This window comes from Streptomyces sp. JLBJ103 (assembly GCF_058215575.1).
The window spans coordinates 287,499-402,841 of sequence record NZ_CM177089.1 but is presented as its reverse complement, the minus strand read 5'-3'; the positions used below and the strand labels follow the sequence as shown (position 1 = coordinate 402,841).

Genomic DNA, 115,343 nt, shown 5'->3' with positions numbered 1-115,343 from the left:
GGGCGCCGTCATCCGGGGCGCGGACGGTGCCTAGACCGTCCCGGCGAGCGCCTGGTCGCGCAGGGTCGAGCAGGTGTGGTGGAGCAGCCGGGAGACATGCATCTGGGAGATGCCCAGTTGCTCGGCGATCCGGCTCTGCGTCATATCGCAGAAGAACCGCAGGTAGAGGATCTGCCGCTGCCGGTCGGGCAGCCGGGTCAGCCCCGGGCGTACGGCCTCGCGGTCCACCACCCGGTCGTACGCGGGCTCCTGGGCGCCGAGCGTGTCCACCAGGGAGTAGCCGTCGTCCGCGCCCGTCAGCTGTGCGTCCAGGGACAGCGGGGTGAAGCTGCCCAGGGCCTCCATCCCGGTGCGCACCTCCTTCTCGGTGAGGCCGGTGCGCGCGGCGATTTCGTCGGTGCGCGGCGGGCGGTCGTCGAGGGAGTGGGAGAGTTCGCGGTGTGCGGCCCGTACCCGGTTGCGCAGGTCCTGGACCCGGCGCGGGACGTGCAGAACCCACAGGTGGTCCCGGAAGTGGCGCTTGATCTCCCCGACGATGGTGGGCACCGCGAACCCCGCGAAGGCCGTGCCGTGTTCGGGGTCGTAGCGCTTGACGGCCTTCACCAGACCGAGCGCGGCCACCTGTTGGAGGTCCTCCAGGCACTCGCCGCGATTGCGGTACTGGCGGGCCAGCCGCTCGGCCATCGGCATCCACGCCTCCACGACCCGCTGCCGCAGCGCCTCCTTCCCGGGCCCGTCGGGCAGACGGGCGATCTCCTCGAATTCCGCACGGGTGTCAGGTGCGTCGTCGTGCGAGTGCTTCGTGGAGAGGGTCTGGACGGTCTGGGGCCGTGCCATGTTCTGCTGCGCTGCGGTCGTCACGGAACACACCTCCTGCGATGACTGACGGGGCTGCCGGGACCGAAGGGGACCCGCATCGCGGAAGCGTGCGCAGGACAGGTGGGGGCCGCGTCCTGCGGGATGGCAGTCACACTGCTCCCGCGGCGCGTGCCTCCGGTCCGAAGCACGAGATACCGCCTGCCCTGGCGGCCTGGGGGTAAACCACCGATTCTCCGGGCACGCGCGGGCAGTTGCCACGGGCCCCTGCGGCGGCGCGGACGCGCCCCGGTCTCACCCCAGCAGGGCCGTCACCGTTATCAGGACGGGCGCCGCGAGGAGCGTGGACAGCAGGATCGACTCACGGGCCAGCACGGTGCCCGTCTGGTAGCGCGTGGCATAGGTGAAGAGGTTCTGTGCCGCCGGAAGCGCGGAGGTGACGACGGCCGCGAAGAGCGCGGGCCCGCCGAGTCCGAACACTCCGGCCGCGATGGCCCACGCCACCACCGGCTGGGCGAACGACTTCAGCGCCACCGACAGCAGCACCGGCCCGCGCTCCGCGCCCCTGCCGGGCAGCGCGGTGCCCGGCAGGGAGAGGCCGAAGGCCAGCAGGACGGCGGGCACGGCCATCCCGCCCAGCAGGGACAGCGGTTCCAGCACCGGCCCCGGGATCCGCCACCCGGTCGCCGACACCGCGACACCGCACAGTGAGCCGACGACGATGGGGTTGCGGAACGGCGTGGTCAGCCGGCGCACGAGCGAGGGGCGCACATCGGGGCGGCTGAGGTCGATGACGGTGAGCGCGATCGGTGCCATGACGAGTTGCTGGAAGAGCAGTACGGGAGCGATCACCCCGGCGTCGCCGAGGACGTACATGGCGATGGGGATGCCGAGGTTGCCCGCGTTCACATAGCTGGCGCACAGCGCGCCGATCGTGGTGCGCCCGACGCTCCACCCGCGTAAGGCGCCGACGGCCACGAACACCCCGGCGACCACACAGGTGCTCAGGGCGGTGACGAGCAGGGGAGTGGAGACCACGACGGAGAGGTCGGCCCGGGAGAGTGTGGTGAACAGCAGCGCGGGGGACGCCACATCGAAGGACAGCCGGGTGAGCACCTCCCGGCCGTGGCCGCCCAGGGAGCCGCGTCGGCCGAGCACATAGCCGGTGACGACGATGCTCGCGATGACACCGAAGCCCGTGATCACACCGCCCACGACACCCCCGCCGGACGGGGAGCGGGCCAACGGGGGCAGGGTGCGGCGGCGGTCATGGAGGTGGTCTCCGTCGGACGAGGCGGTCAGCATGCACCCTACAACTAGGCCCTGTCCGGGAGGGACAGCGCGCCGGGGCCGGTGCGGAACCGCCCCGGCGCACACCGAGCGGAATACCTCAGACGATGGTGAGGGTCCGCTCGCCCCTGGCCAGGGAGCTGTTGCCCGCGTAGAGCCGGATCTCGCCCTTCTCCACCACGAACGTCCCCGCGGGGTCATGGGTCCAGAAACCCAGGTGTTCCGCGCTCAGCCGGAAGCGCACGGTGGTGGACTTCCCGGCGTCGAGGGTGACCCGGCGGAAACCGCAGAGCCTGCGCACCGGTTGCACGATGCTCGCCACCGGATCGCGCAGATAGAGCTGGACGACCTCATCGCCGGTGCGCCGCCCGGTGTTGCGCACCGTCACCGCCACGTCGACGGTGTCGCCCTTGCGCAGCGCGTCGGCCCCGATCCGGGTCACCGACAGCCTGGGTTCGCCGATGTTGAAGGTGGTGTAGCTCAGCCCGAATCCGAAGGCGAACTGCGGGCCGTCGGGCAGATCGAGGTACTTGGAGGTGTACTTGTTGTCCGGGTCGTAGGGGCGGCCGGTGTTCTCGTGGTTGTAGTAGATCGGCACCTGGCCGACCGCGCGCGGAAAGGACACCGGCAGCTTGCCACCGGGGTTGACCTTGCCGAACAGCACATCCGCGATGGCGTGTCCGCCCTCGAGTCCTGGATGCCATGCCTCCAGGACGGCGGGGGCCGACTCCAGCCAGCCGCCGACCGTCAGCGGACGCCCGTTGACCAGCACCACCACAAACGGCTTGCCGGTCCCGGCGATGGCCTCGATCAGCTTCTCCTGTGCGCCGGGCAGGCTGATGTCACTGCGCGCGCTCGCCTCGCCGCTGAGCGCGGACGCCTCTCCGACCACCACGACGGTCGCCTCGGCGGCCCTGGCCGCGGCCACCGCCGTGGCGATGCCACCGGTGTCCTCGCCGCCGGCGTCCACCCCCTTGGCGTAGCTCACCTCGGCCTTCGGCACGGCGTCCTTGACCGCGTCGAGGACCGTGACCGCGGGGAACGACTCGCCCCAGGGACCGGCCCAGGTACCGAGGAGGTCGGTGGAGTCGCCGAACGGGCCGACCACCGCGAGGGAACGGGCCGATGTGCTCAAGGGGAGCGCCGACTTCTCGTTCCGGAGCAGTACCATGCACCGCGCGGCCGTCTCGCGGGCGGCGGAGCGGGCATCCTTGCCGGGCTTGCTGATGGCCGCGTCCTCGTCCACATAGGGGTGGTTGAAGAGGTCCAGCCGGAACTTCAGCCGCAGGACGCGCGCCACCGCGTCGTCCAGCCGCTCGGCGGAGATCTTCCCCTCCTTCAGCAGCCGTTTGCCGTGGTCGACGAGGTTGGTGCTGACCATCTCCATGTCGACACCGGCGCCCAGTGCCAGCCGCGCCGCGTCGGCGCCGTCGGCGGCGAAGCCGTGGGCGATCATTTCCTGAACGCCGGTGTAGTCGCTGACGACAAAGCCGTCGAAGTCCCACTCCCGCTTGAGGATGTCGGTGAGGGTGTGGGTGTTGCCGTGGGCCGGCACTCCGCTGATGGTGTTGAAGCTCGCCATGACGGTGGCGATCCCGGCCTTCACGGCCGCCCGGAACGGCCCGAGGTAGTGATTGCGCAGCCGTGCCTCGGACACGTCCACGGTGTTGTAGTCGCGGCCGCCCTCGGCGCCCCCGTAGGCCACGAAGTGCTTGGCGCATGCCGCGAGCCGGTCCTTGGCGGCCAGGTCGCGGCCCTGGTAGGCGCGGGTCTTGGCCGCCGCGAACGCGGCCGTGAGATACGGGTCCTCGCCGTTGCCCTCGGCGATGCGCCCCCAGCGCGGCTCGTGGGTGACGTCCATCATCGGGGAGAAGGTCCAGTGCACCCCGTTGGAACGGGCCTCCTTGGCGGACACCTCGGCGTCCCGCTCGGCCACCGCGGGGTCGAACGCGGCCCCCTGGGCGAGGGGGATCGGGAAGGTGGTCCAGAAGCCGTGGATCACATCGAGCCCGAAGAGCAGCGGGATACCGAGGCGGGACTCCTCGACCGCGATCCGCTGGAGGGCGTTGGTGTACTTCGCCCCGTAGATGTTGAGCACGGATCCGAGCCTGCCCTTGCGGGCCGCCTCCTCCGCGGCCTCGGTCTGGCCCCCGCCGGGGCCGGTGTTCCCGGCCCAGGTCAACTGCTGGAGCTGGCCGAGCTTCTCCTCGACCGTCATCCGCCCCAGCAGGGCCTGGACCTTGGCCTCATCAGGGCCCGTGCGGGATGTGCCGTGGGGGCCGGAGCCCAATGGCTTCGGCTGGAGGACCTTCGCGCCGGGGGATTCACCGGCGCGGGCGGTGCCGGTCGCGGCCCCGCCCGCGACAGCCGTACCACCGACCGCTGTGAGCACCGTACGTCTACGCACACCATTCATGGCCTTCGCCCCTTGAAGAGCAGTGAGTGCTGTCGACGGGTGGATCTTCAAAAGTTGAATCGAAGTTACGGACCCGATGAGGGAGCGTCAAGGGCCGGCGCGACGGCGGTTCATGATGGCGTTGATCGTTCCCATGGCCGGTTCCGACCGGGCCACGGCACACACGCGGCCCGGTCCGATATGCGCTGTGCCTCCGGGACGGCCAGTGCGCGCAGCGCGTCGGTGGCGGTGCTCATAGGGCGCCGCTGAGCAGCCGCCCCGCGTCCGGTACCACCGTCGGCAGACCGAGCGCGTCGAGCACCTGGAAGGTGGTGGCGGTCGCGGCCGACAGCACCGGCAGTCCGGCCTCGTCCTCGACCGCCTGGATCGCCGCGAGGGACGGCATCTGCACACACGCCGACAGCACCAGCGCGTCCGCGCCGTCCAGCCGCAGCCGCTTCCAGTGCTGGCGCAGATCCGCCGGATCGAGCCGGGCGACCGCCAGGTTGTCGGACACCTCCAGGCTCAGCGCGTCGACCACCTCGACCCCCGCGGCCTCGATGCATCCGGCCACCAGACAGGTCAGCTGCTTCATGTACGGGGTCACGATGGCCACCCGTCGGGCGCCGAGCGCCGCGATCCCGCTGAGCAGGGCGCCCGCGCTGGAGACCACCGGCGCCTTCGCCCCCTGGCCGTCGAGGACCGCGGCGATCTCCGCCTCCGCCACTTCGTGATGGCCGGGCCCCTGCGCCATCAGGGCCACCAGACAGGCCGAGGCGACCACATCGGGCCGGGCGTCGGCCAGTTCGAGGGCGGCCCGCTCCGTCTGCGCGTTCATCTCCCGCAGCTGCTCGGGCGTGACATGCCGCATCCGCATCCGGCTGCTGTGGAACACAAAGCGGTCCTCGGGGGCCACGCGCTCGCGGGCGCGCAGCATCCGCGGCAGCTCGGTCTCCATCGTCAGGTTCGAGCTGGGCACGATCAGCCCTATGTGATGATCCGGCATGGGGTCCTCCACAGAATTCGTAACGGGGGAGCCGTCACACCCCATGCCGTGGTGGCGAGCGGTGTTACGGCTCCTCGGTCAGCCCCTCCCAGTGATCGGCGAGGGACGTCAGCAGGTGCATGAGTTCTTCGCGCCGCTCCGGTCCGTACTGCTCCATCAGCCGCTCGTCGAGGGCGCGGGCGCGTTCATTGGCCGCCCGGAGGGTCCGTTCGCCCTCCTCCGTCAGAAAGAGCAGCTTGCGGCGGGCGTCCTCGGCGGCGGTCCGCCGGGTGAGCAGCCCCCGGTTCTCCAGCCGCCGGGCCACATCCGCCATGGTCGAGGTGTCCAGGGCCACCGCCGACGCCATCGACCGCTGGTCGCGGCCCGGCGCCGCGTCCACCGCCGTGAGCACCGCGAACTGCGGACCGGTCAGCGTCGGGTCGACCGCGCGCACCCACACCGCCAGATACGCCTGGTACAGACGGCGGACCTGATAGCCGGGGGCGGCGGTCAGGGCGGCGGGAGCTATCGGCGAAGAGGACCCGGCAGGTGTGGTTTCGTCAGACATGACCTCACTCAATCACGGCTGGTGATCCGGCTCCGACCCGTGTCGCGTTCTTCTCCCGGCGCGTACCGCGCCCTCACGCCAGCATGGGGCGCAGAGCCTCGCGGACGGCCGTGATCGCGGCGGCCGGGCTGTCCCAGAACACCATGTGGCCCGCTCCGGGAACCGCCGTCAGACGCGCCGGAGGATTCATCCGGGCGGCCTCCTCCACGTCCCTCGCCGTGACCACGGGGCTCTCCGCGCCGTGGAGCAGCGCCGTGGGACCGGGCACCGAGGGCCACCAGTCGAAGAAGTCCTCGGTCTCGAAACCGCGGTGGGTGGCGGCGATCGCCTCCCGGGCGCAGCTCGACAGCCAGCGGGCCCGCAGCTCCTGCTCCCGCCGCGGCCACCGCGGCCAGGCACGGGCCACCTCGTCCGCGTCGGTGCCGCGCAGCGCCTGGTCCAGCTGGCCGAGGAAGGTCTCCAGAGTCGTCGGATACGGCCCCCGGCCCGGCCCGCTCATCGGTGGATCCACCAGGACGGTGCCCCGGAGCGCCACCTTGCCGCGGGCCGCGACCACCGCCGCGATCCGCGCGCCCATGGAGTGGCCGAGCAGCAGCGGACGGTCAAGGCCCAGCCCGAGCGCCACCGCCTCGGTGTCCTCGGCGTACTCCTCCAGGCCGTACCCGCCGCCCGCGTCGGACAGCCCCCGCCCGCGGACGTCGACCACCAACGGGCGTACCGTGCCCATGAGTTCACGGGCGACGAAGTCCATGGTGATGGCGGGTGAGGTGATTCCGGGCAGCACGATCAGCGGCACCCCCGAACCGCCGTAGTCGAGCACATGCAGCCGCGTCCGGCCGGAGCGGACCCACCGCCCGGTGGCGGGCACATCGGCCAGATCGGCGAGGGCGGACTGAAGCACGGACCGTTCGGGCACGGGCACCTCCTGGGGACGGCCGGTCACGAAACCGGGGCGGGACGGGCGGCGGGCAGCCGGCCGAGATAGCCGGTGGCCTCCGCGAGATCGATGACATCGCCGTACTTGGCCTGGATGTCGAAGAGAGCGGCGTCGTGCGGACCGGCCGCGCGGTCCCCGGCACACTCGCGGGGCACCAGCACATCGAAGCCGGACTGCACCGCGTCGACCGCGGTGGCCCGGACGCAGCCGCTCGTGGTCGCCCCGCACACCAGGACGGTGTCGCGGCCCAGACCGGTCAGCATCGCGGCGAGCGAGGTGCCGAAGAACGCCGAGGCGCCCTTCTTCACCACCAGGTGATCCCCCTCCCGCCGCGGCAGCCGGGGGTCGAGCGCCACCGCGCCACTGCCCTCCGTCATCGCCCGCATCCCCGGTGCCTTGCGCAGCCAGGCGACCGCGTCTCCGGCGGCCTCCGCCGGAGAGTAGGCGATGGCGGTGAAGAACACCGGCACGGCGGCCGGACGGGCCGCCTCGATCAGCGCCGAGGTGGCGGCCACCGTCTCCGTCAGATCGGCCCCCGTGGGGAAGGTGTCCTCGGTGAAGCCACGGGTGAGATCCACGACCACCACGGCGGGGCGGCTGCCGCGGCGCACGGACGCGCCGAATCCGGCCCGCTCGTAGGTGCGGTCGGTCTCCTCGCCGTAGGTGCTTGCGCTCATCGGATCCTCCCCGCCGCGCGCAACTGCTTCTCCTGGGTGGTCAGCCGTCCCAGCAGCCAGCCCTCGAACAGGCCGAAGGCGAACGCCGCGGCCAGCGGCCCGTACTTGGCGAGCACCGGACCGACGATCAGCGACAGCCCGTCGAGCTCGGCGTCCGCGGCGGGCGCGGGCGGATGGGACACGGGGGCGGACGCGGCGGTGCCGGACGTGGCGGCGGGGGCCGGGGCCCCCGGTGCGGCGGCGGCCCGGTCCTGGTCCAGCAGCCCGCCCAGATTCTGTGCGAACTGCTGGAGGATCCGGTCGGAGACCGCCCCGATCGCGCCCTTGCCGAACTGGGCGATCTTGCCGCGGATGACGAGGTCGGTGGAGATGTCCAGCCGGGCCCCCTCGGCGGCCTGCGCCACTTCCAGGGTGACTTCGGCCTCCGCGTCGCCATTGCCGTGCTCGTCCGCGCCCTGCGCCTGCACCCGCAGCCGACGCCGCTCGGTGTCGACCTCCAGGAAGCGGACCGTGCCCGCGTAGGCGGCCGTGATGGGGCCGACCCTGACCTTCACCCGGCCGTGCCAGGTGTCGCCGTCACGGCCGTCGAGGGTGGCGCCCGGCATACAGGAGGCGACCCGCTCCACGTCGTTGACGAGGGCGAACACCGCCTCCGGCGGCGCCGCGACCGGGACCGTGTTGGACAGCTGCATCTACATCTCCTTCCGGCGCCGGGCGGCGCAGTCGTCGATCGCCTCGACGATGGTCTGATAGCCGGTGCAACGGCACAGATTGGATGCCACGACCTCGCGGATCTCCTCCTTGGTCGCCTCCGGACGCTCGGCGAGAAAACCCTCGGCGAGCATCAGGAATCCGGGGGTGCAGAAACCGCACTGCAACCCGTGGTGTTGGGTGAACGCCCTTTGCAGATCGTTGAGTTCGCCTTGGTCGTCCAGGGATTCGACCGTGCGGATCTGGGCTCCCTCGGCCTGGGCGGCGAACATCAGACAGGCGCGGGCCGGGCGTCCGTCGACCAGGACGGTGCAGGCGCCGCAGATGCCGTGTTCGCATCCGACGTGGGTGCCGGTCAGCAGCAGATCGTGGCGGAGGGCGTCGACGAGGGTGCGGCGCGGCTCGATCAGCAGCTCATGGCGCTCGCCGTTGACGTCGAGCGTGATGAGCTGCCGCTCCCGCGGGGCGGTGTCGGTCATGAGGTGTGCTCCACGGTCCGGCCGAAGGCGCGCTGTACGGTCTCCGGGGTGATGGGGGTGGTGTCGAGTTCGGTTCCGGTGGACCGCAGGGCGTCGTTGACCGCGTTGAGTACGGCCGCGGGCGCCCCGATCGTGCCGCCCTCGCCGGTGCCCTTGGCCCCGGTCTCGGTGAAGGCGCACGGTGTCTCGAGATGGCGGATCAGCACATCCGGGATCTCGTATGCGGTGGGGACCTTGTAGTCCATGAAACTGGTGGCCGACGGCTCGCCCTGCTCGTCATAGGTGATCTGCTCGAACAGGGCGCCCGCGATGCCCTGGGCGATACCGCCGCGGCACTGGCCCTCGACCACCTGGGGGTTGATCGCCACCCCGCAGTCCTCGACGCACACATACGCCAGGATCTCCACCTGCCCGGTGCCCGGATGCAGCTCCACCACCACCCCGTGGGTGGAGTTGGAGAACGTGCCGTCGTTGAACACATCGAAGGTGGCGGTGGCGGACAGCCCCGGCTCCACATCCTTCGGCAGCAGATGCGCCTTGAGATAGGCGATGTCCGCCAGTTCCTCGAACCCCAGGATCTCGCCCGCTCCGTCCCGTCTGCGGACCCCGCCGGACACCAGCTCCACCGCGTCGGGGGACAGCTCCCAGCGGGCCGCGGCGATCCGGCACAGCTTCTCGCCCAGCTTGGCCGCGGCCAGCCGGACCGCGCTGCCGCCCACCGCGATGGACCGGGAGGCGAAGGTGCCCCAGCCGTAGGTGATGCGGTCGGTGTCGCCCTGGTGGATCCGGACCTTGGCGATGTCCAGACCGAGTTCGTCGGCCACGATCTGGGCCATCGTGGTCTCGTGGCTCTGCCCGTGGCTCATCGTCCCGGTGGTCACCACCACCGCGCCACTGGTGTCCATCCGGATCTCGGATATGTCGAAGCCCGGGACCACCTCCATCTTGCGCTGGGCGAAGGCCGCGGAGCCATAGCCGGTGCGCTCGCTGAAACACGTGTAGCCGATGCCGAGATGGCGTCCTTCGGCCGCCGCCTCCTCCCGGGCCGTGTACCAGCCCTCGTCCTTGACCACCTGCTCGCACAGGTCCAGCGACTCCTGGTAGGAGCCGGGGTCGTAGGTGATGCCGTTGACGCCCGTGTAGGGGAAGTCGGTGATGACGTTGCGCCGCCGGATCTCCACCGGGTCCATCCCCAGCTCCCGGGCGGCGCGCTCGAAGAGCCGCTCCACCACCATCACATACTGCGGTCGGCTGACCCCGCGGTACGGCGCGGTCGGCGCCTTGTTGGTGGTCACCGCCCGACCGCGCACCCGGTACGCGGGGACCTTGTACACCCCGGGCATCTCGGCGGAGGCCATCAGCGGCTCGATCCCGGCGGTGAACGGATAGCACGAGTACGCGCCCATGTCGCACACGATGTCGGCGTCCAGCGCGAGGATCCGGCCGTCCGCGTCGAAGGCCGCCCGCGCGTCGTAGTGCTGCTCCCGGGCGAGGAACGACGCCGTCAGGGCGTCCTTGCGGTCCTCGATCCACTTGACCGGGCGGCGCAGGCGCAGCGCGGCCGCCGCCACCGCGATCTCCTCGCGTCCCACCACGCACTTGAGGCCGAAGCCACCGCCCATGTCGGGGACGACCACCCGCACCGCCCGCTCGTCCAGCCGCAGACAGCGCGCGGCCACCGTGCGGACCTGGTGCGGCACCTGGGTGCAGGTGTGCAGCAGCAGTTGGTCCTCCTTGGCGTCCCAGCTCGCCACCGCGCCCCGGGTCTCCAGCGGCAGCGCGTTCTGCCGTCCGGTCCTGGCCCGCACCCGCACCACGTGCGGGGCGCTGTCGAAGACGGCGTCGATCCCCTCGGTGGCGAACATCGACACATCCAGCAGGGTGTTGTGCGGTGCCTCGTCATGGACCAGGGCTGCGCCGGGGGTGAGGGCCCGTTCGGCCGAGACCACCGGCGGGCGGGGCTCGTAGGACACCTTCGCCGCCTCCAGGCCGTCCTCCGCGGCGTACGCGTCGCGGGCCACCACGACGGCCAGTGGCTCGCCGACGAAGCGGACCCGGTCCCGGGCCAACACCGGCATGGCGGTGGCGACGAATTCGGAGGCCGGACGCCCCAGCCGGGCCGTGATGTCACCGAGCTCCAGGTCCTCGGCGGTGAACGCGGCCACCACACCGGGGACATCGCGCACCGCCGACAGATCGATCCCGGTGACGGTCGCGTGGGCGACGGTGGCACGGACGAACTGTGCGTGCAGCATCCCCGGCAACTGGATGTCATCGGTGAACCGGCCGCGGCCGGTGAGCAGCCGGGGATCCTCCCGGCGGCCGACCGAGGAGCCGATCCACGCTCCGCCCGGGGCGGGTGCCCGGCCGTGCCCCGTGGCCCGCCGCTGTGCGTCAGTGGTGTCGTTCACCGGGAAACCGCCTCCTCGCAGGCGCGCCGGACCAGTTCGCGGATGAGGGCCGTGCGGTAGGCGGGGTCGCCGTTCGCGTCGCCCGGGGGATCGGCCGCCGCCGCGGCGGCCTCGGCACACGCGGTGAACAGCTCCGGACCGGCGGGGCCGCCACGGGCCAGTACCGCTTCCGCCTCCGGGGACCGCACCGGCAGCGGCGCGACACCGCCCAGCGCCACCCGGCCACCGTGCACCGCGCCGTCCCGCAGGTCGAGCGCCACCACGGTGGACACGATCGCGAAGTCCCCGCGCCGCTCGGCGAATTCGGTGAGCGCCGCGTACGGTGCCGGACGGGGGAAGACCACCTCGACCAGCAGTTCATCCGGGTCGAGTGCGGTGGTGTAGTAGCCCTGGAAGAAGTCGGCGGCCGGGATCCGGCGCTCACCGCGCGGCCCCAGGGCTACCATCTCGGCGTCCAGCGCCACCGCGAGCAGACACCACTCGGCGGTGGCGTCGGCGTGTGCGATGCTGCCGCCGACGGTGCCGCGGGTGCGGATCGGCAGATGGCCCACCCACTCCATCGCCGCCCGCAGCACCGCGAACCCGCTGCCGAGCCGCTCGTCGGACGCGGTCTCCACCGTGTGATGGGTGGTCAGCGCCCCGATGTGCAGGGCCCCGTCGGGGCCCGTGCGCAGATGGTCGAGCTCCTTCAAGCCGCCGACGTCGACCAGATGGCGGGGCCGGGCGAGCCGGAAGTTCATCATCGCGACCAGACTCTGGCCACCCGCGATGACCTTCGACTCATCACCGAGCTCGCTCAGCAGCCGGGTGGCGCCGACGGCGTCACGGGCCCGGTGGTAGACGAACGGGGCGGGCTTCATCTCTCTCCTGTCGTGTCGTGGGGTCCCTCGCCGGTCAGGCGCGGACCGCCTTCCCAGGGGCCGGCCGCACCGGGGCGGCGGTCGCCTCACCGGTCTCGTCCAGCGCCCGTCCACGGGTCTCCGGGGCGGCCACGGCCATCCACACCATCGCGGCCAGGACGGCCAGTCCCAGTACTCCGAAGGTCAGCGGCAGTCCGAGCACGGGCCACATCAGCGAGCCGAACAGCAGCGGCGCGAAGCCGGTGAGCACCCGGCTGACCGAGGAGGCCCAGCCGAAGCCACTCGCCCGCAGCGGGGTCGGGTACAGCTCGGATACATAGGCGTACATGGCGGGGATGGTCAGCTGCATCAGGAAGCCGAACACCGCGATGGCGACCAGAGGCGCCGTCGGCATCTTCATCACCAGCGCGAACGCTACAAGCGCCAGCGTGGCCAGCGGCGCGGTGACACCGATGAGCCATTTGCGGCCGACGATGTCCACCAGGACGGTCGAGACCAGTACCCCCACGATGCCGACTCCGCTCATCAGCGTGGTGCCGAAGAAGGCGGCGGTGTCGCCCTGGCCCTCCTGCTTGAGGATGGTCGGCATCCAGCTCAGCGCCGCGTAGTAGACCAGCATCACGGTGGCGAACACCAGCCAGGCGGCCGAGGTGATCCGCGGGCTGAACCGCCAGACGCCCCGCAGCTGTTCGACGGCGGCGGCCAGTCCCCGGGCCCGGTCGTCGCGCTCGGCGGGGGACGGGATCACATACGGCTCCACGGTCGCGCCGGTCCGGGCCACCAGGTCGTCGATGACCTCCCGCGCCTCGGCCTCCCGGCCCTTCTCGGCGAGGTAGACGGGCGACTCGGGGATACCGCGCCGCACCCAGAACAGCAGCAGGGCGGGCAGCGTCATGGTGGCCAGCATCCAGCGCCAGTTGCCGTCCAGCGGCAGCATCGCGGTGGAGACCAGCCCGCACAGCGTGACCCCGACCGGCCACCACACATCGAGCGCGGTGAGCACCCGCCCCCGGTACTTCCTCGGTGAGAACTCGCCCACCAGCGCGTAGTCCACCGGGATACAGCCGCCCAGGCCGACCCCCGCGAGGAAGCGGAGCGCCAGGAAGAGCCAGTAGGTGGGGGAGAACGCGGCCAGCACCGAGAACACCGCGAAGATCAGCAATGTGACGCTGAACGCCCGCTTGCGCCCGATCCGGTCCGCGATCGCGCCCCAGACGATGGCGCCGACGGCCATGCCGACGAGGTTGGCGGTGGCCACCAGCCCGCTCTGGGAGAGCGAGAGGCCGAACTCCTTGCCCAGCAGCGGCATCAGAAAGCCGTTGAGGGCGATGTCATAGGCGTCGAACAGATAGCCGAGGCCACCGATGATGAATATCTTGCCCTGGACTCCCCATCTCCAGGGGAGTTCCTGAACGATCTGACTTCCCGTCTTCACGTGTGCTCCATGGTGTCGTTCGAGTTGAGCACGTGCCGCACCATGGCGGACGTGATCCGGACGCGGACCGCGGTGGGCGGCCGGTTCAGCGGGCGAACTGGTAGGAGAAGGCCCCCAGATCGGGGTCGTTGAGCGGAGTGCCGCCCCACAGCCAGTCGTAGGAGAGATCGGACTCCCCGTCGAAGCCGCGGCGCAGCTTCTCGTCCCGGGCCCGCTGTTCCGGCCCGTCGGGGAGGTGGTAGAGGGTCTTGTTGCGCAGCGACGCCTCCTGGACCATGCCGGCGTGCTTGGCCCGCCGGTCGGCGTAGCGGCGCAGCGCCGCGGTGGCGCCGTCGGCGGTGACCGCGCCCAGTTCCTCGGCCAGCACCGCGGCGTCCTCCATGGCCTGCGAGGCGCCCTGAGCCTGGTAGGGGAGCATGGCGTGGCAGGCGTCACCGAGCAGGGCCACCCGGCCATCGGTCCACACCGGGTCCCGGCGGCGGTAGTACAGGGCGAAGCAGGTGACATCGTCCTTGGCCTTGGACAGCATGGCCGGGACCCGGTCGTCCCAGCCGGGGAAGGCGTCCACCAGCTCCCTGGCGGAGGAGGCCGCGGTCCAGCGCTCGGCCACTTCCTCGGTGCATGGCACACACGCCACGACGTTGAGGTATTCGCCACCGCGGATCATGTAGTGCACCAGATGCCGGTCCGGGCCGTACCAGATGGTGCTCTGGAAGCGGTCCACCAGCCAGCGGGTCGCCGGATCGGCGGCGATCAACTCACCCGGGATCAGGGTGCGGAAGGCCATCTCGCCGGAGAACACCAGGGTGTCCGGCGCGCCCATCAGATCGCGCACCCGGGACCGCACCCCGTCCGCGCCGATCAGCACGTCCGAGGGGAACCGTCGGCCGTCCTCGGTGATGGCCACCGGCCGCCGCGGATCGGTGGTGTCAAGACCGGACACCTGGCTGTCCGTGTGCAGCGCCACCACCGGGCCGGGGCCCGCTGGGTCCACACAGGCGTCCATGATGACCCGGTGCAGATCGGCCCGGTGGTAGTGCCAGTACGGGGCGTTGTACCCGCTGGTGCAGCGCTCGCCCAGCGGGGTCAGCCCGATAACACTGCCGTCCTGCCACCGCCGCCGCACCTGGTCCAGGGGCTCGGTGTGAATGGCCTCCAGTTGACGCCGCAGGCCCAGCCCCAGCAGCACCCGGCTGGCGTTGGGCGCGGTCTGGATGCCCGCGCCGACCTCGCCGAGCTCGGGCGCCTGCTCCAGTACGGTGACCCGCAGCCCGCGGTGGCGCAGTGCGAGCGCCGCGGTGAGCCCCCCGAGCCCGCCGCCCACGATGGTGACTTCGTACGACTGAGTGGACGCCACTTCTCCTCCAGCTTCCGAATGCGGTCCGTTCGGCCACGGTCACGGCCACGGACGCGGTGCGATGCGTATATGCGGGTCAGCGATCCTGGAGGGCGCCGTCCACCACGACGTCGGTGCCGTCGACGGAGACCGTGCAGCCGCGCATGGCGATGTCCAGGTGGGCGTAGGATTCGCGGCCCAGGACCGGATGCGGGCCGGTGGACCACAGGAAGTTGCCCGCGAACGCCCGGGCGTCCATACCCATCAGATCGCCCTTGCCGTACATGGCGGTGGCGAACCAGTCGGCGGTGCGCATCAGGCCCCAGCCCATGTGCGACAGGCTGCGCGCCCACTGGTCCTGTGCGTCGTCGAAGAAGGTGGTGAGCAGTTCGGCCTCGGCGCCACCGGACACCTTCGCGATGTGCCCGCCCTCGACCTGGAGGGTGACGGGGTCCCGGACGTACTCCTTGAACGGCAGCAGGATGTCTCCGGGGGCCAGCACGATCCGGCCGTCGGAGATCTCCGGCCAGCAGAGCACCATGGTGCTGGGCCAGTGGTCCCAGCGGCCCGGATCGTCGGCGAACCCACACTGGAACTCGGGCTTGGCGCCACTCAGCCGGACGGTCAGATCGGTGCCCGCGGCGGAGGTGACCCGCATGACCTCCGACCGCTCCAGCAGTCCGACCCCCTCGAGGACCTCGTCCTTGTCCTCGGGGCGCGGCAGATTGCGGATGAGCACGTCGGGGGCGTCGCAGACGAAGATGATGCGAGTACCGGCCCGGAGGATCTCCTGCTGGACGGGGGCGTGGATAAAGCCCTCCTGGGTGAGGTCGACCACCAGATCGGCCGACTTCAGCAGGTCCTGCGCGGTGGTGTCGGTGAGCACGGAGGTCAGACCGGGCCCGGCGCCGGTGTGGGTGCTGGGCATGGGGGCGGGGCTGCCGCCGGGGACCGTGGCGGCGATGACATGGGCGCCGCACGCCTTCGCGGCGCCGAAGGCGGCCGCGACGTAGTCGCCGCGGCTCGCGGGCTCCGCGAGGACGACCACATGCTCCCCTTCGCGGAGCTTGCACAGCTCCAGCTCACGGGTGAAGGCGTCGAGGAGGTCGACGGAGGAAAGATCGAACACGGGGGTCCCTCCAAGGACTGATGGGTGGTACCAGACAGCGCCGGGGCGGCTGTCCCGGTCGGTGCGGGAGGTAGGGGCCGCGGAGCGCGAGGGAGGAGGATTCCGGGAAAGAGCGAGGAGGATTCCGGGAAGTGGGCAGGAGGATTCCGGGAAAGGGGGGATGGACGGGCAGAGGCAGCGAGTCGATATGTCAGCACACCGACATATCGGCCGGACAGACCGGACTCGACCCGTGGTACCGGGTCTGAGCAGCGGTTTCGCAAGGGCCGTCGGGGCCCGATGGAGATAATCCGAACACGTACGATCTGGGTTTGGCAAGGGGTCGTACCTGGAGTCGGTGCCGTTATTTCCTGAGTGGCCATCAGCTTCGGGGGGTTTCCCGAGGTCGTCTCAGGGTCTGTGGAGGGGTGTCTTCCGCTGTTTCCCGTCCGGTGGCGGGGGCACCCGCCGTGCGGCCGGAGGAGTGCCGATGGCAGATGCGACCGAGGGGATGTCCACACCGGGCGGACGGCCGGGCGGAAGGCCGGGCGGAGGGTTGGGCGGACGGCGCCGGGGCCGGGCCCACAGGGCGGGCGGACTGACCGCCGCGGTGGCGCTGACGGTGGCCACCGGCGCGATGGACGCGATCAGCTTCCTGGCGCTGGGCGGTGTGTTCACCAGCGTCATGACCGCGAATCTCTCCCTGCTCGGCCTCTCGACCGGCGCCCGTGATCCGTATCTGGCCCGGGACGCCGCGGTGGCGCTGTGCGGCTATGTCATCGGCGCGCTGATGAGCGGCCGGATCGTCCGGGGCCGCCGTACGGCCGTGCGAGCCCGCTGGGCACTCGCGGTGGAACTGCTGGCCCTCGGTGTGCTGTGGGTGGTGTGGGACGCCGCCGGGGGCCACCCCGCGGGCGGCCGTCAGCTGGGGCTGCTCGCGGTGGCCGCACTGGCCATGGGCGGCCAGAGCGGGCTGGTGCGCGCCGTCTGCCCGCCCGGGTTCTCCACCACCTATCTCACCGGTGTCCTCACCGCACTACTGGTCGAGGCGGCCCGCAACCGCCGGGTGCGGTGGACGGACCTGTCGCTGCTGGCGGCCCTGGTCGCGGGCGCGGCCTGCGGTGGACTGTTGGTGGCCCATGCCGCATGGGCCGCGCCTGCCCTGCCCACCGGGCTGGTCGCGCTGGTCCTGCTGGCCTCCCTCACCTCGCTGGCCAGGGACGCCGACGGCAGGCTCTGGCCCCGACCGGCCTGATCCGCCGCGGCGTCCTACCGCGGGAGCGGCGCTCCGGCGCGCTTGACGGTACGGATGACCGGTGCCGTCTCCAGGGCGCGGATGGCGTCCAGTGAGGCGATCCGCTCGGTGAGATAGCGCGAAAGATGCAGCGTGTCACGGCAGTTGACGGCCGCCAGGAGATTGGTCGGGCCGGTGGTCATGGCCACCAGGGATACTTCGGGGTGCTCGGCCATCGCCGACGCCACGGCGGTCAGCCGCGAGGGCCGCACCGACATCCACAACCGCGCCTCGGCCCGGAAACCCAGCGCGGCGGGCGGGATGTCGACCAGGAAGGCCAGCACCCCGTACCTGCGCAGCACGGTGAGCCTGCGGCGCACGGTGGAGTCTGACCAGCCTGTGGCGGCGGCCAGTTCCGCGTAGCTCGCCCGGCCGTCGCGCGCCAGTACGGCGAAGAGCGCCTGGTCACCCTCGCCCAGCACCGGCGGCTCCTCGGGCTCGGTGGCCCCGGCCGTGTTTCCGGTGGCGTTTCCGGTGGCATCTCCGATGGCGCTCGGGTCCGGGGTCGGGGTGAGCAGTGCGATCTGCTCCGCGGTGAGCCGGTCCGGCCCCGCCCAACTGCTGGGCAGTGCGTACTGGCCGAGCAGCAGATGGGCGGAGACCGAGGTGATACGGCCGGTGCGGGGCAGCTTGTGCAGCAGCAGCGCGTCGCTCTCATCGCCGGATCGGGTCTGCGCGGAACACGAGATCTCCGTGCCGCCCGACAGCAGATGGACGTAGGAGGTGTCGGAGCGGGCGGCGAGCGCCGTGGCCAGCGCAACCGCCGCGTCCGGGGTGCACCGCAACCGGATGGTCCAGGCGCTGTAGCCGAGCCGGGAGCCGTTCAGGGTGCCCACCACCCGCAGAATCCCGGCCGAGCGCAGCCGTCGGTACCGGCGGGCCACGGTGTTTTCCGAGACTCCGAGCGCCTCCCCGAGGGTGCGCAGCGGGGCGCGGCCGTCGATCCGCAGCGCATGCACCAGGCGATGGTCGGTCTCATCAAGCTTGACGGTATTCGATGACATCGCGGCTCAGCCTGCCAGTATCCGTCACCGTTTGCCATCTGGCTGGTGGTACCGGGCGGGCAGGGCGGAATGTGTGGGTGTTCCCGCGCTCTTCGCGCTTCCGCCTTCCGTCTTCCGTCTTCCGCAAGGACCTCAGATGCGCATGTGGTGGCCCCTGGTGGCCGTTTGCCTCGGCACCTTCCTGTTCCTGCTCGACACGACCGTCCTGACCGTCGCCCTCCCGGACATCGGCGGCGATCTGTCCGCCTCACTGTCCGGACTCCAGTGGGTGGCGAACATCTACACCCTCGTCCTCGCCGTCCTGATGCTCACCATGGGTGCGCTCACCGACCGGTTCGGCGCCCGCACCGTGTACATCGCCGGGCTCGCCGTCTTCGGACTCGCCTCGATGGGCTGTGGTCTGGCCCCCACCACCGGGGTGCTGATCGCCGCGCGCGGACTCCAGGGTGTCGGTGGCGCGGCCATAGCGGTGACCACCTTCGCGCTCATCGGCTCCGTCTACCGCGGCCCGGACATGGGCCGGGCGATGGGCGTGTTCGGCGCGGTGACCGGACTGGGGGCGGCGGCCGGGCCGATGGCGGGTGGTGTGCTCACCCAGTGGCTGAGCTGGCGGGCGGCCTTCTTCGTCAACGTCCCGCTGGTTCTGCTCACCCTCGCGCTGACCACGCGGCTCCCCGCCCCCGAGCGGCGTCCGGCTCCGGAGCGCCGCGCGGCGGCCGCACGGCTCGATCTGCCCGGAACGGCGGCCTTCGCGCTGTGCGCCGGATCGCTCACCTACGCGCTGACCACGGCGGGCGAGGCGCATCGCTCCCCGGCCGCGGTGGCGCTCTGGGCGGCGCTTGCCGCGTTCGGTCTCGCCGCCTTCGTACACGCCGAACGGCGTTGTCCCGCACCGCTGTTGGACATCCGGCTCTTCACTCGCGCCGCCTTCTCCGCCGTGGTGATGTGCGTGGTGGCCTCGACCGCCGCCTTCGCCGCGCTCGTCTACACCTCGGTGTGGCTTCAGTCGGGGCTCGGCCTCGGCCCGGTGCGCGCCGGTCTGGCCCTGATGCCGCTCGCCCTGGCGTCCTTCGCCACCTCACTGCTCAGCGGACGTGCGCTGCACGGCAGGTCGCCACGTGCCGTGCTCGGCACCGGTCTGCTGCTCAGCGGGGTCGGCTGTGCGCTCCAGTCCGGGCTGGACGCCGGGTCCTCGGCCGGGTCGGTGACCCTCGGCCTGGCCGTCACCGGTGTCGGCGTCGGGCTGATGGGCCCGGCGATGGGCGCCGCTGTGTTCGCGGCGCTGCCGCCCGAGCGCGGCGGGATGGCGGCCGGGGCCATGACCACCTTCCGGCAGCTGGGGCAGACGCTGGGCGTCGCGGCGTTCGGGGTGCTGTTCCGGCAGGGTGCCACTCCGGCGCAGGGGCTGGACCGGGTGCTGATGGCCGCGGCGGCGGCCGGGCTCGCCGGTGCGGTGCTGGCGTACGTCTTCGTGCCGACAGCGGCGCCCAAGGGCGGGGCCACCGAGGGCCGGTCGCGCCGGGGCCAGGACCGCACAATGGACGTGGCCCCATGAGTGTCCCGTCAAGTCCCTTGAGTCCACGAGAAGTTGGGTAGATGCCGCCCTTCCGGGCCGGTGTTCCCGGTGTCAGACTCCGTGCGTGACCGACTTTGACATGCTTTGTGATCGGGTCCGGCCCCGGCGGCCAGAAAGCTGCCCTCGCAGCTGCCGAACTGGGTCGCCGGGTGGCGGTCATCGACCGTCCGGACCGGGTGGGCGGGGTCGTGGCCGTGACCGATCCCGAGGGCTGGGAACAGCTGCGCGGCCTGGCCGTCACCTTCCGCTTCGGGGGGACGGTCGCCGCGGTCGAGCGGCATCCGCGCGGGCCCTGGCCGTCCTGGAGAGCGGGAAGAAGATCCCCGCCGAGGCGGTGATGTACTCCGCGGGCTGCCAGGGACTCACCGATGGGCTCGATCTGGAGCGGGCCGGTCTGACGGCCGACCGGCGGGCCGGATCATCGACCACCTGCGGGAGTGACCGCGTCGCCCGGCGATCCCGCCCGGCCCGGTCCATGGATCAAGCCTGGAAAATACCTTTTGGGATACTTGAGGCAGATCGGGAGGAGGGCTGAGATGACCCGCGCAGTCGGTATCGACCTGGGAACGACGAACTCGGTGGTGTCCGTCCTGGAGGGCGGTGAGCCGACCGTCATCACCAACACCGAGGGCGCCCGGACCACCCCCTCGGTGGTGGCGTTCGCCAAGAACGGCGAGGTGCTGGTGGGTGAGGTCGCCAAGCGCCAGGCCGTGACCAATGTGGAGCGCACCGCGCGCTCGGTCAAACGTCACATGGAGGACGCGGGGTGGCGGTTCCCGGCCACCGGTGACATCGACGGCAAGCGCTACACCGCCCAGGAGATCTCCGCCCGGGTGCTCCAGAAGCTCAAGCGCGACGCGGAGGCGTACCTCGGTGACGAGGTCACGGACGCCGTCATCACCGTCCCGGCGTACTTCAACGACACCCAGCGCACCGCCACCAAGGAGGCGGGGGAAATCGCCGGGCTGAAGGTGCTGCGGATCATCAACGAGCCCACGGCCGCCGCGCTGGCGTACGGACTGGACAAGGAGAACGACCAGACCATCCTGGTCTTCGACCTCGGCGGCGGCACCTTTGACGTCTCCCTGCTGGAGATCGGCGAGGGCGTGGTCGAGGTCAAGGCCACCAACGGCGACACCCACCTCGGCGGCGATGACTGGGACCAGCGGATCGTCGACCATCTGATCAAGCAGTTCAAGAACGGGTACGGGGTGGATCTGTCCAAGGACAAGATGGCGGTCCAGCGGCTGCGCGAGGCCGCCGAGAAGGCCAAGATCGAACTGTCCGCGGCCAGCGAGACCGCGATCAACCTGCCCTACATCACCGCCTCGGACGAGGGCCCGCTGCATCTGGACGAGAAGCTCACCCGCTCGCAGTTCCAGCAGCTCACCGAGGACCTCCTGGAGCGCTGCAAGGCCCCCTTCCACCAGGCGGTCAAGGACGCCGGGACCAAGACCTCCGACATCGACCATGTGATCATGGTCGGCGGCTCGACCCGGATGCCCGCCGTGACCGGCCTGGTCAAGGAGCTGACCGGCAAGGAGCCGCACAAGGGTGTGAACCCGGACGAGGTCGTGGCCATCGGTGCGTCCCTCCAGGCCGGTGTGCTCAAGGGTGAGGTCAAGGACGTCCTGCTGCTGGACGTCACCCCGCTGTCCCTCGGCATCGAGACCAAGGGCGGGATCATGACCAAGCTGATCGAGCGCAACACCACGATCCCGACCAAGCGCTCCGAGGTGTTCACCACGGCCGAGGACAACCAGCCCTCGGTGCAGATCCAGGTCTTCCAGGGGGAGCGGGAGATCGCGGCGTACAACAAGAAGCTGGGGATGTTCGAGCTGACCGGTCTGCCGCCGGCCCCGCGCGGGGTGCCGCAGATCGAGGTGGCCTTCGACATCGACGCCAACGGCATCATGCATGTCTCCGCCAAGGATCTGGGCACCGGCAAGGAGCAGCGGATGACCGTCACCGGCGGCTCCGCGCTGCCGAAGGACGACATCGACCGGATGATGCGCGAGGCCGAGCAGTACGCGGAGGATGACCACAGGCGCCGCGAGGCCGCCGAGACCCGCAACCAGGCCGAGCAGCTCGTCTACCAGACCGAGAAGCTGCTGCGCGACCAGGCGGACAAGGTGCCGGGGGACGTCCGGGCAGAGGCCGAGGCGGCGGTCGCGGACCTGAAGGAGAAGCTGAAGGGCGAGGACACCACCGCTATCCGGGAGGCCACCGAGCGCACCGCGGCGGTCGGACAGAAGATCGGCTCCGCGATCTACGCACAGGCGCAGCCGCCGTCCGGCGGCGGGGGAGGGGCGTCCGGTGACGGCGAGAGCCGGGCCGGTGCGGACGACGAGGAGGTCGTCGACGCCGAGATCGTCGATGAGGAGAAGCCGAAGGGGGATGGCGACTGACCGCGCACGGCCTGGGAGAGCGTGATCCGGTCCGCGGTTCCGCCCGCGATCGGGTCGTAGCGCAAAACGGGACCATTATGAAAATATTGGGTACCGAGTACCTCAAGGATGTAGGCGTGAGCAACGGGACCAGCGAGACCGGCTACGAGGACATACGGCTCGACCGCACGGGTCAGGCCGAGGCATTCGATGCCATAGGCGCCCGCTACGACGAGGCGTTCCCGCACAAGGACGGGCAGCTCGTCGCCGGTGAGTGGCTGATCGGCAGGCTCCCGGCCGGATCCCGGGTGCTGGACCTGGGCTGCGGCACCGGGCTGCCGACCGCGCGCCAGCTGACGGACGCGGGGCTGCGCGTCGTCGGCGTCGATCTCTCCGCCGGAATGGTGCGGCTGGCCAGGGAGTATGTCCCCGGCGCGGTCTTCCACCGGCTGGACATCGCCGATCTGCGTCCCGGCGGCTCCCATGACCTCGGCACGTTCGACGCGGTCACCGCCTTCTTCTCGCTGCTGATGCTGCCGCGGGCCGAGATCCCCTACGCCCTCGGAACCATCCGCCGCCTGCTGGTCCCCGGCGGGCTGTTCGCCCTGTCGATGGTGGAGGCCGACGTGGACGACTTCGCGATCCCGTTTCTGCACCACACCATCCGGGTCTCCGGCTATCTGCGGGACGAGCTGCTCCAGGTCGTCGAAACCGCCGGTTTCGAGATCCTCGGGGAGACCTCCTACAGCTACGCCCCGGCGACCTCGGACGTGCCGCCCGAGGAACAGATCTTCCTTCATTGCGAACGCGGCGGCTGAGGCCGCGCGGCCGCCGTGCCCCCTCCGGACGGAACGACTCGTGTGATGGCGCACCCCCCTCCCCCCGAAGGCCCGGACCACCCCACCGGCCGGGCCCAGGGGTGGGCCGCGCTCCGGGGCCGCGGCGCACAGCCCCCGGCCGCCGGGCCGGGCGATCCGCAGCCGCCGCAGCCACCGCCGCAGCCCCCGCCTCAGCGTGGCCGCGGCGGTGGCGATCCGCCGCCCCCCGAGGCCACCGTCGAGCAGCTCCGGGACGAGGCGCCGCACGGGCCCGAGGCACAGACCGACCGGCTGCGCTACCTCGACACCGCGACCCGGCAGATCGCCCACGGTATGGACCTCGACGAGACCCTTCGCGAGCTGTGCCGGGCGGCCGTCCCCGCCTTCGCCGATGTCGCCGTTGTCCATCTGCGCGACCCGCTGCCCGCCGGGGACGAGGAATCACCCGGTCCACTCGTCCTGCGCCCGCACACCACCGGCCCGGTCGGCGGCGGCGACCCGGACGACCCCGCGCCCTGCGGCACCCCCGGCGTGATCACGGCCGCCACCGGGCTGCCCCCCGACGGGCCCGCGCCCCCCGACTCCACCCGGCGGACGATCAGCGGCAGCCTCGCCGACCTGCTGAACGGCGGACGGCCCGCCTTCTGCGACAACCCCGGTGTGGCCGCCGCGGCGGCCGAGCTGCTGGGCGGGGACGAGGGCGGCCCCGGCTCCGTACCGCCCGGCCGACGGCTGATCATCGCCCCGCTGCGCGGGCGCCGCCATGTGCTGGGCGCCGCCGTCCTGCTGCGCAACGCCGACCGTCCGGCCTTCACCGGGGACGATCTGCTCGTCGCCTCCCAGCTCGCCACCCACACCGCCCTGGGCATGAACAAGGCGGTGCTCTACGGACGCGAGGCATCCGTCGCGGACGCCCTCCAGCGCACCATGCTCCCCTCCTCCCTGCCTGAGCCCATGGGCGTACGGCTGGCCAGCCGGTATCTGCCCTCCTCGAAAACGGCCCGGATCGGCGGCGACTGGTATGACGCGATTCCGCTCCCCGGGAACCGCGTCGCGCTCGTGATCGGCGATGTGATGGGCCACTCCATGACCTCGGCCGCGATCATGGGCCAGCTGCGCACCACCGTGCAGACCCTCGCCGGACTCGACCTGACCCCCGACGAGGTCCTGCACCACCTCGACGAGCAGGCCCAGCGCCTGGGCAGTCAGCACATGGCGACCTGTCTCTACGCCATCTACGATCCCATCGCGCACCGGCTCCAGGTGGCCAACGCGGGCCATCCACCACCCGTGCTGCTGCACCCCGAGGGGCGCGGGGAGGTGCTGAGGGTGCCGCCCGGCGCGCCGATCGGTGTGGGCGGGGTCGGCTTCGAGACGGTGGAGATGTACGCGCCCACCGGAGCCACCCTGCTGCTCTACACCGATGGGCTGGTGGAGTCCCGGGACACCGATGTGTGGACCGGGGTGGAACTGCTGCGCGACCGGCTGCACGCCACCGCCCATGTGCTCACCCCGCCACCGCTGGAGCTGCTGTGCGACGCGGTGGTCGGCGGTGTCGGACCCAGTGAACGGGACGACGACATCGCCCTGCTCGCCGCCCGCTTCCACGGCATCCCCTCGTACAACGTGGCGTACTGGTTCCTGGATCCGGAGGCGCAGACCCCCGGCCGGGCCCGGCGGCTGACCCGCAGAACACTCCAGCGCTGGCGGCTGGAATCCCTGCTGGAGACCACCGAGCTCATGGTCAGTGAGGTGGTCACCAACGCTGTGCGCTACGCCAGCCGTCCGCTGTCGCTGCGGCTGCTGCGCACCGATGTGCTCCGCTGCGAGGTGGGTGACGACTCGCCCTTCGTGCCCCGGATGCTGCACGCCCGGCCCGGCGACGAGGGCGGCCGCGGACTGTTCCTGGTCAACCAGTTCGCCCAGCGCTGGGGCGCCACCCGGCTGAGCACGGGCAAGGTGGTCTGGTTCGAGCAGCAACTGCCCAAGGGCCGCCGGACGGAGATGCCGGACGACTAGGCCCTGGCACACCCGGCGATCCGGGGGTGTCACTGTTTGCGCGGTGGCTCCCCGCGCGGCGCCGACACCCCCACCAGCTCCGACCGGCCGGTCCGGGACAGATGCAGGATCGGCACCGCCTTGTTCCGCGGATCCCCGTCGTTCTGGAAGGAGATGAAACCGCTCGCCCCCGCCACCTGCTGACGCCCTTCCATCTGATGGAACATCCGGGCCACCGCGTCCCCGGTCACCTCACCCTGCCAGCCCGCCGCCATCTGGATCCCGTGGGCGGCGGTGAGCACCGCGTCATGCGCCATGATGGCCTGGCCGTCGTAGCGGGGGTCGTTGGGGAACCAGCGGTCCAGCGAGCCGTTCGCCTGGAAGTGGCGGGCCGAAGGGCCGGACACATGGAGCGGATCCTGACGCCACATGTCCGGGTGGGCCAGCCCCGTGTACAGCACCCGCACCCCGCTCTCGGCCGCGTGCGCCAGCTGCCGCGGGGTGAGGTTGGAGGTGTCGTCCCCCGCGATGACGGTGAACTTCCGCTCCTGGCAAGGGCGGTTGGCCAGCGAGTCCAGGAAACGTGTCAGATGACGGCCCCGGCCCGCGAAATACACCACCTGTGGCTTCTGGTCGCACAGCTGGCCGGGCATATAGCGCAGCTCGTTCTGCCAGGCGCTGCGCACCGAGGAGTCATAGGTCATCCGGTCCGCCACCAGCCGGTGGCCCTTGGTGTCCTGGAAGACATCGGTGAAGGCGTCGCCCAGCGTCTTGGCGTAGTAGTTGCTCCGCGCGTCGTCCTGCACCACCACCGCGGTACGGACCTTCTCCTGCTTCAGATAGGCCGAAGCGGCCTGCGCCTCGTCCACGTTGGTCGGTGAGACCCGCACGAACCCCTTGATGCCCTTGATGTTGGTGGCCGTCATGGTGCTGGTCACCAGGGCCAGGCCGCGGTCGGAGAGCCGACGCAGCGCCTCCAGTGTCCGGCTGGTGCTCGGACCGAGCCCGGTCACCGCCACCAGATGGTCGGACGGGCCGATGCGGTCGATCAGCTCGTCGACGGTGTGCTCCCAGTGCGCCGCGTTGCTCCCCAGGTTGCCGATCACCAGCCTGATCTTGGGCGTGGAGGACAGATCGCCGCGGTTGTGCCGGTACTGCGCGAGATAGGCGCCCTCCAACTCGTGCCGGACCGACTCCTCGGAGTTGCTGTCGTCGTCGGTCAGGGTGAAGGAGGTCATATAGGCGACGCTGACGTACGGATCCTTGTCGGCGTTTGCCGTCACCCGGTCGTTCTCCGCCTTGATCTTCTTCTCCACCGCGGCGAGATGACCGGCGAAGTGGTACGAGCCGTCGGTGACCCCCACGCACTCGCCCCCGTCACCCAGTTTCACCACACCCGCGCCGCAGCGCGCCCGCCGCTCCTGGATCCAGTGCACGGTGAGCGGCACCGCCACCGCCAGTACGGCGATGACCACCACCCCCGCCACCACCCGGCGCACGATGTGCAGCGGCCACTCCAGTCTGGCCACCGGGCTCACCCCTCACCGGTGGCGGTCAGCGGATGGCGCCAGTGGCGGTATCGCTCCGCCTCGTTGAACAGGGCCACGATGTCGTTCCTCCTCAGCCGGGACAGCTGGTTGAAGCCGTCGGCGAGCACATCGCCCAGCCGTCGGCCCGGGTCGGCGAGCGGATCGCTCCACACCCAGCGCGCGGTGATCAGCTCCCGGATCACCGACGCGGCGGTGACCGCCTCCGGGGGCTCCTCCGGGGCCAGCCCGCCGAGCAGATCGAGCGACCCACCCGCCGCGGGGAAGCGGCCCGGCGCGGCCGTGATCAGGTTGAACTCGCTGATCCACTGGGCCGCGGGCACCACCGGGAAGCGGGCCACCAGATACTCCGTCACCTCGTCGAGCCGCTCCGCCGCCAGCCGGTGGTACATCTCCTGGACCGGGCGCCCCTCGGCCCGGAAGTGCTCGGCCAGCAGCTCGTGCACCGCGTCCCAGTCCTCCGGGCGCCCGGCCAGCCGCCACAACAGCAGCCGCCGCAGCCACGGGTGGAGCACCGGGGTCACCATGCCCGGGCTCAGCAGCAGCCACCGGTCGCGGATCTCACCGAACAGCGACTCGCCCGAACCGAGCAGCCGGGTGCCGACGGACAGATCGCGGGCGGCCGCGCATTCGGCGAGGGTGGCCCGCTGCGCCGCGTCGAAGCCCTTCAGCAGATGGCCCAGGGCCGCCTCGGCGAGCGAGCGGGTGTCCTCGCCGCCCCGCAGCGCCCGATCGGGCAGCGTACGCAGCCAGCGGTCCTGCTCGAAGCCGTCCTCCGTGGGCAGATCCGACTGCCGGAACACCTCGAGCACCTGCGATACGGCCCGGGGGAGCCCCGCGGTCAGCCGGTGGACGAAGGGCGCGAGCCGGGTGAAGGGCGCGAGATCGGGGTGGTGGCGCAGCTCCAGCTCCATCCGGATGCGCACCTCGTCCAGATTGAGGTCGCGCAGCCGCAGCGGATACCACCAGGTGTCGTCGCTGTCGCGGGTGGGCCGGTGCTCCTGCCAGTCGGCGAGCGAGGCCCGGTCGGGGCCGCGCAGCTGCCACGGCCACTGGTCGCCGGTGGCCGGACCCCAGCGCGGCAGCCAGCGGTTGGAACTGGCCACCACGGTGAGCGGATCGCAGACGGTGCCCGCCACCACGGCGTCGTCATGGCGCGAGCGGATCAGCAGATCGAGGAAGCGACGCCCGTACTCCGTATGGGAGTTGTCCAGCAGCAGCAGATACGAGCGCGGCATGAACGAGCGGGCCGCGTTGGAGCGCAGGTCCTCCAGGAAGGCGGAGAACAGCACCCGGTCCAGCCGCTCCAGGTCGTGGGCGTCTCCCTCGTGGCGCCATAAGTTGAGCTCGACCAGCGCCTCCCACGGGTCCCGGCTGCGCAGCAGCCGATGGCCCCCGTACCAGGTGGCGCTGCCGGTGAACTTGCGCCCCGGCAGCCGCCTGCGACCGCGCCGCAGCGCGTCCCGCAGCAGTGCCAGCGCGGCGGTCGAGGCCCCGTCGGGGGCGCCCACCGCCCCGCCGGCCACCTCGAAGAAGGCGGCCAGATAGTCGCCGTAGCGCGCCTCGGCCTGCTCCTGGAAGGCGTCCAGCTCGCGCCGGATGGTGCGCCGCCCCTCCGCCAGACTGGTCATGCGCAACTGGTGGTCGGAGGCGAGCAGACCCAGGGTGAGCCGGGGGAAGTGGGAGCGGCGGTACCGCGGCAGCTTGCGCTCCAACTGGCGGGCGAGCAGCGCCAGAGCGTAGCGCGGCAGCAGCGACTGATCCCCGCCGAGATTGACGTAGGCGAACGGATTCTCGGGGCCGAACCGCTCCATCAGCGCGCTGTGCGCCTCACTGGCCCCGCTGCCGCGCGGGCCGAGGAGCGTGATCACCGGCCGCTCGGCCTCCGGTGGCAGCCGCAGACACTCCTCGGCCAGACTGATGATCCCGCTGCGGCCTCTGAGGCCGACACCCATCCCGGACTCCCCCATGTCCTCGCCCCCCGTCAACTACGCTGAGTTTACCCGCGTTCACCCATTCTGGTCCGGTCTGTGCTTCAGGACATCCGGCTTCCGGAATTCAGCGCCGGAAGATCTCCAGCCGGGACGGCGCGCTGCGCCCCGGCTCGGGCAGCCGCAGCGGCCTCTGCCCCGGGGTGAGCGAGCCGAGCACGCTCGGGTGGTGCGCTCCGGTACAGCTCGGTGCGGTGCCCGCCAGCCCATGAGCGGTCAGGTAGCCCAGCACGGCGAAGGCGTACGCCTCCTTCGCGGCGGCCGGAAGGCCGAGTTCGTCGGAGGTCCGCAGCGCGATCCCGGCCAGGGCCCGGCCGAGCGCCGCCATCAGCACCGGGTTGCGCAGGCCACCGCCCGAGGCGATCACCTCGGTGGCATGCACCGAGCGGGCCGCGTCCGCCACCGTACGGGCCGTCAGCTCCGTGACGGTGGCCAGCACATCGTCCGGCGCGACCGGTCCGGCCTCGGCCAGGGCGGCTCGCAGATACGCCGGATGGAACAGCTCCTTCCCGGTGGTCTTGGGCGCGGGCCGGGCGTAGTACGGCTCGGTCAGCAGCCGGTCGAGCAGCCCTGGATGGACCGTGCCGCGTGCCGCCATCGCCCCGTCCGCGTCGTAGCCGAGCCGTCCGTCCGTGAGCTCGGCCGCCGCCGCGTCGATGAGGGCGTTCCCCGGGCCGGTGTCGAAGGCCAGCGGAGCGCCGCCCTTCGGCACGGCGGTCAGGTTGGCGATGCCGCCGAGGTTCAGCGCGGCGCACACACCGGGCCGTCCGTTCAGCCACAGCGTGTCCACCAGGCTCACCAGCGGGGCGCCCTGGCCGCCCGCGGCGATGTCCCGGGAGCGCAGATCGGACACCACCGGGACACCCGTGGCCTCGGCGATCCAGGCGGGCTGTCCCAGTTGCAGGGAGCCGTGCACCCGGCCGTCCTCGGCCCAGTGGTACACGGTCTGGCCGTGGGAGGCGATGAGATCGGCCCGTCCGCCGCACAGCTCCCGGTCGGCCCGTACGGCGAGGGCGGCGAACGCCTGGCCGATCCGGGTGTCGAGCGCGCACACCTCCTTCAGCGTGGTCGCCGACGGTGGCAACGCGGCCCGCAGCGCACCGCGCAGTGTCTCCGGATAGAGGTCGCTGACCAGTCCCAGCGGGGCCAGGATCAGGGTGTCGCCATCGAGGACCAGATCGGCGGCCGCGGCGTCGATCGCGTCATGGGAGGTCCCCGACATCAGTCCGATCACCCGCATGACGTCTCCTTCCGTGGGGTGGTGTTCCGGGGTTGGTCGGTGTTCCGGTGGTTTCGCGCAGTGCGCCGCGGTGATGGTTGCCGCGCAGGGTGAGCAGGGCGAGCAGACTGACGGCGCAGGTGACCGTCACGTAGTACGCGGGGATGTCGGGGTCGCCGGTTCTCTTGATGGCCTCGGTGATGATGAGCCCGGCGCATCCGGAGAACACCGCGTTCGACAGCGCGTACGCCAGCCCCAGCCCGGTGCAGCGGACCCGGGTGGGGAACATCTCGGCGAGCATCGCCGGACCGGGCCCGGCCATCAGCCCCACGACGGAACCCGCCACGAACACGGCCACCCCCTGGGCCAGGGCCGAACTCCCGGGATCCCGCACCAAGTTGAGCAGTGGAAAGGCGAGCACGGCCACCAGCGCCGCCCCGGTGAGCATCACCGGGCGCCGTCCGATCCGGTCGCTGAGCGCACCTGCCGGGAGGATGGACAGGGCGAACCCCAGATTGGCCACCACGGTGGCGATCAGCGCCTGCCGGAACGAGGCGCCCAGGGTGCTCTGGAGATACGACGGCATGACGACCAGGAAGGTGTAACCGGCCGCCGCCCAGCCCATGATGCGCCCGGCCCCGAGCACGACGGCCCGCGCCACCTCACCCCGGTCCGCCGTTTCCGCCGCCCGCTCCACCGGAGGCGCCGCGCGGAAGGACGGGGTCTCCTCCAGTCTCAGCCGCAGCCACAGCGCGGCCAGCCCGAGCGGCAGGGTGAGCAGGAACGGCACCCGCCACCCCCAGTCGTGCAGTGCCCGCTCGCTCAGGCAGGTGGCCAGGACCGCCGCCGCCCCGGCGCCCGTGAGCAGCCCCAGCGCCACCGTGAACGACTGCCACGCCCCGTACAGTCCGCGGCGGCCCGGGGGAGCGAACTCCGTCATCAGCGACACCGCGCCCCCGAACTCCCCGCCCGCGGACAGCCCCTGGAGCACCCGCAGCAGCGTCAGCAGCCAGGGGGCCGCGGCACCCAGCGTGGCGTAGGTGGGCAGCAGCCCGATCAGCGTGGTGGCGCCGGTCATCATCAGCAGCACCAGGATCAGCGTCGGACGGCGGCCGATCCGGTCGCCGACCCGTCCGAAGACGGCGGCGCCGATGGGACGGAAGAAGAAGGCGAGCCCGAACGAGGCATAGGTCTTGATCAGCCCCTCGAGCTCGCTTCCGCCCTCCGGGGTGAAGAAGTTGGCGGCGATGACGGTCGCGAAGAAGCCGTAGACGCCGAACTCGTACCACTCGATGAAATTGCCGACCGAACCGGCGACCAGCGCACGGCGCGGAGCGGGCGCGACCGGCGGCCGGGCGTGCCCGGCCCGGTGCGGGAGGGAGTCGGCCGGGTCGGGGAGGGGGGTGGTCACATCGGGCCCTTTCAGCCGTACACCGCCGGGAAGGGGAATGTGATGTGGGTACCCCGTGGCGGCGGTGATTACGGCTCAGGGCTCTCCAGCGGCTGTTCCGCCCAGACGGTTTTGCGGTCCCCGGCGTACCGGGTGCCCCACCGCCTGCTGAGCTGGGCGATGAGGAACAGACCGCGGCCGCCCTCGTCCAGCCGGCCGGCCCGGCGCAGATGTGGGGCGGCGGCGCTGCTGTCGGAGACCTCGCAGATCAGCGACTCGTTGCGGACCAGCCGCAGTTGGATCGGGCCGTCGGCGTGCAGGATCGCGTTGGTCACCAGTTCGCTGACCACCAGCTGGGTGGTGGCCGCCAGATGGCCCAGCTTCCACCGGGACAGCTGCCGTGTCACGAAGGCGCGGGCCCGGGAGACGACCGCGGGCTGCGGGGGCAGCTCCCACGAGGCGCAGCGGTCGTCGTCCAGTGCCCGGGTACGAGCCACCAGCAGGGCCACATCGTCGGGCGGATGCTCCGGCAGCAGTTCCTGCACCACGGAGTCGCACACCGAGTCGAGCGAGAGTTCACGGCAGCCGTCGTCCAGGGCGCGGCGCAGCCGCTCCAGACCGGCGTCGATGTCATGGTCCCGGGACTCCACCAGACCGTCGGTGTAGAGCACGAGCATGCTGTTGTCGGGCAGTTCGACCTCCGCCTTCTCGAACGGATGCCCGCCCACCCCCAGCGGTGGACCTCCGGCGGAATCGAGGAACCGGGTCCGGCCGTCCGGCAGGACCACGGCGGGCGGTGGATGCCCGGCGCGGGCGAACGTACAACGCCGGGTGACCGGGTCGTAGACCGCGTAGACGCAGGTGGCCCCGAACGCCCAGGTGTCGATGGCCGGTTCGGCGGGCGGCGGCCCCGATTCGGCCACGTCGTGGCGCTCATCGGCCTGTTCGTCGATCAGGCGCCGCACATGGGCGTCGACATGGGTGAGCAGATCGTCCGGCGGGAGATCGAGATCGGCCAGGGTGCGGACGGCGGTGCGCAGCCGTCCCATGGTGACGGCCGCCTTCATCCCGTGTCCCACCACGTCCCCGACCACCAGCGCCACCCGGGCGCCGGACAGCGCGATCACATCGAACCAGTCGCCGCCCACCCCCATCCGGCCGCTCGCGGGCAGATAGCGCGAAGCCGCCTCCACGGCGGCCTGGTCGGGCAGCCGCTGGGGGAGCAGACTGCGCTGGAGGGCGAGGGCCGTACCGCGCTCCCGGGTGTAGCGGCGGGCGTTGTCGATGCACACCGCGGCCCGTGCCACGATCTCGTCGGCCAGCAGCAGATCGTCCTCCTCGAACGGCTCGGGGCGCTCACGGCGCAGGAACACCGCCACCCCGAGCGTGCTGCCGCGCGCCCGTACCGGCACCACCATCCAGGAGTGAATGCCCCACACCTGGATGCCCGCGGCCCGCGCCGGGTCGTCGGCCAGCCAGGCGGGGGGCGGCCCCGGGCCGTTCGCCGACTCCAGCACCGGGCGGCCGGTGGCGAGGGCGCGGGCGAAGGGGGAGTTGGGGGCGGAGGCGTGGACGTCCACGTCCTCCACTTCGGTCACCGCCTCCGGGGAGCCGGGCAGGATGGAGCGGTGCGCGGCGCGGCGGAAGGCGGTTGCGCGGGTCACCGGGCCGGACGGCGGCTCCTCGCCCTCGAAGACCGAGTCGATCAGGTCCACACAGGCGAAGTCGGCGAGCCGGGGAACGGCCACGTCCGTCAGCTCCTGCGCGGTGTGCAACAGGTCCAGGGTGCTGCCGATACTGGCGCTTGCGTCGTTGAGCACCGCCAGCCGCTCCCGGGCGCGGTGCTGCGGGGTCACATCGACCACCGCGTGGCAGACGGCGAAGATGTCCCCGGAGCGGTCCTTCAGCGGGAAGGCCGAATTGCACCAGGCGTGCTCCCGGCCGGGGTCGGCCGGTACCCGGCCGCGGACCTCCACGTCCCCCACCGGGCTGCCGCCCCCGAGTACCCGCCGCTGGACGGCCTCCATCTCCGTGACCTCCAGCTCCGGCAGCGACTCCCGGAGGGTCCGCCCCATGCGCTCCTCGTCGGTCAGGCCGGTCAGCCGCCGCAGTGCGGCGTTCTGCATCAGACAGCGGCAGTCGGTGTCGTAGACGCTCATGGCGACGGGCGCCTCCGAGCCCAGGCTGTCCAGCAGCGCCCGCCCGACGTCCTGCCGCCGTATCGCCTCCTCGCGGGTGGCCTGCACCAGCCAGTGGCGTTCCCCGTCACCGGGCGCCCACGGCTGCGCCCACAGCACGACGGCTATCTCACCGCCGTCCCGGTGGCGCAGGACGGCCGGTCTTCCCCCGGGGATGGCGTACGCCGCGATCCCGTGCGGCGGCCCGGCGCCGTCCGCGAGCAGCCCGGTCGCGGGCCGTCCGACGGCCTCTTCCGCGGGAATGCCGAGCAGCCGGTGCGCCCCGAGGCTCCAGCCGGCGACGACACCCCCCGCATCGACCACGGCGACGGCCTCGGAGACCGGATCGGGAAGGTGGTGGGGCCACCCGCGGAAGGTGCTGTCGCCCATCAGATCCGCTTTCGCTCTGCCTCCAGCACGTGAAGCGCAATGTTACTCGCACCTGCCACATTAAGCGGAAATAAATGGATATGCCGGACGGCTATGCGGTCGGTCGCCCGCGGCGACGCCCACGACCCGGTACCCAGCCACCGCCGGGTGCTTTTAGGCCGTACGGGACCGGGACGCGCCCCGCGCCGAACGGGCCATGCTCGATCTGCTCGCCAAGGCGGCCGGGGACCTCGGGACGGCGACGGCCCAGCGGGCCTGAGCGTCGGGCGCTCCGTGTCTCGATCTCGATCTCAAGCGATATCTCAGGCGATCCAGCCGTATCCCGGGCGCGGGCGCGGCGACGCCGGGGGTGCGCCCACCCGCTCGATGTCGTGCTCGGCCGCACGCACCAGCTGGTCCGCGAGGTCGTGCAGCGCCCGGCCCGCGGCCAGCTCATCACCGATCACCGGTACGTCCTCGTCGTCGGGGTTGCAGCGCGCATGGCCCCGCCCGGTGAGCGCCGACTTCCCGGTGTCCAATTCCACCCGTGCCTTGGTCCTGCCCTCGTCCTCGAAGAGATAGAGGTAGACCTTCCACTCCACTGTGTGCGACATCGTCCGCTCCTCACCTTCCGTATCCGCGCGGACACCGACCGGACACGCGGCCGGACCGGGCCGGGACCCGGATCAGCGACGGTTCCTGCCGGACCACGCGGGTTCCACCACCTTCCACTCTGCCTCCCATCGTGCGTACCGGGCGCGGTCCAGCGCCCGCCGGGCCCGGGACCGGGCCGCGCAGGCGAGGGTGACCACCGCCACCGCGGTCAGAGAGCCGGTGAACCAGCCCACCGTCCGCGCGGTCGAGGGGGAGGCCGGTGCCCGCACCAGCGCCCCGGCGCGGTCCACCCACACCCGTACCGCGTCCCCCGCCTCGGTACCGCCCGTCACCATGGTCAGGCCCGAGTGGCGCTCGCCATCCGCGCCGGTCCAGCGGACCCGCGCCTGCCGGGGCGACCGCTCCTCCACGGCGCGCGGCCCGCCCGGCGGGGTCTCGGCCAGCCGCGCGGTGATCCGGTGGCGCCCGGCCTCCTCGGCGCGCACCACCCGCAGCTGCGAGCCGTACGCCGCGTGGGCCGCGCCCAGCGCGGCGGCCGGGAGTCCGCACACCAGCGTCAGCAGGAACAGCACGGTGCACCAGGACTGGATCCGGTCCGACCGGCGCCGCAGCGGATTCCGGCCGCGGGCCGGAGCCCGCAGCCGGGGCTGATGCGTTCCGAACACACGTCGCGGTCCATGGGTGTTCATGGTCTGGCCTCCAGCGGGTGCCGGGGTACGGTCGGGGCCGCCGCCTCGCGGGCCGCGGGGGCGCCCGTCATCGGTGGACTCCGTTCGTCGTCACGAACGGTTCGGCGCTGCCGTCCAGCCAGGTCTGCCAGCCGGCGGCGCGCAGCGCCGGGCCCGCACGCAGCGGACGGCCCAGCCACGCGGTGACCGGGCGGATCCCGTGCAGGGCGTTGACCAGCCACACCTCCCGGCCGTCCAGCTCGTGCGGAGCACATCTGCGGTGCTCGAGGCGGAGGCCCAGCTCCGCCGCGCGCTCCTCGATCAGCGCCGAGGTGACACCCGCGAGCAGCGGCAGCTCCGGGTCCGGCAGACACAGCACATCGTCCTCCCACCACATGACGTTCGCGCTGGTGCCCTCCAGCACCAGCCCCGTGTCCGTGGTGAGCAGCAGCTCCTGCGCGCCGCGCGCGGCCGCCCGCTCGCGCAGATGCGCCAGCAGCGAGAGATCCGGGCCCTTGCGGCGCGGAGCCGCCCGTGGATCGAACTCCTCGGTCAGACACACCGTCACATTGGCCGTACGGGGCGGCGCGGGACGGATCCGCAGAAACAGCCGGGCCGGTTCCGGGCCCGCCAGTTCCACCCGGGGGAACCAGCGGTCCGTCCGCGGCACCATCGCCATCGCGTCCCGCCAGAAGCTCTCGATCCGCGCGGGCGAGTCCCCGGTGGCCTCGGTGCACGCGGCGATGAACCGGCGGCGGTGGCGGTCCAGCGCCCGCACCCGCCCGTCGTCCACCAGCCAGGAGTCGGCGGCCAGCACCGCGCTGTCGGGCACCGCGCGCGAGGGCATCAGCCCGCCGTCCTCACGCCACATCAGCGTCCACTGCTTCTGGTCGGGCCGGTAGTCCTCGAGCCCGCCCCAGCCCCGCCCATGCTCACCCATGGGCCGACGCCCCGCTCACACCCGGCAGTTCATCCGCGGCCAGCAGATACAGCGCGCCCCACCGGTCCCGGTAGCCGGTGTCGCCCATCCGCCACCACCCCCGGTCCACCTGCCGGGCGTAACTCTCCGGCGCGCCCAGATAGGTGAGGATCCGGCCCCGGGTACGGGCCTCGACCGCTCCTGGCGCACCGGGCGGACAGGGGCGGCCGCGCTCGTCGACCACCCGGATCCGGGTGAAGCCGGGGATCCCGGTGCCCACCCGGCGGCCGTGCGCCCCGTCCACACCCCGCCGGGTGTACCAGCCGAAGGCGATCGGACCCGTCTCGCCCTGTCCGTACAGCTGCACCAGCCGGGGGTCCCGGCGCCGGGACGCGTCCAGCAGCCGCCGCACGGTGCGCGGAGGGAGGGTGCCGAAGGGACTGCCGTACGACCGGACCCGGGACAGCGGGCCGCCGGGGGCGTCGGCCAGCTCCTCCCACAGCGTGAGGGTGTGCGGATCCGTCTCGACGATGCCGGGCCGGTGCGCCGCCAGCAGCGGCCCCGCCTGTGCCGGGTCCGGGTCGGTGAGCAGCAGCAGCGGACTGCCGAAGTGCAGGAGTACGGCCAGCAGTTGATGGATCCGGCAGGGGGTGAACGGCAGGTGCAGCGCGGCCGGTTCACCGCGGGTGGCCCGGCCCAGCGCCTGCTGCGGCACCAGCCGGTTCCACAGGGTGTGCGGGGAGTGCACCTCCAGACGGGGCATCCCGGCGGTTCCCGGACCATGGGTGATCAGGGAGGGCTCATGGGGGTGCAGCCGGATCACCGGACGGCGCGGCACACCGGCGAGGCCCGCCAGCGCGAGGATCTTCCCCGGCGCCTCGTCCACCGTCAGGACACCCCGGGCGAGCGTGGTGTCCACACCGCTCAGCGTGGACATCAGCGTCTCCCGGTCGGTGATCAGCCAGGGCGCGTGCAGCCGGTCCAGCAGCCCCGCCACCACACCACCCTCCAGGGCGGGGGACAGCAGCGCCGGGACCGCCCCGATCCGGGACGCGGCACACGCCAGTAACACGACGTCCGCGTTGTCGCGCTTGAGGATCGCCACATGCTCGCTCGGCCGGACCCCCGCCGACCACAGCCGTCCGGCCATGTCGTTTACGAGGTCCGCCAGTTCGGGGTAGTCGAGGTCGGTACCGGCCTCGGGCGCGATGTCCAGGGGACGGTCGAGGGTGACCGGCACCCCGCCGTGGCGGACCGCGGCCTCCTGGAACATCAGCCCCGGATAGAACCCGCGCTCGGGAAGCAGCCGTTGCAACATGTCCAGGTCCTCAACCTTCGACGTCGGTCGCGGAGGTGGCTGCCGCGGAGGTGGCCGCGCTGCCCACGAGCAGGCCGCCGGGGGCTCCGTACGACCCTGACCGCACGGCGTCATGGGCACGCATCGTGGCGGCCGTCTTGAGCAGCATCTCCTCGTACTCCTCGGCCGGATCGGAGCCGACGACGATCGACCCGCCCGCGCCGATGTGCATCCGGCCACCGGTGAACACGGCCGTGCGGATGACCACGTTGAGGTCGGCCGCGCCATTGCAGCTGAGGAAGCCGATGGCCCCGGAGTAGACCCCGCGGGCCTCGGTCTCCAGGGCGTCGATGATCTCCAGGGTGCGTGGCTTGGGGGCGCCGGTCATGGAACCGGCCGGGAAGCAGGACCGTACGCAGTCGACCGCGGAGGTGCCCCGGCGCAGCCGTCCGCGCACCGTGGAGACCAGATGGTGCACGGTGGCGTAGGTCTCGGTGTTCATCAGCCGCGGTACATACACACTGCCCGGCCGGCTGACCCTGCCGAGGTCGCTGCGGAGCAGGTCCACGATCATCAGGTTCTCGGCGCGGGGCTTGGGGCTGGTGCCCAGGGCCGCCAGGGCCCGCGCGTCCTGTTCGGCGTCCCGACCGCGGCCGACGGTGCCCTTGACCGGCTTGGCCTCGGCGAGACCGTCGGGGGTGACGCGCAGAAAGCGCTCGGGGGAGGCACAGGCCACATCCGTACCGCCGAACCGCAGATAGGCGGCGTACGGCGCCGGATCGGACCGGCGCAGCGCCCGGTAGAAGGTGTAGGAGTCGCTGGGCGCGGGCAGCCAGGCGGAGTCGGTCAGGCAGATCTCGTAGCTCACCCCGGCGCGCAGTTCGCGCAGCGCGGCCCCGACCGCGGCCGCGTGGCTCTCGCGGTCCCGGACCAGCCAGGGTTCCACGGCGGTGGTGGAGGTGAGCGGTGGCGGCTGGGGGGCCGGTCCGGCGGGTGCCGGCACTCCGGTGAGCACGGTGACGGTCGCGTCCAGCCAGTCCTTCGCCCCCTGGTGGCCGTCGGGGGTGTCCTCGGCGAGCGCGCACACATAGGTGACGCCCTCCTGGTGGTCGACCGCGACGAACCGGTCGGCGAACAGCCAGCAGGCGTCCGGGGTGGTGGCCCGGTGGCGGTTGGGGGAGCCGCAGTCGGCCTTGAGTTCATAGCCGAAGTACCCGACGTAGCCGCCGGTGAAGTCGAAGGGGAGGTCGGGTGCGTCCACCTGGCGACGGGCCAGTTCCCGGTCCAGATAGTCGAAGACACTTCCCTCGAACCGGGCGCCGGGCCGCCCCGTCCGCTCGATCTCGCAGACGCCCCGGGTGACGTCGTAGCGGACGAACTCGGCCAGCGGGCCCCGGCTGTCGCCGAGGAAGGAGAAGCGTGCCTCACCGGACTCGGTGCGCGCGCTGTCCAGCCAGAAAGCGCCCGGGGCGTCCGCGTACAGCCGGGTGAAGGCCGCCTCGGTGTCGGTGGCGTCGGCCAGCCACCGGGCGTGCAGCCGGTAGCGGCGCTCCGGGACCGGCTCCGTGTCCGTGCGGCGGGCGGTCGCCGGGGCCTTGCGGGCGGTCGCGGGGGCTGTGCGGGCGGGAGCGCTCGCCGCGGGCGGCGGGGTCCGCTCCGGTGCCGGCCCGGGGGCCGGTACGCCTGCCGGACGGGCGCGACGGGGATCGGTGATGGAGGTGACCGATTCCCCGTTGGCGTGCTCGACGGTCAGATCGCGGAAGTTGACCAGCATGCGGTAGCCGAATCCGGTGAGCACCGACTCCGGATGGAACTGCACGCCCCACAGCGGGCGGGCGCGGTGCCGCAGCCCCATCAGCACACCGTCCTCGGACCAGGCGATGCCCTGGAGGCCCAGCGGCAACGGCTCGGCCACACACAGCGAATGGGAGCGGACGGCCGTGAACTCCGGCGGAAGGCCACGGAAGAGTCCGCGGCCCCCGTGGCTGATCCGGGACAGATGTCCGTGCCGGGGCTCTGGCGCGGGCACCACCCGCGCCTGCGCGCCGAGCGCGATGCCCTGGTGGCCGAGACCCACTCCCAGCACCGGGACGGGGGAGCGGTCGATCAGCCGGGTGGTGGTGCCGAAGTCCCGGCCGTCGGCCGGATGACCCGGGCCGGGGGACACCACGATGTTGTCGAACTCCGCAAGGTCGATGTCCGCGCATTCCGGTGCGTCGTTGAGAAGCACCTCCGGTTCCTCGCCGTTGACCTCGGTCAGCAGATGAAAGAGGTTGTACGTGTACGAGTCATAATTATCGATGAGGAGCGTCCTCAGCGATTCCATCCGGATTGCCTCCTTGCATTCCAGCTGTCCGGACATCGCTCTCCCCGGACAGGCGCCCCAAGGACCGCTCGCCTGATGCCGAGGGCGGGGACCTCTCCACCGCGTTCGACCCGCGAGGGCTTCCGGCTTTCCAGCAGGTCGGCCGGTGAAGACGAAAAGAAGTGTTCCACAAGGGATGGTTGGCGCCGATGGAATGCTCAACAACGTACATAAATTCCCGGACAGGTGGCCGTGACCTGGGCGTTATCTTAGGTTCCGGTTGCCTGTCCGGAGGGTGCGGCAAAAAACTCCGCCGGAAGGTGAACACAACGAAGCGCCGGGCCGTATAAGACTGAATGCGGCCCGGCGCTTGCGCGCTGTCGGTGGTGCGGGGTCGGTCAGCCGAGCACCTTCTCCAGGGCGGCCAGCGACGTCTGGAGTTCCTCACGGGTGATGGTCAGCGGCGGAGCCAGCCGGATCGTCGAACCATGGGTGTCCTTGACCAGGATCCCCTCGGCCATGAGGCGTTCGCTCACCTCGCGGCCGGTGCCCAGTGCGGGGTCCACATCGACACCCGCCCACAGGCCGCGGCAGCGGTATCCCACGACGCCCTTGCCGCTGAGCGCCGCCAGACCGTCCTTCAACACCTCGCCCAGTTCGGCCGCGCGGCGCTGGTACTCGCCCGTGCGCAGCAGGTCCACCACGGCCGTGCCGACCGCCGCGGACAGCGGATTGCCGCCGAACGTCGAACCGTGCTCACCCGGGCGCAGCACCCCGAGCACCTCACGGTCGGCGACCACCGCGGAGACCGGGACGATACCGCCGCCGAGGGCCTTGCCGAGCGTCAGCACATCGGGCCGCACCGACTCGTGGTCGACGGCGAGTGTGGTGCCGGTGCGCCCCAGACCCGACTGGATCTCGTCGGCGATGAACAGCACCCCGGTCCGCCGGGTGAGTTCACGCACCCCGCGCAGATAGCCGTCGTCGGGGATGAGTACGCCCGCCTCGCCCTGGATGGGCTCGATCAGCACGGCGGCCGTGGTCTCGTCGATGGCCGCCTCCATGGCGGCGAGGTCGTTGTAGGGCACGACCCGGAAGCCGGGTGCGAACGGGCCGAACCCCTCGCGGGCGGTGGGGTCGCTGGAGAAGCTGACGATCGTGGTCGTCCGGCCGTGGAAGTTGTCCGCCGCCACCACGATGGTGGCCTGGTCCCGGGCCACGCCCTTGACCTCGTACGCCCACTTGCGGGCCACCTTGATGGCGCTCTCCACCGCCTCGGCGCCGGTGTTCATCGGCAGGACCATGTCCAGGCCGGTCAGCTCCGCGAGGCCCTCGGCGAATCCGGCGAGCTTGTCGTTGTGGAACGCCCGTGAGGTGAGGGTGAGTTCATCGAGCTGCCGGTGGGCGGCGGCGATGAGCTCCGGGTGGCGGTGGCCGAAGTTGAGGGCCGAGTATCCGGCCAGCATGTCGAGGTAGCGGCGGCCCTCGACGTCCTCCACCCAGACACCCTCGGCGCGGGCGACGACCACCGGCAGCGGGTGGTAGTTGTGGGCGAGCGAGGACTCCTCGGCGTGGATCAGCTCCTGCGACGACCGCGCGGAACGGGAGTCGTGGTGCGGGGCGGTACGCGTAGGGGCGGTCATCAGCGGATCTCCTGTGTGCAGCACTTGATGCCCCCGCCGGCCTTGTGCAGTTCCGACAGGTCGACGGGGACGGGGACGTAACCGCGCTCGGTGAGCCGGTCGATGAGGCCGGTCGCCTGGGGGGCGACGAAGACATGGCGTCCGTCGGAGACGGAGTTGAGTCCGAAGGCCATGGCGTCCTCCCGGGTGGCGAGCAGCGCGTCCGGGAAGAGCCGCTCCAGCACCTCACGGCTGCCGGGGGAGAACGCCTCCGGGTAGTAGGCGATGTTCTCGTCATCGAGGGTGAACAGCGCGGTGTCCAGGTGGTAGAAGTACGGGTCCACCAGCAGCAGGCTGATGGTGGGCACCCCGAAGAACTCCTGCACTTCCTGATGGGCGGTCCGGGTGGTGCGGAAACCGGTGCCCGCCAGGATGAACCGGCCCGCGGGCACCAGGTCGCCCTCGCCCTCGCACACCGACTCCGGCGGGTGGACGTCGTATCCGGCCGCCTTGAACCAGGTCTCGTAGGCCAGCTGTTCCGGGCGCCGCTGCGGGGCGTGGAAGCGGGAGCCGAACACCCGGCCCTCCAGGACCAGGGCGGAGTTGGCCGCGAAGACCATGTCCGGCAGCCCCGCCACCGGCTCGATGGTCTCCACTTGATGGCCGTGGTCGCGGTAGACGCGGATCAGCGTCTCCCACTGCGAGCGGGCGAGGTCGGTGTCGACCTCCGCGTCCTCGCGCATCCAGGGATTGATGGCATAGCGCACGTCGAAATATCTGGGAGGACAGGTCAGATAGCGCCGGGGGCGCGGCACGCGCTCATCAGGCACGGAGGTTTCCTCTCGCTTCCGCAGGCGACCGGGGATGAATCAAAGGTAGAAAGCGGAGGAGACCCGGGACAAGAAAGGAGAGCTGCGTGTAGGCGCATCGATGCTGCGTGATGCGGCTGGTCGGCGCCGGATCATTGCGTCGGGGGTGTGACGGGGGTCGCACCGGCCTCCGGGCTGCCCGTGAGCAGGTGTGACAGCACCATGTAACTGATCGTTTTGCGGATGAAGGGCTCGGCCCGGATGCGCTCCAGCACCTCCTCGAAATGGTCCACATCGGTCGCCCTCACATGCAGCAGGGCGTCGGCCCCGCCGGTCACCGTCATCGCCGCGATGATCTCCGGATAGTCGCGCACCACCTCCGCGATCCGCCGGGGCGGCGCCGCGCTGTCGCAGTAGACCTCCACATACGCCTCCGTCCGCCAGCCCAGGGCGGCCGGCCGCACGGTGGTGGTGAAACCGGTGATCACGTCGTTGTCCCGCATCCGGTCCACCCGGCGCTTGACCGCCGAGGCGGACAGGCCGATCGCGGCTCCGATCTCGGTGAAGCTCGCCCTGGCGTTCGCGACCAGCGCCGCAACGATCTTGCGATCCAGGTCATCGAACGGCACGGACTGATTTGCCATATTTTGCAATCCTTTGCGGTCGACTGCCGAGGGGCCCGGGAAGGGAACTCTTCCACGCGCGCAAACCGTCCAATGGTACCCGTACCGGAAACAACAGGTGATGAACTGCCAAGACGACGTGCCGATGAGATGCCCGCGATGTACGGCGTTCCGTAAGCGGTTCCGCAAAGGCGCGAATTTTCCGTCCGTTTTCTGTCCGCTTACCGGAAGTTTCCGTAAGAGGGGGCGTGAGGAAGAGGCCGGGCCGCATTTCCCGCTCGGTGGCGTGTGGTGGGCGCCGGGCGTGCACAACAGGGTGCCGAACTATTCGCAGCCGCCTCGGTGATTCAACACCACCTGTCGGTAGGCCCTCTTGACGGCGTAGCGTCAGTAAATCCACACATCGTTCCGAGCGACGATCTGCTCCTGATCCACCGAGGGTCCCTCCATGTCTCAACCGGCATTCGTCCTCCTGGTCGACGGACCGCCCGGAACTCCCCAGGTATGGGCCGCTCCCGCTGTCGCGGGGCTGGAGCGGGTCAAGATCCAGCGGGGCAACGGTTATGAACATTTCGAATCCGCGGGCGAGTGCGCCGAATTCGAGGGTGAGCTGATCCCTGTCTACCGGTGGTGCTACCGCACATTCATAGCAGAGTAGGGCCCGCCGCGCAGCGGTGCGTCCGCGGTCTGCTAAAAGGGGAAAGGGATCGCCATGATGAAAGGCGGCGTAAATGCGCGCGACGCGGTGGTCACCGGCTTGGGTTTCTGTCTGCCCGGCGGTGCGGAACCCGTCTTCACCGCCGGGCAGGTTTGGGAGATCGCCGCACAGGGGCGCTCCGCACTCGTCCAGCACGACATCTACTACGGCTCGGTGAACCTCACCGACGAACAGTTCGAGCAACGTCTCCCCGACATCCCGGAGTTCTTCTCCCGCCACTACACGGGCGCCCACCGGCTCGGCCTGGTCTCCCTGGTGGAGGCATGCGCCGACGCCGAACTGGACTTCCGCGCCGGTGATCTGCGCGCATCGGCGATCCTCGTCGGCCGCGGCAGCGTGGACGCCAATGTGGACAGCTATCTCTCCCTGCTCAACATCGACCCCGACGGCACCGCCACGCTGGACGCCCTGGAGATGTTCGTCGCCGCCGAACAGGCGGTGTCCCCCTCCGATGTGGCCGTCGTCCAAGGCGCCCTCACCCGGACCGTAGGCCCCTGCTACACCGTCTCCTGCGGCTGCTCCTCCGCCGCCGTCCAGATCGGCAACGCCCGCCGGCTGATCGCCGCCGGCGAGACCGACATCGCCGTCGTCACCGGCGTCGATGTCTTCAACCTCGGCCTGATACAGAAGGGACAGCGGCTGCTGCGCGGCGCCCAGCACGCCTACGACAGCATGGACGCCGCCGGTATGCCGGACCTCCTCCCGTCCTTCGACTCCCTGATGCGCCCCTACGACCGGCGGGCGGACTGCATCAACCACGGCGAGGGGGCCGCCACCGTCATCCTGGAGAGCCGGGAACACGCCGTCCGCCGCGGCGCCCACCTCTACGGCCAGGTGCTCGCCACCGCCATGACCCGCGACGGCCTCGCCAACCCCCTGGCCGCCGACCACACCGGCGCCCAGCTCGTCCGCGCCGTCCGCGCCTGCCTCGGCGACCGGTGGCGGATCGACCAGGTGCCCTACGTCAACGGCGCGAGCGACGGCGGCGCCGCCGTCACCGCCATGGAAGCCGGCACCATCCGGGAGCTCTACGGCCCGGACAGCTCCGTGCTGATGTCCTCCCAGGAGGGCTGTTTCGGCCATCACGGCTCACCCGCCGGCTGCCTCGGCGCCGCCCTCACGCTGATGATGATGGAACTCGGCGAGGTGTGCCCCACCGCCAACTGCGAACAGCCCTCGGACGGCCTCCCCTTCGACCCCGTCCCCGGACACCGCACCCGCCCGCTCGACTTCGACTACGCGCTGAGCTTCAACTACCAGATCGGTGGTGTGAAGCACGTGATGCTGCTGGGCAGCCCGGACGCCACCTGAGTCCGGAACCCGGCTCCGTACCACTCACCACTCCCACGGGCACCTCCCCCACAGCACCACCCTCCCCACCGCTCACACGGCCCACCCCGGCCGAGCACCACCCCACGGAGTTCCCGATGCGTCATGACATATCCGCACCCAGCCGTATAGCGGTCGTCGGCATGGGCTGCCGACTCCCCGGTGACATCGACTCGCCCGCCGCCCTGTGGCATCTGCTGACCGAAGGCCGCGACGCGGTCGGCGAACCCCCCACCGAGCGGCGGGAGTTGTGGCCGGACGACCCGTCCGCCCACACCGGCCTCCCCACCCACGGCGGCTATCTGCGCGACGTCTCCCGCTTCGACGCCGACTTCTTCGGCGTCTCCGGCCGTGAGGCCGATGTCCTCGACCCCCAGCACCGGCTGCTCCTCGAAGTGTCCTGGGAAGCCCTGGAACACGCCGGAATGCCGCCCGACCGGCTCGGTGGCACCGCCACCGGCGTCTTCACCGGCCTCAGCTACAACGACTACATGGACCGCCTCGAGCGGCACCCCGGGGTGAACGAGGGCTCCGCCCTGTCCAACTCCCACTGCGTCGCCGCCGGACGGATCTCGTATCTGCTCGGCCTGCACGGCCCCTGTGTGGCGCTCGACACCGCCTGCTCCTCTTCCCTGGTCGCCGTGCACCTCGCGGCCCAGGCCCTGCGCGCGGGTGAGTGCGACCTCGCCCTCGCCGGCGGAGTGACGCTCATGTTCGAGCCCAGGACCACCCGTTCGTTCGTCCGCATGGGCATGCTGTCGCACACCGGCCACTGCCACGCCTTCGACGCCGCCGCCGACGGCTTCGTCCGCGGTGAGGGCTGCGGCATCGTCGTCCTCAAACGCCTGGAGGACGCCGAACGCGACCGGGACCGGGTCCTCGCCGTACTGCGCGGCTCCGCCGTCAACCAGGACGGCCGCTCCGACGGTCTCGCGGCGCCTTCCGCCACCGCCCAGCGCGCCCTGTACGAGGAGGCGCTGCGCCGCGCCGGGATCGACGCCGCCGACGTGGGGATGGTCGAGACCCATGGCACCGGCACCCCGGTCGGCGACCCGGTGGAGTTCACCAGCCTCGCGCAGGTCTACGGCACCGGCCGCGACCGCTGCGCCCTGGCCTCGGTGAAGACCAACCTCGGCCATCTGGAGCCCGCCGCCGGGGTCACCGGCATGATCAAGGCGATCCTCTGCCTGGGCCACGGCCGGATCCCGCCCAATCTGCACTTCACCCGCTGGAACCCGGCCATCGACGCCGACAGCACCCGCTTCTTCATCCCCCGGGAGCTCACCCCCTGGCCGGTGCGGACCGGCCCCCGGCTGGCCGCCGTCTCCTCCTTCGGCTTCTCCGGCACCAACGCCCATGTGCTGCTGGAGCAGCCACCCGCCGCCCCCGCCCCCGACGAGGCCCCCCGCCTCCGGCTCGCCACCCGGTCCGTCCCGCAGGTGTTCCTCGTTCCCGCGGGATCGCCCGCCGCGCTGCCCGCCGCGGCCCACCGCATGGCCGACTGGCTGGAGGGCGACGGAGCCGGGGTGCCGCTGCGCGACATCGCCCACACCCTCGCCCTGCGCCGCTCCGGCGGGCGCGGCCGCCTCGGCGTCACCGTCGGCACCCGGGGTGAACTCGTCCACGCGCTACGGGCGTTCGCCGCCGGGCAGGCCCACCCCGATGTGGTGACCGGTTCCGTCGGCGCCGCCGTCTCCCGGCGGCCGGTGTGGGTGTTCTCCGGGCAGGGCTCGCAGTGGCCCGGTATGGGACGTGAACTGCTCGAGCGGGACCCGGCCTTCGCCGCCGCCCTCACCGAGGCCGATGAACTCATCGCCGCCGAAGCCGGGTTCTCGGTGCTCGGCATCGTCCGCGCGGGCGAGCCGGTCACCGGCTGCGCCCGGGTACAGCCGGTGCTGTTCGCCCTCCAGACCGCGCTGGCCGCCACCTGGCGCGCCCACGGTGTCGAACCGGCCGGTGTCATCGGCCACTCCATGGGTGAGGTCGCCGCGGCCGTCGTGGCCGGAGCGCTCTCCCTCGCCGACGGCGCGGCCGTGATCTGCCGCCGCTCCGCGCTGCTCGCCCGGGTCGCGGGCCGGGGCGCCATGGCCACCGTGGGCCTGTCCGCCGCCGAGGCACAGTCCGCGATCGAGGCCGCCGCTGCCGACGGCACCGTCACCGTGGCCGTGATGGCCGCGCCCGGTTCCACCGTCGTCGCCGGGGACACCGCCACCGTCGAGCGGCTGGTCGCCGACTGGGAGCGCCGCGGTGTCCCCGCCGCCCTCGTCGCTGTCGATGTCGCCTCGCACTCCCCGCAGATGGACCCGCTCCTGGCCGATCTGCGCACCGCGCTGGCCGATCTGAGACCCCGGCGGCCACGGGTGCCCTTCTACACCACCGTCCTCGACGACAGCCGCGCCGTCCCCGCCTTCGACGCCGACTACTGGTGCGCCAATCTGCGGCGCCCGGTGCGGTTCTCCGCCGCCGTGGCCGCCGCCGCGGCCGACCGCCACCTGGTGTACACCGAGATCTCCCCGCACCCCGTGGTCACCCACCCCGTGGCCCGCAGCCTGGCCGGACTCGTCGACGACCCGGTCGTCCTGCCCACCCTGCGCCGCGACACCGACGAGACCGCCACCTTCCGCACTCATCTCGCCGCGCTGCACTGCGCCGGTGTCCCGGTGGACTGGACCCGGCTGTACGGCGGTGCCGCCCTCGCCGACGTGCCCCCCATCACCTTCGACCGCACCCACCACTGGGCCGACATCCCCCTCTCCGACACTCCCGGCGGATCCGCGGAACTCCGCGCGGCCGGTGAACTCCCCGGCGTCCACACCGAAGTGCCCGGACAGCCGCCCCGCCACTCCTGGCGCGCCACCACCGGCACCGCGGCCCTGCCCTGGCTGGACGACCACCGGGTGCACGGCACCCCCGTCCTGCCCGGCGCCGCGTACTACGCCCTCGCCCTCACCACCGCCTGCGAGGTCTTCGACACCACGCCCACCGAGGTCGAGGTCACCGATCTGCGCTTCCGTGAACTGCTGCGGCTCACCGACCGCACCGACCTCAGCACCACCGTGACCCTGGCCGCCCCCGACCGCGCCGAGTGCGAGATCTACGGCCGGGGTGAGGACGGCACCTGGGTGCTCCAGGCCACCGCCGCCCTCCGCAGACTCGCCGTACCGCCGCGCTCCCGCCCCGCCTCCGTCCAGACCCTGGCCCTGCGTCACCCGATCTCCGTCGAACCCACCGCCCTGTACGGCAACATGCGGGCCCGCGGCCTGGAACACGGCGCGGCGTTCAGCGGTATCACCGAGGTCCACGCCTCCCGCTACGGCAACAGCTTCTGGGCCCGGATCGAACTCCCGGAAGCCTCCCGCACCCCCGGACACGGACTGCGTGTCCACCCCGTCCTGGTCGACCTGTGCGCCCAACTCCTCGTCGCCGGCATGCTCGAGGACGGCGACGACCCGGGACTGGTGCTGCCCGTACGGGTGCAGAGCGCACGGGTCCTCGGCGACCCCGCCACCGCCGTCCACTGCCACGCGCGGATGGCCGAGGCCACCCCGGAGAGCGTCGTCGGACACATCCGGCTGCTCGACGCGGAGGGGAGACCCGTGCTCGCCCTCGACGGACTGCGGCTGGCCCGCCGGACCGTGCCCAAGAGCGCCACCGAGGTCGACCGGTGGTTCCTCGAGGTCGGCTGGGAGCGTGCGATACGGCCCGCCGCGCCCGCCACCCTGCGGCCCGGACGGTGGCTGGTCGTCGGTGAGGCCGACGGCGGCGCCCGTACCCTCGCCTACGCGCTGCGCTCCGCCGGAGCCGAGGCCCGGGTCTGGGACACCGCCCTGACCGACGAGAGTCTCGACGCCTTCCGGGACGCCCTCACCGGGCGGCTCGCGGGCCCCGGCGGCGCACTGCGGGGCGTGGTGCTGCTGTGCGCCCCGCCGCCCGCCGGGCACCACACCCCCGGCCCCGCCACCGGCGGCGTCGCAGTGCCCGGCGCGGACGCCCTGTCCCGCACCCGGCGGCTGCTCGCCGCCGCCCAGGTCCTCACCGCCCGTATCCCCGACCCGCCCCGGTTGTACGCCGTCACCCGCGGCGCCCGCGCCCTGGCACCCGGCGAACCGGCCGACCCCGGACAGAGCGCTCTGCGCGGTGTGGTGCGCGTCCTCGCCTACGAACACCCCGAACTGCGCGCCACGTTGGTGGACACCGCCCCGGGCGGCACCGGCGACCTGGTGGCCGAACTCCTCGCCGACGCCGCCGAGGACGAGATCGCCCTGCGCGACGGCGACCGCCACGTCGCCCGGCTGGCCTACGCCCCCGTCACCGACGAGGAGCGCACCGAGGCCGCCACCCGTACCGTTCGCTGCGGCACCGACGGCTTCCGGCTGCGCGCCGGGCGCCTCGGCGACCTGGAAACCCTGGAGTTCGCCGCCACCCGGCGCCGACCGCCGGGCCCGGGGGAGGTGGAACTGCGGGTCCTCGCCGCGGGGCTGAACTTCCGTGACGTGCTCACCAGCATGGGTCTGCTCCCCGGCGACGCGGACGACATCCGCTACCGGATCGGTTTCGAATGCGCGGGTGAGGTCACCGCGGTCGGCCCCGGTGTGGACCATCTGCGCACCGGTGAACGGGTGGTCGCGGTCGACGTACGCGGTGGCGCCTTCGGCTCGTTCGCCGTCGTCCCCGCGGACTGCGCCGGACCGATCCCCGAGGGCCTGGACCCAGCCACCGCGGCCGGGCTGCCCATCGCGTTCCTCACCGCCTGGTACGCACTGCGCCACATCGGCCGCCTCACCGCGGGGGAGCGGGTGCTGATCCACTCGGCCACCGGTGGCACCGGACTCGCGGCCATCGCCGTGGCCCGGCTGCTCGGCGCCGAGGTGCTGGCCACCGCGGGCAGCGAGGAGAAGCGACGGTATCTGCGCGGTATGGGGATCGCCCAGGTGATGGACTCCCGGTCGCTGGACTTCCGGGACGAGGTGAAGGAGGCCACCGGCGGCGAAGGGGTGGACATCGTCCTCAACTCGCTGTCCGGGGCGGCCATCCGCGCCGGACTGGAATGTCTGCGCCCGTTCGGCCGCTTCCTCGAACTCGGCGTCCGCGACATCCTCTCCGACGCCCCGCTCGGACTGTCCCCCCTCCAGCACAACATCACCTTCAGCACGGTGGACCTCAGGGAAGTCCAGGCCGCCCGGCCCGCGGTGATGGCCGCCCTGCTGCGCGAGGTGCTGGCCGAGTTCACCGCCGGCCGGCTGAAGCCGCTGCGCTGTACGGCGGTCCCGCTCGCCGAGGCCACCGACGCCTTCCGGCAGATGGCGGGCGCCCGCCATATCGGCAAACTGGTGCTGACCGTCCCGCAGGACGGCGAGATCCGGGCCGTGCTGCCCGACGGTCCGCTCCCGGTCCGCGAGGACGGCACCTACATCATCACCGGCGGGCTGCGCGGTCTCGGCCTCGCCACCGCGAGCTGGCTGGCCGCCCAGGGCGCACACCATCTGGTGCTCAACGGCCGTACCGCGCCGACCGCCACCACCGCCCGGACCCTCGCCGAGCTGTCGGCCGCCGGGACCCGGGTGACGGTGATCCTCGGTGACATCGGCCGCCCCGGGACGGCCGACCGGCTGGTGGCCGCGGCCACCGCCGACAACGGCGCCCCGTTGCGCGGCGTCGTCCACTGCGCCATGGTGCTGGACGACGCGGCGATCACCACCATCCGCGAGGACCAGCTGCACCGGGTGTGGACACCGAAGGTCACCGGGGCCTGGCGGCTGCACCACGCCACCGCCGGACAGCCGCTCGACTGGTTCACGGTGTTCTCCTCCATGGCCTCCCTGCTCGGCAACCCCGGACAGGGTGCCTACGCGGCCGCCAACGCCTGGCTGGACGCCTTCGCCGCCTGGCGTACCGCCCGTGGTGCCCCCACCCTCGCGGTCAACTGGGGCGCGTGGGGCGAGACCGGTGTCGCCACCGGCTTCGCCGACCGCGGCTACGAGACCATCCCCACCGACGACGGTCTGCGGGCGCTCGGCACCCTGCTGGCGCACGGCCGGGTGCAGACCGGTGTGATTCCCGGAGAGCCGGACAGCTGGATCCCCGTCACCGGGCGCCACTCGTCGCTGTTCGCCCGGCTCACCGCCGACGACGAGCACACCGCGGACACCAACCCGGAGAGCACCGACGGCATCCGCACCCGGCTCACCGCCCTCCCGGTGGGACTCGCCCGCCGGGCGGCGCTCGAGGCGTATCTCAGCGAGCACATCCGTGCCGTGCTCCGGCTGAGCAGTACCACCCTCGACCCCCAGACCCCGCTGAAATCCCTGGGATTCGACTCCCTGCTCGCCATGGAGCTGCGGGTCCGGCTGGAATCGGGGCTGAGCGTCGAACTGGCGGGCAACTTCGTCTGGCAGCACCCGACCGTCGCGGCCCTCGCCGCCGGGCTCGCCCGGCACATGGGCCTGGAACTGGACGCCGGAGTGGGCGTGTCCGGTCCGCTCGCCGAGGAGGGCCCGCCGCTCGGCGCCACGGGCTGACCGGCGGGTCCGGGCCCTGCACCACGGCCGTCCGGCCCTCGGATGCGACACCTCCGGCCCCGGGGGACAATCGAGGGTGGCCGGTGCACCGGACGGGAGGAGGTGGCGCGCGATGACCTCTCCCGCCCCGCGGGAGGTGATCCCGCAGCCGGTGCTCTCCCCGCTGACCAGCGCGGCCATCTTCCTGGTGGTGACCGTGGACCCGGGTGGTGAACCCCGCACCCGTGATCTGCTCTCGGATGTCCCCGCGCTCCAGCGGGCGGTCGGCTTCCGTGCCCCCAACGGCGCGCTGAGCTGCGTCGTCGGCATCGGCTCCGATGTGTGGGACCGGTTGTTCGACGGGCCGCGCCCGGCCGAACTGCATCCGTTGCGCGAACTGGCCGGTGCCCGCCACCGCGCCGTGGCCACCCCCGGGGATCTGCTCTTCCACATCCGGGCCACCCGGCTCGACCTGTGCTTCGGGCTGGCCACCGAGATCATGGACCGGCTGCGCGAGGTGGTCACCGTCCGCGACGAGACCCACGGCTTCAAGTACTTCGACGTACGCGATCTGCTGGGCTTCGTGGACGGCACCGAGAACCCGGATGGACCAGCGGCGAGCGCGGCGGTTCTCATCGGCGACGAGGACGCGGAGTTCGCGGGCGGCAGTTATGTGATCGTGCAGAAGTACCTGCACGATCTGCGGGCGTGGAACGCAACTCCGGTCGAGGCTCAGGAGAAGGTGATCGGCCGGACCAAACTGTCCGACATCGAACTGGACGACGCGGTCAAGCCGGACGACTCGCATGTCGCCCTGACCACCATCGTCGATCCCGATGGCACCGAGCGGCAGATCCTCCGCGACAACATGCCCTTCGGCAGCGCCGGGCAGGGCGAGTTCGGCACCTACTTCATCGGCTACGCCCGCACCCCATCCGTCACCGAACGGATGCTGGAGAACATGTTCCTGGGCAGCCCTCGGGCCACCCACGACCGGATCCTGGACTTCTCCACGGCCGTGACCGGCACGCTGTTCTTCGTGCCCAGCGCCGATTTCCTGGAGGACCTGCCCGATCCGCCCGCCGCTGCCGCCGAGTCCACCGCCGACACCGGCGACACGGCGCCACCGCTTCCCGGGATCCGGTGCACCGCACCGTCCGGCACACCGGCACACGACGGTTCCCTGGGGATCGGCGATGTGAAGAGGAGCGCCCGCGATGAAGAACCTGCACCGTGAACTGGCGCCCGTCTCCGACGCGGCATGGGCGGATCTGGAGGAGGAGGCGCGGCGCACCTTCACCCGCCATCTGGCGGGCCGCCGGATCGTCGATGTGCCCGAACCGGCGGGCCTGGAGCTCGCGGCGGTGGGCACCGGGCATCTGACGGCCATCGATCCACCGGCCAAGGGTGTGGTCGCGCACACCCGCAGGTCCGAGCCGGTGGTCGAACTGCGGGTCCCCTTCACGGTCGACCGCCGTCAGGTCGACTCCGTCGAACGCGGTGCCAAGGACGCGGACTGGCAGCCGGTCAAGGACGCCGCACGCAAGATCGCGTTCGCCGAGGACCGGGCGGTGTTCGAGGGCTACCCCGCGGCGGGCATCACCGGAATCCGGCGCAGCAGCTCCAACCCCGAGCTGACCCTGCCGGCGGAGGTCCGCGACTACCCCAACGCCATCAGTCAGGCGGTGACCACCTTGCGGCTGGCGGGTGTCGACGGCGCGTACACCCTCGCGCTGAGCGCCGAGGCGTACACCGCCGTGAACGAGACCTCCGACCACGGCTATCCGATCCACAAGCACATCGACCGGGTGTTGGACGGCGACATCATCTGGGCACCCGCCATCGACGGCGCCTTTCTGCTGTCCACCCGTGGCGGCGACTTCGCACTCCACATCGGCCAGGACGTGTCCATCGGCTATCTCGCCCACGACGAGAACCGGATCCGGCTGTACTTCCAGGAGACGCTGACCTTTCTGATGTACACGAGCGAGGCCGCGGTGGCGCTCGCGCCCGCACCCGGCAGACGGCGGAAGTGACAGCGGGTCATACCGCCGGACCGGAGGCGGTGGCGGAGGGCGCGGTGACGGTCAGCGGCTTGGCGTAGCAGCGGCTGAGTTCGTCGAAGCGGTAGGGCCCGAACCGCGCGCAGGGCTCATAACCGCTGGAGGTGTAGAGCGAGATGGCCTCGGGCAGTTTGATCCCGGTCTCCAGGACCATCCGGGTGCGTCCCGCGGCACGCGCGTCGTCCTCCAGCGCCGCGAGCACCAGCCGGGACAGTCCGTGGCCGCGCGCCTCCGGGATCACATACATCCGCTTGATCTCCGCGTCGCCGTCCGCGTAGCCCTCGTCGTTGGTGTCCTGGGTGCGCCAGCCACCGCTGGCGACCGGGGTGCCCCGATCGTCGTAGACGATCAGGAACAGACCCCGCGGCGGTGCGAACATCGCCGGGTCCAGCGGCGTGATGTCCCCGTTGTCCCCGTAGCGCTCGGCGTATTCGCGCTGCACGCGGGCGTTGAGCCGGATGGCGTCGGGGTGGCCGAAGGACACGTTGTGAATATTCATGCAGTACATCGTACTTCTATGCGTCAGCGCTGTCCTCTGCCTTTTCCGGATTCCGGCGAACGGCGCCTTGTGCAAGGATGAGATGTGGATTTTTCCCCCGATGGGGCGTTTCGTGGACGTGGCCGCGCGGGCCGCTTCGGGACCGTCCGGTCGGCATCGCACCCTCTCACTCACGGGAGGACGATGGGCTATGACCGACATCGAGGACGCGCTGGATGACGTCATGCGTGTCGAGGGCGCGCTGGCGGCCTCGCTCGTGGACTATCTCAGCCGGATCACCCTGGGAGCCGTGCAGAGCGCCCAGGGTCCGGACCTGGAGAAGGTGGCGTACGGCGACACCGATGTGCTGCGCGCCAAGCTTTCCACCCTCGAACTGCTCGGTTACACCCCCGACCGGCTCGAAGACATCGTGGTCACCCTGGACACCGAGTACCACGTGATCCGGCCGCTCAGCCAGCGCACCCGGCAGGGTGTCTTCATGTATCTGGTGGCCGACCGCGGCCGTGTCGACCTGGACGCGGCCCGCGCGACGATGTCCGAGGTGGCGCTGCGCCTCGATGTCTGACGCCTCCGCGTCCCCGCACGGAGGCGTGGTCACGAGAGCGGATCACTGGACGGCGTGGACGGCGGGGCGGGGCGGGGAGTCAGCACCAGGATCGCCATGTCGTCCTGCCGCTGGCCGCCGGTCCAGGCGGTGACATCCGCGACGAGCGTGTCCACCAGCTGCGACGCCGCGTGGAAATCGCGGCCGGACAGCCCGGTGCCCGGTTCGTAGTAGGTGCCCTTCTCGTCCCGGGCCTCGGTGACCCCGTCCGTCACCAGCAGTAGAAAGTCGCCCCGGTGGAAGGCGAAGGTGTCGGTGCCGGGCGGCACCTCGCTCTCGCTCAGCCCCAGCCCCAGCGGCAGCCCCGCCACCGCGGGCTCCAGCGCCCGTACCTCACCGTCCCGGATCAGATAGGGCGGCGGATGACCCCGGTTGCACACCCGCAGCGCGCCCTCCTCCACGCGGATCTCCACCAGCACCGCGGTGGCGAACCCCTCCAGCGCGTCCGGGGTGTCCCCGGTGTCCGCCGCGTACCGGGCCAGTGCGTGGTCCAGGTGGTCCGCCAGCGCCCGCAGCGACGGCACCCGCCCGGCCGCCTCCCGGAAGGTGCTGGTCGCCACGGCCATCGTGGACACCGCGGGCAACCCCTTGCCGCGTACGTCCCCGATCAACGCCCGGACCCCGAACGGCGAGGACTGTACCGCGTAGAAGTCCCCGCCGATCTGGGCCTCCGCGTACGCGCACTCGTAGCGGGTGGCCACCGACACCGGCCCCACCTGGGCGGGCAGCGGCGGCAGCACCGCACGCTGGGCCACTTCGGCGACTGCCTGCACCGCGGCGAACCGTTGCCCCTGGCGGCGCACCACCCACTTCAGCCACAGCGCGATCGCGCTGATCACCGCCACATCCAGCAGATCCACCACCAGCGCCAGCACTGGACGGTGCACCACCAGATCCGTGCCCACCGACACCACGCATGCGCACACCGCGGTGATCACGGCACCCCTGAACGGCAGCACCATGCACCCCACCAGCGGGGCGGCGGCCAGCAGCGGCAGTCCCGAGTACGGCACCGGGCCGAATACATCGGCCAGCACACCGCAGACCAGGAGCAGGCCGGGGACCAGGGCGAGCAGTCCCGCCCGGCCCTGGCGCTCCTTCATCAGGCCCTCGGCGGTTCCGGGCCGACTCGCGGCCTCCTGGAGCCGTCGGGACCACCGGTTCCGGGCCATCACCTCGTGTGCACCCACGCCTCCTGTGTCCGGTGTGCGGCGGGAGCCCGCTCCCGTCCCACGACCACCGTCCTCCTCTCCAGCGTGGCCCAGGGCGCCGCGCACCGCCCTGTGTCACCCCCGGTCGGTGGCGCGGTGGCGCGGTGGCGCGGTGGCGCGGAGGCCGGTCAGCCGCGGGGCAGCCGCCCCTTGCTGCGCATCGCGGCGCGCACCCGCTCCTCGGCCAGGCCGCGGCCCGCGGTGTGCGGGGTGGCCGACCGGCGGCGCGCCTCCTCCAGGACGGTCACCGTGTTGGCCCGCAGCCGTGCCGAGACCGTCTCGAAGATGGCGCCCGTGTCGGGCCGGAAGCCGGAGTAGCGGGCGTCCATGGCGAAGGCCGCGGCCACCACACCCCCGGCGTTGGCCACGAAGTCGGGGATCACGGTGATGCCCCGCTCCGCGAGGATGCCCTGCGCCTCCTCGGAGGTGGGCAGGTTGGCGCCCTCCACCACCACCTTGGCCTTGATCTGCCCGGCGGTGTCCCGGCTGATGACGTCCTGGAGCGCGGCCGGGACCAGGACGTCGCAGTCGGCGGTGAGCTCGGCGCCGGGCGGCAGCGCGGTGCCCTGGCGGTGGCGGGTGACGAAGTGGTCGCCGTGCTCGTCGCGGGCCGTCAGCAGTTCCCGCACATCAAGACCGCTGGGGTCGTGCACGGAGCCGTGGGCGGTGGAGACCGCCACCACCCCGGCACCCAGCTCGGCGAAGCGGCGCGCGGCCGCGCTGCCCACCGCGCCGAACCCCTGGATCGCCACCCGGGCCCCCGCCAGCGGCAGCCCCAGGCTCCGCACCGCCGCGTCGGTGGCCTCGGCCACTCCGTAGCCGGTGACGCCGAGCTTGTCGTACGCCACACCGCCGAGGTGTTCCGGAGTGCCGACGGCGGCGCCGCGGTCGCCCAGCTCGTCCTGGATGATGGCCGCGTCGCACTCGGTGAGCCCCATGTCCAGGCCCATCACATACTCGCGCGGCACCTCGTTGGACAGGGCCCGGGCGAAGGCGCGCAGCACGGCCTCCTTGTCGGGGGAGGCGGGATCGGCCACGATGCCCGCCTTCGCGCCCCCGTAGAACAGGTCCACGCTCGCCCACTTCCAGGTCATCACCCGGGCCAGGCGCGCCACTTCCTCGACGGTCACTCCGGGGCTCATCCGGGTACCGCCCTTCCCGGTACCGCGGGCGGTGTTGTCGATGACCAGCACGCCCTTCATGCCGGTGCGCCGGTGGGAGACGACCACAACTTTCTCGGGGCCCCAGTCGTCGATGAGCGAGAGTGCGTCAGTCACGGGTGTCTTCCTGTCGTGTGGAGGCGTGTTCCCGGACGGTGTCCGGGGTCTGTGCGGTGGGCAGGGCCATCGCGATGAGCTGGGCCAGATGGACCCCGCGACGGTCGGTGTGCTGAGCGATCTGGGTGCGGCAGCTGAAGCCGTCGGCGAGGACGGCCGTGTCGGCGGAGGCCGCGCGCACCGCGGGCAGCAGCACCTGCTCCCCGGCGGCCACGGACACCTCGTAGTGGCCGCGCTCGAAGCCGAAGTTGCCCGCCAGCCCGCAACAGCCGGAGTCGAGCGCGGTGTTGTCCACGCCCATCCGGCGCAGCAGCGCGCTGTCCGCGCCGAAGCCCGAGGTGGCGTGCTGATGACAGTGGGTCTGGCTGATGGCGCGGGACCCGACCGCCGGGGGCCGCCAGTCGGGGGCGTCCTCGACGAGGAGTTCGGCGAGGGTGACGGTGGCCCGGCCGACGGCGGCGGCGTTCTGGTCGCCGTCCAGCAGCTCCGGCAGATCGCCCCGCAGCGCCGCCGTACAGCTCGGCTCCAGACCCACCACCGGCACCCCGGCACGGGCCGCGGGACCGAGCGCGGCCGCTGTGCGTCCGGCGATCCGGCGTGCCACCCCCAGCTGCCCGGTGGTGATCCAGGTCAGCCCGCAGCACTGGGTGCCGTCGGGCACCCGCACCCGGTATCCGGCGTTCTCCAGGACGGCCACGCCCGCGCGCAGCACCTCGGGGGAGAAGTGGTTGTTGAACGAGTCGACCCACAGCACCACCGGGCCGCGCCGTCCGTCGCCCTGTGGTGTCCGGTGGCGGAACCACTCCAGGAAGGTGTGCTCGGCGAAGCGCGGGATCTCCCGTTGTGGGGCGATCCCGCCGAGCCGTTTGAGCAGCGGGGCGAGCCGGGAGGCGGTGAGCGCGTTGACCACTCGCGGCATCCGGGCGGCGACCCGCGAGAGCAGCGGGAGCCAGCCCATGGAGTAGTGCGACGCCGGGCGCGGCCGCCCCCGGTAGTGGTGGTGCAGGAACTCCGACTTGTAGGTCGCCATGTCCACCCCGACGGGGCAGTCGCTGCTGCACCCCTTGCAGGACAGACACAGATCGAGGGCGTCCCGCACCTCGGTGGACCGCCAGCCGTCGGTGATGACCTCGCCCTGGGTCATCTCGTACAGCAGCCGTGCCCGGCCCCGGGTGGAGTCCTTCTCGTCCCGTGTCACCCGGTAGCTCGGACACATCACATCGCCGCGCTGGGTGGCCGAGCGGCACTTCCCGACACCCACACAGCGGCGGGTGGCCTTGGCGAAGTCACCGCCGTCGGCGTGGAAGGGGAAGACGGTGGCCAGCGGCAGCGGGGTGCGGTGGTGGGCGACCCGCAGATTGCCGTCCACCGGCAGCGGCCGGGTGATGATGCCCGGGTTGAGCCCGTGGTCGGGGTCCCAGATGTTCTTGAACTCCTCGAACAGGGCGATGATCTCGGGCCCGTACATCAGCGGCAGCAGCTCCGAACGCGCCTGGCCGTCCCCGTGCTCACCCGAGAGCGAGCCGCCGTGGTCCGCCGTCAGCGCGGCGGCGTCGGTGACGAACGCGCGGAAGACCGCGGTGCCCTTCTCGGTGCCGAAGTCGAAGTCGATCCGCACATGCAGACAGCCCTCGCCGAAGTGTCCGTACACCGCTCCGCGCAGCCCGTGCCGGTCCAGCAGCTCGGTGAACCCGCGCAGATAGGAGCCGAGCCGCTCCGGGGGTACGGCGGCGTCCTCCCAGCCGGGCCACGCCTCGGAGCCGTCCGGCAGCCGGGTGGCGAGCCCGGCTCCGTCCTCGCGGATCCGCCACAGCCGCCGGGCCCGCCCGGAGTCGGTGACGACCTCGCTGCCGGTGAACCCGGCGGTGCCCCGGGCCGCGGCGCTCAGAGCCTCCGCCCGCCGGGTCAACTCCTCTTCGGTGCCGCCGAGTTCGGCGAACAGCCAGGCCCGGGAGCCGGACGGCAGGGAGTCGACGGCCGCCCGGGTCTCCGGCCGGGTGACGATGTCGGTCAGTGCGTGGTCCAGCCCCTCCAGGGCCAGCGGCCGGTGTTCCAGCAGGGCGGGCACCGCGTCCGCCGCCGCGCACGCGTCCCGGAAACCGAGGACCACCAGCGCCCGCGCCGGGGGAGGGGCGATGAGCGTCACGGTGGCGGAGAGCACCACGGCCAGGGTGCCCTCGCTGCCGACCAGCGCCCGCGCGAGGTTGAACCGGTGCTCGGGCAGCAGATGTTCCAGCGCATAGCCCGACACCTGGCGGGGGAACCGGCCCAGTTCGGTGCGGAGCGGCCCCAGGTTGCGCCGGGCCAGGGTGTCCAGCGCACCGATCAGCCGCCCGCGGTCGTCGTCTGCGGCCACCGCCTCGTCGATCTCGGCGCGGGTCATCGGACCGAGCCGGACCACCGTGCCGCGATACGTCACCACCTCCAGTTCGACCACGTTGTCGGCGGTGCGGCCCCAGGCCACCGAATGCGATCCGCACGCGTTGTTGCCGATCATCCCGCCCAGGGTGCAGCGGCTGTGGGTGGAGGGATCGGCGCCGAACAGCAGCCCGTGCCCGGCGGCCGCCGCCTGGAGCTCGTCCAGCACGATCCCCGGCTGCACGGTGGCGGTGCGCGCCACCGGGTCGAGGGAGAGCAGCCGGTTGAAGTGGCGGGAGAGGTCCAGCACCACCCCGGATCCGACGGCCTGGCCGGAGGTGCTGGTGCCCGCCCCGCGTACGGTGATCGGCACTCCCAGACGCCGGCAGGCCGCCACCGCACGCAGCACCTGCTCGCGGTTGCGCGGAAAGACCACCGCCAGTGGGATCCGCCGGTAGTTGGAGGCGTCGGCGGAGTACTGCGCACGGCATCCGGCGTCCCCGGCCACCTCACCGCAGTCCGCCCGGTCCAGGGCTTCGGCCACCGCCGCCGCCTCGGGAGTCCGGGCGGTTTCCTGCGCTGACGTCGTCACTGTGCTCGCTCCTGTCGAAATGCGCACCGGGCCGTGTGGCGTCCGGCCCGGCCACGGCCGTGAACCGGGCCCGGTCCCGACCACGATCCGCGCCGGGTCCCGGGCGCCACAAGGGTCAGCAGCGCGAAAGAAATGACGTTCCAGCACCAGAAACGCTGATGCTGCGCGGAGGGCGCTTATGCTCGGTCCCCCTGTCATCAGGACCGCCATCAGGAGCCGGAATGCTCAAGCCTCTGCATCTGATCACCCTGAAGGCCGTCGTCCGCAGCGGATCGTTCGCCATCGCCGCCCGCGACCTCGGCTACACCGCGTCGGCCATCTCGCAGCAGATCTCCGCGCTGGAGAGGGAGACCGGCCTGGTGCTGTTCGAGCGTGAGGCCCACGGCATCCGCGCCACCACCGCCGCCCACCGGCTGGTCGACCTCAGCGCACGGGTCCTGGCCGCCATGGACGACCTGGACCATCAGGTGCGGGAGCTGGCCACCGGCACCGTGGGCCGACTGCGTCTTGGCACCTTCCCCACCGCCGGTGTCCGGCTGGTGCCGACCGCGCTGTCGGCGGCGGTGGCCGCCCTGCCCCGGGCGCAGATCCAGCTCGAGGAGGGCGAACCGGACGAGCTGATCGCCCTGCTCACCCAGGGCGATCTGGACATCGCCCTGATCTACGAGTACGGGCTCAGCCCGCGGCACTGGCCCGACGGGCTCACCCGCCATCCCCTGCTCGGCGAGGACCTGGTCCTGCTGCGCGCCCGCGGCAGCGGGTTGAGCGCCGACCTTCCCCAGCTGGCCCGCGCCCACTGGATCACCAGCCGGGAGGGCACCGCGGGGGCGCTGTCACTGACCCGGCTGTGCGCCGCGGCCGGCTTCGACGCCGATGTGGTCTTCCGCAGCAACAACTACGACGTGGTACGGGAGTTGGTGTCCAGCGGCCTCGGGGTGGCCGTGGTCCCGGCCCTCGGCCACAAGGACAGCGACCTCATCGAGGCCACCCGGCTCACCCGGCGCTCGGCCCACCGCACCGTGTTCGCCCTGCACCGCGACGAGAACAGCAACCCGCTGCTCGGTACGGTGCTGGAGGCGCTGCGGCGCGCGGTGCCCCGCGGCGAGCCGTATCTGCGGCCCAGCGGCGCCGCGTAGGCCCGTGGGAACGGGCCCGGCGGCGTTCCGCCGGGCCCGCCGTCCCGCCGCGCACGAGCGGCCCCGCCGAAGTCCGGTGCGGTTCGGTTGCGCCCCGAAGGGGTGCGGGGCTGTGTCGATGTGCGGCTCCGCCGCGTGGGCGCGGCCAACCACGACGAAGCCGCGGACGGACGACGGCACCTCGCGGCCTTCCCGCGGAGCCCCTACCGCGCCGTGGCGGGTGCCGTGTCATCGCCTCCGCCGGCACCGTCCGTGTCGGACATCCCCTCCAGCGCGTCCAGGTCCACCGACCCGCCCGGCATCACCTCACGGGTGCGCCGGTATCCGTAGCCGGCGTACAGCACCAGCCCCACGACCAGCCAGGAGCCCAGCCGCACCCAGGTCTCCCACTGGAGGAAGGACATCAGCCAGACCGAGAACACAATGCCCAGCACCGGGACCACCGGCATTCCCGGACACCGGAAGGCGCGGGTGAGATGAGGCTTGCGGTAGCGCAGGATCAGCACCGAGGCGGACACCACCACAAAGGCCAGCAGCACCCCGATGTTGGTCAGTTCGGCCACCGCGTTGATGGGCAGCAGCCCCGCCAGCACGGCGGACACGATGCCGATCAGCCAGGTGGCACGGTGCGGCACCTTGCGCTTGGGGTGGATGGCGCCGAACCACGCGGGCATCAGCCCGTCCCGGCTGAGCGCGTACCACAGCCGGGAGGCGCCCATCATGAACGAGAACGTCACCGTGACGATGCCGATCACCGCGCCGACCGCGATGACATTGGCCAGCCCGCTCAGCCCCACGCTCTGGAAGGCGCTGGAGATACCACTGTTCGGATTGAGCTCGCTGTAGTGCTGCATACCGGTGAGCACGATGCACACCAGTACGTACAGCACCATCGAGATGGCCAGCGACAGCATCATCGCCTTCGGCAGCTTGCTGCGGGCCTCCACCGACTCCTCCGCGGCCGTGCTCAGCGCGTCATAGCCGAACACCGCGAAGAACACCGTCGCCGCGCCGGTGAACGCCCCGCCGTAGCCGAAGGGGGTGAACGGATGCAGATTGCCGGAGTCCACCTTGGTGAACCCGACCACGATCACCACCAGCACGATGGCGATCTTCACGATGGTCAGCACCGTCTCCACCCGGGCCGAGGTACGGGTGCCACGGGTCAGCAGCCAGGCCACGCCCAGACAGATCGCCACCGCCAGGAGGTCGATCCGGTGTCCCGATCCGGTGCCGGGCGCGCCCAGGGCCCAGGTCGGCAGATGGATACCAACCGCGTCCAGCAGGAACCCCAGATAGCCCGACATCCCGATGGCCACCACCGCGACGATGGCCGTGTACTCCAGCAGCAGGTCCCAGCCCACGATCCAGCCCACGACCTCCCCCAGGACCGCGGCGCAGTACGTGTAGGACGAGCCGGCCTTGGGCACCATCCCCGCGAACTCGGCGTAGGCGAACGCCGCGCACAGCGACGCCGCACCCGCCACCAGGAACGAGATCAGCACGGCCGGACCGGCCACATCACGGGCCACGGCCGCGGCCAGGCTGAAGATCCCGGCCCCGATGATGGCGCCGATGCCGATCATCGTCAGCTGGGTGAGGCCCAGGGTGCGCACCATGCGTTCCCCGGCGGGCTGTTCCGAGGGGAGAGTGCGCCGGAAGATTCCCTGCGGTCCGCTGCCCAGCAGCGCGGACCGCGGCGGCTTCGGTGTGTTGGCGGGGGACATGGTTCGCTCCCTGTCAGGCAACGACGGGCACGACGGCCCGGCGTCGTGGCGTGGGTCACCACTGGCTCGGAACCATCGCCCACGATCCGCCGCCCGCAAAAGACATGGCAGCGCGACACCTTGCGGCCCTGAGACCAAGGGGTCCTGATGCACCGGCCGCGCGCGGCGGCCCGGGGGCCGGGGCGCGCGGTACGGCTCTTGGGCTCACCTCCCGGCGCCGTCCCGGTCGGCGGCCACCGCCCGCAACACCTCGACCAGCGCCGACACCGTGGGGCGGCGTTCGGCCGAGGACCGGAACACCACCACGATGTGCCGCTCGACCCGCTCCCGCAGCTGCACCACATCGAAGCGCGAGGCTCGCAGCCCGAGCATCAGGTCCGTCACCGTGCTCACCCCGATGCCCGCCTCCACCAGGGCCAGCGTGGCCGCGGTGTCCGTCACCACATGGCGCACATCGGGCTCGATCCCCGCGCGGCGGCACGCGGTCCGCACCGCGCGCCCGTAGTAGCTCTCCGCCGACGGCAGGATCCAGCCACGATCCCGGGTGTCCGCCAGACTCACCACCGTGCGGTCGGGCATCGTCCCGGTGGGCACCGCGAGCGAGAACCGCTCCCGGTACAACTGCATCACCCGCAGCGCCGGATCGCGGGGGATCGGCACATCCGGATAATCCAGGCCGAGCGCCAGATCCACCCCGCCGGTGGCGACCGCGTCGTACACCTCGTCCACGTCCATGTCGCGGCTGTGCACCGTCAGCTCCGGATGGCTCAGCCGCGCCCGCCGCAGCGCCAGCGGCAGGATCTCGGCCGCCGCCGTGGCGAACAGGCCCACCTCCAGCACGCCGGACACCTCGTTGCGCGAGCGCTCCAGCGCCTCGACCGCCTCCGCCTCCGTGGCCAGGATCCGCTCGGCATGGCGGGCCAGCGTCACCCCCGCGTCGGTCAGCTCCACCCGCCGCCCCACCCGGTGCAGCAGCTCCATCCCGGTGGCCCGCTCCAGCGCGGCGATCTGCTGGGACACCCCGCCGGGTGTGTATCCCAGCGCGTCCGCGACCGCGGTGATGGTGCCGCGTCTGGTCAGTTCCACCAGTGAGCGCAACTGGGCACTCGTCCAATCCATATACGGATCCTAAAAGAAAAGCCGCACTCATCGTTCATGGACGTCAACGGTTGGGGTGGGTCACGATGACGGGCAGACAGCTGATCAGCCCGTCGCGTACCGCACCCACAGCCCCGCCCCACCCCGCACGGACACCGTCCGCGGGTACCGGCACCGGACTTTGGAGGGATCGGCCCTTGTCCATCTCACCCACCCGCGGCACCGTTCCGACCACCGCCGACGTCGTGATCATCGGCGGCGGTGTCATGGGCGCCTCCGTCGCCTTCCACCTCGCCGAAGCGGGAGTGCGGCGCATCGTTGTCATCGAACGCGCCGAGCTGGCGAGCGGCAGCTCGGGCAAACCGATCGGCGGGGTCCGCGCCCAGTTCTCCGACCCCCTCAACATCGAACTGGGCAGCCGCAGCCTGCGCGCCTACCAGGACTTCCCCCGCCGCCCCGGCGCCGACATCCGGCTCGACACCGTCGGCTATCTCTTCCTGCTCACCGATGAGCGCCATGTGGCGGACTTCGAGAACAGCGTCGCGGTCCAGAACGCGCTGGGCGTTCCCAGCCGCATGATCAGCCCCACCGAGGCCCGTCGGCTGTGCCCCTACGTGACCACCGACCGTGTACTGTCCGCCGTCCACTCACCGACCGACGGCCATGCCCGCCCCGGTCTGGTCGTCCACGGCTACGCCACGGCCGCCGCCCGCGCGGGCGTCACCTTCGCCACCCACACCACCGTCACCGGGATGGACACCACCGGCGACCGGGTCACCGCCGTGCACACCGACCGCGGCACCATCTCCTGCGCCACCGTGGTGTGCGCCGCGGGTGCCTGGTCCGCCGGGATCGGCGACATGATCGGCGTCAGCCTTCCGGTGCGCCCGGTCCGCCGCCAGCTCGCCTTCACCGCCCCGCTCGAGGCCCCCCGTATCCCGTTCACCATCGACTTCTCCTCCTCGGCGTACTTCCACAACAGCGACGACGGGCTGCTCCTCGGCCTCGCCGACCCCGACCAGCCCGACGGTTTCGACACCACCTGGACCCCCGAGTGGCTGGAGCTGTTCCGGGCCCGCGCCCGCCTCCTCGCCCCGGAGCTGGCCGAGATGGAGATCGCCGGGGGATGGGCCGGGCTCTACGAGGTGACGCCGGACCACAACGCGCTCATCGGCCGCTCCACCGCGTATCCCAACTTCCTGTACGCCACCGGGTTCTCCGGCCACGGCTTCCTCCAGGCGCCCGCCGTCGGCGAGATCATGCGCGATCTGCATCTGGAGCGGGAACCCTGCGTGGATATCGCCCCGTTCGGCGCCGAACGCTGCACCAGCGGCGTCGAGACCCGCCCCGAAGCCCACGTGGTGTGAACTCCGCGCCACCGGGCACCCCGACCCGGACCGACCCCACCGAAAGGCAGCCCCGCACATGATCAGCCAGTGGCAGCTGCGAGCCGCGTTCGCGAGGCGGCTCTCGGACATGTACGGCCGCGAAGTCCCCGCCTACACCACCCTCGTGGATGTCTCCCACGAGGTGAACGAGGACGTCCTGCGCGCCGAAGGCGCCAACGCCGAACGGCTCGGCACCATCAGCCGTGTCACCGCCGAACGCCATGGCGCCATCCGGGTCGGCACCCCGCGGGAGCTGGCACAGGTCGCCCGGATCTTCGGCGCGCTCGGTATGCATCCCGTCGGCTTCTACGATCTGCGCGAAGCCGCCGCCAGCGCCGTCCCCGTCGTCTCCACCGCCTTCCGCCCCATCGACGGCGAGGAACTGGCGCGCAACCCCTTCCGGGTCTTCACCTCCATGCTCACCCCCGCCGACCCCCGGTTCTTCGACGCCGATCTGCGGGCCCGGCTGGACACCTTCCTCGCCTCCCGCCGGCTCTTCCCGCCCGAGCTGCTCACCCTCGCCGACCGGGCCGGGGCCGACCGCGGACTGCCCGACGAGGACGCGACACGCTTCCTCCAACTCGCCGTGGAATCCTTCGAGTTGTCCCGTGAACCCATCGACCGGAGCTGGTACGCGACCCTGGAGAAGGTGTCCGCCGTCGCCGCCGACATCGGAGGTGTCCGCAGCACTCACATCAACCACCTCACCCCCCGGGTGCTGGACATCGACGAGCTGTACCGGCGGATGACCGAGCGCGGGATCGAGATGATCGACACCATCCAGGGCCCCCCGCGCTGGAGCGGACCCGATGTCCTGCTGCGCCAGACCTCCTTCCGCGCCCTGGCCGAACCCCGCGCCCTGCGCGCGCCCGACGGCAGTGTGAGCAGCGGCGCCCTGCGCGTGCGGTTCGGCGAGGTCGAAGCCCGCGGTATCGCCCTCACCCGGGAGGGCCGCGCCCGTTACGACACCCTGCTGGCCCGGGTCGACGAACAGGCGGCCCAGCACCCCACCGCCGACCGCGCCGAGCTGGCCCGCACCCTGTGGGCCGAGGGCTTCCCCGGCAGCGAACACGAACTGGCCCGGCGGGGCCTCGGCTACTTCACCTACCACGCGGCCGCGGACCGGCCGCTCGGCGCCCCGCCCACCACCCTCGGCGAACTGCTGGACCAGGGCTGGGTGCGTGCCGAACCCATCGTCTACGAGGACTTCCTGCCCCGCTCCGCGGCCGGGATCTTCCAGTCCAACCTCAGCGGCGAAGGCTCCAAGAACACCGACCACGAGGGCGCCGCCTACGACAGCGGCTGGCTCTCCGACGCCATCGGACGCGAGGTTCTCGACCCCTTCGCCCTCTACGAGCGGCAGCAGAACAAATCGCTCGACCACGTCGCCCGGGATCTGGACCTGTCCACCGCACCCCGCTGACGGCCACCGGCCGCGCACCTCCGCGGCCCCGCACCTCCGGCCGCGCGACCACCGACACCACCCACGCCACCACCGACACCATCAGGGAGCCCCATGACCACCCCCGCCCTTCCCACCACCGAGGCCCTCCGCGACCGCGCCCTCGACAGCCTCCGCCGGGTCGGCGTCACCCCCGACCGGGGCGATGACTTCCACGCCCGTACCCCCATCACCGGCGAGGACCTCTTCGGCCTCGCCGCCGCCACCGAGGCCGAGACCGAGGAGGCGCTCGAGGCCGCCCGCCGCGCCTTCCTCACCTGGCGCAGCACCCCCGCCCCGCGCCGCGGTGAACTCGTCCGCCGCCTCGGTGAGCTGCTGCGCGACCACAAGAGCGACCTGGCCGACCTCATCACCATCGAAGCGGGCAAGATCCGCTCCGAGGCCCTGGGTGAGGTCCAGGAGATGATCGACATCTGTGACTTCGCGGTCGGTCTGTCCCGCCAGCTCTACGGCCGCACCATCGCCTCCGAGCGCCCCGGACACCGGCTCGCCGAGACCTGGCACCCGCTCGGCGTGGTCGGTGTCATCTCCGCGTTCAACTTCCCCGCCGCCGTCTGGTCCTGGAACACCGCCGTCGCCCTGGCCTGCGGTGACACCGTGGTCTGGAAGCCCTCCGAGCTCACCCCGCTGATCTCGCTGGCCTGCGACCGGTTGCTGGCGCGGGCCGCCGAGGACACCGGCGCCCCGCGCGATGTGCACCGGCTGCTGCTCGGCGACCGCGCCATCGGCGAGCGGCTGGTCGACGACCCGCGGGTCGCGCTCGTCAGCGCCACCGGCTCGACCCGTATGGGCCGTGAGGTCGGCCCCCGGGTGGCCGCCCGCTTCGGCCGCAGCCTGCTGGAACTGGGTGGCAACAACGCGGCCGTCGTCGCACCCTCCGCCGACCTCGACCTCGCCGTCCAGGGCATCGTCTTCGCCGCCGCGGGCACCGCCGGACAGCGCTGCACCACGCTGCGGCGGCTCATCGTCCACCGCGACATCGCCGACACCCTCGTGGACCGGCTGACCGCCGCCTACCGCAAGCTGCCCATCGGTGACCCCTTCGACGAGGGCACCCTCGTCGGCCCGCTGATCTCCGCCCAGGCCCTCGACACCATGCGGGGCGCCCTCGACCGCGCCCGCACCGAAGGCGGCACCGTCCTCGTCGGCGGTGAGCGCCGGCTGGCCGACACCGCGCCCCGGGCCGGTTACGCCGAGCCCGCGATCGTCCGCGTCGACGCGCAGACCCCCGTCGTCCGCGAGGAGACCTTCGCGCCCATCCTCTACGTCCTCACCTACGACACCCTCGAGGAGGCCATCGCCCTCCACAACGATGTGCCCCAGGGGCTGTCCTCCAGCATCTTCACCCGCGACCAGCAGGAGGCCGAGTACTTCCTGTCCGCGGAGGGCTCCGACTGCGGTATCGCCAATGTCAACATCGGCACCTCCGGAGCGGAGATCGGCGGCGCCTTCGGCGGTGAGAAGGAAACCGGTGGCGGCCGCGAGTCCGGCTCCGACGCCTGGCGCGCCTATATGCGCCCGGCCACCAACACCATCAACTACTCCAGCAGCCTCGCCCTCGCCCAGAACGTCAGCTTCCTCTGACCGACCCCTTGACGCGCCACGTCAGTGCGCGGACACTCAGCGCCACCGGGTCCCGTCCGCGGGCCCCGGTGGGCGCACACTCACCGCACGGGGACGAACGCGCCCTGTGAACGAAGCGTCTCGCGGACCGGACCGAAGGCGATCCGACTCCCCGAACTCCCCCGAACCACTCACCTCCCGCGGGAGGAAGTGTTAGGAATAGGGGGTGATCGGATTTTTCGGTCGATCGAGGCGTTCCGTGCATATCCCCTCCCGGCGGCGCCTCCGCTCCCTGCTGGGCATGCGCAGCATCGCCGGGCAGGTCTTCGCCGTACAAGTGGTGCTCGTCGTCGTGCTCATCGTCGTCGCGACGATGGCGCTGGTCTTCCAGGCGCGCAACGACAGCGAGACGGAAGCCATCAACCGGTCCACCGCCGTCGCCCACACCTTCGCCAGCTCGCCCGGCACCGAGGCGGCCATGCGCTCCAGCAACCCCAGCAAGGTGCTCCAGCCCCGGGCCGAACTGGCCCGCAAACGGGCGGGCCTGGACTTCGTCGTAGTGACGAACACCAGGGGCATCCGCTACACCCACCCCCTGCCGCAGTACATCGGCAAGGAGGTCGTCGCCAACTGGCGGCCCGCCGTCAAGGGCAAGGTGGTCACCGAGACGGTGAACGGCCCCCTCGGCAAGGAGGTGCAGGCCACCCTTCCGATCCGGAACTCTCACGGACGAGTCATCGGCCTGGTGTGCGCCGGGATGACGGCCAAGGACGTCACCGGCCGGGTCAAGCACCAGCTGCCGCTGGTGTTCGGCACCGCCGCGGGCGCACTGGCCCTCGCCACCGGAGGTACCGCGCTGGTGGGCGGGCGGCTGCGGCGTCAGACCCGCGGACTGGGCCCGGCTCAGATGATGCGGATGTACGAGCACCACGACGCGGTGCTCCACTCCGTGCGCGAAGGTGTGCTCATCGTCGACGACCAGGGGCGACTGGTGCTGGCCAACGACGAGGCCCGGCGGCTGCTCGACCTCTCCCCGGACTCCGAGGGCCGCCATGTCTCCGAGCTGGGCCTCGATCCGCGTACCGAGGAGCTGCTCACCTCCGGACGGCTGGCCACCGACGAGGTGCATCTGGCCGGGGACCGGCTGCTGGCCGTCAACCAGCGCCCCACCGGCTGGGACGGCGGACAGCCCGGCAGCGTCACCACCGTGCGCGACACCACCGAACTGCGCGATCTCTCGGGCAAGGCCGAGGTGGCCGAGAAGCGGCTGCGGCTGCTGTACGACTCCGGCTCGAAGATCGGCAGCACCCTCGACATCGTCCGAACCGCCGAGGAGCTCGTCGAATTCGCGGTCCCGTGGTTCGCCGACTACGCCACCGTCGACCTGGTGGAACCCGTGATGCGCGGCAATGAACCCGCGGGCAGCGCGATGCGCCGCACTGCCACCACCGGGATCCGTCCCGACCACCCGCTGTGGCGCATCGGCAAGCTGATCACCTATGTCAGCGCCGCGCCCCAGGCGTTCGGCTTCGGCGCCGGACGGCCGGTGCTCGAGCCGGATCTGCGCTCCTTCGGGGGCTGGGCGGAGCAGGACCCGGAGCAGGCCGCGCGGATCGTGAACTACGGCATCCACTCGATGATCACCGTTCCGCTGCGGGCCCGTGATGTCACCCTGGGCCTGGCCACCTTCTGGCGCTCCGAGAAGCCCGAGCCCTTCGACGAGGAGGACGTGGCCCTCACCGAGGAGCTCGTCGCCCGCGCCGCCGTGGCCATCGACAACGCCCGCCGCTACACGCGCGAGCACGCCATGGCCGTCACCCTCCAGCGCAGCATGCTGCCCCAGGGCCTGCCCGAGCAGGACGCCCTGGAGGTGGCCCACCGCTATCTGCCCGCCCAGGCCGGGGTGGGCGGCGACTGGTTCGACGTCATCCCGCTGCCCGGCGCCCGCGTCGCCCTCGTCGTCGGCGATGTGGTCGGACACGGTCTGCACGCCGCCGCCACCATGGGGCGGCTGCGTACCGCCGTCCACAACTTCTCCGCCCTCGACCTGCCGCCGGACGAGCTGGTCGGCCACCTCGACGAGCTGGTGACCCGCTTCGACCAGGACCAGGCCGCGGAGGACCACGACGCCCCGGCCATCACCGGAGCCACCTGTCTGTACGCCATCTACGATCCGGTCACCGGACGCTGCACCATGGCCAGGGCGGGCCACCCCGGCCCGGCCGTGGCGCACCCCGACGGCACCGTGACCTTCCCCGAGGTGCCCCTCGCCCCGCCGCTCGGCCTGGGCGGCGAGCCCGTCGAGACCGCCGAGCTGCGGCTGCCCGAGGCCACCCGGCTGGTGCTCTACACCGACGGCCTGATCGAGGACCGTGGCCGGGATGTCGACGCCGGGCTCGACATGCTCAAGGCCACCCTGGCCGGACACCCCGAACGCGACCCCGAGCGGACCTGCCGGGCGGTCTTCGAGACCATGGCCTCCCCGCACCCCAGCGATGACATCGCCCTGCTCGTCGCCCGCACCCGGCTGCTGGCCCCCGACGCGGTGGCCGACTGGGACATTCCCTCCGACCCCGCCGCCGTCGCCCGCATCCGCACCGAGGCCGACCGGCTGCTCGCCGGATGGGGACTGGACGAGGTCGGGTTCACCACCGAGCTGATCCTCAGCGAACTGGTCACCAACGCCATCCGCTACGGCTCCGAACCCATCCGGGTCCGCCTGCTGTGCGGCCGCAGCCTCATCGTCGAAGTGTCCGACAGCAGCAGCACCTCGCCCCATCTGCGCCGCGCGGCCACCACCGACGAGGGCGGGCGGGGTCTGTTCCTGGTGGCCCAGTTCGCCCAGCGCTGGGGCACCCGCTACACCCCCAACGGCAAGATCATCTGGGCCGAGCTGCCGCTGACCGGTGTCGCCTCCCCATCCCTGCGCACCGACGAGGATCTGCTCGACCAGTGGGACGACGTCCCAAGCTGACCGGGGTGCGGCCGGACCCCGGCCGGTTCCGAACGGTCCAGCCGGTCAGGAGCGGCCCGGTGCCACCAGCTGATCGGCGAGCAGATCCATCAGCAACCCGTCGCGCAGGGTGCCGTCCGGGCGCCGCTCGTACCGCCGCATGATGCCCACCGGACGGAAACCGAGCCGCCGGTACAGCCGGACCGCCCCCGTGTTGTCCACCGCGGGGTCGAGGGTCAGCCGGTGGTGTCCGGCCACCTCGAACGCAGCCGAACGGCGCGCCCCTCGATCACCGCGTCCGCGGCCTCCCGGGGAACGGTGTCGAAGGGAACGTCCACGGCCCGCGCCACGATCTCGATCTCATCGCCCAGCGCCCATTCGGCCGCCCGCGACGCCATCGCCGCCGGAACCGTCGCACTGATGCCCTCCGCCGCCGGAACGTCGTACGTGGCATGGGCGTCGTGGGGCATGACCACCCGGTAGTCCAGCTCCAGCGCGGTGCGAGCCGTCGCGCTCACACACATCTCGGACATCACCCCGCACACCGCGAGCGCCCGCACCCCCGCCCCGGTCAGCAGCTCCGCCAGTGCTGTCCCATGGAAACCGTCGTCCTCCGTCTTGCGGATCACGACCTCCCGCGGCCCCTCCACCACCGGCAGGTACAGCTCCCAGCCCGGTGTCCCCGGCTCGTCCGGCTCCCCTTCCGGTGCGTCGTTCTGAAGGTGGACAACCAGCGCCCCGGCCGTACGGGCCCGGTCCAGCAGGTCCTTGGTGCGCTCGAGCACCCTCGCCGCGTCCGGTACGGCCTGTGGACCGGAGACGAAGGCTGTCTGCATATCGACAACGAGCAGGGCGTGTACGGGGGATACGAGGTCACTCATGGCGCGATTATCCGCGCCTCCGACCGGATGCTCCGGTCATTTTCCGTTGCGCGGTGGCTGCGCCTCCCGGGGCCGTTTTCGGGGCCGGGCAAGCAACTGCGCGTAGGGTAGGGGAATGCTTTGACGCCTGCCCGAGCCACGGGCACCCCCAAGAACTCCTTCGTCCGTCGTATCCCGGCTCCCGGCAACCCGGACCCGGGCTCCGGAACCCACGAAGGAGACCTTTCCATGACCACGTCGACGCGCTTCGACGTTCCCGAGACCTTCGCCCTGTCGTACGGCGCGCACGGCGCCGAGGAGCGCGCTTGGCTCGCCCAACTGCCCCGTATCGGTGATGACTTCCTCGACCGCTGGGCGCTGCGGCCCGACGGTCCGCCCGCGCACGGCATGGCCTCGCTGGTCCTGCCCGTCCGCCGGGCGGACGGCACACCGGCCGCTCTCAAGCTCCAGCGGCCCCGGGAGGAGACCGCCGGTGTCGCCGCCGGGCTGCGCGCCTGGCACGGTCAGGGCATGGTGTGTCTGCTCGACCACGACGAGGAGAGCGGCACCCAGTTGCTGGAACGGCTGGACGCCGGGCGACCGCTGTCCGCGGTGCCCGACGACCACGAGGCCCTGCGGATCCTGGCCGCACTGCTGGCCCGTCTGGTCGCCGTACCGGCCCCCGAGGGGGTGCGCGGGCTCTCCGGCATCGCCACCGCCATGCTCGACCAGGCCCCAGAGGCGATTCCGGCCCTGCGTGACCCCGCCGAACAGCGGCTGGTGCGCAACTGCGCTTCGGCCGTCGCCGAGTTGACCGATGAGCCCGGCGACCGGCTGCTGCACTGGGATCTGCACTACGACAATGTGCTGGCGGGGGAGCGGGAACCCTGGCTCGCCATCGACCCCGAACCACTGGCCGGAGACCCCGGGTTCGAGCTGCTGCCCGCACTGGACAACCGATGGGACGAGGTGGTGGCCACCGGTGATGTGCCGCGTGCGGTGCTCCGCCGCTTCGACCTGCTGACCGAGGCCGTCGGCGCGGACCGGCGGCGGGCGGTCGGCTGGACACTCGGCCGGGTGCTCCAGAACGCCCTGTGGGACATCGAGGACGGCAAAACCGCCCTCGATCCCGTCCAAGTGGCCATCGCTACCGCCGTGTTGAAGCGTTCGGCGTAGCGCCACCTGCGCCGGTGATCCACCCCTGACGGTGGCGGTCTCACGGTGACGACGTGTCCCCGGGGGCCGCCACCGGCAGCAGCTCCGGACGCTTGGCAACGCGATTGTCGCCCGAGGAGCGGCCCCGCAGCCGTCTGCCGAGCCAGGGGCCGAGAAACGATCCGGCCCAGCGCAGTTCCGTTCCCACCGCGCGCCACCCCACCGGGACGGGTGTGTCCGGAGGGGGCAGCGGAAGCGCCCAGGAGCCGTCGCTGCCCGGGAGCCGGAGGGCCTCGGCCACGGCGGCGGCGATCCGTTCGTGACCGAGCGGCGCGGCGTGCAGCCGGTCCGGACTCCACAGCCGCTGATCGGTGACGACCCGGTGGTGCGCGGTCTCGGCGACCACCACGCCATGGCGTTCGGCCGCGGCGCGGATCCGCCGGTTGAGGGCGTCGACACGGGGGCTCAGCGGGCGCGCGAGCGGGGTGATCCGTGCGACGTCGGGAAAGGTGAGGGTGGCCACGCGGGCCCCCGCTGCGGTGAGTTCGGCGAACATCGCCTCCAGATGGCCCGCCGTCTCGTCCGCGTCGAACCGGGGCCGCAGCAGATCGTTCATCCCGGCGACGACGGTGGCCAGATCGGGGCGCAGGGCGAGTGCGGGGCGGAGCTGCTGGGTGTGCACATCGGCCGCGAGACGGCCCCGTACCGCCAGGTTGGCGTAGTGCAGACCGGCGTGGTGGACCGCGATCCGCTCCGCGAGCCGGTCGGCCCAACCCCGCGGCACGCCGGTGTTGTCACCGTCGCCGAGCCCTTCGGTCTGACTGTCGCCGAGGGCGACATACCGCAGATACTCAACCCCGGGCACGGGCCGCCCGCCTCTCCTCGAGGACCGCCGCACCGCGCAGACACCAGTCCCGGTTGCCCTCCTCGAAGGCCAGCCCGCGCAGACAGGTCAGATACGGTCCGATCCGGTCGCCATGGCGCAGGAACTCCTCCTCGTCGCGGTCACCGCGCATGGTGCGCAGCAGTGAGCCGAACAGCTCGACCTTGGCCTCGGCGAAGGTGGCCCGCTCCCGCAGCTGCTGCGGCAGGGCGTGCCAGAAGTTCGCCACCCCGGTGTCGAACGCCTTGGCCAGCTGATAGCCACTCAACTCCTCGTGCAGCAGTGCCGCCAGTACGGCATGACGCAAGGCCATCGGGCCGTTCTCCTCCCTCGCCGCTCCCGCTCTGTTCGCCGGACCGCACCGCATGATACTCAAGAAAATGACTAATCACCTTCATGAGTCGCTGCCCGAGCGTGCTGCCTGAGCGGCCTCATGAGCAGGAGGAGGTACGCCATGACGACCGCAGACCGCTTCCGGGCCGCCGTCGAGAACGGTGACCGGGCCGCCCTCGAGGACCTGTTCACCGACGACATCCGCTTCTACAGCCCGGTGAAGTTCACCCCGTTCGAGGGCAAACCCATGGTGACGGGCCTCTTCGGTGTCCTGCTGCGTACCTTCGAGGGCTTCCGCTACCTCGGACACTTCGACGGCGCGGCGGAGACCAGCTCCGACGGCGCCATGACCCCGTCGGCCGTGCTGCCCTTCCGTGCCACGGTGAACGGCAAGGAGATCCATGGCATCGACCTCCTCCAGTTCGACGAGGCGGGCAGGATCCGGGAGTTCACCGTGATGGTCCGCCCGCAGTCGGCGGTGCGTGTGCTGGGCGAGGCGGTGTACGCCGGGCTGGTGGCCGACGGCCTCGTCACCGCCCCGGACACGGGGAAACCGGCCGGCACACCGGCCTGAGTACCACAGGGCCCGGGTCCGCACCGGGGGAGCGGTGCGGACCCGGGCGGTCTGGACAACCGGTCAGGCGCGGGCGCCCGCCGGGTCTGTCTCGGGCGACAGCCGCCGGTGTATCAGCGTGGCGGCCGCGACGGTGGCCAGCACCCCGCCGAGCGCGTAGGCGACGAGCACCGCCAGATTCCCGGTGATCCCGTGGCCGGAGAAGTACACGAGGTGGCGTACGGCATGGGTGGCCGCGCCGTTGGGCAGTGCGGAGCCGATCGCGTGCCAGAACGGGGGCAGCAGATCGGAGCCGTACGCCCCGCCCGCGCTGGGGTTGCCCAGCACCACGAACAGCAGCACCGTCACGCCGATTCCCAGCACACCGAAGAGCACCTGGAAGGCGATCGTGACGGCCGCCGCGCCGAAGACCACCAGCGCGCCCAGCGCCGACAGGGCGAGGAAGTGGTCGTTGAGGGCACCGAGTACGGGACCCACGATCGCCGCACCGCCCAGACCGGAGACGACCGCGTACGGCACCGCCGCCAGCAGCCGCGCCGCGGCACGCCGGACGGAGGCGGGACGTGCGCCCTTGGACACACCCAGCAGCGCGGCGAAGAGATAGCCGCCGACCGTCCACCCCACCACGAGGTAGAAACTGCTCAGCCCGCGGGCGTCTCCCGGCTGGGCCGGGACCGCGTCGACCACCGAGACCGTGCGCTTCTGGCTCTGCTCGGCCTGAGTGATCACCGATTCCACCGCGGTCGCGGTGGACGCGCCCCCGGCCCCGGCCACCAGCAGCCGGTCGTTCCGCGACTTGGGGTTCACGATCAGCGCGCCACTGGTGTTCCCCTCGCGCAACTGCGCTCGGGCCGCCCGTTCATCGGCGGCGGCGGTCGCCTTCAGCGGGTGACCCGGTATCGCGTTGATCTTCTGCACCACCTGCTGGGCCGTCCGCTCCGGCGCCACGACCGCGATCGGGACCCGGTGCGGCTGGGGGTGGTGGAACGCGCCCACGTAGGACAGCACAAAGCCCAGCTGCAGCAGCAGCGCGCCCGCGATCATCGCCGTCATCCGCGGGGTGACCGCGGTGCGCAGTTCGGCCCAGAAGCCGACCGGGGCCTTGGTGCCGGGGCGCGGCTCCTCGGCCGGCCGCTGCGCGGTCTCCTGGCGCTCTTCCTGATCTCCGCGCTCTGCCCCGTGGTCTTCCTGATCCTCGCGCGCTTCCTGATCTCCGCGCTCGCGATCCTCGCGGTCGGTGTCCGCCTGACTCACTCGACTGCACTTCCTCACTGCGTTCGAAAGGTCTCCCCGTTTCGATACATGAGTGTATCGGATGCATTCATGTATCGAACGCTAGGATGGGCGCATGGCTGACGTCAGTAACAGCGCACTGGACCGGCGGGCGCTGCGCACCGGCCTCCGGGCGGACGGCACTCCCGCGCGCGTCACCCGGCGGCGTGCCGAAACCCGGGAGCGCCTGCTCTCCGCCGCACTCTCGGTCTTCGCCGAGCGTGGCTTCGGCCGCGCGGGGATCGAGGAGATCTGTGAGGCGGCCGGATACACCCGCGGCGCCTTCTACTCCAACTTCGACAGCCTCGACGAGCTGTTCTTCGCGCTCTATGAGCAGCAGGCCGCGCACACCATGACCCAGGTGCACGCCGCGCTGGCCGGAGCCACCCCCGACGAGGGGCTGCCGTCCCTGCTGGACCGGGTCATCAACGCCCTGCTCATCGACCGGACCTGGGTCCTGGTGCGCACCGACTTCCTGCTGCACGCCGCCCGCAACCCCGAGACCGCGGCCGCCCTGATCCGGCACCGCGAAGCGATCCGCGAGACGCTGCAACCGGTCGTCGTGGGCGCGGTGGACCTGGCTGCCATGCCGCATGCGCTGCGCGACCCCGAGGCCCTCACCAGCGCGGTCATCACCATCCATGACGCGGCGGCGACCAGGCTGCTGCTCGATCCGGATCTCGCGACCCTGCGGCCCTGGCTGCGGGACATGCTCACCGCGCTGCTCAGCCCCCGCGCGTAGCGGCCGGTCGCACATCCCTCTGGGCTGATCCGGCGGCTGGGCGGGAACCGTTCGCCCACAGCGGCCAACGGTATGATCCCTTACCCAGGAAACGTGGCGCGTTCCACGGCGTGGAGGTGGGGGGCCGAGATGTTCACCGACCGATTGCTCGAGTTCGGCGCGATGTCACTGCTGGTGATCGTGATCCCGGGCCCCAGTGTGCTCTTCATGATCGGCAGGGCGCTGGCCCACGGCCGCCGCACCGTCATGGCGACCGTGCTGGGAAACACGCTCGGCTCCTATCTCCTCGTCATCGCCGTCGCGTTCGGTCTCGGTTCGCTGGTCGAACGCTCCGCGGCCGTCTTCATGGCCGTGAAGCTGGCCGGCGCGGCCTATCTGATCCACCTCGGCGTGCAGGCGTTCCGGCGCCGCAAGGACATGAAGCTGGTCACGGTGGACACGCCCGCGCAGCCCGCCCGCGGCGATCTGCGCACGGTCGCCGACGGCTTCATGGTGGGTGTCACCAACCCCAAGGGCCTGGTCTTCTTCGCCGCCACCCTCCCGCAGTTCGTGGACCACTCGGCCGGTGCGCTGCCCAGCCAGATGCTGGTCCTCGGCCTGGTTCCGATCTGCATCGGCCTGGTCACCGACACCCTCTGGGGACTGACGGCCTCGGCGGCCCGCACCTGGTTCGGCCGCTCCGAGCGCCGCTTGTCGATGATCGGGGGAGCGGGCGGATTCGCCATGGTCGGTCTGGGAGTGACGGTGGCGGCCACCGGCCGCCCGGACTGAGCCCCCACCGCGCGGCACGCCACGGCCCGCCCGCTCAGGCGGTGCGCGTCCAGGAACCCAGCACCATCAGCGTCTTGGTGCCGGTGACCTGCCCGGCCCGGCGCAGTCCGTCGATGATCTGCTGAAGGTGCTCGATGTCCCGTACCCGCACATGCACCAGCGCGTCCGGGTCACCGGCGATGGTGAACACCGCCTGCACCTCAGGGACCTCGTACGCGGTGCGGACGATCTCCCCGACCGGGGTGGTGCCGGTGTACGACAGCTCCACGAACGCCTCGATGCCCCAGCCCAGCTTGGTGTGGTCGATCTGCACCGTGAACCCGGTGATCACCCCGCTCTCCCGCAGCCGGTCCACCCGGCGCTTGACCGCGGCCACCGACAGCCCCACCTCGGGTGCCATTTCGGAGAACGTACGGCGCCCGTCCTCGCGGAGCATGCGCAGCAGTTGGCGGTCCACCTGGTCTATCTCGGTCATCGGCACACCCTCCACGGCCCCGGTCGGACGCAACTAATTTTACTCGGCGCCGGGTATTCAAGGAATGCTTTGCGTCTCTGATCGAATCTCTCACAACTTACTTGTGCCCCAGGGGTAGGTGTTGCTGTCCTGAACGCTCGAACCCCACGACGACGAGGAGGCTCGAGTGACCACCGACCTTGCTGCGGTATCGCTGCACGACAAGTACACGGCCCGCGGCGGGCGGGTGCTGATCTCGGGCATCCAGGCACTGGTCCGGCTGACGTTGGAACAGCGCCGCCTCGATGAGGAGCGCGGGCTGAACACCCGCGCGTTCGTCAGTGGCTATCAGGGGTCGCCGCTCGGCGGAGTCGACCTGGAGATGGGCCGCGCCCACCGCTTCCTCGACCCCGCCGGAGTGGTGTTCCAGGCGGGTCTGAACGAGGAGCTGGCCGCGACCGCGGTGGCGGGCACCCAGCTGCTGGACCAGGTCCCCGGCAGTCGCCACGACGGCGTCACCGGATTCTGGTACGGCAAGAACCCCGGCCTGGACCGGGCGGCCGACGCCATCCGCCATGCCACGGTGGCCGGTACGGCCCCGCTCGGCGGCGCCGTGGCCTGGATCGGCGACGACCCGGCGAGCAAGTCGTCCACCGTGCCCAGCTCCTGTGAGCCGATGTGCCAGAGCCTGGCGATGCCGCTGCTCGCCCCCGGCTCCGTCGCCGAGATCATCGAGTTCGGGCTGCACGCCGTGGCTCTGTCCCGCGCCAGCGGCCTCTGGGCCGGGCTGAAGATCGTCGCCGATATCGCGGACGCCTCGGCCACCGTCGACCTGGACGGGGTCGTCCCGGACATCCCCGCCCCGCGCCGTACCACCCGCGGCACCCTCCCCACCCTCGTCGGCCCCGCGTCCCTGGACGCCGAGCACGACATGCTCACCCGCCGCCTCGACCTCGCCCGCGCCTACGCCCGCGACACCAGCCTGAACCGGATCACCTACAGCGCCCCCCGCGCCACCCTCGGTGTGGTGGCCTCCGGCACCTCCTACGCCGTGGTCCAGCGCGCCCTGGCCGACCTCGGCATCGACGAGGCCGCCATGGAGACGCTCGGACTCCGGCTGATCCGGCTGGGGATGCCGTATCCGCTGTACGCCGAGGACCTGGTCGCCATGACCGGTGACCTCGAGCAGGTCCTCGTCGTCGAGGACAAGGTGCCCTTCCTCGAAGGACATCTGAAGGAAGCCCTCTACGGCACCAAGGACGCCCCGGTCGTGGTGGGCCGCCATCGCGAGGACGGCCGCCCGCTGCTCACCGCGCGCGGCACCCTCGAGGCCGAACACATCGCCACCGCCCTGGCCGACCGCATCGGGACGGAGCGGCTGCCGCACACCGCCACCGCCCATCTGACCTCCCTCGCCCCGAAGACCCCGGCCCGTATCGCCCTGCCGACCGTGTCGGCCCGCACCCCGTACTTCTGCTCCGGCTGTCCGCATTCCGCCTCGACCCGCACCGACAGCGACACCCTCGTCGGCGCGGGCATCGGCTGCCACGTGATGATCGCCCTGGACGGCGCGGGCCGCGGCCATCAGATCGGTCTGACCCAGATGGGCGGCGAGGGCGCGCAGTGGATCGGTCTGGCGCCCTTCACCGACGACCGCCACTTCGTCCAGAACCTCGGCGACGGCACCTTCCACCACTCCGGATCCCTCGCCATCCGGGCCGCGGTGGCCGCGGGCGTCACCATGACCTACAAGCTGCTCTACAACGACGCGGTGGCGATGACCGGTGGCCAGCGCGCCGAAGGCCGCCTGGACGTACCCGCCCTGACCCGCTGGCTCGCCCTCGAAGGGGTGCGCAAGGTCGTCGTCACCACAGCTCAGCCCGAGGACTACCGCGGTGTCCGGCTGGACCCGATCGCCACCGTGCGCCACCGCGACGACCTGCCCGAGGCCGAGAAGTCCCTCGCCGCCACCGAAGGCGTCACGGTCCTCATCCACGACGACCGGTGCGCCGCCGAGGAACGCAGACTCCGCAAGCGTGGTCAACTACCCACCCCCGCCGAGAAGGTGGTCATCAACGAGCGGGTCTGCGAGGGCTGCGGCGACTGCGGCGATGTGTCGACCTGTCTGTCGGTCCACCCCGTCGACACCGAGTTCGGCCGCAAGACCCGTATCCACCAGCCGTCCTGCAACTCCGACTTCAGCTGTCTGAAGGGCGACTGCCCGTCCTTCCTGCTCGTCGAGCCCAAGGCCGGGGCCGAGGGGCCGGCCACCAAGCGGCGGCGCGCCGTTCCGCCGCTGCCGGTGGAGCTGACCGACCCCGTCCCGGCGGTCACCGGGGACAGCACCCTGGTGCGGATGCCCGGCATCGGTGGCACCGGTGTGGTGACCGTCTCCCAGATCCTCCAGATGGCCGCCCATCTCGACGGCCGCTACGCCGCGGGGCTCGACCAGACCGGACTGGCCCAGAAGGGCGGCCCCGTCGTCAGCGACGTACGCATCTCGACCACGCCGGTGACCGGCGCGCTGCGCGCCTCCCGCGCCACCGCCGACGTCCTGCTCGGCTTCGACCTGCTCGGCGCCGCCGCCGACAGCAACCTCAACGTCGCCCGCCCCGGACACACCATCGCGATCGTCAACACCGCCATCGTGCCCACCGCCGCCATGGTGACCAACCGGGTCGTCCTCCCCGGCTCCCCGGACGACTCACTGGAGCGCATCGCCTCCGCCACCCGCCCCGAGGCCAATGTCCACCTCGACGCCCAGGGCCTGTCCGAGGCGGTCTTCGGCGACCATATGCCGACCAACACCCTGCTCATCGGAGCCGCCTTCCAGAGCGGCTGTCTGCCGCTGTCCGCGCGCGCCATCGAGGACGCCATCCGCCTCAACGGCGCCGCCGTGGACACCAACCTGGCGGCGTTCGCATGGGGACGTGCCGCCGTCATCGACCCCGAGGCCGTCCGGCGCGCCACCACCACCCCCGAGCGGCCCGTCGTGGACATCACCCCCGCCGCCCGCACCCTCGCCTCCGCCGTCGCCGCCGACGGACGGCTCCAGGACACGGTGGCGCTGCGCAGCGCCGACCTGGTGGCTTATCAGAACGAGGCGTACGCCCGGCAGTACACCACCGATGTCCGGGAGGTGGCCGCCACCGCCCGGGAGCGGGTGGGTGAGGAGAACGGCGAGCGCATCGCCCTGGCCTACGCCCAGGGCCTGCACAAGCTCATGGCCTACAAGGACGAGTACGACGTGGCAAGGCTGCATCTGGACAGCGTCGAACGCGCCAAAATCACCGAGGAGTTCGGCCCCGGCGCCACGGTTTCCGTCATGCTGCACCCGCCCGCCCTGCGCGCGCTGGGCATGAAGCGCAAGATGCGGCTGCGGCGCACCGCCCCCGCCGTCTTCCGCACCCTGTACGCTCTGCGGAGGGTGCGCGGCACCCGGCTGGACATCTTCGGCTACGCGCGGGTCCGCCGCGAGGAGCGCGCCCTGATCGAGGAGTACCGCCACCTGGTCCGGGACGCACTGACCCAGCTGACCGCGGACAACACCGCTGAGGTCGAGGAGTTGGTGCGGCTCGCCGAGGGCATCCGCGGCTACGAGGACATCAAGCTGGCCCGTATCGCGGAGTTCCGCGACCGCGCCCGCGCCGCCCTCGCCGAACTGAGCACCCCCACGGCCGTTTCCGCCTGATCCGCCAGCCCCAGACCAGGAGCCGCCATGCCCGTCGACCGTCTGCTGCCCACCGGGGAAGCCGAGGATCTGATCGACCTCGTCCGGGACATCGCCGACAAGGAACTCGTCCCGCGCGTCGAGGAACACGAACGTGCCGAACGCTATCCCGAAGGGCTGTTCCGACTGCTCGGCGAGGCCGGTCTGCTGAGCCTGCCCTGCTCGGAGGAGTACGGCGGCGGCGACCAGCCCTACGAGGTCTACCTCCAGGTGCTGGAGGAACTGGCCGCGCGGTGGGCGGCCGTGGCCGTGGCCGTCAGCGTGCACACCCTCGCCTCCTTCCCGCTGCTCACCTTCGGCACCGAGGCGCAGCGCGCCACCTGGGCGGAAGACGTGCTGGCAGGCCGTCTCGTCGGTGGCTACAGCCTCTCCGAGCCCCAGGCCGGATCCGATGCGGCCGCGCTGACCTGCCGCGCCGACAAGGGCCCGGACGGGTACCGGATCAACGGCGCCAAGGCGTGGATCACCCACGGCGGCAAGGCCGACTTCTACGCCCTCTTCGCCCGCACCGGCTCCGGCAGCGACGGCATCTCCTGCTTCTTCGCCCCCGGACAGGCCGACGGCCTCACCTTCGGCCGCCCCGAGGAGAAGATGGGGCTGCACGCCATCCCCACCACCGCCGCCTTCTGGGACGGCGCTCTCCTCGGACCCGAGCGGCTCATCGGCAGCGAGGGCCAGGGGTTGCACATCGCGCTCAGCGCCCTGGACTCCGGCCGTCTGGGCATCGCCGCGTGCGCCACCGGACTGGCCCAGGCCGCCCTGGACGCCGCGGTCGACTACGCCCATGAACGCACCACCTTCGGGCGCAAGATCATCGACCATCAGGGGCTCGGTTTCCTGCTGGCCGACATGGCCGCGGCCGTCGACTCTGCCCGCGCCGCCTACCTCGATGCCGCCCGCCGCCGTGACCGGGGACGTCCGTACGGGCGCCAGGCCAGCGTGGCCAAACTCGTGGCCACCGACGCCGCGATGAAGGTCACCACCGACGCGGTCCAGGTCTTCGGCGGCTACGGCTACACCCGTGACTACCCCGTCGGGCGCTATATGCGCGAGGCGAAGATCATGCAGATCTTCGAGGGGACCAATCAGATCCAGCGGCTGGTCATCAGCCGTCATCTCGCCCGCTGACCCGCTGACCCGCTGACCCGCTGACCCGCTGACCCGCGTACCCGCCGAAGCCGTCGAACCGGCGACACGCACCGGCACCCTGCCGCCCGGGAGCACCGGAAGAACACCGGTGTGCCCCGGGCCGCCGCGGACCGTACCGCACCCCCAACCCCCGCCTGGCCACAGGCCCGAGTGCTTGCGAGGACGCAGCGTGACACCACCTCACCTCACTTTCGAGCGGCGCCCCCACCCCTCGCCCCGGCCCGCCGCGGAGCGGGAGGCGATCCTCGCCGCGCCCGGTTTCGGCCGCCACTTCACCGACCACATGGTGACGATCGCCTGGACCGAGGACCGCGGCTGGCACAACGCCCGGCTGGAACCGTACGCGCCGATCCCCATGGACCCCTCGAACATGACCCTGCACTACGGGCAGGCGATCTTCGAAGGGCTCAAGGCGTACGCCCAGCCGGACAAGACCGCGGCCATGTTCCGCCCCGAGGTCAACGCCCGCCGGTTCCAGCTCAGCGCCCGTCGGCTGGCCATGCCCGAACTGCCGGTGGACGCCTTCGTCGAGGCATGCGAACTGCTGGTCCGCGAGGACGCGGCGTGGATCCCGCAGGAGCCCGAACACACCCTGTATCTGCGGCCGTTCATGATTGCCTCGGAGAACTCACTGGGTGTCCGGCCCGCCGCGAGCTATCTTTTCGCGGTCATCGCCACCCCCGCCGGTGCCTACTTCCCCGGCGGGGTCGAGCCGGTGTCCGTATGGGTGTCCCAGAGTTACGTCCGCGCCGCCCCCGGTGGCACCGGCGCCGCCAAGTGCGCGGGAAACTACGCCGCTTCACTCCTCGCCCAGGCCGAGGCGGCGCAGCAGGGCTGCGACCAGGTGGTCTGGCTCGACGCGGTGGAGCGCCGCTGGATCGAGGAGGTGGGCGTGATGAACCTGTGCTTCGTCTACGGCACGGGCTCCGATGGCACCATCGTCACCCCGCGGCTGACCGACACCCTGCTGGCCGGTGTCACCCGTGACTCCCTCCTGTCACTCGCCCATGAACTGGGCTATGCCACCCGCGAGACCCGGATCAGCGTCGAGGACTGGCAGACCGGCTGCGCCGACGGCTCCATCAGCGAGGTGTTCGCCTGTGGCACCGCGGCCGTCATCACCCCGGTCGGACAGGCCAGGACCGCGGACGCGTCGTGGACGATCGCCGACGGGCGGCCCGGCCCGGTCTCCCTGCGGCTGCGCGAGGCACTGCTGCGGCGGCAGGCCGGTGCGGACGCCGATCCGCACGGCTGGTTGCACCCCTGCACCTGACCGGGCGGGGCGCCGGTCACCGCCCGGTGTCCCGCTCGCCCGCGCACTCGTCCACCGTGCGGATGACACTGTTCGGGCAGCGCCGTTCGGCGAGGCGGGCCTTGTGGTGGAGCGCCGGCGGCGGCTGTTCGTCGACCACCACGACCAGGCCGTCGTCCTCGGACTGGTCGAACAGCTCCGGCGCGGACAGCACACACTGACCGGCGCCGCGGCAGCGGCCGCGGTCCACCTGGATCCGCATCGCGCTCACCGGTCGTCCCAGGTGACCGGGAGCCGGTGGACCCCGTAGACGAGCATGTCGTGCCGCAGCGGCACCTGGTCGGGCGGCACCGCGAGACGGAGCGTGGGAAAGCGCCGGAGCAGCGCCGGAAAGGCCGTTCGCATCTCCATCCGGGCCAGATGCTGACCCAGACACTGGTGCATCCCGTGGCCGAAGGCGAGGTGCTGCCCGGCGTCGCGGGTGACGTCCAGGTCGTCGGGTGCGGGGAAGAGCGAGGGGTCCCGGTTGGCCGCGGCCAGCGACGCGACCACCGTCTCACCGGCGCGCACCCGCACCCCGGCGATCTCGACGTCCTCCCGGGCCGTGCGGACGGTGCCGAACTGGACGATGGTCAGATAACGCAGCAACTCCTCGACCGCGTGGTCGGCCAGCTCCGGCCGCTCGCGCACCAGCGCCGCCTGCCCGGGGTGGCTCAGCAGGGCGTAGGTGCCCAGGCCCAGCATGTTCGCGGTGGTCTCGTGTCCCGCGACGAGCAGCAGCAGCCCCACACCGGTCAGCTCCTGGTCGGTCAGCGGACGCTCGCCGTCCGCGGCGGTGTCCGCACCCTGCACCAGCCCGGACAGCAACGCCTCGTCCGGCTGCCGCCGTTTGGCCGCCACCAGACGCCGCATGTAGTCCCACAGCGCGTCCCGGGCGGCGAAGAGCTCCGCCTCCTCCCGGTCGAGCCCGAACAGGGTGAACGTCCACCGCTGGAAATCGGCCCGGTCCTCGTACGGCACCCCCAGCAGCTGACAGATCACCAGCGAGGGGACCGGGCGGGCGAACGCCGCCACCAGATCGGTGGGCGGGCCGGTGTGTTCCATCGCGTCCAGGTGGCCGGTGACGACCTCCTCGATGTCCGGCAGCAGTCCGCGCAGCCGCCGGACCGTGAACCACCGGGCCAGCAGCCGTCGGTAGCGCGTGTGCTCGGGCGGATCCATCTCGATGAACGACCCCACCCGCCGGGAGTCGTTCGCCCGGACGGGGAGCGCGCGGACGGGGGAGGAGGCCCGCTCCCGGTCCGAGCTGAACCGGTCGTCCGCCAGCATGGTGTGGACATCCTCATAGCGGGTGAGCAGCCAACCGACGTTGCCGTCGGGAAAGGCCAGTCTGCCGGCCCGCCCCTCCTCGCGCAGTTCTCCGTAGCCGTCGGGCGGATCGAACGGACAGCTGCGATGGCGGGGCAGGGAGACCGGAGACGATCTGGACGAAGCGACCGACACGGGAGCGCCTCCCTTCCGGGTGACCGGATCCTCCTTTTCGAGCGTAATGCGGGTGCGCGGGCATCGCTTCCGATGTCCGGTCCGGCCTGCGACGAGCTTGGAAATAGTGTGCCAAGCGGCCACGTCTGGCGGCGAGGCGGGGGCGAGGTGCCCCGCGCGACGGCGTCCGGGGCTCGGCCGTGGCGTAACGCAATGACCCTGGAAAACTCGGCCGGTCCGCGCCGTTGACCGGCCTGCGCGCTGCTGTAAGACTCTCGAGGCAGCCCAGTGGTTTAGACCACTTGTGGTGCTCTGTGTCCCGCCCCGCCGCAGTCCCGGCCCCGCACGACCCCGGCCGGAACCTCCCCGCGTGAGCATTGGAGACCTGACCTCGTGAGAAGACGCCTGATCGGGCTCGGCGCCCCGCTCGCCGCCTTCGCCACCATCGCCGTCACCGGGCTGAGCGCCCCGCCACCGTCCTCCGCGGCCCAGCCCGCCGCCGCGGCGTTGCCCGCCATCTCTCCCACTCCCCAGTCCCTCGTCCGCGACGGTGCCGACGTGTCCGTTCCGCGCCGGGTCGTCCTGGTCGTGGATCAGCGCACGGACGCCGCGGCCAAGGACCGCCTCATCGCGTTCCTCACCGCACACGGCGTGGACCGTGTCGAGGTCACCGGCCCCGACGACCCGCCCCCGGCCTCCGGACGCGGCCTGACCGTGCTGCTCGGATCCGACTCCCGGCCGGATATCGCCGACGCCCTGGGCGGCACCGCCGCTCCCGGGCGCGCGGAGGGCTATGCGTTGCGCGTAGGCCATCACCGCCACGGACCCTCCGTCGTGGCACTCGGTGGCCACGACGGCGCCGGGCAGTTCTACGCCGTCCAGACCCTGCGCCAGCTCTTCCGCCCCACCGGCGGCGACCGCTGGTCGGTGTACGGGGTCCGGGTCAGCGACCATCCCTCGATGGCCCTGCGCGGCACGATCGAGGGCTTCTACGGCACGCCGTGGACCCATCAGGAACGCCTGGACCAGATGGACTTCTACGGCGATGTGAAGGCCAACACCTACATCTACGCGCCCAAGGACGACCCCTACCACCGGGGCAAGTGGCGGGATCCCTACCCGGCCGACAAGCTGGAGGAGTTGGGCGAGCTCGTCCGTCGTGCGACCGCCAACCACGTCCGCTTCACCTTCGCGGTCTCTCCCGGCGGATCCATCTGCTATTCCGACCCCGCCGACCGCCGCGCCCTGAAGGCCAAGCTCCAGGCCCTGTACGACCAGGGCACCCGGGCCTTCTCCATCCCGCTGGACGACATCAGCTACACCAAGTGGAACTGTGACGGTGATCGCGCGGCCTACGGCGCCCCCGGACGTGGCGCGGCCGCCGCGGCCCAGGTCGATCTGCTCAATGACATCCAGAAGGACTTCATCGCCACCCATGAGGGCGCCCGGCCCCTCCAGATGGTCCCCACCGAGTACGGCGATCTGACCGACACCGCGTACAAGCAGAAGCTCCGGAGCGCACTCGACCCGGCGGTCGAGGTGATGTGGACGGGCACGGACGTCGTCCCGCCCAGCATCACCACCGCCCAGGCGGACGCGGCCTCGGAGCTCTTCGGACGGAAGGTCTTCGTCTGGGACAACTATCCGGTCAACGACTACGGGAACACCAGCGGCCGGCTGCTGCTCGCTCCGTACGACAAGCGCGAGCCCGGCCTGTCCGAGCACCTGAGCGGGCTGGTGGCCAACCCGATGAACCAGCCCTACGCCAGCAAGGTCGCGGTGTTCGGCGCCGCCGACTTCGGCTGGAACGACCGTGCCTACCGGGCCGGGGCGAGCGGGCGGCGCGCCATGTCGTATCTCGCCGGTGGCGATCGCCGGGCCACCGGTGCCCTGCTGGTCTTCGGCGACCTCGAGCATCTGGCCCCCACGTTCGGGGACACCCCCTGGCAGAGCCAGGCGCCTGTGCTGACCGCCCGGATCTCCCGGTTCTGGACCGCCTGGGACGGTGACGGCGCCGACCGCGACACGGCGCTCCGGGAACTGCGTGCCTATCTGCGCGGCATCCGGGAGGCACCGGCCGTCATCCGCGGTGGTGCGGTGCAGAAGGGCTTCACCACCGACGCCGCCGCCTGGCTGGACGCCACCGAACTGTGGGGCGCGGCGGCGGTGAAGATGGCCGACGCGCTCGCCGCGTGGCACCGGGGCGACCAGGGCCGGGCCGATGCGCTGGTTGCCGCCTCCCGTGAACTCCGGGGCGAGGCCGAGGCGGTGCGCACCACTCCCGCCCGCAACACCTGGGGCGAGGTACGGCCCAAGGTGGGCGACGGCGTCCTGGACACCTTCCTGGCCCAGGCCGCCGAGCGCATCGACTAGCCAGGTGTTCGGCGGGGTCAAGTGGGGGCGGCCCCGGTGTGCCACGTCCGAGGACATGGCGCACCGGGGCCGCCGTGGTGTGCCGGCTCAGCCGGGCTCAGCGGTGGTGGCGGTAGGTGCCGTGACGGCCCCAGGACTTGGCGTCCACGACACGACCGAGGTCGTTGCGCAGGATCGCGGTGTCCCCGTCGTTGTTCCAGATGTAGGTGCGCGAGCCTTGGTAGACGTCGCGCTCGGTGTCGCGGCCGGAGCCGGTGCGGACCCGCACGGACTCGTAGCCGCGCAGCGTCAGGTCCTCGAAGCGGTAGACATGGCGGGCGGTGTCGGCGAGGGTCCAGCCGCTGAGGTCGACGCGCCGGCGGCCGGTGTTGGTGATGGTGACCCACTCCGCGGCGAGGCTCCGACGAGAGTAGTCGTCGCTACCGGGGCTGTTGTGCTGAACCTTTCCGATGACTACGCGCCAGTCGTGGTGCATCCCGGTGTGGGCATCGGCCGGAAGTGCGGCGGTGCCGAGCAGAGCGGTGGCGGCGAGGCTGCCTGCGGCAAGGCGGGTGAGTCGAGTCATGGTGACCCCTAGGTGTGCGGGGACGGCTGTGCGCCGTCCCGTTGATCGAGTCCCGGCGATGGCCGGGGAGATCACTGTGCCGTGCCGAATGCCGCAAAGCCGGGCGAAACACCCATCTATTACACAATACGGACAAATTTTGCCTTGCTCATAGCAAGGGCGGACTTTCCGACGGTGTGGTGGGCAGGACGGCAGCCGCTCCGGGCGTTGGCGCAGTCCGTCGAAATCCGGTGGTACGCACCGCCAGGGCCCCTGCACACTCCCTCTCATGCCGACAACAGCGTCCACCGGCCCGCTCTGCACCCGGGATTCACTCGCCGCCGAACTGCGTGATCTCGGACTGCGCCCGGGGGAGACCCTCCTGGTCCACTCCTCCCTCAGCGCACTGGGCTGGGTCTGCGGGGGCGCGGGCACGGTCGTGCAGGCGTTGCTCGACGTCCTGGGCCCGGACGGAACGCTGGTGGTGCCGACGCACTCCGGCGACAACTCGGATCCGGCCGGCTGGTGCAATCCGCCGGTGCCCGAGTCCTGGTGGGCCGAGATCCGTGCCGCGATGCCGGGCTACGATCCGCGCACCACACCCACCTGCGGCGTCGGCCGGATCCCCGAGACCCTCCGCACCTGGCCCGGCGCCCTGCGCAGTGCCCATCCGCAGACCTCCTTCGCGGCCCTCGGGGCGCGCGCCTCCGCGATTGTGGACGGTCATGCCCTGGATTGCCGACTGGGCGAACGCAGTCCGCTCGCCCGGCTGGAGGAAGCGGCGGCGCGGATCCTGCTGCTGGGTGCGGGCTTCGGCTCCTGCACTGCCTTCCACCTCGCCGAGTACCGGATTCATGCGCCGCAGGCCGATAACTCCTTCGCCGTCATGACCCCACGCGGCCGCCGCTGGCACACCGTTCGCGACACCTCCATCACCGAGGAGCGCTTCGCGGAGCTGGGGGCGGACTTCGCGAGGGAACGGCCGGTGATACGCGGCCGGGTGGGCGCGGCCGATGTGCGGCTGTTCGCCCTGCCCGACGCGGTCGCGTACGCCGAGGTCTGGCTTGCCGAACACCGCCCGCGCCCGGTCCGATGAGGTGTCCCGGGTCGTCGGTCCGGTCCGTGGCCGTCGCCCAACCATGCGGGGAATTACGGTGATTCACATCCCTTGCGGAGGGTCAGCAGGTGAGGATGGGGAGATGACCACTGCCTCGCGTGCACACTCCTTCAACATGGCCGCCGCCCAGTACGCCGCGAGCCGCCCCTCCTATCCACCCGCCCTCTTCGACGCTGTCGAAGAGCTCATAGGACGTTCCCTCACGGGTGCCCGAGTCGCCGATGTCGGGGCGGGCACCGGGATCGCCACCGCTCTGCTGCGCGAGCGCGGCGCCGATGTGATCGCCGTCGAGCCCGGCGACGGGATGGCCGCCGAGTTCCGTGCCGCCCTTCCCGATGTGCCGCTCGTACGGGGCGACGGCAACGCGCTGCCGCTCGCCGATGCCTCCCTCGACCTCCTCACCTACGCGCAGTCGTGGCACTGGACCGACTCCGGCCGCTCCGTTCCCGAGGCGCTGCGTGTGCTGCGTCCGGGAGGTGCGCTCGCCCTGTGGTGGAACATCTCCGCCCCCGATGTGCCGTGGATCTCCGCGCAGCACGAGCGCATCGCACACCACTGCGGAGTGACACCACCTCCCGCGGCACGCCACGACAACAGCCAGGCCACTCGGCTCGCGGGGCTCGAAGGGCTGCGCCCGACACGGCGCCAGGTGCGCTGGAGCCGTACGGTCTCCCTCGATCTGCATCTGTCCAACATCGCCACTCATTCGGCGTTCCTCGTGCTCGGCGAAACCGGCGCACAGGCGTTCCTCGCCGAGGAGCGCGCCCATCTGCGGGAGATCTTCCCGGACGAGAGGGTGGAGGAGGCTTACGAGGTGGACCTTCTGGTGGCCATGCGCTGACGCCGCCGCCTGCTCATGGCAGGCGCCGGAGGGCAGCGGTGAGGGCGTTCAGATGGCGGGAGACCGGCCCCAGGGTCAGCAGCCCACTGCCAGCCCCGGCCAACTCCGCCGCTGCCGGGGCGAGTTCACGATGTGCCCGCTCCATCGTCTCCCGGTCGCCGATGGCGACGGCCGCATGGGCCAGCAGACACCACAGAAACTCGAACAGCAGGTCGTGCGGCGGCTCCGGGGCTTCGCTCAGCGCCACGGCGGCCTCATCGTGGCGGCCTTGGGCCAGCAGTACCAACGGTCGGGTCCACGGCGCGTAAGGACCCCAGTCGATGTGTTCGTCGACCGGGGCGGGACAGCCCCCGCACAGCCGCACGGACAGCAGCGCGAGCGGCAGCAGACCCCGCTCCAGGCCGAGCATGCCCGCGCCGTCCAGACGGGCGGCGGCGTCTCGGTAGGCCGACTCCACCTCATCGTCCGGTGCGCCGCCGGTCGCGGCGAGCCGCAGCACCCGGTACCACCGGGTGAACACGGCCACCAACGGCAGCTCATGACGCTCCGCCAGACGGTCTGCGGCGTGCGCGTGGCCGTCGGCCCCGGCGAAGTCGCCCAGCGCGCCGCGCGCCTGGAGGCGGATGAGGTGGCCGAGCACCTCGAAGGTGGCCAGACCGTGCCGGGCGGACAGGGCGACCAGTTCGGCGCCGATCCCGTCCCGGCGCGGCGCCAGTCCAGCGCGGTAACAGCCCTGCATGAACGAGCCGTTGAGGGCGAAGGCCAGCAGTGCGGGGTCGTCCAGCTCGCGGGCGATCCGCTCCGCCTGCCCGGCGGCCCGGCGGCCGCGCGCCGCACGGGTGCCCCGCGACTCCAGGGCGATCGTGGCCAGCAACCGGGCACGCGCGGACGGATGGCTGTCCGAGGGCAGGGCGGTCAGCGTACGCTCGGCCGCCGCGACCACCCACGCGGCTTGGTGTGGATCGTCCGAGCGCGTCCAGATCGCCGGGACGTCGTACGCGCCGATCACGCGGGCGGTCAGCTCCGTGTCGCCCAGTTCCTCGGCCGCCGCGATGGCCGCCACCCGGTGTTCCCGAGCGGCCACCAGACCACCGCCCCCGGTCACCGCGAGGTGGCGCAGCAGGTCGACCGTCGACTCCAGCCGGGTCCGCGCACCGGATGCCACGGCGCGGTCGTACGCGGCGGTGGCCCGGGCCCACACCCGCTCGGCCGCCGCACCCGCCCCGTCGGCGGACGCGGGGTCTCCGGTGGTTTCCAGGTGGCCGGAGTGACCTTCCAGATGGTCGGCGTGATCGAGGATGTCCGCCTCCAGACGGCGCAGCCCCGGCCCTGGATCCACCCCCAACTGCTCGATCAGCAGGGTGCGTGCCCGCCGCAGCACCGCCAGCGCGTCGCCCTGCCGGCCAGTGCGGTACAGCGCCAGGGCCAGCAGCCGCCAGGCGTCCTCGCGCCACGGATGCTCCACGACATGCGCGTCCAGATCGGGCACCACCTCACCGGCGCGCCCCAGGGCGAGGCGGGCTTCGGCCCGGCGTTCGACGGCGTGCAGCCGTAGCTCCGCGAGGCGTGAGCGCTCCGCGCGTGCCCAGAGCTCTTCGGCGAACTCCGCGTAGGCGGGGCCGCGCCACCGCCCCAGCCCGGAGTGCAGCCGCATGAGCGCGCCGTCGGGTGGGAGCGTGGCGGCCGCGGACACCTCGTCTTCAAAGGACCATGCGTCCACCGTGTCCGGCTCCGCGCGCAACGCGTACCCCGGGCCCTCCGTCACCAGCAGTTGGGCCGGGGCGCGGGGCGGGCGCTGCGGTTCCAGCGCACGGCGCAGTGCGGCCACGAAGGTGCGCACCGCGCCCACCGCACCCGCGGGCGGGGCCGGCCACAGATCCTCCGCCAGGCGGTCCACCGGTACGACGCGCCCGCGGGCCACGATCAGCCGGGCCAGCACGGCACGGTGGCGTGGTCCCTTCAGGGCGATCGTGTTTCCGGCGCCGTCCCAGGCCGTCACCGGACCCAGCACCCCGAAGACGACCCGCACCCCGGCCACCTCCTCCTTCGCGCCCGTTACCCCGGGACACTCCAGGTCACCGTCGGCGGTGCCCACGCTAGCGTGCTCATCGGATGCTCATCCGGGCCCGGCAGGCTGATGGCACCCGGTCATCCACGGAAAAGAGAACGACCACCATGACGTCCGCCACCGCCACCGCCACCGCCATCGCCGGTTTCGAGTATCTGCGTGTTCCCGTCACCGACGGGGTGTCCCTGAACGTGGCTGTCGCGGGCTCGGGTCCGGCGATCGTGCTGCTGCACGGCTTTCCCCAGACCCATGTGATGTGGCGGCATGTCGCCGCCGACCTGGTGGCCGACCACACGGTCATCTGCCCTGACCTGCGCGGATACGGTGCCAGCGATAAACCCGAGGCCACTGACGCGACCACCTATGCCAAGCGGACGATGGCCGCCGACATCGTCGCTCTGGCCCGTGCCCTGGGACATGAGCGCGTCGCGCTGGCCGGGCACGACCGCGGTGCGCTGGTGGCCTTCCGTGCCGGACTCGACCACCCGGCGGTCATTACTCAGCTGGCCTGTCTCGATGTGCTGCCGACGCTGGACATGTGGGAGGTGATGCACGGGACCGCTGCCGCCGTCGGTTTCCATCTGTATCTGATGGCGCAGCCCCCGGGGTTGCCCGAGCGGCTGATCAGCGGCTGTCCGAACGCCTTCTTCGGCCACTTCCTCGACAGCTGGACCCATGACCCGCGGGCCATCCCCGCTGAGGTGCGCGCCGCCTATCTCGGCGCGTGCCGCTCGGCCGTGCCCTCGATCGTCGCCGACTATCGTGCCTCCGCGGGAATCGACCTCGAGCACGACCAGGCGGACCGGGACGCCGGTCACCGGCTGCGGATGCCGGTGACCGTGCTCCAGCAGGACTGGGGTGCGGCCCTCGGCTTCGACGCGGAGGGACGGTGGCGTACGTGGGCGCCCGATCTGCGTCACACCACCGTCACCAGCGGACACTTCATGGCCGAGGAGACACCCGCGGAGGTCACCAAGGCCCTCAGGGATCTGCTGGCCCGATGAGAAACGTGTGACTACAGCCCGTAGCGAACCATCCACTCCTCGTCGTTGTAGGCGTCCCGTGCCGGGTCCGGTGCCACGGCCGGGCGCTCTTCGACCATCTCCTCGGGGCGGACGCGCTCCGGCAGTGCGCCGAAGCGAGCACGGCGCACTTCCTCGGCGGCATCCTGGAGCTGCTTCCGATTGTTCTCCGCGTGAGTCATCGTCGCCTCCTTCGACCGGGGAACGTCATGGGCGGGGGAGTTGTTCCCTCCGCTTCGCCCGGCGGCGGTCCGGTGCCGAACGGTGGGCCAGGTGGCCGGGGCGGCGCGGGCCGCGGACGTCACGCGGCCCGCGCACAGCGCGCTCGCCATCGTTCATCAGGGCTACTCAGAGGTAAATGCGGTGTTGGCGAAGCACAGATGTTTCAAAACGAAATTACTTTCTCGGTCGTACTTCTCGCTCGTGCCTTTCAATGCCGAAACCATACTGGCGAGTTGGGAAAGTTTCTTGGTGGGCGGGTGAAAAGAACGACGTGTGGCGCATAAGATACGCGTGTTCCTGGACGACCACGCACCCCCAGAACCCCCACGATCGGACCGGCAGTTGGCTGCCCCAGCCGCCGTCGTCCACGCCGCGCTCACACCGACGTGAGGCGGTCCGCATCGGACCGGAAGCCATGCGCCGACGTTGTACGCGAAATGACCACCCGACTCGCGCATGGACACCCAGCGAAATCGTGGCAGGCGGGCACTGCGAAGAACTGACACCATCGGGGTTGAACCATGCCATTGCTCGCCTGGAAGGCCATGAAAGACACCCTCATAGGACGGGTTTCCCCGAAGTGTGCGTTAGCGGGCCGAGCGCCGCTCCCGGTGGCCGGTGACGGTACCGGCTCCGGCCCGGCCGCGAGGGGAACGAGGGGTGGCGGACGATGAACCGGCCGTCGATGGCGTCGCTGGTCCGTGAGTCCGCGGACGGCGACATGGCGGCGCTCCGGGCGGTACGGCGGGGTCGTACCTCGCTGTTCAGGGAGGTGTACGACCGCCATCACGCGGCGGTCCACGCCTATGCGCTGACCTGCACCACATCACCGGGGCTCGCGGCCAAACTGGTGTCGGTGGCCTTCACCAGGCTGGGGGAGCGGGTGGCCTCATCGCATCCGCTGGACCGCGGTCGCCACGCGGGATGTGTGCGATTGCAGCTTCTGGAGTCCACCCGGCTGGCCGCGGTGGCCGACGCACTGAAGCAACCGCACGCCTTCTCGTCCGGTTTCATGGCATGGATCGCCAGCGGCTCGGTGTGGCCGATGCACGACGACGGCCAGTTGCAGGTGGCGTACGACGGGCTGAGTCCGCTGGAGCAGTGCCTGTTGTGGCACACCCTGGTCGAACAGGACGACTTGACGGCCGTGGCCGACATCACCGGTCTTGCGGGCCGACAGCTGCGGGAGTGTCTTGCCACGGCCGACCGTGGTCTGCGGCGCTCGCGGATGGAGTTGTACCTCGAGCGGGCCGACAGCGAGGACTGCGTCAAGGTTCTCGGCGGCAACGGCGGACTTCTCTACAGCCCGCCGGGACCTGAGGTCACGGCACATCTGGCCGCGTGCCCCCGGTGCCGTGCCCGCTACGAGGATCTGGTGCGGCTCGACGCCCGCGCGGCACGGCATCTGCCACTGCGGTTGCTGGGGTGGTGGCAGGCGGACGAGTACCGGCGGAACAAGGAGGCCACCGCCCGTACGCCACCGAGGGACCGGCCGGTTCGCGCCGCGTCGGCCGCCCGTCCCCCGGGTGCGGGCCGCCGCCGGCGCCGCGGTGTCGGGCCGGTGCGGAAGGCGATGGCATGGCTGCGCGGAACACGTCACCGGACAACGGTCTTTGCGGCGGTGAGCATCACCGTGGCCACGGCGCTTGTCGGCACCCTGGCGATGCGGTGGATGGACTCGTCCGAACCGGCCACCTGCGGACCGGGCGGTCAGGACCCTGGCGTGACGGCTCCTCCGGACGGTGGCCCCTCCCTCTCCGTGCGCCTGCGGGTGAACGCCGACGCGTACACCGCACAGAAGGGGACCGCCGGGTCCAAGTCCGGCTACCGACCAGCGCGCTCCCTGAGCGAAGGGGACCAACTCCGCTACGACCGCGTCGACTTCGGCAGGAAAGGGGACGGCCGTCTGGTCACCCGGGTGTCCAACGGCAGCGAGAGCGGAGCGCGGCTGGAGTTCCGGCTCGACTGCCTGGACAGTCAGCCGTGGGCCACCATCACCGTCCCCGCGGACGGGGAGCAGGAGGATGTCACTGCCGAGATCCAGGCCGTCCAGGGCCGACACAGGGTGTTCATCACCGCGGTCTGTGACACCCGCGAGCCATGCGGGGATCTCCACTGGTTCGGTACGGTGGCCTACTGACGAGCGCCTCGAAATGCCTTGAGCCTGACAACGCCCGCGAGGCGCGGACCCGCCTCGCGGGCGAGGTGAACGCACGGTGTGCTGGCAGGACAGGGCCTGGCTCACTCGGCGGTCGCGAACAGCTCTTCCGCCGCGTCGACCGCCTTCGCCAGGGCCGCGGGCTCCGGCCGCAGCCCCGCCACGATCGTGTCGATGCCGCGCAATCCCGCCCGTCGGAGGAGCCGTTTCTCGTTGGTGACCCATTCACCGCGCGCCGCCAGCACGGCATGTCCCGTCTGGAGCGCGGCGGTGGCCAGCGCTCCGGCGACCTCCGTGGCCTGCCCGCGCGGTGTGTACGCCGCCCTGGCGTACTGGAGCGTCAGGGCCGCCCGGCTTCGCCACTCCGGTGGGGCCGCCGCGCGCAGCGCTTCAGGGAACGCGGGACGGGGCAGGGAGCCGCGCAGCACCGTGTTCAGGGCGAGTTCGGCGACCAGCAGATAGCTCGGGATGCCCGCGAGATGGAACATGAGCGGCTCCCAGTGGAAGCGGCCCTGCCGGGACTCGGTGAGTTCGTGTTCGACGACGTCGAGGTCGCGGTAGTGGACATCGACGCGCTGCCCGTCGATGGTCAGCCAGGCACCCCCGTTGAACACCCCGCCGCCCCAGGCGCCGAGGTCGGACACCTCACCGTCCCAGCCGACGGCCCGCAAGGCATCCGGATCGAAGGCGCCCTGGTAGTACACGGCCAGGTCCCAGTCGCTGTCCGGGGTGTGGTTGCCCTCAGCCCGTGAGCCGCCAAGGGTCACCGCGCACACCGTCGGCAGGGCCGCGAGCCGGTCGGCGATGGGATGGAGAAACGCGTCGTCCGTCGTGCCGATCATGACGGCAAGGCTATCGCCGCAGTGGTGTGCGCGGGCACGGGACGGTGCCGTCGCCCCGGCCGTGGCTGGAGCGACGGCGCCGTGTCACACGGCTACGGCGCGGAGTCTGGAGCAGTCCGCGACGGCACGCCGGCGGTCAGCCCCGGCCGGGGGCGTGTGCGGTGAGACGGAAACGGGCGGGCGGTCCCTCGCCACCGGTCACCAGGTCCGCCGTCAGTTCACCGATGAGCGGGGCGAACTTCGCCCCGTGTCCCGAGCAGGGTGAGCACACGATGAGCGATCCGACCCGGTCCAGGAGGAAGTCCTCGCTCGGGGTGGTGGTGTACAGACAGGTCGTCTCGGTCCGCGGCGCGGGATCCAGTCCCGGAAGCCACCGCTTGACGTACTCGATCACGCGTTGGCGTGTGGCGGGAGTGACGATGCCGTCCCGGCCGTCGGCGGTGGTCCGGCGGCCGCCGTAGTGTTCACCGATCTTGCGGTCGTCCCCCGGTCCGCCGTCGCGGCCCCCGGCCAGATGGTAGATCGTGTTGCGGTGTTCGTGGATGACGCTGGGCCAGGCGTCGGCGGCCTGGTCGAGACGGGGGAAGTGGAAGGCGTCCTGCTGGGTGACGGTCAGGGCGGGCAGCGGGAGATGCTCGCCCAGGAGCCCTGCGGCCCATCCCCCGGCCGCGACCACCACCTGCTCGGCCATCACCGTCTCAGCGTCGTCGAGGACGATGCGGACACCGCTGGGACCTTCCTCGAGGGAGCGGGCCGCGGTGCGGAAGCGGATGGTGGCGGCGCGTCGTTCGGCGCCGTCCAGGAAGGCGGTCAGGGCCGCCGCCGCGTCGACCGTTCCGGCCTGCGGGTGGTGGATGACCTGCCCCTCGAAGGCCATCCCCGGCCAGCGGCGCTCCGCTTCGCGCGCGTCCATCACCTCGTGTTCCACCGTGGCGGCGGAGAGTTGTGCGGCGACGGCGTCGACGTAGGAGCGGTCCCCGAAGTCCACCCCGCCCAGCATCCGCAGCAGCCGCACACCGCTGTCGCGTTCCAGTTCGCGCCATAACTCGAAGGCGCGCCCGGTGAGCCGGGTGTACATCGGGTCGCCGTAGGCGCGGCGAACGATCCGCGCGCTGCCGTGCGAGCTGCCGTTGTGGTGGTCCGCGTCGAACTGCTCCAGGAGCAGGACCGACAGCCCACGGCGGGCGGCCGCCCAGGCGGTTGCCGCCCCCATCAATCCCCCGCCGATCACGGCCAGTTCAACGTGTTCCGGCATGGCTGCCTCCAGCAGGGGTCGGATCGGCCGGGGTGGTGCCGGGGCCGAAGCGGGTGTCAATGGCGGCGATCTTGTCCGCGACGACGCCGAGCGCGGCGTCGCGCGGGGTGATGTCGTACCGCTGGGCATCGGTGAGCATGTCGGAGGTGATCCGGCGCATGGACTCGCGGACTTTGCGCTCGGCCTGGTCGGCGTCGGCGCCGATGTCGCCGAAGAGGGTCCACCACCACCATGCGTTCGTGGCCGAGTTGGCGACGAAGTCCGGTATCACCCGCACACCACGTGCGTGCAGCGCGGCCTCCGCCTGCGGAAGGGTGGGCATGTTGGCGGCCTCGGCGATGACACGCGCGCTGATCCGGGCCTGGTTGACCGCGTCGATGCAGTAGGAGACCGCGGCGGGCACCAGGACATCGCAGTCGATGCCGAGCCAGGAGTCGCCGTCGGCTTCGCGGTCCCCGGGCCGCAGCTGGGTGCGGTCGATCCCGCCGAGGGGGTCACGGGTGCGCAGCAGGTGTTCGACGTCCAGACCGTCCGGGTTGGCGATGACACCGTGTGCGTCGGCCACCGCGACCACCGTGACACCCGCTCGGGCCAGATAGCGGGCGGTCGCACCGCCCATCGAGCCGAATCCCTGGACGACCGCGCGTGCCGCACCGTGGGCGACGGCGATCAGATCCAGTGCGGTGAGGGCCGATTCGGTCACCCCCAGGCCGCCGACCAGTTCGGGCAGTGGCACCCCGTCGACCTCGATGGCGAAGGCGTCCGCCAGCCGCTGCCGTGCCTGGGCCGCGTCGTCCAGCAGGGGGTAGATGGCCTGGATGGAACTGGCCAGCCCGACCTCGGCGATGGCGTCGTCGATGGTGTCCTGACGCAGCCCGAGGTCCTCACCGGTGGTCCAGTGGTGTTCCAGCACGCAGCGCACGGCCTCCAGGAAGCGGGCGAGGACCGCGCGGGCCCGCGGATCGTGCGGACTACAGTCGATACCGCCCTTGGCCCCGCCGAGCGGGACGTAGCGGCTGTCCGGGTCGTAGTGGAGTGCTTCCTTGCGGGTCATCCCGGCCGCCAGGCCGCGCACTTCGTCCAGGGTGCAGCCCTCGCGCATCCGCAGTCCGCCACTGGCCACGCCGCGGATCAGTCGGTCGATGACAACGAAGCCGCGCCGCCCGGTGACCGGGTCGGTCCAGATCAGCTGGAGATGCGGCTGTGCGGTACCGGCGAGGGGAGGCGTGCTCAAGGGGGTCGCTGTCATGGCTTCTGTCCACTACGGGCACCTCATCACTGAATGCGTGTTCAGTGTGGGTCGGGGTACGGGGATCGGTCTTTCGACGGGGGAGTCGCGGTGGGGGGAGCAGGAGCTCGGGAACTACATGTGGTGAGGAGCGAAGACTTGGCGGCCGGGGCGCGGGATGCCCCTGCCGCGTGGCCCGCGGGCCTATCGGTTACTGAATGACCATGTAGTACGCGTTCCGCCCTTGTCAATGCCATCCGGTCGTGCGACGTGTGTGCCGCGCAGGGAGAAGGCCGCGCCGGCACACCGGAGTTACCGCGGTCCGCGCCGGTGGCTACCGAGTCCCGACCGCTCAGCCGTGCTCCAGGTCGGTGTTCTTGAGTCCCAGCTCACGGGCGACGATCTGGCGTGACCAGTCGGCCGCCTGTTTACGGTCCTGGGTGTCGCGGTGAACGATGGTCTGCACGGCCACCCCGTCCAGCAGGGCGGTGATCCGCCACACCGCGCCCCGCGGATCGTCGGTGGTGAACTCCCCGCTGTCCACGCCGTCCTGGATGATCGCGGTCAGCGCCTCTTTCCAGCGCAGATCCAGTTCCCGTCCGACCTTGCGCAGGGCCGGCTCGCGCAGTGCTCCCGCCCAGCCCTCGATCCACAGGATCCAGCCCTTGGCCTGCCCGGTCGGCGCGTACCAGTCCAGGGCCGTGCGCAGCCGTTCCAGCGCGGTGGGCAGTCCGGCGGTGAGGTGGTCCAGATGGTCCAGCTCGCGCTGTACGGCCCAGGCGAAGGCTTCGGCGATGAGGGTTTCCTTGTTCTGGAAGTGGTAGATCACCAGGGCCGGGCTCACCGACAGTTCGTGTGCCACGTCGGAGATGCGCAGCGGATGGATGCCCTGCTTCTTGATCTGGGAGACGGTGGCGCGAAGGATCTCGCCCCGGCGCAGACTCGGGTCCTTGCGGCTGCGTGTCACGCCATGAGGATAGGACATGCCCCCGCCGCACCGGACGGACCGGACGGCGGTGGGGAACCGCCCCGGCCACGGCGCGGACGTGGCCATCGACGCCGTCGGTCGACCCGAGACCCATGAACGGGCCACCCCGCGTAGGCATCCGACGCCGTGCTGTGTGTATCGGGCCCCTGGTCAGCGGGCGGCCCCTGGAATTGCGCGGCCCCGCGGCCGACGCGATCCTGGAAGTGTCAGCCCTGCGGCGTGCGCTTGCCCGTCGGGCCGCTGACGGGTGTCTGAGCGCCGGCGCACAACCAGGAGATCGCCATGGACGCCGGAACTCTGGAAGCGATGCGGACCACCTTGCGCGGGCCGGTGATCGGCCCGCAGGACGCCGGGTACGACCGGACCCGCCAGGTGTACAACGCCATGATCGACCGACACCCGGCCGCCTTCGTGTCCTGCGCGGACGCCGCCGATGTGATGGCCGCGGTCACCTTCATCCGCGACAACGGACTGGAACTCGCCGTCCGGGGCGGCGGACACAGCGGGCCCGGTCTCTGTCTCGTGGACGACGGTGTCACCATCGATCTGTCGCCGATGGCGGGGGTACGGGTCGACCCCGTCGCCAGGACCGCCCAGGTCGGCGGTGGCAGCCACCTCGGCGACCTCGACCACGCCACCCATGCCTTCGGACTCGCCACCCCCACCGGCATCATCTCCATGACCGGTGTCGGCGGTCTGACCCTCGGCGGTGGCCACGGCTACCTCACCCGCAGGTACGGCCTCACCGCGGACAATCTGCTGTCCGCCGACGTCGTTCTGGCCGACGGCAGCTTCGTCACGGCCGGCGAGTCCGAACACCCCGATCTGTTCTGGGCGTTGCGCGGTGGCGGCGGCAACTTCGGCATCGTGACCTCCTTCACCTACCGGCTCCACCCGGTGGACACCGTCGGGGTGGCCATCACCGTCTGGCCGGTCGACCGCACCCGCGACGTACTCACCTGGTACCGCGAGTTCCTGCCGCAGGCGCCGGATGACGTGTACGGCTTCTTCGCCCTCATCTCCATTCCGCCCGGCCCGCCGTTCCCCGAGGAGATCCACGGACAGAAGATGTGCGGTGTGGTGTGGTGTCACACCGGGGATCTGGACCACTTCGAGGAGGCGTTCACCTCGGTGCGGGAGCCCGGCCCCCCGGCCTTCCACTTCACGGCACCGATGCCCTACACCGCGTTGCAGAGCATGCTCGACGTGGTGATCCCCAGCGGGTACCAGTGGTACTGGCGCGGCGACTTCTTCGACGACATCCCGGACGCCGCCATGGATGTGCACCAGAAGTACGGCGAGAACCTCCCCACACCGCTCTCGCTGATGCACCTCTATCCGGTCGACGCCGTCGCCCACCAGCCCGGCCCGGACGACACGGCCTGGAGCTACCGCGACGCCGTCTGGTCCGGTGTCTTCGCCGGTGTCGACCCCGACCCGGCCAACGCCGGGACCATCAGGCAGTGGTGCGTCGACTACTGGGAGGAGATGCACCCGTACTCGATGGGGGGTTCGTATGTGAACTTCATGGGCGCGGGGGAGGGGCAGGAGCGGGTCCGCGCCACCTACCGCGACCACTACGACCGCCTCGCCCGCATCAAGCGCGCCTACGATCCCGACAACCTCTTCCACGCCAACCAGAACATCAAGCCCGCCGCGGCGGTATGACACCGCCGGCCCCCGCTCCTGACGCGTGAGAGCCCCCGGCCTCAGGTCGACTTCCGGCCAACGAAGGCCCGGCGTAGTCACGTTGGGTTGTCGATCAGTGGCACCGGGTAGCTGTCTGGTCGCTCGGGGCGGACAGATCACCCCGGGTCGAGCCGTGCGGGGCAGGGCCGTCCGCGTACGGGGCGCGCCCTTGGCATTCGGCCCTGGAGCTGTATGTCCGAGAGCACCACCCTCAACGTCGAGACCGTATACGGCACAGTGTCCGGCCTCGTCGAGAACGGGATCGCCCGTTTCCTCGGCATCCCGTACGCCGCTGCGCCGCAAGGTGTCAAGCGGTTCGCGGCACCCGAGCCACCCGCGTCGTGGACCGGTGTGCGGGCCGCCCACACGTTCGGTGCCACCGCACCTCAGCTGCCGCTGAAGGGGAAGCTGGGCGAGCTCTTCCCCAACCCGGTCGTCGTGGGCGAGGAGTATCTCAACCTCAACGTGTGGACACCCGACCCCCGCGCGAACTGCGGCGCCGGTGCGCCGGTGCTGGTGTGGATCCACGGTGGCGGTTTCACCACCGGATCCAACGCCGTGACCGGCTACAACGGCGCCACCTTCGCCCGCGACGGCGTGGTCTGCGTGAACGTCAACTACCGCCTCGGCGTCGAGGGGTTCGGCTATGTCGCGGATGCCCCCGTACCCGCCAACCGCGGGCTGCTCGATCAGATCGCCGCTCTGGAATGGGTGCGGGACAACATCGCGGCATTCGGCGGTGACCCCGACAACATCACGGTCGCGGGCGAGTCCGCCGGGGGGATGAGCGTGCTCACCCTGCTCTCCTTGGGTACCGGCCTCTTTCACAAGGCCATCGTCGAGAGCGGTTCGGCCCATATCGCGCAGACCCGCGAGGACGCCGCCCTGGTCGCTGCCGAGGTCGCCGAGCGGCTGCGGATCGAGCCGACCGCCGAGGCCCTGGCCGCCGTACCGGTCGACGACCTCCTCCTCGCCCAGGAGGCCGTCAGCGAGGACATCGCCGCCACCACCGACGCCGAGCGGTTCGGCGCGTCCACCATCGCCTCCTGCGGGCTGGGCTTCATGCCCGTCATCGACGGCGAACTCCTCCACCGCGCGCCGATCGACGCGCTCGCCGGAGGGGCCGGAGGTGAGGTTCCCCTGCTCATGGGGACCACCACCGAAGAGTTCCGCATCTTCGTGGTGCCCACCTCGCTGGTGTCATGGCCCGATGAGAAACCGTTCCGCGACCGCCTGGCGGCGTACGGCGTTCCGGGCGACTTCTACGACCGCTACGCCGAGACCAGCGTCCAGCCCTTCGTACGCAACATGCCCTCGGGTATCGCCTGCGCGGTGCTCACCGACCGGATGTTCCGCATCCCCACGATCCGGGCCGCGGAAGCCCGAGCCGACGCCTCCGCCGCCACGTATCTCTTCGAGTTCGGCTGGCGCACTGACACCGCGCCCAATCTGGTCGGGGTCAAGCTCGGTGCCTGCCACAGCCTGCCGCTGCCGTTCGCCTGGGACACACCCGACAACCCCGACAGTGCGATGTTCACCGGTGACAGCCCGCCCCAGGAGCTCGCCGACGCACTGCACGGACGCTGGGTGGAGTTCGCACGGAGCGGCGAGCCGGCCGCCTGGGCACCGTACGACACCGTCCAGCGGCCCGTCATGGTCTTCGAGCACAACAACGAGCCGTCGATCGAAGTCGTCAACGACCCGCGCGGCACCGAGCGCGAACTGTGGAAGGACCATCTCCAGCCGACGTCCGACAACCAGCGCTGAGCAGCCCCGAACACGCGGCCGGGGGCAGGGCGAAGGCCCCTGCCGCGCCCCGCCTTCAGCCCAGTGCCACCCGGCGCGCCTCGCCACCGGTGACCGGTTCACCGGAGGTGGCGGAGTGCAGCACATGGGCCAGGACCTCGGCGCCGCGCACCACACGCGGCCCCGGCCGGTTGAAGTACGCCGGGCCGTCCACCACCCACACCTCCCCCGCGCCCACGGCGGGCAGCTCGTCCCAGCCGGGCAGCCGGAACAGCAACTCCCGCTCGGCTTCAGTGCGTTCGGGGCTGAAGCCGCATGGCATCAGCACGATGACCTCCGGCCTCGCGGCCCGTACCGTCTCCCACTCCACCGGCGCGGTGTGCTCGCCCGCCGCCGCGAGCAGTGGCTCGCCGCCGGCGTACCGGATCTGGTCGGGGACCCAGTGGCCCGCGGGCCACAGCGGGTCCAGCCATTCGATGGCGGCCACCCGGCGGCGCGGGCGCCCCGCGGTGGCCCGCTCCACCGCGGTCAGCCGGTCCCGCAGCACACGGCACCGTGCCTCCGCGACGTCCGGAACACCCAGCTCCCGCCCGACCCGGAGCAGGCAGTCCAGGACGTCGTCCAGTGTGCGCGGCTCCAGGCTGAGCACCCGCGGACCGCCCTCGAGCACCCGCAGGGCCCGCGACACGGTCTCGTAGGAGACCGCGCACACCTCGCACAGATCCTGGGTGAGCACCACATCCGGGGCCAGGCCGGCGAGTGCCCCGGTGTCCAGGGTGTACAGCGACGAGCCCCGGTGGGTGGCGCCGCCGACCGCATCGGAGATCTCACGGCTCGTCATGGCGTCGGTGGTCAGTTCGGCCGCGGTGATCACGGGTACCCGGTCGATCTCGCTCTCGGGCCAGTCGCACTCGTGGGTACGGCCCACCAGGTCCGGGAGCAGACCGAGCTCGGCCACGATGTCGGTGGCGGCCGGAAGCAGGGAGACGATGCGCATACTCCGAGCTTACGAGCGTGCCCGCCCCGACGCCGATCAGCGGGCCCGACGACGCTCGGCATCCACGGACAGGTGACGCGCGGCCCACACCGCCACGGACACCGGCCGCCACCCCCTGAGCGGCTGATCTCCCCCGGAAGAGCCAGAGCGCTATCCCTATCCAGAGGGTGCGCACTTCACTCTCCACAGCGATGTGCGGACCGGCCCCGGCTGCGAACGTGACACACGACCGTCCCGCGCTCCGCGGGCGCGCGATCGAACCATAAATCGAACCATCAGTCGCGATCCAAGCATCAGTACGGAGAGGCAGTCGTGAAGCCGACGTTCGTATCGACCCCCGGGACCCGTGGGAAACTGGCCGCCAGAATCGGCGCCGCCGCCTGGATCCTGAACGCGGCACAGTTCCTGGTCGTCCAGCTGATCGTGGGATCCCGCTGGCACACGCCCTACAGCTGGAAGAGCAACAACATCAGTGATCTGGGCAATGTCCACTGCCGGGTATGGGACGAGTCCCGTCCCCGCTACGTCTGCTCACCCCTGCACGGCCTCATGAACACCTCGTTCGCCGTCCAGGGCGTCCTGCTGCTCATCGGAGTACTGCTGACCGGATTCGCCTGGGGCCGCGGAGCGATGGCGTTAACCGCACGGATCCTGTTCGTCATCTGCGCCGGAGGCTGGGTCCTGGTGGGAATGGTGCCCGCCGACGTCAATGAGGATCTGCACGTCCTGGGCGCGCTCCTCATCATGGGCCTCGGCAACATCGGGCTCCTGTGCGCCGGATGCGTCCGCGAGAACTCCCCGCTCGGGCGGATGCGGGCCGTGACCCTCGCCATCGCCGCCACCGCCCTGACCGGGGCCTGGATGTTCTGCGGCCAGCACGACCCCGGTATCGGTCTCGGTGGTATGGAGCGGGTCGCGGCGTTCGCGCCCCAGGTCTGGACAGTCGTCATGGCGTTCGCCGTGTTCCGTGCGGCCGCACCCGGCATGCCCCGGGTGGCCGGGGCCGCGGTGCGCAACGCTGCTCCGGCCGCAGGGCGAACTGAGTAGCCCTCAGCCCGCGTAGACGTCCTCGACGTACCGGCCCTGGACCGTCAACTCCCGCCACCAGTCGCGGGCTTCGTCTTCCCCGGCGCCCGGAGTGTGGCGCGTGTACAGCGCCCGGAACGCGTCGCGCACACCCGGTGCCATACGGCCGCCGTCACCGCACACATAGACCGTCGCCCCCGCGGTCAGCAGCCGCCACACCTCCTCACCCTCGGCGGCGATCCGGTCCTGGACGAACCGCAACCCGTCGACCGGTGCCGCACTGAAGACGGGTCGCAGTGAGACGGCACCGGCCCGCTCCGCGGTGCGCAGCTCCTCGGCGTGCAGGAAGTCGGCGTCCGGAGCGTCACAGCCGAAGTAGCACAGCGCCGGAGCGAGTTCGGCACCGGTCGCCACCAGGGCGTGGCGGTCGGCGATGGCGCCGCGGAACGGGGCCAGTCCGGTGCCCGCCGCGATCATGAGGACGGGGGTCTTTGTGCCGGGGCGGATCCGGAACGCCTCACGGCACGGCTGGACACGGGCCAGCACGGTGTCGCCGGGGCGCACGGAGGCCAGGTAGCCGGAGCCGGTGCCCTGGAAGGTGCCGCGGCCGGAGCGCGCGGGTGCCCGGAGCACCGAGACCATCAGGTCGACACCGTCCGGGTCCACGGCGGGGGAGGAGGAGATGGAGTAGTGGCGGGGCCGGATCGCCGGCAGCAGTTCCAGTGCCACCGGCAGGGTGAGGGCCTCTCGCAGGGCCGGGTGGTCCTCGATCAGATCCAGCACGGTGCGGTGGTCGGCGGAGCGCGCCGCCGTGTCCTCGGCCAGCCTCAGCAACTCCTTCCGTTCCGGCGGGCAGGGGTTGAGGTCGGCCAGTGTGGCGAGCTGGTCGGCGGTGGGGCGGTCCTGGAGTTCGACATGGCGGGTGAGCAGCTCGCGGACGGTGAGCGGCCGGTCGATGGCGAGTCCGTCGTGGCGCGCACGGCGCGGAGTGATGTGGACGACCGTGTCCGGGCCGATGCCCAGGACCCGGGCGGCGCGTGCCACGAGGTCGGGGGCGTTGGCCGGGAGTACCGTCAGATGGTCCGCGGTGCGGTAGGCCATACCGTCCGGAAGAGCCAGCCGGACCAGCCGTTTCACACGTGGGTACGCGGGGTCGCTGAGGCTGCCCGCGCCGGTGACCGTCAGCTCCGCCATCCCGTGCCGGGCGGCCAGCGCGTCCAGCGGACCGCCGGTCACCTCGGTGACCGTGTAGCCGGGGCCGTCGTCGGCCGGCTCCTTGTCCGGGCTGCCGACGGTGGCCGGATCCCCGGAGCGTTCCAGCAGGGCCGTGCGCAGCGCGTCGGTGAACTCCTTCACCGATCCGCCCAGATCACCCGAGGCATCGGCCTCGGCACGCGCCAGCAGGCGGCTGCCGCCGAGGGCCGCGAGCCGTTCGTCGATCAGGGTGGGGATCCGCTGGTAGGTGGCGGACCAGTTGCGGTCGCCGACTCCCAGGACGGCGTAGGTGACACCGTCGGCAGCGCCGGGCGAGGCGTTCTCCAGCCACCGCACGAAGGCGGAGGCGTCGTCCGTGGGCTGCCCGTTGTAGGAGGCGGCGGTGATGACCACGGGCCGGTCGGTGGGCAGTGCGCCGGTGTGGGTGTCCAGCGGAGCGGACGCCGTATCGCAGCCGAGTTCTGCGGCGGTGTCGGCGAGCCGGGCCGAAAAATCGTGGCAGGTTCCGTAGTTGGAGCCGTGGAGCAGCAGCAGTCCGGTGTCCGGCCGTACGCGGGTGGGCAGCGAACCGTCGGCCGCGGGGCCGATGTGCGGGGCGGTGGCGGTGGGAAGCCCGGTGCCACCATGGGCGCGCTCGGCGGCGGTACGCGGTACGAGGGTCAGGGTGAGGCCCTCGGGTTTGATGGTGAGAGTCTGCTTGATGCGCAGCCGATAGTTGTCGTGGTCGATCAGCCGATAGCGGTGGGCGAGCATGCCGAGCAGCATGGTTGCCTCGTGGAGGGCGAACTGCCGTCCGATACAGGCACGTTCACCGGTGCCGAACGGCTTGAACGCATGCGGTGAACGCGCGGCCTCCGCCTCGGGGGAGAACCGGGAGGGGTCGAACAGCTCAGGGTTGTCGCCCCAGACCGGATCGCGGTGCAGCATCGGGGTGAGCACCCGGACGTCTTGTCCGGCGCGCACCGGGATCCGGCCGCCCAGCAGGGTGTCCTGGTGTGGTGTGCGGTTGAACGAGGGGGCGGTGGGCCACAGCCGCAGCGACTCGTTGAGCACCTGCCGGGTGTAGCGCAGCCTGCCGATGTCCTCAAAGGTCGGCTCGGGGTCGGCAGTGGCGCCCCACAGCCCGTCCACCTCGCGCCGTACCAGGTCCAGCACGGTCGGGTGCTTGGCCAGGTAGTGGAGGGCGAACGCCAGGGTGCCGGAGGTCGTCTCGTGCCCCGCGATCAGGAAGGTGATGATCTGGTTGCGGATGTTCTCCTCGTCCAGGGTGGTGCCGTCGGCGGGGTGCGAGGCCCGGAGCATCAGCCCCAGCAGGTCATCGGGGTCCTCGTCCGGTGCGCCGCCCTGGTGGTTGCGGGCGGCGATCACCTCGTCCACCACCGAGGCGAGGTAACGGGCGTCCAGGCGGAACGCCTCGTCGCGCTCGCTGTAGTCGACGCCCGGTTTCCGGCTCAGCCCGGCCATCGACCAGGCCAGACAGCGCACCATGGCCTCGACGAAGGGATGTGGCTCCTCGCTGTCGAACGAGCCGAAGTCGAACCCGAATCCGGCCAGGCCGATGGTGTCCAGTGTCATCCGGGTCATATCGCCCGGCACGTCCACGGGGGTGCCGGTGGCGGCGCGCCGGTCCCAGGTGGCGATCAGCCGGCGGGCGACGCGCAGCATCACCGGGTGGTAGGTGCGCATCGAGCCCAGCGCGAAGGCGGGCATGAGGATGTCATGTGCCTTGGCCCAGTTGGGCTCGTCGTTGAAGGCCGTGAACAGCCCGTCGCCGGTGAACTCGCGCACATAGCGCAGCCCCAGGCCGACCGCCTTGCTGAACCGCTGCTCGTCGGCCAGCTCGGTGACCAGCTCCAGGCTGCTGACGAAGAGGGTGTCGTTGCCGTGTATGCGCTGGACGAAGGCGGGTCCGTGGCGCCGCGCCTGGTCCATGGCGAGCAGGGTGGGGGTGGCGGTCATACCGGTGACGGAGATGTCGACGACGGGAACGCCGGGGTGGGTGCCGCCGTGCGGAGGGAGGATGACCTCGGTCATGGAGAGCCTTTCGCCGGAAGCCGGAAACTGCCGTGCGGATGGATGCCGTTGGTACGGCATTTCCTCCAGCGTGCGGCCCATGACATGCCGTCTGCACACTCGCTCCTACCGGAATGTGTAGTGACCCGGGCGTCCTGACTCTTGCCCCGCGGCGGATGCCGCTGTATCCCCGCGCGGAGACCTGTGAGCCCGCCGCGCAGGTTTCACGGTCGGCGGTCGTCCGGACGGCGCCACTCAGCACGGGGTGGCGCTGCCGTCGGGGGCCAGACGGCGGGATCCAGGACGCCCAGGACATAGGCGCGGGCCACCAGCGCCGTACGGTTGGCCACGCCCCAGCGGCGGGAGAGCCGGGTGATGTGGTAGCTGACCCCGTCCGTGGTCAGGCCCACCGCACGGGCGATCTGGGCGGTGGTGGCGCCGCCCGCCGCGAGCGCCAGGACGGCCCGCTCCATGGCGGTGACCTTCTCGGTCGGCGGTGGTGGAGGCTCTTCGCCTGTGTCGCGGGTGCCGAGCACTCGCAGGAGCACCAGCAGCCACAGCGGTGCCGTGGGTGTGTCGCTCACGGTGTCCGCGGTCAGCTCCCCGTACCGCTCGCGCCCGTCGGGTCCGGACCACTGCACCAGGATCGGATACCGGGAGCGATGCCCATGGTGGATCGCCTCGACGACGCGCTGGACCTGCTCCACCGAACGGGGGTGGAACAGCTCCAGCACATCACGGCCCCGGAGCCGCTCCGGGGTGGTACGCCACTCGGCGCCCATGGCGGCATTCGCCAGCAGGACGGTTCCGTCGGTACGGCACACGGCGGCCGGGATCGGTACGCGGTCGAAGAGGAGCAGCGCGCGATTGCGCCACGCCGGTACGTCCGAGTTGCCGAAGATCTCTTCCGGAGAGACGTCCATCGTCCTAGCGAAACATTCCGCCGTCCGGCGCGGTATGCGTGTGTTCAGTGCTCGGCGGCTTCGCCACGTAGATCAGGTCCGGGCCGTCCTCCCCGGCGTCGTCGAGGTGCTCCGCCCGGGTCAGCCCGGCACGGAGCGCCACCCGCTGGGACGCGATGTTGGCGGGCCGGACACGGGCGATCACCGGGAGTTCGGGCACCTGGCGGGATGCCCACTCGGTGACCGCGGGGGCGGCCTCTCCGGCGAAGCCCTGACCCCATGTCGAAGTGGCGAAGCGGTAGAAGAGATTGAGGACGCGCATGCCGTGCAGTTCCATGGGCTTGATGCCGCAGAAGCCCAGTTGCTCGTCGGAGTCGTGACGCCGGACGACCCAGTAGCCGTATCCGCACCGCTGCCACTGGTCGTCCCAGCGCCGGTACAGCGCCTCGGCCTCCTCGCGCCGGACGAGTGCGTCGGAGGGGTTGTGCAGGCAGGTCGCGGGGTCGTGGTAGATCGCGAAGATCGCGTCGACATCGGTCTCGGCCGGACGCCGCAGCGACAGGCGTGCGGTCCTCAATTCCTCGGCTGCCGGGGTCAATTCACTCATGCGAAGATCGTAGATCCCGGTCGGACGTGGTGTCCGGACGCGCGCCGTGGAACGAACGGCGGCCCACGGCAAGGAAACCGTGTGCCGGCAGTCGGCCTCAGGCGCCGAGTCGGCTGCCGGTCAGCCGTGCCAGAGGGCGGCGTCGACGAGCGGCACGGCGGCGGAGGACAACCACCGCGGCGGCCGTCGCGGCGGCCCCGGCACCGGTGGCGGCGGTCAGGACCTTCCGCGCCTTCACCACCATCCAGGCGGAACCGGCCGCTGCGGCGGCCTTCTTGGGTGCCTCGACCGCCACGGTACGGCTGGTGGCGACGGCTTTTTCGGCAGCGGTGTGTGCCTTGTCCGCGGCGGCGTGTGTGGCGCGACTCGCGGTCCGTGCGGTCGCGTTTCCTGCCTCCTTCGCGGTGTCCTTGGCCTTGTTCGTCGCCTCCTTGGCCTGGGAGGCGGTCGTCTCCTTGGCCTTGGCGGCGGTGGCCTTCGCGTGTGCGGTGGCGTTCCGGGCAGTGGTGCGTGTGTTCTTCGTTTCGGCCATGGTCTCCGCGTTACCAGTTGGCCCGGTAGCAAACGTCGCCGCGTGTTGCGGCCGGGCGCACGCCGGTGTGCGGATGTCGGGCGAGGGCAACCAGCGGTGCGCCGGTGGGTTTCGACCGCTCGCAGCGTCCGGGGGGGCGAATGGCGTCTAGGCTGACCCCGTGGACGAAGAGGGTGACAGGGGCCGCATGGCCGGGTTTCTCGAGGAAGAACGCCGTATGACGCGGCGGCTCGAGGGTTTGGCTCCGGCGGGCCGGGCGGCGCTGGCGGCGTCGGTGGCCCACCGTCTGCTTCCGCACTTCCGGGTGTTCCATGAACGGACCGGGCGTGGGGATCCACCGGTGCTGCACAGCGCCCTGGACGGTGTCTGGGACCTGCTGGGCCACGGAACCGCCTTCGACATCGTCACCATGGGCACGGCCTGCCTGGATCAGGCGTTCGTCGCCGTCGACTACGGCCATCGGCTCGCGGGTACCTCGGCGGGGGAGACCTGGCGAGTGGCGAACGGCGCCGCCACGCCGCTGGTGGAGAACGCCGTCCATGCCGCATGGGCCGTGGCCAATGCCTGCCATGTCGCCGTCCACGGTGGGGTTCTGGAAGCACACCACTGTCTGCGTTACGGCCGGGACACCGCGCTGGCATCCGCCCACCACCGCCCGTCCGCCACCACCCACCCGGCGCCGGACGCGCACACCGATCCCCTGGTCGACCGGGAAACGAGCCGTCAGCTGCGCGATCTGGCGCTGTTGGAACACTCCGGCCCCACGGCGGATGTGCTCACCGCCCTGCGGCAGCCGGTCTAGGTCCTCGCTCGCAGCCGTGGGTGCCGCCGCCGGGGACGAACTCACAGCCAGCCGAGCGCCCCGAACACGGTCAGCGCGACCGCGTCCACACCGAGGATGGCCGTGACCGCGATGGCCTTGCCGCGCACCGTGCGCATGTCGTGGACGGCGAAGCAGGCGATGAAGAAGGGCACATAGCCCAGGAGGAACACGAACAGCGGAAAGCTCGCCTGCCACCAGGACCAGTCCCAGGTCAGGACGCCCGCCCGGTTCAGCAGGACCTCGACACCCACCGCCGCGGCGGAGTTCACCGCGATCAGGACCGGGCGATTGGGCATGCCCAGGATGCGCACCTCTCGGGGTGGCAGAAACTTGGCCGCCACCACGCCCATGATGGCGAACATGAGGCAGATCTCGATGTTGAGGCCGATGAGGATCTGATACGCGGTTTCCCCGCGGGCTCCCCACATGGGGGCGCGGTCGGTGAAGTGGAAGACCAGTGAGTTCCAGATCTCGTTGAACCAGTCCATGCCCCACAGGGCGAGACCGGCGAACAGCACGTTCCAGTTCTTGCGTTCCACCTCGACCGCGTACACGTACAGGACAACCAGGAGCAGCGGTATCACATACCACTCGAAGTGGCTCGCCTCGCGGAGCTGGCCGAGCGCAGCTCGGGCGTCGTCCGTCACCGTCCACCTTCCCGTTCTGTGGGGTCCGCGGTGTGCCGGTCCGCGCCACATACCGCCGCACGTCCGCCTTACCAGTGGGTAACTATGGGGGTGGCCCCCGCCGCGGTCAAGAGCGGCGCATACTCCAACGGGCCGTTGGCCGGCCCGCTGTCCGTGCCCTCCTGGTCTGACGCGGGCGCGCCCGGCGCCGCACCCGTACGGCGTCGGGGCGGAGGTGTGGCGCCACACGGGGCCGGGTGCTGGCAGTATCGGCGTATGGCTGAACAGATCATCGCCGCGTGTGACGGGGCATCGAAGGGAAACCCCGGGCCCGCGGCCTGGGCATGGGTCATCGCGGACAGTGACGGCTCGGTGGCGCGCTGGGAGGCGGGGCCACTCGGCACCGCCACCAACAACGTGGCCGAACTGACCGCCTTGCAGAGGCTGTTGGAGACCACCGACGCGGACCAGCCCCTGCAAGTGCGGATGGATTCCCAGTACGCGATGAAGGCGGTCACCACCTGGCTGCCCGGATGGCGCAGGAAGGGATGGAAGACCGCCTCGGGCTCACCGGTGGCCAACCGAGAGCTCGTGATGCGGATCGACGAACTCCTGGACGGCCGGTCGGTGGAGTTCGTCTACGTGCCCGCACACCAGGTCGACGGCGACCCGTTCAACGCGGCCGCGGACCAGGCGGCCAGCCACACGGCCCGCACCCAGCAGCCCGCGGGCACCTCCCTCGGATCCGCCCTGCCGCCGCCGGAGGCCCCGTCGGCGTCGCGCTCGGGGCGCACCGGCGCCGCGCGCCCGCGCACGACAGCGGCACAGCGGGGGAGCGGCGCCCGCTCGAAGGCATCCGTCAAGGCGAAGTTCCCCGGCCGGTGCCGCTGCGGTACGCCCTACGGCAAGGGCGAGACGATCATGAAGAACTCCGACGGCTGGGGCCACCCCTCCTGCGCCACCGAAGCCACGGCGGCCGATTAGCTTTTGCTTCCGCGTTCGCCCACCCGGCCGGGGCCTGCGACCCCGGCCGGGTGGTCACCGTCGGCAGAGGAGGCCGGGGAGTTCGCGCATGTCGTGGAATCGTGAGCGACATTTCTCATCGCTTCAGAAGCAATCATCCGTAGCGGAAGGTCTTGCCGTCCGTCGTGTTCTGATCCCGGAATAATGGGTTGGGGCCGGCCGATACCCTCACTACGATCGCCGTATGGTATCTCCTGATCGTCTGGCTGTTTTCGCGGCCGCATCATTTCTGCTCATCATTGTTCCCGGGCCCAGTGTCCTCTTTGTGATCGGACGGGCATTGGCGCAGGGCCGCCGTGCCGCGCTCACCACGGTCGCCGGGAACACAGTGGGGGCGTATGTGCTGGTGATAGCCGTGGCGCTTGGTGTGGGAACGGTGGTCGAGGAGTCGGTCATCGTTTTCACCGCGCTCAAACTGTGCGGCGCCGCCTATTTGATCTATTTGGGGATCAAGGCGGTGCGGCAGCGGAAGTCGATGCTCTCGGCTTTCCGGTCATCCGATGGTGCCGCCCAGGGAAGTCGGCGCACCTTCTGGGAGGGATTCGCGGTCGGCGTCACCAACCCCAAGACCATCATTTTCTTCGCCGCTGTTCTTCCGCAGTTCGTCGACCGCGGCGAGGGCGATGTGGCCGCGCAGATGCTGCTGCTCGGCCTGGTTTTCAACCTCATCGCGCTGGTCTGCGACAGCGTATGGGGACTGGTGGCGGGCACCACACGGGATTGGTTCGCTCGCTCCCCGCGGCGGCTGTCGATGGTGGGCGGCGCCGGTGGGCTCACCATGATCGGTCTTGGGCTCGGTGTGGCCGTGACGGGCCGCAAGGACTGAGGGTTTCTGTCACAGCGCAACACCCGAACCCGCCGCGCACCTCAGGCCCCGTCCAGCGCCGCGAGCAGCGCCCTGGCTTCGGAGTGCAGACGGCCGACGTCAGCGTCGTCGCAGCAGACATCCACCCCCAGGGCGTTGAGATCGGGGCGGTCGGGGAACACGTAGTACGACTGGTAGGCGAGGTAGGGGCGGTATCCGCGGGCGGCGTCCCGGCCGACGGTCAGGGTGGCGGTACACAGCCCGTGGGCCGCCTCCGCCTCCGTCTCCTCCTCCGCGAGGTCCACGTCCCGCTCGTACGGCTCGGCCGTCACCGGAAGGTCCAGCAGGGCCTGGGCGAACTCCCTCACATGCGCGACGTCGTCGAAGGGGACGAACTCCCGGAAGACCGGTGGCCCGGCCCACAGCAGCCACCGCCGCCCGGTCGCCGTCGGCTCGTACACCACGGACAGCAGCGAGGGGATCTGCTCCTGCGGGTCGTCCGGCCAGGCGTGGATGAAGACCTGCTCGAAATCCGGCAGGGAAGTGATCATCGTGGTGTGGCCTTTCTCCGTTGTCCCGCTCGGGCCATCATGGTGCCTCGTCGGAGGCCAGGGTGGCCTTCGCCTGACGGCGGGTGAGCCGCCAGATCTGATCCTCGCCGGTCTCGGCCGGAGCGAGGCGCTCGGCTGGGCGACGGCTGTGTTCGACGAAGCCAAGTCGGGCCGGAATGGCGCCACTTGCGACTTTGGCCGGGTCGTGGACGATCTCGACAAAGTCGATACCGGGGAGGCGGAAGGCCTGTTCGACCACGGCGCGGGCGGTCCGGGTGGCCACACCGCGTCCGGTGGCGGCGGGGTGCAGCCAGTAGCCGAGCTCGTAGCTGTTGGCCGGAGTGTCATCGTGCCGGAACAGC

Annotated in this window: 91 protein-coding genes and 1 pseudogene (1 of these 92 only partly in view); 35 read left to right on the top strand and 57 right to left on the bottom strand. The window is 71.5% G+C overall.

The window, feature by feature from the left end; genetic code table 11:
* Nucleotides 1-30: 30 nt before the first annotated feature.
* From AC4BEG_RS01610 to AC4BEG_RS01545, 14 genes are all read right to left on the bottom strand, one after another.
* Nucleotides 31-837 carry a SigB/SigF/SigG family RNA polymerase sigma factor gene (locus AC4BEG_RS01610; protein WP_490707333.1) on the bottom strand — a complete coding sequence of 269 codons (807 nt, stop codon included), beginning with the start codon at nt 835-837 and terminating at the stop codon, nt 31-33.
* Nucleotides 838-1,110: 273 nt separating this feature from the next.
* On the bottom strand, nt 1,111-2,031 hold the full coding sequence (locus AC4BEG_RS01605; RefSeq protein ID WP_490707332.1) for an AEC family transporter: 921 nt from the start codon (nt 2,029-2,031) through the stop codon (nt 1,111-1,113).
* A gap of 175 nt (nt 2,032-2,206) precedes the next feature.
* Nucleotides 2,207-4,522 (bottom strand): glycoside hydrolase family 3 N-terminal domain-containing protein, encoded by a 2,316-nt coding sequence (locus tag AC4BEG_RS01600; RefSeq protein ID WP_490704100.1) that lies wholly within the window; start codon nt 4,520-4,522, stop codon nt 2,207-2,209.
* A gap of 232 nt (nt 4,523-4,754) precedes the next feature.
* Nucleotides 4,755-5,507: a maleate cis-trans isomerase family protein gene (locus AC4BEG_RS01595; RefSeq protein ID WP_490704099.1), complete on the bottom strand. Its 753-nt coding sequence runs from the start codon at nt 5,505-5,507 to the stop codon at nt 4,755-4,757.
* A 64-nt stretch (nt 5,508-5,571) separates the two neighbouring features.
* Nucleotides 5,572-6,054 (bottom strand): MarR family winged helix-turn-helix transcriptional regulator, encoded by a 483-nt coding sequence (locus AC4BEG_RS01590; RefSeq protein ID WP_490704098.1) that lies wholly within the window; start codon nt 6,052-6,054, stop codon nt 5,572-5,574.
* A gap of 73 nt (nt 6,055-6,127) precedes the next feature.
* On the bottom strand, nt 6,128-6,970 hold the full coding sequence (locus AC4BEG_RS01585) for an alpha/beta fold hydrolase (RefSeq protein WP_490704097.1): 843 nt from the start codon (nt 6,968-6,970) through the stop codon (nt 6,128-6,130).
* 23 nt (nt 6,971-6,993) lie between these two features.
* Complete coding sequence (locus AC4BEG_RS01580) at nt 6,994-7,668, bottom strand: isochorismatase family protein (RefSeq protein ID WP_490704096.1); 675 nt, start codon at nt 7,666-7,668, stop codon at nt 6,994-6,996.
* Complete coding sequence (locus AC4BEG_RS01575; RefSeq protein WP_490704095.1) at nt 7,665-8,360, bottom strand: SRPBCC family protein; 696 nt, start codon at nt 8,358-8,360, stop codon at nt 7,665-7,667. The genes AC4BEG_RS01580 and AC4BEG_RS01575 overlap by 4 nt, the downstream gene beginning before the upstream one ends.
* Entirely contained in the window at nt 8,361-8,858 is a 498-nt protein-coding gene (locus AC4BEG_RS01570) for a (2Fe-2S)-binding protein (RefSeq protein ID WP_490704094.1), read from the bottom strand.
* Nucleotides 8,855-11,197, bottom strand: a complete 2,343-nt coding sequence (locus AC4BEG_RS01565) for a xanthine dehydrogenase family protein molybdopterin-binding subunit (RefSeq protein WP_490707331.1) — start codon at nt 11,195-11,197, stop codon at nt 8,855-8,857. Before AC4BEG_RS01565 ends, AC4BEG_RS01570 begins: the two co-directional genes overlap by 4 nt.
* 68 nt (nt 11,198-11,265) lie before the next feature.
* The gene (locus AC4BEG_RS01560; RefSeq protein WP_490704093.1) at nt 11,266-12,129 is read right to left on the bottom strand and encodes an FAD binding domain-containing protein; all 864 of its coding nucleotides are present in this window, start codon (nt 12,127-12,129) and stop codon (nt 11,266-11,268) included.
* Between the two features lie 34 nt (nt 12,130-12,163).
* The gene (locus AC4BEG_RS01555) at nt 12,164-13,564 is read right to left on the bottom strand and encodes an MFS transporter (RefSeq protein ID WP_490704092.1); all 1,401 of its coding nucleotides are present in this window, start codon (nt 13,562-13,564) and stop codon (nt 12,164-12,166) included.
* A gap of 85 nt (nt 13,565-13,649) precedes the next feature.
* On the bottom strand, nt 13,650-14,921 hold the full coding sequence (locus AC4BEG_RS01550) for an FAD-dependent monooxygenase (RefSeq protein ID WP_490704091.1): 1,272 nt from the start codon (nt 14,919-14,921) through the stop codon (nt 13,650-13,652).
* A gap of 76 nt (nt 14,922-14,997) precedes the next feature.
* Complete coding sequence (locus AC4BEG_RS01545; RefSeq protein ID WP_490704090.1) at nt 14,998-16,029, bottom strand: 2,5-dihydroxypyridine 5,6-dioxygenase NicX family protein; 1,032 nt, start codon at nt 16,027-16,029, stop codon at nt 14,998-15,000.
* 469 nt (nt 16,030-16,498) lie between these two features.
* Here AC4BEG_RS01545 and AC4BEG_RS01540 point away from each other — a divergent pair, with 469 nt between their 5' ends.
* Nucleotides 16,499-17,263 (top strand): YoaK family protein, encoded by a 765-nt coding sequence (locus tag AC4BEG_RS01540; protein WP_490704089.1) that lies wholly within the window; start codon nt 16,499-16,501, stop codon nt 17,261-17,263.
* Between the two features lie 14 nt (nt 17,264-17,277).
* On the opposite strand, the gene AC4BEG_RS01535 is transcribed toward AC4BEG_RS01540, so the two are convergent.
* Nucleotides 17,278-18,306, bottom strand: a complete 1,029-nt coding sequence (locus AC4BEG_RS01535) for an Lrp/AsnC family transcriptional regulator (protein WP_490704088.1) — start codon at nt 18,304-18,306, stop codon at nt 17,278-17,280.
* A gap of 136 nt (nt 18,307-18,442) precedes the next feature.
* On the opposite strand from AC4BEG_RS01535, the gene AC4BEG_RS01530 reads away from it, so the two are divergent.
* From AC4BEG_RS01530 to AC4BEG_RS01510, 5 genes and pseudogenes are all read left to right on the top strand, one after another.
* Nucleotides 18,443-19,861, top strand: coding sequence for an MFS transporter (locus AC4BEG_RS01530; protein ID WP_490704087.1), 1,419 nt, complete (start codon nt 18,443-18,445; stop codon nt 19,859-19,861).
* Between the two features lie 107 nt (nt 19,862-19,968).
* A pseudogene (locus AC4BEG_RS01525) lies at nt 19,969-20,294 on the top strand (FAD-dependent oxidoreductase); the annotation flags it as partial.
* Between the two features lie 124 nt (nt 20,295-20,418).
* Nucleotides 20,419-22,290, top strand: coding sequence for a molecular chaperone DnaK (dnaK, locus tag AC4BEG_RS01520; protein ID WP_490704086.1), 1,872 nt, complete (start codon nt 20,419-20,421; stop codon nt 22,288-22,290).
* A 77-nt stretch (nt 22,291-22,367) separates the two neighbouring features.
* Entirely contained in the window at nt 22,368-23,087 is a 720-nt protein-coding gene (locus tag AC4BEG_RS01515; RefSeq protein ID WP_490704085.1) for a class I SAM-dependent DNA methyltransferase, read from the top strand.
* A 45-nt stretch (nt 23,088-23,132) separates the two neighbouring features.
* Nucleotides 23,133-25,106 carry a SpoIIE family protein phosphatase gene (locus AC4BEG_RS01510; RefSeq protein ID WP_490704084.1) on the top strand — a complete coding sequence of 658 codons (1,974 nt, stop codon included), beginning with the start codon at nt 23,133-23,135 and terminating at the stop codon, nt 25,104-25,106.
* 29 nt (nt 25,107-25,135) lie between these two features.
* Here the strand turns inward: AC4BEG_RS01510 and AC4BEG_RS01505 are convergent, their stop codons facing one another.
* From AC4BEG_RS01505 to AC4BEG_RS01445, 13 genes are all read right to left on the bottom strand, one after another.
* On the bottom strand, nt 25,136-26,614 hold the full coding sequence (locus AC4BEG_RS01505; RefSeq protein ID WP_490704083.1) for an ABC transporter substrate-binding protein: 1,479 nt from the start codon (nt 26,612-26,614) through the stop codon (nt 25,136-25,138).
* A 5-nt stretch (nt 26,615-26,619) separates the two neighbouring features.
* On the bottom strand, nt 26,620-28,620 hold the full coding sequence (locus AC4BEG_RS01500) for a hypothetical protein (RefSeq protein WP_490704082.1): 2,001 nt from the start codon (nt 28,618-28,620) through the stop codon (nt 26,620-26,622).
* A 70-nt stretch (nt 28,621-28,690) separates the two neighbouring features.
* A complete protein-coding gene (locus AC4BEG_RS01495) occupies nt 28,691-29,863 on the bottom strand; it encodes an anhydro-N-acetylmuramic acid kinase (protein ID WP_490704081.1) in 1,173 nt (390 codons plus the stop codon).
* Entirely contained in the window at nt 29,826-31,253 is a 1,428-nt protein-coding gene (locus AC4BEG_RS01490) for an MFS transporter (RefSeq protein ID WP_490704080.1), read from the bottom strand. Before AC4BEG_RS01490 ends, AC4BEG_RS01495 begins: the two co-directional genes overlap by 38 nt.
* A 68-nt stretch (nt 31,254-31,321) precedes the next feature.
* Nucleotides 31,322-33,799, bottom strand: a complete 2,478-nt coding sequence (locus AC4BEG_RS01485) for a SpoIIE family protein phosphatase (protein WP_490704079.1) — start codon at nt 33,797-33,799, stop codon at nt 31,322-31,324.
* A 302-nt stretch (nt 33,800-34,101) separates the two neighbouring features.
* Entirely contained in the window at nt 34,102-34,392 is a 291-nt protein-coding gene (locus AC4BEG_RS01480) for a DUF1876 domain-containing protein (protein WP_490704078.1), read from the bottom strand.
* Nucleotides 34,393-34,464: 72 nt separating this feature from the next.
* Nucleotides 34,465-35,058 (bottom strand): Rv1733c family protein, encoded by a 594-nt coding sequence (locus AC4BEG_RS01475; RefSeq protein ID WP_490704077.1) that lies wholly within the window; start codon nt 35,056-35,058, stop codon nt 34,465-34,467.
* 91 nt (nt 35,059-35,149) lie between these two features.
* The gene (locus tag AC4BEG_RS01470; protein ID WP_490704076.1) at nt 35,150-36,001 is read right to left on the bottom strand and encodes an aminotransferase class IV; all 852 of its coding nucleotides are present in this window, start codon (nt 35,999-36,001) and stop codon (nt 35,150-35,152) included.
* A complete protein-coding gene (locus tag AC4BEG_RS01465) occupies nt 35,994-37,298 on the bottom strand; it encodes an AMP-binding protein (RefSeq protein WP_490704075.1) in 1,305 nt (434 codons plus the stop codon). Before AC4BEG_RS01465 ends, AC4BEG_RS01470 begins: the two co-directional genes overlap by 8 nt.
* Before the next feature lie 10 nt (nt 37,299-37,308).
* Nucleotides 37,309-39,603 (bottom strand): chorismate-binding protein, encoded by a 2,295-nt coding sequence (locus tag AC4BEG_RS01460; RefSeq protein ID WP_490704074.1) that lies wholly within the window; start codon nt 39,601-39,603, stop codon nt 37,309-37,311.
* A 377-nt stretch (nt 39,604-39,980) separates the two neighbouring features.
* Nucleotides 39,981-41,225: an ornithine--oxo-acid transaminase gene (gene rocD, locus AC4BEG_RS01455; protein ID WP_490704073.1), complete on the bottom strand. Its 1,245-nt coding sequence runs from the start codon at nt 41,223-41,225 to the stop codon at nt 39,981-39,983.
* Nucleotides 41,225-42,034 (bottom strand): dimethylargininase, encoded by an 810-nt coding sequence (gene ddaH / locus AC4BEG_RS01450; RefSeq protein WP_490704072.1) that lies wholly within the window; start codon nt 42,032-42,034, stop codon nt 41,225-41,227. Before ddaH ends, rocD begins: the two co-directional genes overlap by 1 nt.
* Before the next feature lie 131 nt (nt 42,035-42,165).
* Nucleotides 42,166-42,657, bottom strand: coding sequence for an Lrp/AsnC family transcriptional regulator (locus AC4BEG_RS01445; RefSeq protein WP_490704071.1), 492 nt, complete (start codon nt 42,655-42,657; stop codon nt 42,166-42,168).
* A 427-nt stretch (nt 42,658-43,084) separates the two neighbouring features.
* Here AC4BEG_RS01445 and AC4BEG_RS01440 point away from each other — a divergent pair, with 427 nt between their 5' ends.
* The 5 genes from AC4BEG_RS01440 to AC4BEG_RS01420 all read left to right on the top strand — a co-directional run bounded on the left by AC4BEG_RS01440 (nt 43,085) and on the right by AC4BEG_RS01420 (nt 53,216).
* Nucleotides 43,085-43,294 (top strand): DUF5988 family protein, encoded by a 210-nt coding sequence (locus AC4BEG_RS01440; protein ID WP_490704070.1) that lies wholly within the window; start codon nt 43,085-43,087, stop codon nt 43,292-43,294.
* Between the two features lie 54 nt (nt 43,295-43,348).
* Complete coding sequence (locus tag AC4BEG_RS01435) at nt 43,349-44,665, top strand: beta-ketoacyl synthase N-terminal-like domain-containing protein (protein ID WP_490704069.1); 1,317 nt, start codon at nt 43,349-43,351, stop codon at nt 44,663-44,665.
* A gap of 116 nt (nt 44,666-44,781) precedes the next feature.
* Complete coding sequence (locus AC4BEG_RS01430; RefSeq protein ID WP_490704068.1) at nt 44,782-51,201, top strand: SDR family NAD(P)-dependent oxidoreductase; 6,420 nt, start codon at nt 44,782-44,784, stop codon at nt 51,199-51,201.
* Between the two features lie 112 nt (nt 51,202-51,313).
* Complete coding sequence (locus AC4BEG_RS01425; RefSeq protein WP_490704067.1) at nt 51,314-52,417, top strand: Dyp-type peroxidase; 1,104 nt, start codon at nt 51,314-51,316, stop codon at nt 52,415-52,417.
* The gene (locus AC4BEG_RS01420; protein WP_490704066.1) at nt 52,398-53,216 is read left to right on the top strand and encodes a family 1 encapsulin nanocompartment shell protein; all 819 of its coding nucleotides are present in this window, start codon (nt 52,398-52,400) and stop codon (nt 53,214-53,216) included. The genes AC4BEG_RS01425 and AC4BEG_RS01420 overlap by 20 nt, the downstream gene beginning before the upstream one ends.
* A gap of 7 nt (nt 53,217-53,223) precedes the next feature.
* Here AC4BEG_RS01420 and AC4BEG_RS01415 read toward each other — a convergent pair whose 3' ends face one another.
* Nucleotides 53,224-53,742, bottom strand: coding sequence for a GNAT family N-acetyltransferase (locus AC4BEG_RS01415; protein ID WP_490704065.1), 519 nt, complete (start codon nt 53,740-53,742; stop codon nt 53,224-53,226).
* A 190-nt stretch (nt 53,743-53,932) separates the two neighbouring features.
* Here AC4BEG_RS01415 and AC4BEG_RS01410 point away from each other — a divergent pair, with 190 nt between their 5' ends.
* Entirely contained in the window at nt 53,933-54,307 is a 375-nt protein-coding gene (locus tag AC4BEG_RS01410) for a hypothetical protein (protein WP_490704064.1), read from the top strand.
* 29 nt (nt 54,308-54,336) lie between these two features.
* Here the strand turns inward: AC4BEG_RS01410 and AC4BEG_RS01405 are convergent, their stop codons facing one another.
* The 3 genes from AC4BEG_RS01405 to AC4BEG_RS01395 all read right to left on the bottom strand — a co-directional run bounded on the left by AC4BEG_RS01405 (nt 54,337) and on the right by AC4BEG_RS01395 (nt 59,784).
* Complete coding sequence (locus AC4BEG_RS01405) at nt 54,337-55,536, bottom strand: PP2C family protein-serine/threonine phosphatase (protein WP_490704063.1); 1,200 nt, start codon at nt 55,534-55,536, stop codon at nt 54,337-54,339.
* 149 nt (nt 55,537-55,685) lie between these two features.
* Complete coding sequence (locus AC4BEG_RS01400; RefSeq protein WP_490704062.1) at nt 55,686-56,834, bottom strand: Glu/Leu/Phe/Val family dehydrogenase; 1,149 nt, start codon at nt 56,832-56,834, stop codon at nt 55,686-55,688.
* A complete protein-coding gene (locus AC4BEG_RS01395; RefSeq protein ID WP_490704061.1) occupies nt 56,827-59,784 on the bottom strand; it encodes an FAD-binding and (Fe-S)-binding domain-containing protein in 2,958 nt (985 codons plus the stop codon). The genes AC4BEG_RS01400 and AC4BEG_RS01395 overlap by 8 nt, the downstream gene beginning before the upstream one ends.
* Before the next feature lie 221 nt (nt 59,785-60,005).
* Here AC4BEG_RS01395 and AC4BEG_RS01390 point away from each other — a divergent pair, with 221 nt between their 5' ends.
* The gene (locus tag AC4BEG_RS01390; RefSeq protein ID WP_490704060.1) at nt 60,006-60,920 is read left to right on the top strand and encodes a LysR substrate-binding domain-containing protein; all 915 of its coding nucleotides are present in this window, start codon (nt 60,006-60,008) and stop codon (nt 60,918-60,920) included.
* Between the two features lie 203 nt (nt 60,921-61,123).
* Here AC4BEG_RS01390 and AC4BEG_RS01385 read toward each other — a convergent pair whose 3' ends face one another.
* Nucleotides 61,124-62,539: an amino acid permease gene (locus AC4BEG_RS01385; RefSeq protein ID WP_490707330.1), complete on the bottom strand. Its 1,416-nt coding sequence runs from the start codon at nt 62,537-62,539 to the stop codon at nt 61,124-61,126.
* 312 nt (nt 62,540-62,851) lie between these two features.
* Nucleotides 62,852-63,766, bottom strand: a complete 915-nt coding sequence (locus AC4BEG_RS01380) for a LysR family transcriptional regulator (protein WP_490704059.1) — start codon at nt 63,764-63,766, stop codon at nt 62,852-62,854.
* Nucleotides 63,767-63,942: 176 nt separating this feature from the next.
* Here AC4BEG_RS01380 and AC4BEG_RS01375 point away from each other — a divergent pair, with 176 nt between their 5' ends.
* The 4 genes from AC4BEG_RS01375 (at nt 63,943) to AC4BEG_RS01360 (ending at nt 71,132) form a co-directional block, all read left to right on the top strand.
* Complete coding sequence (locus AC4BEG_RS01375) at nt 63,943-65,112, top strand: NAD(P)/FAD-dependent oxidoreductase (protein WP_490704058.1); 1,170 nt, start codon at nt 63,943-63,945, stop codon at nt 65,110-65,112.
* Nucleotides 65,113-65,170: 58 nt separating this feature from the next.
* Complete coding sequence (hglS, locus tag AC4BEG_RS01370) at nt 65,171-66,556, top strand: 2-oxoadipate dioxygenase/decarboxylase (RefSeq protein ID WP_490704057.1); 1,386 nt, start codon at nt 65,171-65,173, stop codon at nt 66,554-66,556.
* Nucleotides 66,557-66,649: 93 nt separating this feature from the next.
* Nucleotides 66,650-68,179 (top strand): L-piperidine-6-carboxylate dehydrogenase, encoded by a 1,530-nt coding sequence (gene amaB / locus AC4BEG_RS01365; RefSeq protein ID WP_490704056.1) that lies wholly within the window; start codon nt 66,650-66,652, stop codon nt 68,177-68,179.
* 280 nt (nt 68,180-68,459) lie between these two features.
* The gene (locus AC4BEG_RS01360) at nt 68,460-71,132 is read left to right on the top strand and encodes a SpoIIE family protein phosphatase (protein WP_490704055.1); all 2,673 of its coding nucleotides are present in this window, start codon (nt 68,460-68,462) and stop codon (nt 71,130-71,132) included.
* Nucleotides 71,133-71,177: 45 nt separating this feature from the next.
* On the opposite strand, the gene AC4BEG_RS01355 is transcribed toward AC4BEG_RS01360, so the two are convergent.
* Both AC4BEG_RS01355 and AC4BEG_RS01350 read right to left on the bottom strand, forming a co-directional pair.
* Nucleotides 71,178-71,369 carry a GNAT family N-acetyltransferase gene (locus tag AC4BEG_RS01355; protein ID WP_490704054.1) on the bottom strand — a complete coding sequence of 64 codons (192 nt, stop codon included), beginning with the start codon at nt 71,367-71,369 and terminating at the stop codon, nt 71,178-71,180.
* A complete protein-coding gene (locus AC4BEG_RS01350; protein ID WP_490704053.1) occupies nt 71,348-71,992 on the bottom strand; it encodes a cysteine hydrolase family protein in 645 nt (214 codons plus the stop codon). Before AC4BEG_RS01350 ends, AC4BEG_RS01355 begins: the two co-directional genes overlap by 22 nt.
* 228 nt (nt 71,993-72,220) lie before the next feature.
* Here AC4BEG_RS01350 and AC4BEG_RS01345 point away from each other — a divergent pair, with 228 nt between their 5' ends.
* Nucleotides 72,221-73,147 carry an aminoglycoside phosphotransferase family protein gene (locus AC4BEG_RS01345; protein WP_490704052.1) on the top strand — a complete coding sequence of 309 codons (927 nt, stop codon included), beginning with the start codon at nt 72,221-72,223 and terminating at the stop codon, nt 73,145-73,147.
* A gap of 40 nt (nt 73,148-73,187) precedes the next feature.
* On the opposite strand, the gene AC4BEG_RS01340 is transcribed toward AC4BEG_RS01345, so the two are convergent.
* Nucleotides 73,188-73,991: an SGNH/GDSL hydrolase family protein gene (locus AC4BEG_RS01340; protein ID WP_490704051.1), complete on the bottom strand. Its 804-nt coding sequence runs from the start codon at nt 73,989-73,991 to the stop codon at nt 73,188-73,190.
* The gene (locus AC4BEG_RS01335) at nt 73,978-74,322 is read right to left on the bottom strand and encodes a PadR family transcriptional regulator (RefSeq protein WP_490704050.1); all 345 of its coding nucleotides are present in this window, start codon (nt 74,320-74,322) and stop codon (nt 73,978-73,980) included. Before AC4BEG_RS01335 ends, AC4BEG_RS01340 begins: the two co-directional genes overlap by 14 nt.
* Nucleotides 74,323-74,463: 141 nt before the next feature.
* Between AC4BEG_RS01335 and AC4BEG_RS01330 the strand changes: the two genes are divergently transcribed.
* Complete coding sequence (locus AC4BEG_RS01330; protein WP_490704049.1) at nt 74,464-74,916, top strand: nuclear transport factor 2 family protein; 453 nt, start codon at nt 74,464-74,466, stop codon at nt 74,914-74,916.
* A 63-nt stretch (nt 74,917-74,979) separates the two neighbouring features.
* Here the strand turns inward: AC4BEG_RS01330 and AC4BEG_RS01325 are convergent, their stop codons facing one another.
* Complete coding sequence (locus AC4BEG_RS01325; RefSeq protein WP_490704048.1) at nt 74,980-76,170, bottom strand: DUF3533 domain-containing protein; 1,191 nt, start codon at nt 76,168-76,170, stop codon at nt 74,980-74,982.
* 94 nt (nt 76,171-76,264) lie between these two features.
* Here AC4BEG_RS01325 and AC4BEG_RS01320 point away from each other — a divergent pair, with 94 nt between their 5' ends.
* Nucleotides 76,265-76,930, top strand: a complete 666-nt coding sequence (locus AC4BEG_RS01320; RefSeq protein ID WP_490704047.1) for a TetR/AcrR family transcriptional regulator — start codon at nt 76,265-76,267, stop codon at nt 76,928-76,930.
* A gap of 129 nt (nt 76,931-77,059) precedes the next feature.
* A complete protein-coding gene (locus AC4BEG_RS01315) occupies nt 77,060-77,701 on the top strand; it encodes a LysE family translocator (protein ID WP_490704046.1) in 642 nt (213 codons plus the stop codon).
* A 34-nt stretch (nt 77,702-77,735) separates the two neighbouring features.
* On the opposite strand, the gene AC4BEG_RS01310 is transcribed toward AC4BEG_RS01315, so the two are convergent.
* Nucleotides 77,736-78,176, bottom strand: coding sequence for an Lrp/AsnC family transcriptional regulator (locus tag AC4BEG_RS01310; RefSeq protein ID WP_201880467.1), 441 nt, complete (start codon nt 78,174-78,176; stop codon nt 77,736-77,738).
* 166 nt (nt 78,177-78,342) lie between these two features.
* On the opposite strand from AC4BEG_RS01310, the gene AC4BEG_RS01305 reads away from it, so the two are divergent.
* The 3 genes from AC4BEG_RS01305 to AC4BEG_RS01295 all read left to right on the top strand — a co-directional run bounded on the left by AC4BEG_RS01305 (nt 78,343) and on the right by AC4BEG_RS01295 (nt 84,307).
* On the top strand, nt 78,343-81,846 hold the full coding sequence (locus tag AC4BEG_RS01305; RefSeq protein WP_490704045.1) for an indolepyruvate ferredoxin oxidoreductase family protein: 3,504 nt from the start codon (nt 78,343-78,345) through the stop codon (nt 81,844-81,846).
* A gap of 27 nt (nt 81,847-81,873) precedes the next feature.
* Nucleotides 81,874-83,013 carry an acyl-CoA dehydrogenase family protein gene (locus tag AC4BEG_RS01300; protein ID WP_490704044.1) on the top strand — a complete coding sequence of 380 codons (1,140 nt, stop codon included), beginning with the start codon at nt 81,874-81,876 and terminating at the stop codon, nt 83,011-83,013.
* A gap of 190 nt (nt 83,014-83,203) precedes the next feature.
* The gene (locus AC4BEG_RS01295) at nt 83,204-84,307 is read left to right on the top strand and encodes a branched-chain amino acid aminotransferase (protein WP_490704043.1); all 1,104 of its coding nucleotides are present in this window, start codon (nt 83,204-83,206) and stop codon (nt 84,305-84,307) included.
* Between the two features lie 16 nt (nt 84,308-84,323).
* Here AC4BEG_RS01295 and AC4BEG_RS01290 read toward each other — a convergent pair whose 3' ends face one another.
* Entirely contained in the window at nt 84,324-84,548 is a 225-nt protein-coding gene (locus tag AC4BEG_RS01290; RefSeq protein WP_490707329.1) for a ferredoxin, read from the bottom strand.
* A 5-nt stretch (nt 84,549-84,553) separates the two neighbouring features.
* Complete coding sequence (locus tag AC4BEG_RS01285; protein ID WP_490704042.1) at nt 84,554-85,789, bottom strand: cytochrome P450; 1,236 nt, start codon at nt 85,787-85,789, stop codon at nt 84,554-84,556.
* Nucleotides 85,790-86,161: 372 nt separating this feature from the next.
* On the opposite strand from AC4BEG_RS01285, the gene AC4BEG_RS01280 reads away from it, so the two are divergent.
* Complete coding sequence (locus AC4BEG_RS01280) at nt 86,162-88,141, top strand: glycoside hydrolase family 84 protein (protein ID WP_490704041.1); 1,980 nt, start codon at nt 86,162-86,164, stop codon at nt 88,139-88,141.
* A 97-nt stretch (nt 88,142-88,238) separates the two neighbouring features.
* Here the strand turns inward: AC4BEG_RS01280 and AC4BEG_RS01275 are convergent, their stop codons facing one another.
* The gene (locus tag AC4BEG_RS01275; RefSeq protein ID WP_490704040.1) at nt 88,239-88,706 is read right to left on the bottom strand and encodes a lamin tail domain-containing protein; all 468 of its coding nucleotides are present in this window, start codon (nt 88,704-88,706) and stop codon (nt 88,239-88,241) included.
* A 268-nt stretch (nt 88,707-88,974) separates the two neighbouring features.
* Between AC4BEG_RS01275 and AC4BEG_RS01270 the strand changes: the two genes are divergently transcribed.
* Nucleotides 88,975-89,781, top strand: a complete 807-nt coding sequence (locus AC4BEG_RS01270; RefSeq protein ID WP_490704039.1) for an AAC(3) family N-acetyltransferase — start codon at nt 88,975-88,977, stop codon at nt 89,779-89,781.
* A 103-nt stretch (nt 89,782-89,884) separates the two neighbouring features.
* Nucleotides 89,885-90,643: a class I SAM-dependent methyltransferase gene (locus tag AC4BEG_RS01265; RefSeq protein WP_490704038.1), complete on the top strand. Its 759-nt coding sequence runs from the start codon at nt 89,885-89,887 to the stop codon at nt 90,641-90,643.
* Nucleotides 90,644-90,656: 13 nt separating this feature from the next.
* Here AC4BEG_RS01265 and AC4BEG_RS01260 read toward each other — a convergent pair whose 3' ends face one another.
* A complete protein-coding gene (locus AC4BEG_RS01260; RefSeq protein WP_490707328.1) occupies nt 90,657-92,672 on the bottom strand; it encodes an AfsR/SARP family transcriptional regulator in 2,016 nt (671 codons plus the stop codon).
* Nucleotides 92,673-92,818: 146 nt separating this feature from the next.
* On the opposite strand from AC4BEG_RS01260, the gene AC4BEG_RS01255 reads away from it, so the two are divergent.
* On the top strand, nt 92,819-93,715 hold the full coding sequence (locus tag AC4BEG_RS01255) for an alpha/beta fold hydrolase (RefSeq protein WP_490704037.1): 897 nt from the start codon (nt 92,819-92,821) through the stop codon (nt 93,713-93,715).
* 11 nt (nt 93,716-93,726) lie between these two features.
* Here AC4BEG_RS01255 and AC4BEG_RS01250 read toward each other — a convergent pair whose 3' ends face one another.
* Nucleotides 93,727-93,915: a hypothetical protein gene (locus tag AC4BEG_RS01250; RefSeq protein WP_490704036.1), complete on the bottom strand. Its 189-nt coding sequence runs from the start codon at nt 93,913-93,915 to the stop codon at nt 93,727-93,729.
* A 710-nt stretch (nt 93,916-94,625) separates the two neighbouring features.
* On the opposite strand from AC4BEG_RS01250, the gene AC4BEG_RS01245 reads away from it, so the two are divergent.
* Nucleotides 94,626-96,095, top strand: coding sequence for a carbohydrate-binding protein (locus tag AC4BEG_RS01245; protein ID WP_490704035.1), 1,470 nt, complete (start codon nt 94,626-94,628; stop codon nt 96,093-96,095).
* Between the two features lie 101 nt (nt 96,096-96,196).
* On the opposite strand, the gene AC4BEG_RS01240 is transcribed toward AC4BEG_RS01245, so the two are convergent.
* The 4 genes from AC4BEG_RS01240 to AC4BEG_RS01225 form a co-directional block, all read right to left on the bottom strand.
* The gene (locus AC4BEG_RS01240; RefSeq protein ID WP_490704034.1) at nt 96,197-96,955 is read right to left on the bottom strand and encodes a nucleotidyltransferase domain-containing protein; all 759 of its coding nucleotides are present in this window, start codon (nt 96,953-96,955) and stop codon (nt 96,197-96,199) included.
* Nucleotides 96,956-97,091: 136 nt separating this feature from the next.
* Entirely contained in the window at nt 97,092-98,210 is a 1,119-nt protein-coding gene (locus AC4BEG_RS01235; RefSeq protein ID WP_490704033.1) for an FAD-dependent oxidoreductase, read from the bottom strand.
* On the bottom strand, nt 98,194-99,444 hold the full coding sequence (locus AC4BEG_RS01230; protein WP_490704032.1) for a Glu/Leu/Phe/Val dehydrogenase dimerization domain-containing protein: 1,251 nt from the start codon (nt 99,442-99,444) through the stop codon (nt 98,194-98,196). Before AC4BEG_RS01230 ends, AC4BEG_RS01235 begins: the two co-directional genes overlap by 17 nt.
* A 346-nt stretch (nt 99,445-99,790) precedes the next feature.
* On the bottom strand, nt 99,791-100,405 hold the full coding sequence (locus AC4BEG_RS01225) for a TetR/AcrR family transcriptional regulator (RefSeq protein ID WP_490704031.1): 615 nt from the start codon (nt 100,403-100,405) through the stop codon (nt 99,791-99,793).
* A gap of 303 nt (nt 100,406-100,708) precedes the next feature.
* Here AC4BEG_RS01225 and AC4BEG_RS01220 point away from each other — a divergent pair, with 303 nt between their 5' ends.
* Nucleotides 100,709-102,094, top strand: a complete 1,386-nt coding sequence (locus AC4BEG_RS01220; RefSeq protein ID WP_490704030.1) for an FAD-binding oxidoreductase — start codon at nt 100,709-100,711, stop codon at nt 102,092-102,094.
* Between the two features lie 213 nt (nt 102,095-102,307).
* On the top strand, nt 102,308-103,882 hold the full coding sequence (locus AC4BEG_RS01215) for a carboxylesterase/lipase family protein (protein WP_490704029.1): 1,575 nt from the start codon (nt 102,308-102,310) through the stop codon (nt 103,880-103,882).
* Between the two features lie 55 nt (nt 103,883-103,937).
* Here AC4BEG_RS01215 and AC4BEG_RS01210 read toward each other — a convergent pair whose 3' ends face one another.
* A complete protein-coding gene (locus AC4BEG_RS01210; protein ID WP_490704028.1) occupies nt 103,938-104,858 on the bottom strand; it encodes a cobalamin-binding protein in 921 nt (306 codons plus the stop codon).
* A 312-nt stretch (nt 104,859-105,170) separates the two neighbouring features.
* Here AC4BEG_RS01210 and AC4BEG_RS01205 point away from each other — a divergent pair, with 312 nt between their 5' ends.
* A complete protein-coding gene (locus AC4BEG_RS01205; protein ID WP_490704027.1) occupies nt 105,171-105,905 on the top strand; it encodes a DUF998 domain-containing protein in 735 nt (244 codons plus the stop codon).
* A gap of 3 nt (nt 105,906-105,908) precedes the next feature.
* Here AC4BEG_RS01205 and AC4BEG_RS01200 read toward each other — a convergent pair whose 3' ends face one another.
* The 4 genes from AC4BEG_RS01200 to AC4BEG_RS01185 form a co-directional block, all read right to left on the bottom strand.
* The gene (locus AC4BEG_RS01200) at nt 105,909-109,133 is read right to left on the bottom strand and encodes a bifunctional cytochrome P450/NADPH--P450 reductase (RefSeq protein WP_490704026.1); all 3,225 of its coding nucleotides are present in this window, start codon (nt 109,131-109,133) and stop codon (nt 105,909-105,911) included.
* A 203-nt stretch (nt 109,134-109,336) separates the two neighbouring features.
* A complete protein-coding gene (locus AC4BEG_RS01195; protein ID WP_490704025.1) occupies nt 109,337-110,035 on the bottom strand; it encodes a LuxR C-terminal-related transcriptional regulator in 699 nt (232 codons plus the stop codon).
* A 4-nt stretch (nt 110,036-110,039) separates the two neighbouring features.
* Nucleotides 110,040-110,621, bottom strand: coding sequence for a GNAT family N-acetyltransferase (locus AC4BEG_RS01190; protein WP_490704024.1), 582 nt, complete (start codon nt 110,619-110,621; stop codon nt 110,040-110,042).
* Between the two features lie 97 nt (nt 110,622-110,718).
* Nucleotides 110,719-111,153, bottom strand: a complete 435-nt coding sequence (locus tag AC4BEG_RS01185) for a hypothetical protein (RefSeq protein ID WP_490704023.1) — start codon at nt 111,151-111,153, stop codon at nt 110,719-110,721.
* Between the two features lie 160 nt (nt 111,154-111,313).
* Between AC4BEG_RS01185 and AC4BEG_RS01180 the strand changes: the two genes are divergently transcribed.
* A complete protein-coding gene (locus AC4BEG_RS01180; protein ID WP_490704022.1) occupies nt 111,314-111,955 on the top strand; it encodes a DUF416 family protein in 642 nt (213 codons plus the stop codon).
* 41 nt (nt 111,956-111,996) lie between these two features.
* Here the strand turns inward: AC4BEG_RS01180 and AC4BEG_RS01175 are convergent, their stop codons facing one another.
* Nucleotides 111,997-112,623 carry a hypothetical protein gene (locus tag AC4BEG_RS01175; RefSeq protein ID WP_490704021.1) on the bottom strand — a complete coding sequence of 209 codons (627 nt, stop codon included), beginning with the start codon at nt 112,621-112,623 and terminating at the stop codon, nt 111,997-111,999.
* A gap of 255 nt (nt 112,624-112,878) precedes the next feature.
* Here AC4BEG_RS01175 and AC4BEG_RS01170 point away from each other — a divergent pair, with 255 nt between their 5' ends.
* Nucleotides 112,879-113,586 carry a ribonuclease H family protein gene (locus tag AC4BEG_RS01170; RefSeq protein WP_490704020.1) on the top strand — a complete coding sequence of 236 codons (708 nt, stop codon included), beginning with the start codon at nt 112,879-112,881 and terminating at the stop codon, nt 113,584-113,586.
* A gap of 223 nt (nt 113,587-113,809) precedes the next feature.
* Complete coding sequence (locus AC4BEG_RS01165; RefSeq protein ID WP_490704019.1) at nt 113,810-114,451, top strand: LysE family translocator; 642 nt, start codon at nt 113,810-113,812, stop codon at nt 114,449-114,451.
* Nucleotides 114,452-114,492: 41 nt separating this feature from the next.
* Here AC4BEG_RS01165 and AC4BEG_RS01160 read toward each other — a convergent pair whose 3' ends face one another.
* Entirely contained in the window at nt 114,493-114,981 is a 489-nt protein-coding gene (locus AC4BEG_RS01160; RefSeq protein ID WP_490704018.1) for a hypothetical protein, read from the bottom strand.
* Nucleotides 114,982-115,018: 37 nt separating this feature from the next.
* On the bottom strand, nt 115,019-115,343 hold the 3' portion of the coding sequence (locus tag AC4BEG_RS01155; RefSeq protein ID WP_490704017.1) for a GNAT family N-acetyltransferase. It continues 254 nt past the right edge of the window; the window shows 325 of its 579 coding nt (coding positions 255-579); its start codon lies off the right edge, out of view; the stop codon is at nt 115,019-115,021.

What these genes read in the sequence shown, in the direction of transcription:
- AC4BEG_RS01215 (WP_490704029.1), top strand. Translation starts at nt 102,308, where the DNA reads ATGTCCGAGAGCACCACCCTCAACGTCGAGACCGTATACGGCACAGTG.
- AC4BEG_RS01275 (WP_490704040.1), bottom strand. Translation starts at nt 88,706, where the DNA reads ATGACTCGACTCACCCGCCTTGCCGCAGGCAGCCTCGCCGCCACCGCT.
- AC4BEG_RS01345 (WP_490704052.1), top strand. Translation starts at nt 72,221, where the DNA reads ATGACCACGTCGACGCGCTTCGACGTTCCCGAGACCTTCGCCCTGTCG.
- AC4BEG_RS01530 (WP_490704087.1), top strand. Translation starts at nt 18,443, where the DNA reads ATGCGCATGTGGTGGCCCCTGGTGGCCGTTTGCCTCGGCACCTTCCTG.
- AC4BEG_RS01535 (WP_490704088.1), bottom strand. Translation starts at nt 18,306, where the DNA reads ATGTCATCGAATACCGTCAAGCTTGATGAGACCGACCATCGCCTGGTG.
- AC4BEG_RS01435 (WP_490704069.1), top strand. Translation starts at nt 43,349, where the DNA reads ATGATGAAAGGCGGCGTAAATGCGCGCGACGCGGTGGTCACCGGCTTG.
- AC4BEG_RS01290 (WP_490707329.1), bottom strand. Translation starts at nt 84,548, where the DNA reads ATGCGGATCCAGGTGGACCGCGGCCGCTGCCGCGGCGCCGGTCAGTGT.
- AC4BEG_RS01495 (WP_490704081.1), bottom strand. Translation starts at nt 29,863, where the DNA reads ATGCGGGTGATCGGACTGATGTCGGGGACCTCCCATGACGCGATCGAC.
- AC4BEG_RS01265 (WP_490704038.1), top strand. Translation starts at nt 89,885, where the DNA reads ATGACCACTGCCTCGCGTGCACACTCCTTCAACATGGCCGCCGCCCAG.
- AC4BEG_RS01595 (WP_490704099.1), bottom strand. Translation starts at nt 5,507, where the DNA reads ATGCCGGATCATCACATAGGGCTGATCGTGCCCAGCTCGAACCTGACG.
- AC4BEG_RS01430 (WP_490704068.1), top strand. Translation starts at nt 44,782, where the DNA reads ATGCGTCATGACATATCCGCACCCAGCCGTATAGCGGTCGTCGGCATG.
- AC4BEG_RS01600 (WP_490704100.1), bottom strand. Translation starts at nt 4,522, where the DNA reads ATGAATGGTGTGCGTAGACGTACGGTGCTCACAGCGGTCGGTGGTACG.
- AC4BEG_RS01195 (WP_490704025.1), bottom strand. Translation starts at nt 110,035, where the DNA reads ATGGACGTCTCTCCGGAAGAGATCTTCGGCAACTCGGACGTACCGGCG.
- AC4BEG_RS01410 (WP_490704064.1), top strand. Translation starts at nt 53,933, where the DNA reads ATGACCGACATCGAGGACGCGCTGGATGACGTCATGCGTGTCGAGGGC.
- AC4BEG_RS01170 (WP_490704020.1), top strand. Translation starts at nt 112,879, where the DNA reads ATGGCTGAACAGATCATCGCCGCGTGTGACGGGGCATCGAAGGGAAAC.
- AC4BEG_RS01185 (WP_490704023.1), bottom strand. Translation starts at nt 111,153, where the DNA reads ATGGCCGAAACGAAGAACACACGCACCACTGCCCGGAACGCCACCGCA.
- AC4BEG_RS01480 (WP_490704078.1), bottom strand. Translation starts at nt 34,392, where the DNA reads ATGTCGCACACAGTGGAGTGGAAGGTCTACCTCTATCTCTTCGAGGAC.
- AC4BEG_RS01590 (WP_490704098.1), bottom strand. Translation starts at nt 6,054, where the DNA reads ATGTCTGACGAAACCACACCTGCCGGGTCCTCTTCGCCGATAGCTCCC.
- AC4BEG_RS01315 (WP_490704046.1), top strand. Translation starts at nt 77,060, where the DNA reads ATGTTCACCGACCGATTGCTCGAGTTCGGCGCGATGTCACTGCTGGTG.
- AC4BEG_RS01485 (WP_490704079.1), bottom strand. Translation starts at nt 33,799, where the DNA reads ATGGGCGACAGCACCTTCCGCGGGTGGCCCCACCACCTTCCCGATCCG.
- AC4BEG_RS01440 (WP_490704070.1), top strand. Translation starts at nt 43,085, where the DNA reads ATGTCTCAACCGGCATTCGTCCTCCTGGTCGACGGACCGCCCGGAACT.
- AC4BEG_RS01570 (WP_490704094.1), bottom strand. Translation starts at nt 8,858, where the DNA reads ATGACCGACACCGCCCCGCGGGAGCGGCAGCTCATCACGCTCGACGTC.
- AC4BEG_RS01210 (WP_490704028.1), bottom strand. Translation starts at nt 104,858, where the DNA reads ATGCGCATCGTCTCCCTGCTTCCGGCCGCCACCGACATCGTGGCCGAG.
- AC4BEG_RS01445 (WP_490704071.1), bottom strand. Translation starts at nt 42,657, where the DNA reads ATGGCAAATCAGTCCGTGCCGTTCGATGACCTGGATCGCAAGATCGTT.
- AC4BEG_RS01165 (WP_490704019.1), top strand. Translation starts at nt 113,810, where the DNA reads ATGGTATCTCCTGATCGTCTGGCTGTTTTCGCGGCCGCATCATTTCTG.
- AC4BEG_RS01515 (WP_490704085.1), top strand. Translation starts at nt 22,368, where the DNA reads ATGAAAATATTGGGTACCGAGTACCTCAAGGATGTAGGCGTGAGCAAC.
- AC4BEG_RS01200 (WP_490704026.1), bottom strand. Translation starts at nt 109,133, where the DNA reads ATGACCGAGGTCATCCTCCCTCCGCACGGCGGCACCCACCCCGGCGTT.
- AC4BEG_RS01390 (WP_490704060.1), top strand. Translation starts at nt 60,006, where the DNA reads ATGCTCAAGCCTCTGCATCTGATCACCCTGAAGGCCGTCGTCCGCAGC.
- AC4BEG_RS01335 (WP_490704050.1), bottom strand. Translation starts at nt 74,322, where the DNA reads ATGGCCTTGCGTCATGCCGTACTGGCGGCACTGCTGCACGAGGAGTTG.
- AC4BEG_RS01350 (WP_490704053.1), bottom strand. Translation starts at nt 71,992, where the DNA reads ATGAGTGACCTCGTATCCCCCGTACACGCCCTGCTCGTTGTCGATATG.
- AC4BEG_RS01235 (WP_490704033.1), bottom strand. Translation starts at nt 98,210, where the DNA reads ATGCCGGAACACGTTGAACTGGCCGTGATCGGCGGGGGATTGATGGGG.
- AC4BEG_RS01245 (WP_490704035.1), top strand. Translation starts at nt 94,626, where the DNA reads ATGAACCGGCCGTCGATGGCGTCGCTGGTCCGTGAGTCCGCGGACGGC.
- amaB (WP_490704056.1), top strand. Translation starts at nt 66,650, where the DNA reads ATGACCACCCCCGCCCTTCCCACCACCGAGGCCCTCCGCGACCGCGCC.
- AC4BEG_RS01330 (WP_490704049.1), top strand. Translation starts at nt 74,464, where the DNA reads ATGACGACCGCAGACCGCTTCCGGGCCGCCGTCGAGAACGGTGACCGG.
- AC4BEG_RS01300 (WP_490704044.1), top strand. Translation starts at nt 81,874, where the DNA reads ATGCCCGTCGACCGTCTGCTGCCCACCGGGGAAGCCGAGGATCTGATC.
- AC4BEG_RS01540 (WP_490704089.1), top strand. Translation starts at nt 16,499, where the DNA reads ATGGCAGATGCGACCGAGGGGATGTCCACACCGGGCGGACGGCCGGGC.
- AC4BEG_RS01380 (WP_490704059.1), bottom strand. Translation starts at nt 63,766, where the DNA reads ATGGATTGGACGAGTGCCCAGTTGCGCTCACTGGTGGAACTGACCAGA.
- AC4BEG_RS01465 (WP_490704075.1), bottom strand. Translation starts at nt 37,298, where the DNA reads ATGTTGCAACGGCTGCTTCCCGAGCGCGGGTTCTATCCGGGGCTGATG.
- AC4BEG_RS01385 (WP_490707330.1), bottom strand. Translation starts at nt 62,539, where the DNA reads ATGGTGCGCACCCTGGGCCTCACCCAGCTGACGATGATCGGCATCGGC.
- hglS (WP_490704057.1), top strand. Translation starts at nt 65,171, where the DNA reads ATGATCAGCCAGTGGCAGCTGCGAGCCGCGTTCGCGAGGCGGCTCTCG.
- AC4BEG_RS01160 (WP_490704018.1), bottom strand. Translation starts at nt 114,981, where the DNA reads ATGATCACTTCCCTGCCGGATTTCGAGCAGGTCTTCATCCACGCCTGG.
- AC4BEG_RS01580 (WP_490704096.1), bottom strand. Translation starts at nt 7,668, where the DNA reads ATGAGCGCAAGCACCTACGGCGAGGAGACCGACCGCACCTACGAGCGG.
- AC4BEG_RS01190 (WP_490704024.1), bottom strand. Translation starts at nt 110,621, where the DNA reads ATGAGTGAATTGACCCCGGCAGCCGAGGAATTGAGGACCGCACGCCTG.
- rocD (WP_490704073.1), bottom strand. Translation starts at nt 41,225, where the DNA reads ATGACCGCCCCTACGCGTACCGCCCCGCACCACGACTCCCGTTCCGCG.
- AC4BEG_RS01560 (WP_490704093.1), bottom strand. Translation starts at nt 12,129, where the DNA reads ATGAAGCCCGCCCCGTTCGTCTACCACCGGGCCCGTGACGCCGTCGGC.
- AC4BEG_RS01255 (WP_490704037.1), top strand. Translation starts at nt 92,819, where the DNA reads ATGACGTCCGCCACCGCCACCGCCACCGCCATCGCCGGTTTCGAGTAT.
- AC4BEG_RS01415 (WP_490704065.1), bottom strand. Translation starts at nt 53,742, where the DNA reads ATGAATATTCACAACGTGTCCTTCGGCCACCCCGACGCCATCCGGCTC.
- AC4BEG_RS01470 (WP_490704076.1), bottom strand. Translation starts at nt 36,001, where the DNA reads ATGGGTGAGCATGGGCGGGGCTGGGGCGGGCTCGAGGACTACCGGCCC.
- AC4BEG_RS01360 (WP_490704055.1), top strand. Translation starts at nt 68,460, where the DNA reads ATGCGCAGCATCGCCGGGCAGGTCTTCGCCGTACAAGTGGTGCTCGTC.
- AC4BEG_RS01310 (WP_201880467.1), bottom strand. Translation starts at nt 78,176, where the DNA reads ATGACCGAGATAGACCAGGTGGACCGCCAACTGCTGCGCATGCTCCGC.
- AC4BEG_RS01510 (WP_490704084.1), top strand. Translation starts at nt 23,133, where the DNA reads ATGGCGCACCCCCCTCCCCCCGAAGGCCCGGACCACCCCACCGGCCGG.
- AC4BEG_RS01220 (WP_490704030.1), top strand. Translation starts at nt 100,709, where the DNA reads ATGGACGCCGGAACTCTGGAAGCGATGCGGACCACCTTGCGCGGGCCG.
- AC4BEG_RS01420 (WP_490704066.1), top strand. Translation starts at nt 52,398, where the DNA reads ATGAAGAACCTGCACCGTGAACTGGCGCCCGTCTCCGACGCGGCATGG.
- AC4BEG_RS01425 (WP_490704067.1), top strand. Translation starts at nt 51,314, where the DNA reads ATGACCTCTCCCGCCCCGCGGGAGGTGATCCCGCAGCCGGTGCTCTCC.
- AC4BEG_RS01270 (WP_490704039.1), top strand. Translation starts at nt 88,975, where the DNA reads ATGCCGACAACAGCGTCCACCGGCCCGCTCTGCACCCGGGATTCACTC.
- AC4BEG_RS01575 (WP_490704095.1), bottom strand. Translation starts at nt 8,360, where the DNA reads ATGCAGCTGTCCAACACGGTCCCGGTCGCGGCGCCGCCGGAGGCGGTG.
- AC4BEG_RS01250 (WP_490704036.1), bottom strand. Translation starts at nt 93,915, where the DNA reads ATGACTCACGCGGAGAACAATCGGAAGCAGCTCCAGGATGCCGCCGAG.
- AC4BEG_RS01240 (WP_490704034.1), bottom strand. Translation starts at nt 96,955, where the DNA reads ATGATCGGCACGACGGACGACGCGTTTCTCCATCCCATCGCCGACCGG.
- AC4BEG_RS01610 (WP_490707333.1), bottom strand. Translation starts at nt 837, where the DNA reads ATGGCACGGCCCCAGACCGTCCAGACCCTCTCCACGAAGCACTCGCAC.
- AC4BEG_RS01460 (WP_490704074.1), bottom strand. Translation starts at nt 39,603, where the DNA reads ATGGAATCGCTGAGGACGCTCCTCATCGATAATTATGACTCGTACACG.
- AC4BEG_RS01320 (WP_490704047.1), top strand. Translation starts at nt 76,265, where the DNA reads ATGGCTGACGTCAGTAACAGCGCACTGGACCGGCGGGCGCTGCGCACC.
- dnaK (WP_490704086.1), top strand. Translation starts at nt 20,419, where the DNA reads ATGACCCGCGCAGTCGGTATCGACCTGGGAACGACGAACTCGGTGGTG.